Below are 113350 nucleotides of genomic sequence, written 5' to 3'. Positions count from 1 at the left end.
TGCGGCGCTAACACGTGTGGTATTTGTTTGGTTACTGCCTGAATTCAGCTTGCCATGGTATGCCATAGGTGCCGCAGCATGGATTTTAGCTTACGCCATATACGTGGTGATTTACCTACCTATCTTAACCACCCCTCGCCCAGACGGCCGCCCAGGCTAATTGGGCGAGTCGGTTGGCTCGGTTGCCGCCTCATTGGTTTGCTTAGGAGCTTGCTCGGGGCGCAACCAAAGCCAAACGGCCACGGTGGCCATAATGCCGATAACGCTGAGTTTTAGCGCCAAATGCACGGGGCTAAACGCTAACATAATTGAGCTGCCACCCATCATCACGCTGGCAATGACTTTGGGCTGACGTTTCACCACGCCGTATTTGCGCCAGGCAATAATTTGCGGGCCATATTTGGGGTGTGAGAGTAGTTTCGCTTCCAGTGCCGGCCAGCCTTTACCGCCAGCCCAAGCTGCAACCAATAAAAACGGAACCGTTGGCATAATGGGTAGCATTAGGCCAATAACACCCAACACGAGCGCCAAAATGGCAATAGTTCGCCACACCACAATGCGCAAAATCACGGTCATACGTAACTGAAAACCCTGTGCCTATTTTAAGCCAAGTCGGCTAGCTAATTTGTGTAAATTGCTTGGATCAAGGTCAAGTATACGGGCTGCTTGTGTCCATTTATAGTCTGACTGTTCAAGCGCTTTTTGAATGAGTTCGCGCTGCACGGTTTGCACCGCATGTTTTAGGTTCAATGAGCCGCTGTCGTTAAGGCTAGAATTGACCACGCTACCCGCCACTTGCTGCATGGCTTGCGCGTCGGCCGCGACACCCGGTAAATCAAGTAAGTTTGCGTCAATGCTAACAATATCATCGCGGCGCGCGCCTAAGCTTAGTGCTTTAATGGCTGCGCGACTAATGGTGTGCTCTAATTCGCGCACGTTGCCCGGCCAGTCATAACTGCGTAGTGCTTGTTCAGCCGCTGGTGAAAGCCGTAACGCCCGTACCCCAAGCCTAGCTCGGTTCAGCTCAAGAAAGTGTCCGGCTAGTACTGCAATATCGACGTCACGGTCGCGAAGAGGCGGTATCGGCAATGGGTACACCGATAATCGATGATACAAATCTGCACGAAAATCCCCGTTTTTAATTTGTTGTTTCAAGTCGCGGTTGGTGGCGGCAACTATGCGCACGTTCACTTGATGCGACTTATCGCTACCTAAGCGTTGAATTTCACCATTCTGCAGCACTCGTAGGAGTTTGGCCTGAATAGATAACGGCAATTCGCCCACTTCGTCCAAGAAAATGGTGCCGCCATCGGCGCTATCAAAGCGGCCAGCCCGTTCATGGGTCGCGCCAGAATAAGCACCGCGGGTGTGACCAAACAGCTCGCTCTCGGCCAAAGTTTCAGGCAGAGCCGCACAGTTCACATAAACCAGAGGCTGCTTATTGCGCGACGACAAGCGGTGCAAGTGGCGCGCGAACAACTCTTTACCAACGCCCGTTTCGCCGAGTAACAGCACCGGTAAGTCTGAGCCGGCAACCACCTCAAGTTCTTGCAATACCGTCATTAATGCAGCGCTATGGCCAATGATGTCTTGTGCATCGGCACCATTGCTAGTCAGTGAGTACTCACCGTCGCGGCGGTTATTGCGCAGCGCGCGAATGTTTTGTTCAATCAAGCCCATACGAATGGCCGCTTCAACCAGCAGACTTGCGCGTTGCAAGGCTTGCATGGTTTGCTCATCAAAGGTGCCTGGTGTTAGCGCGTCAAGCGTGAGTACGCCCCAAATTTTGCCTTCAATATGCAAGCTGATACCCATACAGTCGTGTACCGCCAGATGGCCGTCAGGGCTGTCTTCAATCAGCCCATCGTAGGGGTCCGCTAACGGGCTGTCAGGTTCAAAGCGCACCGTTTCACGGCTACCTAAAATGCACGCCAAGCGAGGGTGTTGTGACACCAAAAAGCGTCGGCCTAAAGCTTCACGGGCAAGACCGACACTGGCAATAGGGCGCAACATATCTTGATCATGTTTAAGAATAACCACAGCACCGCAATGAAAGTGCGTGCGCAGGGTTTTCACCACTTTTTCTAAGCGAATCACCGCTGGTAAATCGGTCACTAAATCGGCGATTAAGGTTTCTAATAACGTCACATCATGCATGGTATAAACAACCCTATTTGGGCCTCAATGACCCGAAAAATATGGGTGTAATTTACCATTACTGAGAAAAACTCGATATAAATCAAAGTGGGTATTTTTGGCATCTAACTTGCAGTAGCTAGTGGGTGTATAGCAACCAATTTCACTCTTAATGTGAGTCTATTGAAGGAGACTGCCCATGACCACGCAAACAGTTCATGCCGAAGCGTTAGCGGTATATCAAGCGATGCCGAAAAAAGCCCTAACTGATTTTATGGTTGAGCATTTTCATGAAAAGCACCGTGCTCAGTTACCTGATCTCATTAACTTAGCGCGCAAGATTGAAGACGTGCATAACGACCATAGCGACTGCCCAGCAGGCTTGTCTGATCACCTACAAGCGATGTACCAAGAGCTTGAAAGCCACATGATGAAAGAAGAGCAAATTCTGTTCCCTATGTTAGCTGGTGATATTTACCCGAAGGGCCCAATTGCGGTGATGGAAGAAGAGCATGACCAGCATGAGCAAATGATCGCCCAGCTGTTAGAGTTAACCAACCAATGCAATGCGCCACGTGGCGCCTGTGGTAGCTGGATTATGTTGTACGAGGGAATTAACGAGTTTGTGAATGACTTGCACCAACACATTGCCATTGAAAATGCCGTGTTGTTTAAGCAACCAGAACAAAAAAGCAGCGGCCATGGTAACGGCCACTGCTGTGGTGGATGCCAGTAATCTCGTTACTGAGCCAGTTCGTGTAAGCGTTCTGGCTCAAGTACGTTCACCAGCTTGTTTTGTACGTCAATAACGCCCTCGGCTTGCAGCGCTGACAAAATACGGCTGATGGTTTCTACCGACAAACCAAGATAATTACCAATATCAGCACGTGTCATGGTTAACCGAAACGAACGGTTGGACAGCCCGCGTTCTTTAAAACGATCGGCAAGGGTCGTTAAAAAGTTCGCTAAGCGTTGCTGAGCGGAACGGTTGTTTAAGGTGCCGAGCAATTGTTTGCTATTGTAAATTTCGCCACTCATTAAGCGCCACATTTGGCGGCGTAGGCCAGGCATTTGTTCAGCTAGCTCGTCAAGCGAACTCATTGGAATTTCACACAGCATGGCGGTTTCTAATGCTTGAGTGTAGCTACGGTGTTGGCTGTTGGCTAACGCATCGAAACCAATCACATCGCCAGGTAGGTGAAAATCGATAATCTGCTCAACGCCGTTGTCGTCAATGGTGTACGACTTCAACGAACCACTGCGAACCGCATACAAGCACTTTAATGACTCACCGGCGTTAACTAACACATCGCGTTTGTGAATAGGCTTGTGGCGCTGAATAATGGTGTCTAAGCGAGCCATGCCGTCTTGGTCAAGCTGATAAGGCAAACACAGTGCGGCCATGCTGCAATTTTGACAATGAATGTGTGAGGTCATATTTGCCATAACTATTTCCTGATGCAGATCAAATTTAGTAAGTGATGCATGCAGTATACGCGCTACGGCTAGAAATTAACCTTGTGCTGATGGAGTACCCCTGAGATCCCTCTCAAGGGGTAGATCGCGATTAATTGCTTATGTTTTACATCCCCGATAAAATGCGCGCCTACCATTAGGGAGCTGTATTTTGGATGCATTTTTAACTTCAACCGTCACCGTTGCAATTGCGGAAATAGGCGATAAAACACAATTGCTTAGCCTGTTTTTGGCGGCGCGCTATCGGCACAAGTGGTCCATTATTTCCGGTATATTTGTCGCGACCGTATTAAACCACTTTGTGTCCGCCTGGTTTGGTAGCTGGATAATTAGCGTGCTACCGCAAGACACAGCGACTTATGTGGTTGCTGCCAGCTTTATTGCCGTAGGCTTGTGGGTGCTTATTCCCGACAAGGCTGACGATGATGACATGGGTGTGGTGCGCAAATATGGCGCATTTGTGGCGACGACCGTGCTGTTTTTCCTAGCTGAAATAGGTGACAAAACGCAAATTGCAACCGTTGTGCTTGGCGCGCAATACAGTAACGTTTGGTTGGTCACTTTAGGCACCACTATTGGCATGATGTTAGCTAATGTACCCGTGGTTTTGTTGGGTAATAAGCTCATGCAAAAACTACCACTCGACCTAGCTCGTTACATGGCCTCTGCACTCTTCATCGTGCTTGGCGTTGTGGCGTTATTTTGGTAAATGCAGCGCAACGAAGAAAGTTATTCCAGATCACGGCATTGTTTATAAAATAACCTATAGTTAATCGCACCCCACTGGCTATTTTGGAGGTGCGAAATGAGCCGATTAGACAATAAAACAGCCATTATTACCGGCGGTGCAGCAGGTATAGGCTTAGCCACTGCGGCACTATTTTTACGTGAAGGTGCGAATGTTGTATTGGTTGACCTGCACGAAAATGACTTAGCGCAAGCGGAACAGGAGCTAGGCCACCCTGATCGCGTGTTTAGTGTTGCAGCCGATGTATCTAGCGAAACTGCGACGCAGAACTATGTGCAAGCCACACTTGCTCACTTCCATGGTCTGGATATCTTTATCAATAATGCCGGAATTGAATCGGCTACTGCACCGCTGCATCAGCAATCAACAGAGCACTTTGACCGAGTTATTGCGGTAAATTTACGTGGCGTATTTTTAGGTTTGAAGTATGTGCTACCACACATGCTGAAACAAAAATCGGGCAGCATTGTGAACATGTCATCAGTGGCAGGCCTTGATGGTTTCGCGAATTTAAGCCCTTATGTGGCATCAAAGCATGCGATAGTTGGACTCACTAAATCAGCAGCTTTAGAAGCTGGACCTTATGGTGTACGTGTTAACTCGGTACATCCGTCGCCAATTCATACTCGCATGATGCGGGCTATTGAAGAAACCTTAAACCCGGGGCGTGCAACTGAAGCACAAGCTCAATTTGAACAAATGATTCCGATGGGGCATTATGGCGAGCCATTGGATGTCGCGAACTTAATGTTGTTTTTGGCGTCTGATGAGAGTCATTTTATTACGGGTTGCCAGTATCGCGTTGACGGCGGTATGGGAGCTGGATAGAGAAAAGCAAAAGCGATATTAGATATTAGATATTAGATATTAGCGAGAGCTAGCGGGTGACGATGTTTAGAGGTCAAGCACAACAACAGTTTCGAGCTTATATTGCCCTGATGGCGATAGCTTGCGTGCTGTTTTTGTGTTGGAGCCAGCAAAGTAACTTAGGCTTAGCTGGCTGTCCATTGAAAACCCAGCAAGCTCAGCATCACCAAGCCGATGCCAGCACTGCGACACACTTGGCGGCTGACTGCGATGCGTCTGGCCACTTGTTGCAACAAGCACATGCGAATATTTTAGATGGCGGCGCTGCCTTATCTTTGTTTATTGTGCTGGTATTGTTGGTGCTCGCGCGGCAGGCTCCCGCACCAGTTGCACAATCGCCACCGCCACTTAGGCGATACCGACCCCACCTCGTATTTTGTGTGTTTAACGAGTAGACGAACTGAACCTCAGTTTTCGTCCATACGTTATGTTGTAAACACATGAGATAATTTTAATGAACATTCAAAATTTAATACGTGTACTGGCCTTCGCCGTTGCGATGATGCTTTTACCTGCTCAAGCGCAGGTGAGCACCTCGTGGGTGCAGCTAAAACAGCACGATGCTGTACAGGTTCGTTTACTGTTGCCGGGTAAAACCGATAGCACCGAAAATACAGTGCATGGCTTGCTGCAGGTCAAACTTACCGAGCCATGGAAAACTTATTGGCGCACGCCCGGAGAAGGTGGTGTTCCGCCTGACTTCTCTTGGCAAGACGCGTCGACTAACGTCAGTAATATTCGTTGGCAGTTTCCAGTGCCGCAGCGTTTTAGTGTGCAAGGCATTGAAACCGTTGGTTACCAAGGTGATGTTAGCTTTCCTTGGCTAATTGACGTGGCTGATTGGCAGCAAGAAACCACCATCAAAGGAACACTGACACTTGCCAGCTGTACCGATATTTGTGTCATTTCTGACTTTCCGTTAGAGCTGAGTTTTACGCCAAGTGAATTAACCGCCGACATGGATGCCATGTTTGTGTTTGAGCAGGCCCAGAGCCGCCTGCCGCACGTTAATCATCCACTTGTTGGTGTATCGCGCATGATCTGGTCAGCGCAACAACAGCAGCTTGAAGTCAGCGTTACACACAAAAAAGCCTGGCAGCAACCGCGGCTATTTGTTGACAGTTTGCACCCAGATCTCACTGATTTAGCCATTGAGCAACTAGAGCAACGCGTTGATGGCAACACCCTCACAGCACGTTTCGCCATTTCTCACTGGCTAGAGCTCCCCGACCTTGTTGGTGAGCAAATGCAGGTGACCGTGGCCGATCAAACGCTGCAAGCTGAACTTTCGAGTCAGGTAAGCGCAGGCTCGCTACAGGCGCACGATAATCCACAATCAACCAATACTGATCTGCCTAGTTTGGGAGTAATTCTAGGATTTGCTTTGCTGGGTGGCTTCATTCTTAACATTATGCCTTGTGTGCTGCCGGTTTTAGGGCTAAAACTGCGTTCTATTATTGTCGCTCCAGCACATCAGGGCGCTATACGTAAACACTTTATCGCCTCAGCACTGGGCATCGTGTTCTCGTTTGTGTTGCTGGCTGTCATGGTCATGGTGTTAAAAGCGAGTGGCCAGGCAATAGGCTGGGGAATTCAATTTCAAAACCCTTATTTTGTTGGTTTTATGGCGTTGGTTACCGCGATTTTTGCAATATCGGTGAGTGGCTTATGGCGTATTCAGCTACCCCATGGGCTGCAACAATGGGTAGCAAGTCGCGGTGATAACTCAACGCTTGGGCACTTTGTACAGGGCATGTTTGCCACCTTGTTAGCCACGCCTTGTACGGCACCTTTTTTGGGTACCGCAGTCGCCTTTGCGTTAGCGGCATCTAACCTCACGCTTATGTTGGTGTTTATGGTGCTTGGTGTGGGCATGGCGTTGCCGTGGCTATTGGTGGCGGCATGGCCGCAGCTTGCCACTAAGCTACCTAAGCCAGGTGCGTGGCTGCAATGGGTGAATCGTGTATTCGCAGTGTTACTTATGCTGACTTCGCTGTGGCTGGTGAGCATTTTAGTTAGCCAAATCATGCCAAATAATGCCGCAGCCACCGAGGTGAACACCGAGCAAACCCAATGGCAAACACTAAGTGGGCAAGCAATAGCACAAGCGTTAGCGGCGAACAAAGTTGTGTTTGTCGATGTAACAGCCGACTGGTGTGTGACTTGCCAAGCCAACAAATACAATGTGTTGACCCAGCAACCAGTAGCCGGTGCGCTGCAACAAGAGCATGTGGTGGCCATTCGTGGTGACTGGACGCGCCCGAATCAGCGCATTACTGACTTTTTAAAGGCCAACGGGCGCTACGGTGTGCCTTTCAACCAAGTGTATGGGCCTGGCGCGCCAGAAGGCATCATCTTGCCAGTTATTTTGACCGACCAAGCGGTGATAGAGGCGCTTAATCAAGCCGCTAGCCCGCAGCGAGGCACGCATGAAGCGAATTAAGCAAATACTGCTTTACGTGGTGTTGTTTCTGGCAATTAGCTTTGCTGTAGACGCTTGGCGTGGCCGTCACTTGCCCAGTGGCCCCATTGCTCCACTTACAGTGACGACACTGTCCGAAGGCACGGTAGATGTTCTTCAGCTTAGTCATGAGCAGCCGGTGGTGCTTTACTTTTGGGGCACTTGGTGTCCCATTTGCGAGCTGGTTTCACCATCGATTAATTGGTTAGCCGAAGACTATTCAGTATTTAGTATTGCCATTCGTTCCGGTGATGATACACAGTTAACCCAGTATCTAACCACGAATAACTACCAGTTTGAAACCGTGAATGACAGCACGGGAATGCTTGCTCAGCGTTGGCAAATTGTGGCGACCCCAACGGTCACCATCATTGCCAACGGAGAAATTGTTTCATATACCACTGGTGCATCAACGCCAGTGGGGTTATGGTTGCGCCTGCAGTGGGCGCGCCTAATGCACTAATTTTGGAGATGTTATGAAGTTTTTAGTGTCAGTATTTTTGAGTATTAGTCTAAGTTTTGCGGTAGCCACGTCGGTAAAAGCACAGCAAAAAAGCACCGAACAAGCCTCACAGCTTCAAGAAATCGAAGCTCTGTTGCAACAAAACCCTGAAATTATTCCCAGTGTGTTAGACAGCTTAAAAAGCTATATCGAAAATAAAGCAGCCGCGCAGAAGCGCAGCGCAGAACACGGGCCATGGTTGTTTGAGAATGATGAAACACACCCTTGGTTTGGGGCTAAAGAATCGGCTCTCGAAGTGGTGGTGTTTACCGATTATGACTGTCCATACTGCAAGCGCCTAGAACCACATTTACAAAAACTCGTTAGCGAATACGAACAATTAAAAGTGATCAATATTATGATTCCCTTGCGCCAAGGTGAAGTGGAAGGAGGGAAACTCAACCCCGCTGCTTATGCGCTGAATGTGTGGCAAAACCAACCTAAGCAATTTGCTGATGTGCATGAGTTGCTCTATGCCAAAAACGGCTTGCATACACAAAAGTCACTAGAGCAAATAGCACGTCGTACAGGTACTCGTTCGCAATTACAGAGCGAGAATGCAACGCCGACAATTATTTCACGTAACTACCAAGTGTTCCGCGATTTTGGTCTTAATGGAACGCCGGCCATGATCATTGGTGGTCGCATTATTCCGGGCTATGTCGAGTATGCCGACTTAGAAAAAGTGGTGATTGAGGCGCTACAACAAGCGCCGTCAAACTAAACGTGTCGATTAGTCGTCTAAGGCTTCGCGAATTTTGTTCGCGAGGTCTTGGCGGCGATAAGGCTTACTCAATAGCTTCACGCCGGGGTCTAATCGGCCATGATGAACAATGGCGTTTTCAGTATAGCCCGAGGTAAATAGTAGTTTCATGTCCGGATAGAGTTTATGCGCTTCGACTGCCAATTGTGGGCCATTCATACCGGGCATCACCACATCGGTAAACAGCAAGTCAAACCGCTGATTTTTCAGCATTTCTAATGCGTCATGCGCCGAGCTCTAGCTCTGAGTAAATTTTAATATGCCCATTGGACTGTTTGACGTAGCCATACACCATACTCAAGCCGAGGCCGCTACCTTTGCCGCGTTCTTTGGTGGTGAAAAATGGCTCGAAGGCATGGTGAATAACATCGGGCGCCATACCGGTACCCGTGTCGGACACAGAAATAACAATATATTCGCCGGGCGTGACTTCGGTATGGGCATGCGCATAGTCTTCGTCTAGCAGTGCGTTGGCGCTCTCAATGGTTAATTTCCCACCGCTCGGCATGGCGTCGCGTGGCATTGCTCTTGCGCTAAGCGGCGCATGACCTCGACACCGTCAGCGCCGGGCATGGCTAAATCGAGAATAATATGGGTTGGGTTCGAACTGCTGAACCTGTTTAAAAAATTCATCGGCCGCTGTGCATGACTGCGCAGTAAGGCCAGCTGCTTGCGCCATTTCGCGAATGGTGGAGCTAACTTGATGATCATCATCTAACACGAGCAGTCGGCCAGTGGTAAGCCTCATGAATAACACCTATATTAAGAATGTTAAGGTCACTTCAAGATATACCATAATTCATTTGTGACCTATCGAGGAAAAGTAACCAATTGTGAAAATACTGATGATAATTCTAGCTCCGCTGCTTATTTGGCAAGGAAAGCGGGTGCGCTCAAATACATTACGGTTGCCTGAGGCGGCCGGCGAGCGCGAGGGTGTTAGCGGTAACGGTGAGCCGATGCGCCTACTAATCTTGGGCGACTCGGCTGCTGCAGGTGTGGGCTGCAGCGTGCAAAGCGAGGCCTTGTGTGGCCGGCTAGTGAATCAATTGGGATTGCGCTATCGCGTGCATTGGCAGTTGTGGGCTAAATCTGGGTTAACCTGTGCCGGCATTCTTAAACTGGCCAAACAGCAGCCGGCAGGTGTACATTTTGATGTCGTTGTTATTTCTGCAGGCGTGAACGATGTCACGAAACGCACAACGGTTTCACAGTGGCGAGCTGACTTACTCAAGCTGACAAACTATTTACAAGTTGAGCGTGGCGCGCCAAGAATTATCTTCACAGCGGTACCGCCGATGCACAAATTCCCAGCGCTGCCACAACCATTGCGTTGGTTTATTGGGCAGCAAGCCAAACAATTGAATATAGCGCTGTGGCACCATTGCGTGGAAACAAACAATACGGAAGTAAAAAGTGTCGCCGCAAAGTGTGACTATCTTACGTTCGATTTTCCATTTGAACCTGAGTATATGGCCCGTGATGGGTTTCATCCGTCATCGAAAGCAGCGGCCTTGTGGGCCGATAGCGTGTTGACCAAGCTTGTTTAACCGCAGCGTATTAAACGCTCTCACCACAAACCCAGCCACTGCTCCAGGCCCATTGAAAGTTATAGCCACCTAGCCAGCCGGTTACGTCAAGTACTTCACCAATGAAATACAAGCCGGGTTGTAGGCGACTTTCCATGGTTTTCGAGCTGATTTGATTGGTGTCGACGCCGCCTAGGGTTACTTCTGCGGTACGGTAACCTTCGGTGCCATTTGGTTTTAGCGGCCACTGGTGCAGGGTGTCTGCAACGTGCTGTAATTGGGCATTACTGCAGTCTGCTAGGTTTTTGTCGGGCCAATTGTATTGCTCGCATAAGGTTAGGGCTAGCCGTTTTGGAAACCACTCTTGTACGGCGGTGCGTAGGCTCATGCGGGGGCGGCTTTGGCGCAGCGCAGTTAAGCTTTCAAAGACATTTTCTTGCGGCAATAAATTCACGGCAACGGTTTCACCAGGGTACCAATACGACGATATTTGCAGCATAGACGGCCCAGAAACACCACGGTGAGTAAACAACATCGCCTCTTTGAAGCTGGCGCGGTCGTTGCTCGCCACAACATCCACCGACAAGCCGGAAAGTTCAGCGTAACGCTGTTTGTCGGCATCGTGCAGGGTAAAAGGGACTAAGCCGGCACGCACGGGCACAATGCGGTGGCCAAACTGCTCAGCAAGCTGGTAGCCCAAAGGCGTTGCGCCGAGTTTCGGCATGGATAACCCGCCACAAGCCACCACCACTTTCTCGGCCTGCAACAACCCTTGTGACGTCTTCACCACGTAGCCATCGGCGCTATGGTCGACACCAAGCACCTCGGTGCGTAACTGCACGTGAGCACCGTATTTGCTGCACTCTTTCATCAGCATATTAACGATATCTTTGGCGCTGTTGTCGCAAAATAACTGGCCTAAAGTTTTCTCGTGGTACGCAATACCGTAGTCGTTAACTAAGCCAATAAAGTCCCATTGGGTGTAACGGCTTAAGGCTGACTTACAAAAATGTGGGTTTTCTGACAAGTAGTTTTCTGGGCTGGCGTACATGTTGGTAAAGTTACAGCGGCCACCACCCGAGATAAGAATTTTTTTACCTGCTTGTTTGGCATGATCAAGCACCACCACACGTCGGCCGCGTTTGGCTGCGGTGGCAGCGCAATGAAGGCCGGCAGCGCCGGCCCCAATCACAATCACATCATGTGCAGCGTGTTGCGACATTTACAACGCTTCAAGTACGTGCTCAGCGCTGCTGACGCCGTATGTTTTTTCGTCTTCAACAAATAAATGTTTAATCACACCATCAGTAATCACCATGGCGTAACGCTCGGCACGGGTACCGCCAAAGCTGCCTGTTTCTTTAATCAGGCCAAGCTCGCGGTGGTATGACGCATCGCCGTCAGCCAATAACATCACGGCGTCACCAACGTTTAATGCTTTGCCCCATGCTTTCATCACAAACGCATCGTTTACTGCAACGCATGCAATGGTTTGTACGCCTTTGGCGCGCAGTTTGTCAGCGTGCTCAACAAAGCCAGGTAAATGCTTCTCTGAGCAAGTAGGCGTGAAGGCGCCAGGTACGGCAAACAAAATATGCGTGCCTTTGGCAAATAGCTCGGCTGGGTCAAATTGCTGCATGCCCACTTCACCAAGTGCTGTTAACGTGCCAGCAGGAATACGATCATTCGTTTTAATCATGTTGTTGCTCCGGAAAATAAAGGTCAAAGCGGTGTTTTTTACTGATCACTTGTGCGTGAGGTTTTACACCGGCTAAAAAGTCAGCATGTTGTGGGCGTTTTACCACCACGCGCTGACGCGCAATACGTAATGCAGGTGCTAGCAGGGCGTCGGCGTCTTCGTCGCTGCCAACAAGTTGCTGAAACATTTGCATGTCTTTCTTTACGGCGGCTTTGGCTTTGCGATCACCTTTAGGGTACATCGGGTCTAAATAAACCACATCAAAACTGTCGTCGGTCAGCGCCGCTAATTCTGAAATATCAACAAAGTATAGTCGCTGCTGCCAATCTGGCATGGCGGCGTGCAAACGTTGCAATGCGTCTTGTAACAGCTGGCGCACTATGGGGTGGCGTTCGTTTAGCCCAACATGGGCACCTAATTGAGCAAGTACTAACGCATCGCGGCCAAGGCCAGCTGTAGCATCTAATAGACTAGGTGCTTTTAGTTTGTGCAGCGCACAGGCCCGCGCAATGGCTTCGTCTTTAATGCGCGCTTGCGCGGCCCGAAACGCATTTTTACCGGCTAAAAAATCAATGCGAAGCGGCAACATTTTGGGCTGTTCTAGCCAGCGCAGTTGCAAGCCATTGTCGCCTTGCTCGAGCACAAAGCCATTGTCGCTCATTAACGGCGTTCCATATCAATATGGGGAATATCGTCTTCAAGGTACTTGCCACTAATGGCGACAAACCCAAAGCTTTCATAAAAGGCTCGTAAATACACTTGCGCACCTAAACGAATGGGGAGCTGTGGGGTATAGCGTTCGCATACGTCAATGGCGCGCAGCATGAGCTCACGGCCATAACCGTGGCGACGTACTGACTCAGAAGTGAGTACCCGACCAATACGGCTATACCCGTTACTGCTTTCGCCTAAAAAGATTCGTGCATAAGCCACCACGCTTTCTTTGTCGCTATCGGCCCACAAGTGCAATGCTCTGTCATCGGCGCCATCCGCATCTAAATAAGGGCATGTTTGCTCCACTACAAACACCTCTTCGCGGCGCTGCAAAATTGCGTACAACTCGGTTGTTGTAAGTTCAGCAAAGCTTTTTAAATACCAGTTCATCGTACGTGCTTCCGTAACTGAGGATTTAAAGTAACGACGTTGCCAGTGCGTTGAGCGTATACGGCGAGTAGTTCGGCAACTTTGCCGCGGCTTTCGCCCTTAGGGCTAATAAAGCGCGACACTTGCAGGGTTTCTAACTGCGCCTTTTTATACAACAATCGCGTAAATTCAGTGTCGTGGTTACTTATCACCACCGGGATACCGCGTTTTTTGGCGGTATTTTCTGCGCGGCGTGCCAGTTCCGTTTGGTCATCCATACCAAACCCACCACAGGCGTAACTGGTGAAGTTAGCGGTTAAGCTCAGTGGTGCGTAGGGCGGGTCGCAATAAACCACGTCGCCTTGGCGGGCGCGGCGAAATACATTTTCGAAGCTCATGCAGGTAAAGGTAGCGCGTTTCGCTTTTTCGGCAAAAAACTCAATTTCCGCTTGTGGAAAATAAGGTCGTAAATACTGCCCAAAAGGCACATTAAACTGCCCTGACAAGTTGTAGCGACATAAGCCGTTGTAGCCATGACGATTCAGGTACAAAAATAACAACGAACGCTCATAAGGGTCGGTGCTTTGGTTAAACTGCTGGCGCAGCGCATAATAGGCATCGGCGCTGTTATTGGCATGCGTAAATAGTTTGCGTGCATCTTCAATAAAGCGTTTTGGACGACGTTTCACGGTTTTAAATAAGGTAATTAGATCCGGGTTCACGTCGTTCAGCAAATATTTCGGGTAGTCGGTGTTTAAAAATACCGAGCCAGCGCCAACAAATGGTTCAATAAGCTTATTGCCTGCCGGCAGCACTGCGGTTATTGGCTCAATAAGGTTGTATTTTCCGCCTGCCCATTTTAAAAAGGCGCGCTGCTTAATCATTAGTTGTGCTCATTGCTGTAATGGCTTGGCCAATAACCTGCCAGTCGGCCATGGGGCGTAAACTTGCGGCGCCAATGGCCGTTGGTAACACCAAGCGAACGGTACCGTCTTGTACTTTTTTATCACGTTGCATAAATGCTTGCCACTGCGCTAACGGCATTTTGGGTGCGCGTACCGGTAACTGAAAGGCTTGTAATAGGGCTTCAATACGAGCCATATCTGCGGCGCTTAACTCACCCAGCTGATGCATAAGCTTGGCCGCAATCACAGTGCCGGCAGCTACGGCTTCACCGTGCTTCCAAGTATCATAATGAGCGGCTTCAATGGCGTGCCCAAACGTGTGGCCTAAATTTAATAGTGCACGTACGGATTGTTCCCGCTCGTCGGCCGCCACAATGTCAGCTTTTATTTCGCAACTGCGCTGAATGGCATAGGTTAAGGCCCCGCTGTCGCGTGCGTTTAATTGGTTGACGTGGGCTTCAAGCCAAGCAAAAAATTCAGCGTCAGCAATAACGCCGTATTTTACAACCTCAGCAAGGCCGCAGGCGTAGTCGCGATCGTTCAAGCTAGCCAAGCAGTTGGTGTCAATCAGCACCCCTTGCGGTTGGTAGAATGCACCGACCATATTTTTGCCACCAGGGTGGTTGATCGCTGTTTTACCGCCGACAGACGAGTCCACTTGGGCCAATAAGGTGGTCGGAATTTGATAAAAGCGCACACCCCGCTGATAGGTAGCTGCAACAAAACCGGCCAGGTCGCCAACAACGCCACCACCCAGCGCAACCACAGCGCAGTCGCGATTAAAGTTATACTGAATGAGGGTGTCCATGATGGCGCCGTAATTGGCAAGGCTTTTAGCGCTTTCACCGTCGTCAATAGTATGCACAACCACATGGTGGCTTGCTAATTGCGCACGCACCTGATCAAGATATAGTGGGCCAACAACGGTATTGGTAATAATTAGAATTTGGTGCGGTAATACGTTGAACAGTGGGGTGCGAGAAAGTAGCCCTACACCAATATCAATTGCATAGCTGCGCTCACCCAGGCCCACGATAATCTGCTGTGTGGTTTTCTGCATGAGCGCCTCCGCGTGGCAATTAACGGGCTGTTATAAGCCAACCTTTTCAATAATCTGGTCAATGACCACTTTAGTGCTTTGCTCGTCAGTGCGCACTACAATGTCGGCAATTTCTTCGTACAAAGCATTACGCGCTTCGGCTAAGTTTTCAAGTACTTCGCGAGGGTTATCTGCTTCAGCAATTAACGGACGACGTTTGTCGCGTTGAGTGCGAGCAAGTTGCTTTTCGATGGTGGTTTGCAAATAGACCACCACGCCACGCGCAGACAGCCGATTGCGGCTTTCTTTGCTAAGAATTGAGCCACCGCCGGTTGCTAACACAATGCCGGTGTTTTCGGTGAGTTCTTCAATAACTTTTTCTTCGCGCAGACGAAAGCCTTCCTCGCCTTCTAACTCAAATACCCACGCAATATCGGCACCTGTGCGGCGTTCGATTTCGGTATCAGAGTCGTAAAATTCGAGGTGGAGTTGGCGAGCAAGTTGCCGCCCAATTGTGCTTTTACCAGCGCCCATAGGGCCAACTAAGAAAATGTTACGTTTTTCAGCCATATTGATGTGTTACTTCACTTATTTAACTAGCTGTGACTCACGGAATCCGGAGTGTCTCAAGACCTTCCTTAACCCAACCAAAAAGATGCGCGATTATCGCAAGTCACAGCTACATAAGCAAGGTTTACGGCGTATTCGTTACAATTCGTGGCGTCACGAAGATTAATAGCTCGCGTTTTTCATTCACCTGACTGTCGGTGCGGAACAACACGCCTACGTATGGAATATCGCCAAGCAACGGTACTTTCGAAATGTCATTCAAAATTTGCTGCTGATAGATACCACCTAAAACAATGGTCTCGCCGTTTTCCACCAACACTTGAGTGCTGATTTCTTGCGTGTCAATTGAAACAGCTGGGCCAGTTGGTGTACTGACAGTTTCACCACGGGTGTTTTGTGTGATCACTAAGTCCAAAATAACCCGGTTATCTGGGGTAATTTGCGGCGTAACGGTTAATCCTAAAACAGCCTTTTTAAACTGTACTGAGGTAGCGCCCGATGATGCACTTTCAACATACGGAATCTCTGTACCCTGCTCGATATAGGCTTCTTTTTGGTTCGCGGTGGTAATACGCGGGCTAGCAATAATCTCACCTTTGTTTTCTCGCTCAAGAGCCGACAGTTCAAGATCTAATAAACGACCATCGGCTAACTTAGCGACTTGGAAACCAATGGTGGCGGCCGGCGAAGCAATTGGCAAGTTCACATTAAAGTCGCCAGTGACGCTAGTGCCAGTGCCCCAAGGTAGCGGTTGTGAGGTATCTACGGAAGGCTCTGTAACGCCCCAGCGAATACCGAGTTCGTCGCTAATATTGTCACGTACAGTTACCATACGTGCTTCAATAATCACCTGTTTAACCGGCACATCAAGCACGTTAACCATGGCTTTAACGGTGGCAATTTGCTCTGAAGTATCACGCACTAACAAGGTGTTGGTACGCTCATCAACCGTTACGGCACCGCGAGTTGAAAGCAAATCAGAACTATCGGTGCGAAGTATTTGTGCAATTTCTTCTGCTTTGGCGTAGTTAATCTGAATGTAAGAACTTTCAAGTGGTGCAAGGTCTTGCATGCGTTGCTGACTCTCAAGCTGTTCTGCTTCACGTTGAGCCAACTCAGAAGCAGGCGCAACTATCAGAATATTCTGGTCATAGCGCTTATCTAGCCCTTTCACGCGCAAAATAGTTTCTAGAGCTCGCTCCCAAGGAACATTTTCTAAGCGTAAGGTAATGTTCCCAGTGACTGACTCACTGGCGACGAGGTTTAAATTGTTCTCTTCGGCCAAAATTTGCAGCAATTGGCGAACCGGGACATCTTGGAAGTTCAACGAAATTGGTTTCTGGCTCGACTTAGCTTGTGCTTCTTGTGCCGAGGCTTGAGGCGCCGGCATTAAATTCAAGCGAAGATAGCCATCAATTTGCTCAAGTTGATGTTTAAACTTGGCTTTACCGGCAATTTTAATGCGGCTATGGCGGCCATCACGGAAAGTTTCGACAAAGGCAACTGGCGTTGCAAATTGGCTAACGTCCAGCACATATAGCAAGTCTTCGGGTAAATCGGTGTCATACAGAATGACTTCAAGATCGTTGCCTTTCATGCGGGCTTCGTGCTCAACGTTGTCTTTATTTAGCGCAATACTTACCTGACCGACATCATTGGATAAACGGAAAAAATTAATGTTGGTAACCGCACTTCTGGTTGCATTTGCGATAGGCTTAGACTGCGTTTCGGTACGAACTTCAGCACGCTGCGGCTGTTGTGCTGCTGGCTTTTCTGCCGCTGCAGTTTTTGTCGCTGGCTCTGGTTTAGCCTTAGCCGGTTGCTTGGTTACCGGCCTGGTTGCCGGTTTTTCAACTGCCGGCTTAGCCGTGTTGGTAGCAGCTGTCGCTTTCGGTTGGTCGTCTTTGCTAGCCACAAACACCAACACCATCACTTCGCCAAAGCGGCTCATCAAGTGCTCTAACGGCTGTTTGGTGTGTACGCGAAGCATTAAGTCTTCGCGTTGGTGCTCAATTTCGACGTAGTCCAATAATGGGTGGTCATTTAGGTTCAACCGCCCATCAGGCATATTTGCTTTGGTACCAAGCAGCAAAAACTCATGCAAATTAGGGTTGCTGCTGCGTTGCACTACAGGTGACTCGACGCGTGTTGAAAAGTGCGCTTCTAAGTTAAAGCGATCTTTGTTCAGCGCAATCTGCTCAACCCGTAGAAGCTCATTTGCGGATACCGCCAGCGGCATCAACAACAGAAAATAAAAGGTACGGATTAAGTGCTTCATTAGTTCGAGCTCCTTTGCGAGTTCAGCAAGGTTAACGACACGTCACGTTGTTGCCAGCAACCGTCGCCAGTTGCTAACCATTCACGAATCGAAATTTGTTGGTTGGTAATCGAGATAATACGGCCGTTATCAAGGCCAATAAAGTCGCCTCGCTCTACGCGGAATAGTTTGCCATCGTTCGACACCAATAGCGCGACTAGCTGGCCGTTTGAGCGCATGGTTCCACTCAATGACAGCTGGTCAAGAGCAACCCCTTCAAGGTTGCCCTGCGGTTTGCCAAGCGTTGGTTGCGGGCAATTTTGCCCCACCCCAGGCTCTGGGCCGGCGCGCAATGGTGTTGGCTGAAATGGGTTACGAATATTCGACCCCGTATATTGAATACGCTCAAGTTCTGGCAGCTGTGGCGGTGGGCTAATACCGGGTTTAGCGCGTTGCTGAACTTGCGCGGTAAATTGCTCAAGATCTTGGTGACCGGTTGGCGCGCAGCCGGCTAACACACCTATTGCGGCAAGACTAATAACCAATCGCATCATGGTTTCGCCCTCAAGGTTTGTTGACGATAGGTTTGTGCGTTCACCGATAAGCTAAGCGTGCCGCCATCGTCTTGTAGCTGCATTTTGAAATTCTTCACACTGATGATGCGATCAAGGCTCGACATTTGGCCGACAAAATCACCAATTTGATGATACTCGCCACGTAATTCAATGCGCATGGGTAGGGCGGTATAAAACTCTCGAGGTTGCGGGTTTAGCCATTCAATGCGATCAAAACGCAGGCCACTGCGGGTACCAATCAAACTAATATCGTCCAGAAGTTTTGGCGTTTCGTCATCGTTTGGCAGCATGCTTAACAAGGTTTCTAAGTCACTGTTAAGTTGCTCTAGTTGCTCCCGATACAAAGGTAAGTTGACGGCCGTTGAGTATTTGGTTTCATAATCTTGTTTCAGCGTGGTCTCATTGGCTACTTCGCGTTTATATGCCGCCCATTCGTCGGCCAGAATGAAGTGGTAGGCCGCAGCTAACACGGCAATTCCAATAATAACCAACACCGCCATTCGAAACGGTCGTGGCCAAAACGGCAATTCGTTAATGTCTAATTCACGTAGGCTGTTCATACTCATTTTTTAGCTGCCTCCGCGCTAGCTGGCGGCACAATATTAACCACCAATGAAAAGGCATCGTAATCGCCACTACCGCGCGCATTGCGGCCACGTGATTGGGCATCGGCAGAAACAACACTACGTAAGTCCGGCTGCTCAAACACTGCGGACTCTCTTAAATTACGTAAAAATTCAGATACGCGGTTGTTGGAAATGCTGCGGCCACTGATAATCAGTTGCATGTCACGTTTTTCTAAAGCGTGCAAATACACCCCATCTGGCGTTCTTTCAGTTAACTCGTTAAAAATCGTAATGGCAGTGTTGCGGTCTTCATGCAGCGCCTGAATAAGCTTGATACGATTTAAAATCTCGCTCTTTTTCTTGTTAATTGAGCTAATTTCAGCAATTTGGCTATCTAGAATACGAATTTGCGACTGTAAATAGTTATTGCGGCGTTGCTGATAACTCTTGTAATCGCCGATGACCATATAAGCTGCACCAAAGATGACAGCTGCAATACCCACAGCAATACCTGCATGAATACCAAATCGTGTTTTGGCCCTTTGGCGCGCAGTTTCGCGCCAAGGCAGTAGGTTTACATGTGCCATGTCGCAAAACTCCGTAACGCGAGGCCAATAGCTTCAACAAAGCGCGGCCCGTGATTTTGTAAGTGGGAAAACTTACTGGGCAGAATAAAATGCTCGAACGGGTTCAGTGCATGCACTGGGTAGTCCACCTGTTCACTCAAAGCCTCAGTAATCATTGGCAACATAGCGCCAGTGTTAATTAAGAGTATTGAAGAAAAGCCTTTGTCCGCCGCGTTGCTTTGGTACATTTGTACACCGCGACTTACTTGGTTCCAAAGGTTACTCAAGAAGTCTTGAATAATTAACGATGGAAATTCATCAATATCACCCGAACGCAGTTTTGCCATGATTTCTCCATGGTCAATACTGCCGTCCTCATCAAGTGCACTGAGTAGTTGCGAAAGCCCACCCGACTGAAAGCGATGGAACGCCACTTCGCCTTGGTGAATGACAATAATTTGAATGGCGCTGGTACTAATATCTAAAATTAAATACGGCAGTTTGCTATCAAGAATTTCTGGGTGCATGTGTGGTAGCAAATGGCTGCACGCTCGCGCAATAGCTTGGTTGTCGACATCCATGATGGCAACTTTGTAACCGGCAGCTTCTAGCGCCTGCACGCGGCTATCGACACTAATTGTACGTGTTGCCGTGACCAATACACGTTGTTGCCCTGGCAAGGTTTGATGCTCACCTAAACTTTCAAAATCGTAGCGAACTTCGTTAATAGGGAACGGGATTAACGCTTCGGCTTCGCTTTCAATTTTTTCGGCGATGGCTTCATCATCAAGATCAAGACTCATGGGTACTTGCTTGGAAATGGCTTGGTTACCAGACACGGCAGCAACGGCAACCCGAGTGCTGCCCATGCGCTTACGTACCTGCGTAATCATTTTCGCAAGCTTTTCTATATCAGCAATTTCGTCGTCGGTAATTAAATTCTTCGGTAAAGCAACTTCAGCAACCTGCGTAATGTCATATGTGTCGCCGCTTGGTACAAGTTCAATTGCTTTTACGGCATCCGAAGCGATATCAATTCCTAGACCTGGCTTTTTTCCCAGACCAAATAGCCCCATAATGCTCCCCTAAAGTGGACCGGTGTTCCGGCATTATATTATTAAAATTGTTCTATGCCGAACCTCATATTAAGCAGAAAGGTAAGCATTGTGCAAAGTTCTTTGCACAATCTAAATAAACATTACGTTTCTACTGTTATCTTTCTATAATATGAACGTAATTTGCGCAACCTGTAAAACAGTATAGCTGAAAGGGAAAAAAGGGGCGGTTTCTTGAAAATTATAAAGTGGATGCTGGCAGTTTTTGCAGCGCTAACAATTCTAGGGACAATCACAGTTGTCGGCTTATATTTCTATTGGCAAGATGAGCTGCCCACCGTAGCTGAATTGAAAGATGTGCGGTTACAAACGCCGATGCAGGTGTACTCATCAGACGGTGAACTGATTGCGCAGTTTGGTGAAATTCGTCGTATTCCTCTGAAATTAGAGGATATTCCGCAGCCATTAATCAACGCTTTCTTAGCCACTGAAGATCAGCGCTTTTACGATCACTTCGGTATCGACCCTATTGGTGTGGCGCGCGCCTTTGCACTGTTATTAACCACCGGCGAAATTCAAGGGGGGGGTAGTACCATCACCCAGCAGCTGGCGCGAAATGTTTATTTGAGCTTCGAGCAAACCTGGACGCGGAAAATAAAAGAAGCGTTTATCTCGTTGCACATGGAGCGCGAGCTCAGTAAAGACGAAATACTCGAGTTATACCTCAACAAAATTACCTTTGGCCACCGCGCGCATGGTATTGGGGCGGCAGCGCAAGTTTATTACGGCAAAGATGTCAAAGACCTAACGTTAGCGCAAATGGCTATGATTGCGGGCTTGCCAAAAGCGCCTTCCACCATGAACCCAATTTCTAATCCTGAGCGCGCACGTGAACGCCGCGCTGTGGTACTTGGGCGTATGTTGGCAGAAAACGTCATTACACAAACGCAGTATCAAGCGGCCCTTAACGAACCTATTGAAACGCGGCTGCACGGCGCTGAAGTGACCATGAGTGCACCGTATTTGGCGGAAATGGTGCGCGCCGACTTGGTTTCTCGTTACGGTGAAGAAGCCGCCTATAACGCTGGCTTCAAGGTATACACCACGGTTAATGCCAAGCAGCAGCGTGCGGCGCAGCGTGCGGTGCAGTTAAATTTGCATGCTTATGATGAGCGCCACGGTTATCGTGGTGCCGAAGCGGTGTTATGGCAAGCAGATGAAGATGCTTGGCAGCATGATGACATTCGCGATTACCTAAACAAGCAGGAAGCCATTGGCTTAACGGTGCCTGCCGTGGTGTTAGGGGTAACCGAACAAGCAGCGTTAGTGCTGACAGCAAGTGGTAGCCAACGAGAAATTTCTTGGTCAGGCTTAGCTTGGGCTCGTCCGTACATGCACGCAGACCGTCAAGGGCCAGCACCGAAAACTGCTAGCGACATATTGGCTCCGGGAGAACTGATTCGCGTGCGGGCAACCGAGCAAGGGTTGCGCTTGGCACAAATACCCGAGCCAAGTGGTGCGATTATTTCGTTGCGCCCACAAGATGGCAGTATTGCCGCCGCGGTGGGTGGTTATAGTTTCGCGATGAGCCAATTTAACCGAGCTATTCAGGCCGAGCGACAAATTGGCTCTAACGTGAAGCCGTTTATTTACTCGGCGGCGTTAGAAAATGGCTTTACTTTAGCGACGTTAGTAAACGACGCGCCAATTAATCAGTGGAGCCCCGGTAGCGGCATCGCGTGGCGGCCGCGTAACTCACCCGATGTTTATGAAGGGCCGATTCGCGTGCGCCAAGCGCTGGCAAAATCTAAAAACGTGGTGTCTGTGCGCCTGATGCGTTCGCTAGGTATCGATACGACTGTTGAATATATGACGCGCTTTGGCTTTCCAATTGATGAGCTTCCACGTAATGAGTCGCTGTCGTTGGGCTCATCGTCACAAACCCCGCTTGAAGTAGCGCGCGGTTACGCGGTATTTGCTAACGGCGGTTATTTAGTGAACCCCTATTTCATTGAGCGCATTGAGAATGACAATGACGAGGTGGTTTATACAGCGCGCCCAGCCGTCGCTTGTGTTTTATGTGAAGAAGAAAACGGTCGTGAGGTTATTCAAGCGCCGCGGGTGATCACCGAACAAAACGCATATTTAATAACAGAAGCTATGCAGTCTGCAGTGTGGGGTGGGGGTAGTTGGCAGCACCGCACCGGTTGGAACGGCACGGCCTGGCGTATTCAACGCTCAGAAAAAATTGTCGACCTAGCTGGCCGCGACATTGTCGGTAAAACAGGGACGACCAACGACAGCAAAGACACTTGGTTCTCTGGTTACGTCAGTGGCTTGGTGACCACTGCTTGGGTTGGTTTTGACAACTTGGAGCGGGCGCTCGGTAGCACCACCATGAATGAAAACCTTGATCAACAAGAGCAGCCCATCAGCGGTGCTGAAGGCGGCGCAAAAACTGCGTTGCCGATGTGGATTGACTATATGGAAACCGCACTTGAAGACGCCGATATTCAGCCGTTTCAGGTGCCACCAGGACTGGTGATGGCGCGTATTGACCTAGCCACCGGGAAATTAAGCCGTAAGAATGATTATTCGACGCGGTTTGAGTATTTCTTACCGGGCACCGCGCCGACCGAATATGCCGAGCAGAAGTCGTCAAACAAAGATATCTTTGCTGACGACGACTCGATTTTCTAATAATTAGCGACTATGCCGGTTGCTTAGGCGACTAAGCAACTGGTTTAAGTCTGACTGCACACCACCGGCGGTAACTTCTTTACCCGCCCCTGGGCCGCTGATAACTAAAGGCATTTCGTGATACCAATCGGTGTAAATCACGAAAATATTCTCGCCAGGAATCAAGTTCGCTAGCATGTCGCCTTCGGGAATGTATTCAATGCCCACTCGAGCGCGCACACTGTCGTCGTCTTGTACCGCGAAACTAGCGAGCAGCCGTGGCACCTTGCCGGTTTTTTGCGCGTCTAAGTATAAATCGTGCATGCTGTCGTCTAGCTCCGGCAAGCGACGCATAAACTCATCGAGCGGAATATCTTCGAGTTGCTCTGGCAAAAGGCTTTCAACATCGATATCTTTCCAGTCTAACTTCAAGCCAATTTCACGGGCCAAAATAAGCAATTTACGAACAATATCTTGGCAGGTTAAGTCTTCGCGTGGGTCAGGCTCACTTAATCCGCGTGCTTTGGCTTCGCGTACTAAGTCGCTGAATTTTACCTCGGCATTAAAATTCTCAAACAGCCAGCTCATGGTTCCTGAGAAAATACCTGAAATGCTGCGAATGGTGTCACCAGAGTTGCGCAAGTCATTCAGTGCATAATTTAACGGCAAACCGGCGCCCACCGTGGTGTTGTAATACCACTCGCGTTCGTATTCGCGTTGGATGGTACGAATTTCGTTGTACTGCGACTCACCCGAAGCACCAGCGCGCTTATTGGCGCTAATAATATGTAGGCCGTTGGCAAAAAAGCTTGGGTACAGCTGTGCAACGGGCACTGCATCGGTTAAATCGAGCATTACCAACTCATCGTATGGCGCATTTGGCAGCTCCGGAATCAATTGGCTGAGCTCATAAGGGCGCGCGAATTTATCAAAGCTAGCTTCCCAGTGATCAAGCTCCAGGCCATTATAATCAAGCCACATGCGGGTTGAGTTCAAAATGCCGATAATACGTACATCCATTTGCTCGTTGATGCGCTCGCGCAAGCGGCGGTATAGCGATAACCACGCACTACCAATGTTACCGCGGCCGACCACCAATACGCCCAAGCTACGGCGGTAATTAAATAACTGGCTGTGCAAACGGTTTAACAAACGGTTATCCAGCTTCTGCTCTAAAATACCAATAACCGAGGTGCTGTCAGGCGAAAACGCCAAGCGGCGCAGGTTTTGCGCACTCAGTTCTGCTTTAAAGGTGCTGTATTGATCAGTTTCTTGAATGCGATGTCCCACCAAAGCAATCATCGAATAGCCTTGCATTTGCACCACATGATCCGCTTTATCAACGTCTTCTAACCAACGTTCTAAGTAGTCCAAATGGTTTTGGTGATACGCATAGTACGCATGGTGCTGGGCTACTTCGTTCCAGCTAATTAACGGTACAAGTTCGAGCTCTTCAAACTGTTGAACCAGCTTGGCATCGCTTAAATCAACCCGAAATAGCACCACGTCAGTTAGCGAGGTCAATACTTTGCCCTGTGGCGTGGCGTCTTGGTATTGGCCAATGCGGGTTTGCTGGTTTTCTACTTTTAAGCTTGAACGCACAGCAATCACCATGCGCTCACGGTTCACCGGCTGAAAGGTACGCGGGTGAAGAATCGGGCTGCCTAAACGGGCCAGTTCTTCGGCTTCTTGCCAATCAATGGTCGGTAAGCTAACCACGCGTTCAACTTTGCGGGGGTCGGCTGAATACACCCCAGCCACGTCTTTCCATATGGTGACTTGCTTGGCATCAATAAGGCTACCGACTAGGGTTGCCGAGTAGTCACTGCCGTTACGGCCTAAAATAAGCGAGTTGCCCTGTGGGTCCGCACAAATAAAGCCGGTGACAATAAAGCGGGTGCCCGGGTGCGGTGCTATGCGGTTCAGTAAACCAGCACGTGATACTTCCACCCGAATATGCGGCTCTGGTGCGTCATCGGCGACCAAGAAGGTGCGGGCATCAATATAGTCTGCGGTAACGCCTTGCTGCTCAAGCAATGCAGCTAATAGTCGTGCGCTCCATAATTCGCCGTATGATAACAGCTCAGGGCGACGGGTAATTTCTTCCTCGCCAGCTAGCCAAGCGTACCAACGTTTAAAGTCATGTTGAGACTGCGCCAGCACACGCTGCTGCACGTCGCCATTGAGTAATTCAAGAATTAAACCCTGCTGGTATTTTTCCAACTGTTTGAGCAGTACTTCAGCTACACCTAAGTCGTCGCCTTTGGCGTCAATAATGGCCAAAATACGGTTGGTGGTATCGCCAGCCGCTGATACGACAACTAAGTCGCTCGCGCCAGCATACTCGGTCACAATACGTGCTACGCGGCGGTAACAATACGCATCAGCTAAACTGCTGCCGCCAAATTTATGAACTTGTACTGTGTCGGCAACAGCCTGAATTTGCTCTGGGGTAACTTGAACCTCAACCGTCATGATGCGTGTGCTTTCTCCTGTGGGGCAAGGGTTGAATATAGATAACAATGCGAAAAATACAGTATCGATTATACGGCGCGTTTTTCCACCAATAAAGTACGATTACGCAAGGTTAGCACAAAAAGACGTATAGACAGCTATGCGTATAAAGTTGACTGCACGAATTTGCGCAGTACAATTCACCACATTGTGCATGGTTTTTGATATTGAGCAGAACAGCAAAGGGGTGCAGTATGGAATGGAACGGCGATTATATTTATCCGTATGTGGAACACGGTAAAAAAAGCGAACACGTGAAAAAAATCACGGTGTCTATTCCTACCCGCGTGCTTAAAGTGCTAACTGACGAGCGCACTCGCCGCCAAATCAAAAACTTACGCCACGCGACCAACAGCGAACTATTGTGCGAAGCGTTTTTACACGCGTTCACCGGCCAACCATTGCCAACCGACGACGATTTACGCAAAGACAACCCAAATCGTATTCCACAAGCAGTACGCGACGAGCTAACCCGCCGCGGCCTGCCTATTCCGGAAGACATTGAAGACTAGCCGAATAGTGATTCGGCTTGTACCTCATGTTGTTGCCTTTGTGCCTCATGCAAATTAAATCGAGCTTGGCGATTTAGCCAGTATTCAGCGCTCACGTTTGTGGCTACTTCAAGTTTTCTCGCAAGTGTGACCGTAACCGCATCATGTCCGTTGAGAAAACGAGATAATTGAACGCGATTTATGTGTAGTTTATTAGCAGCGTCTTGAATTTTAAGGTTGTAGCGAACAATAAACTGCTGTTTAAAAATCTCACCGGGATGGCGAATGCGTCGCTTTATCGTTGGTTTGAATTGCTTAGTCATACGCCCTCCACGAAACAGTCAACATTGAATACGTGATTCCCTTGGTATGTAAACGTGATCGCCCCACAAGGCTCAACGCCGTTTACGGTGACGACCGCTTGTTCAATACCCTCATAATGATGAACCGTCCAAACGCCGCTAAAATCACGATAAGAAAAGTACGGGTCGTTCAGGTCGTCTAAAATATCGAACACATTTTGTAATGCAGAGGGAGGAAATGGCAGATCACTATATTCACCAACCTCGTAAAATGCCTGCAATACCAATGATGTGAAAGAATCAATCAACTGAACCTCCTTGTTCATAGTTAATGATTTAATGTAACTATACTAGTTACATTTTGGTCGCGGTGACGTATTTTGTCAAACCAAAGCTGTGGTCGATTAGTGTCATTACAATAGGTATTCTAACGCGGTCTCGTCGCAATTATCTTTGCGAGGGCACAAGTCACAGTCTTTCATGACTTTTTCGGGCAGCTTTTCTTTTAAGGTAATACGGAAATTAAGCTTGCCGAAAAACTCCGGCACACGGGTTAAGACAATGGTGCGACTAATACCCAGTTCACGCGCTTTCCAAAGCAAGAATGCCACGAGTTCTGCGCCTAAACCTTTGCCTTGCGCAATTGGGAACAAGCCCAAGCTACGAATTTCGGCTAAACCGGTGCTATACACATAAAGCGCGGCACAGCCCACCACCTCATCATTGATTTCAGCGACCGCGAAGCTTTGAATCGCTTGCAGTATATCGGCTTTGTCGCGTGGCAGGTTTTCACCTTGATCAGCCCAATATGCGATTAATTCACAAATTTTATCGACATCACCTAAGCGTGCCTGGCGCACGTGCTTGCTGGCCGCCTCGGCCGCGTGCAGCCAGTCTTGAGCATGCTTAATGGCAACTTTTACTGCGCTTGGCGAGGTGCCGCCCAAAGCTGAGCGTTTTTGTAAACCGTATTGCAAATCAAGGGTGGCATACACGTCGTCCTCAACCAGCGCGCATACCTGTTGGTAGTCACTCAGGCTAAGTTGCTCAAGTGCAAGGCCTTGCTGTTGAGCCAAAACCACCAACTCACCGGTAATATGGTGGGCGTCACGAAATGGTACGCCTTTGCTGACTAAATAATCAGCCAGTTCAGTGGCATTGCTGTAGCCAAGGGCAGCTTGCTGCGCCGCATGCGCACTATTAACCCGTAGTTCAGGCACGGCAAACGCTAACATCTGTAGGCATTGCAAGTAGGTGTGTAAGGCATCAAATAAGCCTTCTTTGTCTTCTTGCATGTCTTTGTTGTAAGCCAACGGCAGCCCTTTTAGGGTGATTTGCATAGCATGCTGATGCCCAATGACGCGCCCTGTTTTGCCACGCAGTAACTCAAATAAATCTGGGTTCTTTTTTTGTGGCATAAGCGACGAGCCGCTGCTAATACGGTCACTCATGCTAAAGCAGCCAGACTCGCCCGAGCAGTAAAAAATAACGTCTTCAGCAATACGCGACAAATGAATCATGCCGTTGCTCGCAGCGTTTAATAAGTCCAACACAAAGTCGCGATCGGATACCCCATCAAGGCTATTTTCACAGGCATTGCGAAAACCCAATTCATGTGCCAAGGCTTCGCGATCAATCGGTGCAGTTGTGCCGGCCAAGGCACCGCTGCCAAGAGGGCTTACATCCATGCGGCGCACGGTTTCTCGTAGTCGGCTAACGTCACGCTGCAGCATGCTTACATAGGCCATTGCCCAGTGCCCAGCCACTATGGGTTGGGCCCGTTGCAGGTGGGTATAGCCTGGCAGCATGGCGTCACTGTATTGGCTAGCGAAGGCGAGTAAGTTCTCTATTGCAGCCAAATTGGCGGTAATCAAATGCTGTGCAAACTGCTTACAAAACAAACGTAAATCGGTGGCAACCAAGTCGTTTCGGCTACGCCCGGTGTGAAGCTTTTTCGCAGTTGCGCCGATGGCTTCAATCAGCTGGGCTTCTACCCAGCTATGAATGTCTTCGGCGTCAGTTTGAAGCGGCAGCTCAGGTTGCTGCGCCACGCGCTTCGCCAGCTCTTTTAAAGCCTGCTGCAATTGCTGGTTTTCGTCCGCATTAATTAGCCCAGCGTGCTGTAAAGAGCCCGCCCACGCTTGTGACGCCTGAATATCAAATGGCGCTAACACGTAGTCAAAGCGTAACGAGTCATTAAACTGTTTAAATTCAGCGGCGCTTGGCTCGCTGAACCGTCCACCCCATAAGCTCATGTGTTACTCCGCGTCGTCTGCTTGTTGATGTAAGGCCCGAATACGACTTGCCAAGCTATATAAACGAATAAAGCCTTCAGCATGCTGTTGATTATAGACTTCGTCTTCGTCAAAGGTCGCAAAGGCATTGGAGTACAAGCTATTCGGCGAGCGCTTCTGGGTGACGGTGGCTTGGCCTTTGTACAGTTTCACCATAATGTCGCCAGTTAACGGCTCAGCGATTTTGGTTGCCGCCGCTAACATCACGTCTTTCAAAGGCGTGAACCAACGGCCGTCATACATCAGCTGGGCAAACTCATTGCCTAAGCGAATACGGTAATCTTGCGTGGTACGGTCGAGCACCAAGCTTTCAAGCCCTTGTAGTGCGGTATACAGCACAGCGCCCGCTGGGGTTTCATAACAACCGCGCGACTTCATGCCCACCAAACGGTTCTCCACCATGTCGAGACGGCCCACTCCATGGGCACCCGCTACTTTATTGAGGTGTAAAATAGCGTCGACTGGCTGATAGTCCGTATCATTAATGTGAGTCAATTCACCGTTGGCAAAGGTTAACTTCAAATACTCTGGGGTATTTGGTGCGTGCTCTGGCGCCACGGTCCAGGTCCACACCTGCTCGGTTGGCTCGTTCCATGGGTCTTCTAACTCGCCGCCTTCGGTTGAAATGTGCCACAGGTTGGCATCGCGACTGTATATTTTGGTGGCTGACGCACTGCACGGCACATTGCGTTCAGCTAAGTAGGCTAATAATTGCGGGCGTGAGCGCATGGTCCATTCCCGCCAGGGCGCAATGACTTTTAAGTCAGGGGCTAACGCAGCAAACGCCGACTCAAAGCGCACTTGGTCGTTGCCTTTACCGGTACAGCCATGAGCAACCGCGTCAGCACCCACTTGGCGTGCAATGGCAACTTGCGCTTCGGCAATAATTGGCCGCGCGAGCGCCGTACCTAGCAAGTATTGGCCCTCATAAATGGCACCGGTTTTAAGTGTCGGATAGATCACTTCGCTGGCGAATTTATCTTTTAGGTCAACCACATAACAGCTGCTTGCGCCCGAGGCGATGGCTTTTTCCTCAACCCCAGCTAATTCGTCGTCGCCTTGGCCAACATCAGCCACAAAAGCCACCACTTCGCAGTCGTAGTTTTCTTTTAACCAGGGCACAATCGCGGAGGTATCTAAGCCACCCGAGTACGCCAATACAACTTTTTTCACAGAGGTGTTTTTAGCAGCGCTCATGCGGCAGCTCCTTCAATTAATTTCACTAAAATCGCATTTTGTGCGTGTAAACGGTTTTCGGCTTGTTGCAGCACCAAGCTGCCCGCGCCATCAATAACTTCTGCAGTCACTTCCCGCCCACGGTAGGCCGGTAAACAATGCATAAAATGCTTGGCACCAAGGCGCTTCATTAAGTCGCTGTTCACTTGAAACGGCGCAAAGTCATGCATCACGTCATTGCTATCGCGCGTTTGCCCCATGGAAAACCAAGTGTCGGTATAAATAGCATCGGTTTGTTGCAGTTCGTTTAAGTTGTGGGCAACGACAATAGCACCACCAGTTTTAGCTGCGACTTCTTGCGCCGCCGCCAACAGTTCAGCATTTGGCGCGTAGCCTTCAGGTGTCACTATTTGTAACTGCATTCCTACTTGCGCGGCGCCGGCCATTAACGCATGACACACATTGTTACCATCGCCTATGTAAGTAAGGTGTACCTGCGACAAGTCACCAAGCTGTTCTTGCAAGGTTAGTAAATCGGCTAATGCTTGGCAGGGGTGGCAAATGTCACTTAAAGCATTCACAACCGGTTTGCCCGAAGCGGCCGCCAGCTCATTTAAAGTTGCCTGTGAATAAACACGCGCCACAATTGCGTCGTGCCACAGCGCCAAGTTGGCACCGACATCGCTGGCCGGCTCGCGCTCACCCATCAGGTTTTGCGCATCTAAATAAATGCTGTGCCCACCCAAGCGATTAATGCCGGCCGCAAAGCTGGCGCGGGTACGTAGCGATGGCTTTTCAAACAACAGGGCGATGCTTTTGCCTTGCAAATAGTTCGCCCACGCGGTTGGGCGCTGTTTAATGGTGTGCGCTAACTGTAATAAGTCGTTGGTTTGCTGCGGGGACAAGTCGCCCATAGCCAATAAATCATTCATGTGTTGGTAACCTTTCATGTAAAGCTGAGGTATTAAATTGTGTTAGCTATTAAAAGCGGATGCGGGTTCCGGCTGCTTCACCCTTTGCTAGGCGAGTGAGCGCTTTGGCATCTTGCCAACCGGCCACCGCGATACTTCGTCGCGAGGCGGTTGCTGCTTGCACAGCGGCATTAAGCTTGACCAACATACCGTCACGCACGGTGCCGTCGGCAATAAGCGCGGGCGCTTGGTCAACAGAAATGGATTCGATAAGCTCACCGTCTTGGTCCAAAATGCCGGGCACATCGGTGAGTAGAATTAAATCGGCATGCAGTAGCTGAGCGACAGCAGCCGCGGCTAAGTCCGCGTTGACGTTCAGGCGATTACCGGCGGCGTCGGCACCAATCGAACTCAAAATAGGCAAGAAGTTTTTGTCCAGCAACAACTGCAGCAGTGCCGGTTGATTTGGTTGTGGAATACCCACCGCGCCACGCGAGGTGTCTACTTCGCACCGTACCGAATGGCCGGCCGCCAAGGTGAGGCCCACGGCATTAAGTTGATGCTGCTGAGCAACGGCAACCAGTTGCGAATTCACATCGCCGGCCAACACGCCCGCCACAATCGGCATCTGCACCGCAGGGGTAATGCGTAGGCCATCAACCTTCAAGCTGGTGTGGCCCAATTGCTCTAATAAGGCTTCAACTTGATCACCACCGCCATGCACCAGCACTAACGGGCGCAACTGAGCCAATTGCGCAATGATCGTGAGTAGTGCATTTAAATTACTGTGACTTTGTAGCACGCGGCCACCAAGTTTAATCACTAATGGCGTACTCATATCACACCACCACGCCCGGTTAGGCCAGTGCTGGCTGGCATATCGAAATACATATTGGCCAGTTGCACCGCTTGGGCCGCTGCGCCTTTCAGTAAATTATCGATAGCCACACATAAAATGACATGCCCGTTATGCACCACCGCGTGAATATCACAGAACGCCGTACCTACAACGTCGTTAATTGCAGGTGGCTTGTGGCACAAACGAACTAAAGGTTGCTCTCGGTAGGCGCGCTGCAACGCTAGCTCCACATCTTGCTGTGTTGTACCGGCCTCCAATGGCGCATAAATGGTTGCTAATATGCCGCGCTTAAAATTGCCTAAATGTGGCACAAAAATAACTGGGTGACCGATACTTTGGCAGATTTCTGGCTGATGGCGGTGCGTTGCAACGCCATACGCAGCCAAGCTGACCTCACAGAAACTGGTGTGGGCGGCAGCTTTACGGCCCGCACCAGAAACGCCACTTACCGCATTAATTAGAGGGGTGCCTTGCACCAAGTGCATTAACGGCTTTAAAGCCAGTGCCGCTGCCGTTGGGTAGCAGCCAGGCACTGCCACCAGCGGCTCGTGGCCCTGCAGTACTGTCCATTCGGCTAAGCCATAAGGAATAGCGTCAACCCCAATGTTGGGTTGCTCAAAAGCATAAGCTTGCAGGTGTTGCTGTGGGTCGCGAAGCCGAAATGCCCCCGAAAGATCAAATACAACCAACCCAGCTTTAATCAATATAGGGGCAAGTTCAGCACTCGCTTCATGGGGAAGCGCCAAAAAAACCACCCGAACTTCCTGCGCAAGCTGCGACAGCAAATCCGGGTGCCAAGGTTGCAGAATAATATCAAGCTGACCCGCTATTTGTGGGTACAAACCAGCAAGGGGCTCTGCTTCTTCACGTGCGCTAGAAGAATAAGCATGTTTAAGCGAAAAGAATGGGTGATTATGCAGCAGCCACGCCAATTCAACGCCGCTATAGCCGCTGGCGCCAAATACAGCGCATGGTATGCTTTTATCAAGTTCCACTGGTACGAATCACTCATTGCTTTATGGCCAAAACTTGAATGAATTATAGTGAATAAAAATGCACAAAACAAGAATAAAAAACCATAAAACCATAAAAAACCATAAAGCGTTATTCGTTATTCGTACGTTCGCTATGCTCACTGTTGGTCCGCTTCGCTATTCGTGAGATCTACGAACAGTGCGTAGCACGGACGAACAGCACAGCGCACGAATAACGATTAACGCTCTTTACTCGCGCAGCGAGTTCGCTTATAATTCGCGCCCTAATTTGACGTGTTGCTTATAAAAGCAGCACATTTTTTAACAGTAATTTGTATGGTGTCCGGCAATAGATCGGATGGCGATGCAGCCTAACGAGGTAACCCCATGAAACAAGGTATCCACCCAGAATATAAAGAGCTGAAAGTATCATGCTCTTGTGGTCACTCTTTTGTGACTAACTCTACTAAAGGCGGCGAATTGCACTTGGACGTATGTGCAGAGTGTCACCCGTTCTACACTGGTAAACAGCGTATTATGGACACTGGCGGTCGTATCGAGAAATTCAACAAGCGTTTCAGCGTGTTGGGTGGCAAGAAAGAGTCTTAATTCAGACCCTTTTAAGCAGATTAACGAGAAAGGCGCCAGAAGGCGCCTTTTTTGTGTCCACAAAACAAGGAATGCTGCGGTTTCATTGAAAATTTCGATGGTGCCAATTTAAACAATTTAAAATCTTACCTATCTATTTTGAGCTAATATGGCGTGCCTTATCAGGTAAGATGTCTTATTCGCAAGATTCAAACTACAATACTCGGAATAACTTGAAAAAATAGGTGCGCCACAATATGACCGACTTCCGCAAGCAAGCTTTGGATTACCACGCATACCCAACCCCTGGCAAAATAAGTATTGAGCTAACCAAGCCCGCAGAAACAAGTAAAGATCTCGCGTTAGCTTATAGCCCAGGTGTGGCCGAGCCGGTAAGAGCCATCGCTGAAAACCCGGAAGACGTGTACAAATATACTGCCAAGGGCAACATGGTGGCGGTTATTTCGAACGGCACGGCCATTTTGGGTTTGGGCAACCTAGGGCCCATGGCGTCAAAGCCAGTTATGGAAGGTAAGGCGTTGTTGTTTAAGCGCTTTGCCGGGCTAGATTCCATCGACATTGAAGTGACACACCGCACCACGCAAGACTTCATCAACACCGTAGCGAATATTGCCGACAGTTTCGGCGGCGTGAACCTAGAAGATATTAAAGCGCCTGAGTGCTTTGAAATTGAGCAAGCTCTGATTGAGCGCTGCGAAGTGCCTATTTTCCATGATGACCAACACGGTACCGCTATTGTGACAGCCGCTGGGCTGTTAAACGCGCTGGAAATTCAAGGCAAAGACCTACGCAAAGCACAAATTGTGTGCCTAGGTGCTGGCGCTGCAGCCATTGCCTGTATGGAGCTATTGATTAAGTGTGGCGCTCAGCGCGAGCACATTTATATGCTCGACTCAAAAGGCGTTATTCACACCCGTCGCGACGATTTAAATGAATACAAAGCGCTGTTTGCCAACAACACCGACAAGCGCACGTTAGAAGAAGTGATCACGGAAGCTGATGTATTTGTTGGCGTATCTGGGCCGAATCTATTGGCGCCAGAAGCGCTAAAACTGATGGCCGAAAAGCCAATCGTGTTCGCTTGCTCGAACCCAGATCCTGAAATTAAACCTGAACTAGCACTAGCGGTTCGTGACGATTTGATTATGGCGACCGGCCGCTCAGATTATCCTAACCAAGTGAATAACGTATTGTGCTTCCCGTTTATTTTCCGCGGCGCGCTCGACGTACGCGCCAAGGCCATTAACGACGACATGAAGCTCGCCGCCGTTGAAGCCATTCGCCAACTCGCCAAAGAACCGGTACCAGAGGCGGTATTAAAAGCATCAGGTGTCGACAAGCTGGAATTTGGCCCTGACTACATAATTCCGAAGCCTCTTGATGCGCGTTTGCGCACTCGGGTGTCGCGGGCGGTAGCGGAGGCGGCGGTTGCGTCAGGCGCTGCACGCATCGATCTCCCCAAAAACTACATGACTGAATAAAAACGTTATTCGTTATTCGTTATTCGTGCGTTCGCTACGCTCACTGTTGGCACACTATGCTATTCGTGAAGTCTCCGAACAGTGCGTAGCACGGACGAACAGCGCAGCGATCGAATAACGAATAACGATTAACGCTCTTCGCTTTTCGCGGTACACTTTCGGGTATGACGCATGTAATTCAAATTGCGCTGCCCGTTCCCCTGCCGCGCCTATTCGATTATGACAGCCCCACACTTCCAGTTGTGGGCGCGCGCGTGCGTGTGCCATTTGGGAATCGCCAACTCGTCGGTGTTTGTTTGGGTGAAAGTACACAACCCGATGACAGCTATGTGCGTAAACCGATCGTTGAAGTACTTGATCAAGAATCGTTATGGTCACCGCCGGTGTGGCGGTTATTGAATTGGGCGGCAGGGTATTATCACCATGCTTTGGGTGATGTGATTCAAAATGCGCTACCGGTGCTGCTGCGCCAAGGCGAGCGGGCGAGCTACCAAGCAACCACGCGGTATCAGGTAACGGCAGCAGGTAAGGCCGAAGCGCTCGAGCCATTAAAACGTGCACCCCAGCAACAACGTTTATTGGCGGCATTGCAAAAAGAAGCGTTGCTAAGTCGTGATATTCGTACGCAAGAGTTCTCACCATCGGCGCTCAATGCTTTGCAAGACAAAGGCTGGGTTGAAGCGGTAGAGCATATACCAGCGGCAGTGCAAAGTTGGCAATTAAAAATTGCGGCCGAGCCATTGCAACTGAACCCTGAGCAGGCACTGGCCGTGGCGGCTATTGGTGCCGCCAAAAAAGCCCAGACTTACTTGCTCGAAGGGATTACTGGCAGTGGCAAAACGGAAGTTTATTTGCAGGCCATGGCCGACGTGTTGCGGCGTGGCCAGCAGGTGCTGGTGCTGGTGCCAGAAATTGGCTTAACACCACAAACCGTACGCCGCTTTAAGCAGCGCTTTGATGTGCCTGTGGTGATGTTGCACTCAGCCTTGACTGACCGCGAGCGGCTCGATGCCTGGCTTGATGCTCGTGCCGGTAGCGCGGCAATAATTATTGGTACCCGTTCGGCTATTTTTACGCCGTGCAAAGCGCTGGGCATGATTATTGTGGACGAAGAGCATGACAGCTCACTGAAGCAACAAGAAGGCTTTCGCTACCATGCCCGTGACCTAGCGGTAATGCGTGGCCATGAAGAGAAGGTGCCGGTTATTTTGGGCTCTGCGACACCCTCGTTAGAAACACTTAATAATGCGCTGCAAAAACGCTATGCACATTTAACCTTAACCATGCGTGCAGGCGCTGCTAAACCGGCCCGCCATGTCTTGCTTGATATAAAAAATACCCAACTAAAAGCCGGCTTGTCCAAGCCCTTGCTTGACCTCATGGGCGAGCATCTAAAAGCTGGCCAACAAGTACTGTTGTTTTTGAATCGTCGTGGTTACGCGCCGGCGCTGATGTGTCATGAATGCGGTTGGCTTGCCCAGTGTCGCCGTTGTGATGCTTATTACACCGTGCACCAGGGTCAGCGACAATTGCAGTGCCATCATTGCGGTAGTCAGCAAACTTTGCCGCGCCAGTGCCACGACTGTGGCTCGACGCAGCTGATAGGCCGTGGTGTGGGCACCGAACAACTTGAGCAGGTATTACAGCAGCAATTTCCTGAGTATCCGGTGTTGCGAATTGATCGCGACAGCACGCGCCGTAAAGGGGCTTTAAGTCAGCATTTAGACGATGCCCGTGATAACAAATATCCAATTCTAGTTGGCACGCAAATGCTCGCCAAGGGCCATCATTTTCCCGAAGTAACGCTAGCTGCGTTGCTTGATGTTGATGGTGCATTGTATAGCGCAGATTTTCGTGCCGCCGAGCGCCTAGGGCAGTTGTTTACCCAAGTTGCCGGGCGCGCAGGCCGAGCCAGTAAGCCGGGTACCGTGGTGTTGCAAACTCACCACCCCGAACACGAGCTGGTGCAAGACTTAGTCAATAATGGCTACAGTCACTTTGCCAAAAGTGCGCTGCAAGAACGCCACCTGACACAATTACCACCGTTTAGTCAGCAAGCCCTATTTCGGGCCGAAGCCAATAACGCTGCGACTGTTATTGAAGCGTTGCAAGCCATTGCTAATTTATTTCCGCCGCGCGATGACGCCTTTGTGCTCGGCCCGTTGCCTGCGGTTATGGAACGCCGCGCCGGCCGCTATCGCTACCAATTATTAGTACAAACCCAGCAGCGTGGGCTGCGGGCGCAGCTGTTGCGCTATGTATTGCCGCAGCTTGAGTCGTTGCCAATTTTAAGAAAAGTGCGGTGGTCGCTAGACATTGACCCACAAGACTTCTGTTAACCCGCAAAAACATATAAAATGCTGAACAGCAAAAACGCTAGTAGCTATTAGATATTGGATATTAGATCTGATGTTTTGGGCTTTGTCTAATATCCAATATCTAATATCCAATATCTAATATCGCATTAAGGTTTAAATTAAATGAAAGAACAGTTGGAATCCCTTCTTGCCGCGGCCGTTGCTACCCTGCAACAACAAGCTACCCTCACAGCTGACGTACAACCACGCATTCAGCTTGACCGCCCGCGCGACAAAAGTCATGGGGATTTCGCCACCAACTTAGCGCTGATGTTGGCTAAACCTGCGAAAATGAACCCACGTGCGTTGGCTGAAGCAATTATTGCGGCCTTGCCAGAAAATAATTTAGTGGCGAAAACTGAAATCGCTGGGCCTGGTTTTATTAACTTCACCATTAGCCAGCAGCAGCTGATTGATCAGCTTGAGCACGCCTACCAAGACGCGCACGCAGGTATTCAGGCTGCGGCGCAGGCGAAAACTGTCGTCATTGATTATTCCTCGCCTAACTTAGCCAAAGAAATGCACGTTGGTCATTTGCGTTCGGCTATTATTGGTGATGCGGTAGCACGCGTTGAAGAGTTGCTCGGCCACAAGGTGGTGCGGCAAAACCACGTGGGTGACTGGGGTACACAATTTGGTATGTTGCTGGCGCACATGGAAGAGCTTGATAACGCCGATTTAGACATGGAGCTAAGCAACCTAGAAACCTTTTATAAGGCCGCGAAGAAACGTTTTGACGAAAGCGAAGCGTTTGCTGCGCGCGCACGCGAGTTAGTGGTCGCGCTGCAGTCTGGCGAGCCGAAATGCCGGGCGCTATGGCAACAGTTTATTGATGTGTCACTAAGCCACTGCCAAGAAGTGTATGACCGTTTAGGGGTGAAACTAACCCGCGCAGACGTGATGGCAGAGAGCGCTTATAACGATGACCTTGCGCAGGTTGTGGCCGACTTAAAAGCACAAGGCTTACTGGTGGAAGACCAAGGCGCGCAGTGCGTGTTCTTAGATGAGTTTAAGAACAAAGACGGTGAGTCATTGCCGGTTATCGTACAAAAATCAGGCGGTGGCTACTTGTATGCCACCACCGACTTGGCTGCGGTGCGTTATCGTCAGAATGTGCTCAAAGGCGACCATTTAATGTATTTTGTCGATCAGCGTCAGGGTTTGCACTTTCAGCAAATTTTCACCCTGGCACGCAAAGCGGGTTTTGCGCGTGAAGACCTACAAATGGACCATTACGGCTTTGGTACGGTCATGGGCAAAGACGGTCGTCCGTACAAGAGCCGCGACGGTGGCGTCACCAAATTGGCAGACCTGTTAGATGAAGCTGAAAAACGCGCACTTGAACTGGTACAGCAAAAGAACACCCAGTTGAGTGCCGATGAGCAAGCACATGTGGCCAAAGTAGTCGGTATTAGCTCGGTTAAATATGCTGACTTGTCGAAAAACCGCACCAGTGATTATATTTTTGACTGGGACACCATGCTCAGTTTTGAGGGTAACACCGCGCCATACTTGCTCTATGCCTACACTCGCGTAAACAGTGTATTTGGCAAAGCTGGCGTTGACCCAAGCAGTATTACCGCACCATTTATTTTGAATGACGAGCGTGAAATTGCATTAGCCAATGTTCTGGTGCGCTTCAATGAAGTAGTACATACGGTTGCCGACAAAGCCATGCCGCATTTCTTATGCGGTTACTTGTATGACGTCGCCGGTGCATTTTCCAGCTTCTACGAAGCCTGCCCAATTTTGCAGGGCGACGATCAAGACGTACGTCAAAGTCGCTTGAAACTTGCCGCTTTAACGGCAAAAACCTTACGCCAAGGCTTAGAGTTGCTTGGTATTCCAACGCTTGAGAAGATGTAAGCATGGACTACGCAAACCGTAAGCGGCCGCCAAAGCGTACGCCGCCGAAGAAGTCGACACGCGGCAAAAGCCAGCAGTCAACCAAACCGGCTGTACCTTGGTTAGTGGTGTTGTTGGCCGTTATTTTGGTGGGCGGGTTTGCGTGGTTATTAAGCGCTATTTCTGGGCGTTCGCAACAGCCTACGCCGCAGTCGGTTGATGTGCCGCCAGCGCAGCAGCAACCGACGGCGCAGCCGCAAAAAGACCCACTTCCAGAGCAACCTGAAGAACCTTGGGACTACATTGAAGTACTGGAAAACCAGGAAGTTGTGGTGGACGTACCTGAACGTGAGTTGGGGCCACCGAAGCTGATGCAATGCGGCTCGTTTCGTAACAAGAGTGACGCGGAAGAAATGCGCGCCATGATTGCCATGATGGGGCTTGAGTCACAAATTCGTACCACCGACGGTGGTAACGGCGTTTGGCACCGAGTTATTCTGGGCCCATACGAATCGAAACGTGATGCCGAGCGCGATCGCCATAAATTAGAGCGCGGAAACTTACACGGTTGCCAAATCTGGAACTGGAATTAATCACTCACCTATTGAAAATCACAAATACGACCTCATAACTGGAGCATAGCAACCAAGAGGACGTATTTGTGACTACTATCGTATCAGTCCGTCGCGGTGACAAAGTTGTCATCGGTGGCGATGGCCAGGTTTCACTTGGCAACACCGTGATGAAGGGCAACGCACGCAAAGTGCGCCGTTTATACAATAACCAAGTGCTGGCAGGTTTCGCCGGCGGTACTGCCGACGCCTTCACCCTATTCGAACGCTTTGAAAAGAAGCTAGAAGCCCATCAAGGCAACCTGATGCGTGCCGCTGTAGAGCTGGCCAAAGACTGGCGTACAGACCGTGCGCTGCGCCGCCTAGAAGCCCTGTTGGCAGTTGCCGACAAACATACCTCATTAATTATTACCGGCAACGGTGACGTGGTACAGCCTGAAAATGACCTGATTGCCATCGGCTCAGGTGGGCCGTATGCCCAAGCTGCCGCCACCGCTATGCTAGAAAATACTGAATTAAGCGCACGTGAGATTGTTGAGAAAGCCCTGACTATTGCAGGCGACATTTGTGTCTATACCAACAGTTTCCAAACCATTGAAGAACAGGAGTCGGTAAGCAATGTCTGATATGACCCCACGTGAAATTGTTGATGAATTAAACCGACACATTGTTGGTCAAGATAATGCCAAAAAGGCAGTCGCGGTGGCTTTGCGCAACCGTTGGCGCCGCATGCAGCTAAACGACGAGCTGCGTCAGGAAGTGACTCCGAAAAATATCCTCATGATAGGGCCAACGGGTGTCGGTAAAACTGAAATAGCTCGACGTTTAGCAAAGCTTGCAAACGCACCGTTTATTAAAGTAGAAGCCACGAAGTTCACCGAAGTTGGCTATGTTGGTAAGGAAATTGAGTCGATTATACGTGATCTTACTGACACGGCCGTGAAGCAAACACGTGAGCAAATGATGCAAAAAGTGCGTCACCGCGCCGAAGACGCCGCGGAAGAACGCGTGCTTGATGCCTTATTGCCGCCGGCCAAGAAAACCAGCGGCTGGGCTGACGAGCAGGAAGAGCCGCGTGAGCAATCCAACACACGCCAAGTATTCCGCAAGAAATTGCGCGAAGGGCAGTTAGATGACAAAGAAATAGAAATTGAAATTAGCGCGCCACAAATGGGCGTTGAGATTATGGCACCGCCGGGCATGGAAGAAATGACTTCGCAGTTGCAAAGTATGTTTCAGAACCTTGGCAGCGGGAAGTCAAAGCCGAAGAAAATGAAAATCAAAGATGCGTTAAAGCAATTGATTGAAGAAGAAGCGGCAAAAATGCTGAACCCGGAAGAAATTAAAGAGCAAGCGCTTACCGCGGTTGAGCAAAACGGCATTGTGTTCTTAGACGAAGTGGACAAGATTTGTAAGCGTGGTGACGTATCTGGCCCAGATGTTTCGCGCGAAGGCGTGCAGCGCGATCTGTTGCCGTTAGTTGAAGGCACCACAGTGTCGACCAAACACGGTATGGTGAAAACTGACCATATTTTGTTTATTGCTTCAGGCGCATTCCAAATGTCCAAGCCGTCTGATTTGATCCCTGAGTTGCAAGGCCGCTTGCCAATTCGCGTCGAGCTACAGGCGTTAACCAGTGCCGACTTTATTCGTATTCTAACCGAGCCTAATGCCTCGTTAACCACGCAGTACAAGGCGCTTATGGCCACCGAGGGGGTTAACGTTGAGTTCACCCAAGACGGTATTCGCCGAATTGCAGAAACCGCGTTTCAGGTGAATGAAACCACCGAAAACATTGGTGCGCGTCGTTTGCACACCGTGCTTGAGCGGCTAATGGAAGAAATCTCGTTTAAGGCAAGTGACTTACAAGGCGAAACCATCGAAATTGATGCGGCTTACGTTGATAAGTACCTAGGCGAGCTAGCCCAAGACGAAGACCTCTCTCGCTTTATTCTGTAATCAGCTATACTTTTGCTTTACACTACAGGCTAAACACGCAAGTGGCTTAACATTCAACCTGTTAAGCCACCGTTTTGTCACAGCAACTGGAGTACGGCAATGGAATACAACACGTCAGAGCTTTGCGATTTATACCCAGATATGGTCGATGTGGTTGAACCCATGTTCATTCACTATGGCGGTCGGGTTTCGTTTGGCGGCCAGTTGGTCACCGTGAAGTGCTTCGAAGACAAAGGCATTATTGAAGAAGTGGTGCAACAGCCGGGTACCGGTAAAGTGTTGCTCATTGACGGTGGTGGCTCAACCCGCCGCGCGTTGATTGATATTGCGATTGCCGACTTAGCGTTTGAAAACGACTGGGAAGGTATCGTCTGCTTCGGTGCCGTGCGTGATGTCGATGCCCTTGATGAACTTGATATGGGCATTATGGCGCTGGCCTCTATTCCTGTTGGCGCTGGCAACGAAAGCGTGGGCGAAGTGGATGCTGCGGTGAACTTTGGTGGCGTGACTTTCTTGCCGGAAGACCATTTATACGCAGACAGCACCGGTATTATCATTTCTCCAGAACCGCTAGACATTGAATAACTAATCATGTTTTTAACGGCTATTGATCCTAGTGCGTGGTTTACTCCGCGCCCTGGTGAAATTCGTCTCGGGCAAACGCTTGCTTGCTTGCCTCAGTTACACGACATTGTCGATTACCATCACGCTATTGAACAGTCTTGGCAACAAGGCCAACGCATTGCCATTGTGGGTGTGCCCGAGTCGATTGGGCCGCGCGCAAACTTAGGGCGTGGTGGCGCTGAGCACGCATTTGGTGCAGCACTCAAAGGGCTGTTGTCGTTGCAGTCAAACCCCATGATTGCCGATCACGAGCTATTACTTGTTGGCCAAGTTGACGTCACTGACTTACAGCAACAAGGCGATGCCTTACGCAATACCGATATTGGTGAGTTAGCGCATTTGCGTGAACTCGTTGAACGCCTTGATCAGCGTGTGCAGCAAGTGGTGCAGCCGCTGTTTGAGTGTGGCTTTGACGTGATTCTTATTGGCGGTGGTCACAATAATGCCTACCCGCTAATTCGTGCGCTAAAACAAGCCAGCGGTACCGCCGTGGGCGCCGTTAATTTAGACCCCCACGCCGATTTTCGGGCGCGCGAAGGCCGTCATAGCGGCAATGGTTTTAGTTACGCGTACATGGAAGACGCCTTAAAGCATTATCACGTGGTTGGCCTGCATGAAGGCAAAAACAACGCCGATAGCTTGAAGCAGTTGAGCGACGCTGAGTTTACCTATCGCAGTGTGCACGAGTTGTATGTAAGCGACTGGCGCGCCGAATTACAGGCAACAGCAGCGCAAGCTGAAGCGTGGCATGTGCCGTTGGGCATTGAGGTGGATGTGGATGCCTTACAAGGGGTGCCGGCCAGTGCGATTAACTTTAACGGCCTGTCTATCGCTCAGGGCTATAGCTTTGTCGAATGCTTAGCCAGCCTACCGCGAACGCGCTATGTGCATTTAGCGGAAGCAGCGCCAAGTTTGCACCCAGCAGGGCGCGAAGCCGGTGACATGGCCTGCGCGCAATTGCTAGGTGAGTTAGTGCTTGCTTACCTGCACGGCTTTCAACGCCGTTCACCTTGATACCAACATGCCACTAGCGGGTTGGTGCCAAATTGGTAAGTTAAGCTAGCCGGGTCGTCAATATTCCACAAGCAAATATCCGCACGTAAACCCGGTTTTAACTGGCCACGGTCGGTTAAGCCAAGCGCTTTTGCGGCGTTAACCGTAACCCCACGCAGGCATTCTTCCGGCGTTAACCGAAACATTGTCGCAGCCATTTGCAGCATTAATTGCAGGCTCAAAATGGGTGAGGTACCTGGGTTCGCATCTGTTGAAACAGCAATAGGTACGCCGTGCTCACGCAACAAATCCACCGGTGGTTGCTTGGTTTCACGCAGAAAATAAAACGCACCAGGCAACAATACGGCAACGGTGCCAGCGGCCGCCATAGCCTGTACACCGGCCTCGTCTAAGTACTCTAAATGATCACAGCTTAATGCTTGGTAGCGCGCCGCTAAGGCACTGCCATGTTGGTTACTCAGTTGTTCGGCATGCAGTTTAACCGGCAAGCCAGCCTGCTGAGCGACCTGAAATACCCGTTCGGTTTGCGCCGTGCTAAAACCGACAGACTCACAAAATGCATCGACCGCATCGGCTAAGCCTTCGTTGGCCAGTTGCGGAATAATTTGCTCAACTACGGTATCAATGTAGCCATCTGCATTGTCTTTGAACTCAGGCGGTACGGCATGGGCCGCCAACAGTGTAGTGCGCACCGAAACGGGTAATTGGGCCGCCAGAGTGCGTGCTGCACGTAGCTGTTTGCGTTCGTGTTCAAGGCTTAAGCCGTAACCTGACTTTATCTCAACCGTGGTCACCCCTTCGCGTAGCAACGCCTGCAGGCGTGGCAAGGTGGCGGCAATCAGTTGTTTTTCGCTGGCCGCACGTGTCGCGCGCACAGTTGCGGCAATACCGCCACCTTGGGCAGCAATATCGGCGTAACTCACGCCATGTAGGCGCTTGGCGAATTCATCGGCGCGCGAACCCGCCCAAACTAAATGCGTGTGGCAGTCAATCAACCCAGGGGTAACCAAGCCGCCCTTGCCATCCATACTTGCTATGGAGCGCAAATGACTTGGCTCATCAGCAGCAGCACCGGCATAAATAATCTGCTCAGCGTCAAATACCACAACGCCATCGTCAATAAGACCGTAACCCTCGCCAACCATGGTTGCTAAGCGTACTGAGTGAATGCGTTGTGGAATTAATGCCATAAAAAGCCTCTGTGATAACTTGTATATACAATTAAATCTGCCTACACTTTAGCACACTCTTTGAAGTGCTGCAGCGAGGGTATTGGTGAAATTTTCTAAAATTAAGCAACACATTTATAGCAAGATTGCCTCGGGCGAGTGGCCGGAAAACCACCCCGTGAGTTCGGAAAACGCGCTAGCTAGCCAATTTGGCGTGAGCCGCATGACCGCTCGCCGCGCTCTGCAAGAACTCGCCGATGAAGGCCTCGTGATTCGTAGCAAGGGCTCAGGCACTTATGTTGCACCGCTGAAGTCGCAAACCTCGTTCATGGCTATTCGTAATATTGCCGATGAAATTCGTGCACGCAACCATGATTATGAAGCGCATGTGCACACGCTCAAGCAAGTGCCGGCGGGTTTGCAAGTTGCCGAACAGCTTGGGCTAGAACCTGGCGCACCGGTATTTTATTCAGTGATTGCGCACAGCGAAAATGGCTTACCTGTGCAAGTTGAAGAACGTTATGTTAACCCTAAGGTTGCGGCCGACTATTTACGCCAAGACTTCACCTATATCACGCCGCACGAATACCTCAGTGCGGTAGCGCCACTCACCGAAGCGAGCCATCAAATAGAAGCGGTAACACCGTCGGCCCAAGTGTGTGAGTGGCTTGAATTAACTAAACCAGAGCCATGTTTGCGCATTATCCGCCGCACGTGGAGTGACGCCGGTGTGGTGACTTATGCGGTGTTGACGCACCCAGGTTCGCGCTTTGTATTAGGTGGTCACCTCACGTTTAAACCGTAAATTTGACCGATTGTTTGACGCATATATTTAACTAAAAAGGACGCAGTAATGTCTTTTACACGACTAGACGAAACCCGAAAAATTCGTGCCGATCATGGCACCAAGCTCACCACCGCCAACTGGCAGATTGAAGCAGCCAAACGCATGCTTATGAACAACCTTGATGACGAGGTGGCTGAGCACCCACAAGCACTAGTGGTTTATGGCGGTATTGGCCGTGCAGCCCGCAGTTGGGAAGCCTTTGATAAAATTGTTGAAGTACTTGAACGTTTAAAGCCAACGGAAACCTTGTTGGTACAGTCTGGCAAACCTGTCGGTGTATTCCCGACCCACGAAGACGCACCACGCGTGCTTATTGCCAACTCAAACTTAGTGCCGCAATGGGCAACCTGGGAACACTTCAACGAGCTCGATAAAAAGGGCCTCATGATGTACGGCCAAATGACTGCAGGTTCATGGATTTACATTGGTTCGCAAGGCATTGTGCAAGGCACCTACGAAACCTTTGTGTCAGTTGCTCGTCAGCATTTTAATGGCGACACCAAAGGCCGTTGGGTATTAACCGGTGGCTTGGGCGGTATGGGCGGCGCGCAGCCGTTAGCGGCAACCATGGCTGGCTATAGCATGTTGGCGGTGGAATGTGATGAAACCCGTATCGATTTCCGCCTACGTACACGCTACTTAGATCATAAAGCAACTTCGCTGGACGAAGCATTGGCGATTATTAACGAAGCCTGCGCACAAGGCCAAGCCGTGTCCGTTGGTTTGCTGGGTAACGCTGCGGATGTTTATGCCGAGTTAGTTGCACGCAATATCACCCCCGATGTGGTCACTGACCAAACTTCAGCGCACGACCCTTTGCACGGCTATTTGCCGCAAGGCTGGACACTGGAAGAATACAAACAGCGTCAGCAAAGCGACGCCAACGGTACGGTTGCCGCAGCCAAGCAGTCGATGGCGGTGCAAGTGCGCGCGATGCTTACGTTGCAGGAGCGTGGCGCGGCAACGCTTGATTATGGCAACAACATTCGGCAAATGGCGAAAGACGTTGGCGTAACCAACGCCTTTGATTTCCCTGGGTTTGTGCCGGCATATATTCGCCCGCTATTTTGCCAAGGTATCGGGCCATTCCGCTGGGTGGCGCTGTCAGGTGACCCAGAAGATATATATAAAACCGACGCCAAAGTGAAAGAGCTTATTCCAGATGACCCACACTTGCACAACTGGCTAGACATGGCCCGTGAGCGCATTAGCTTTCAAGGCTTACCAGCGCGCATTTGTTGGATAGGTTTGAAAGACCGTGCGCGTATTGCCCGTGCGTTTAATGATATGGTCAAAAACGGTGAACTAAAAGCGCCTATCGTCATTGGCCGTGATCATCTTGACTCGGGCTCAGTGGCAAGCCCAAACCGCGAAACCGAAAGCATGATGGACGGCTCAGACGCTGTGTCCGATTGGCCATTGCTCAACGCGTTATTGAATACCGCTGGCGGCGCCACATGGGTTAGTCTGCATCACGGTGGTGGTGTTGGCATGGGTTACTCACAGCACTCGGGTGTGGTTATTGTTGCCGACGGCACTGAAGCTGCAGACCAACGCTTAAGCCGTGTGCTTTGGAATGACCCTGGTACTGGGGTTATGCGCCACGCAGACGCTGGCTATGACATTGCGCGCGACTGCGCAAGCGAACAAGGCTTAGACTTACCGATGTTGGAGAACAACTAATGCAGACACAATTTGAACTACAACCCGGTACTTTAAGTTTGACCCAGCTGCGCCAATGGTGGGCGCAGCCACAGCAGCTTAGCCTGCATAACGACGCCGATGCACTGATTGCGGGTTCACACAAAACCGTCGCTAACGTATTAGCCGCGGGCAAAGTGGTGTACGGCATCAATACGGGATTTGGCTTGTTGGCGAACACCCGCATTCCACCTGAAAAATTAGAAGACTTGCAGCGCCGCATTGTGTTGTCACATGCTGCTGGCACACAAGACCTTATGGACGACACTGTTGTGCGCCTAATGCTACTGCTGAAAATTAATTCGCTAAGCCGTGGCTTCTCTGGGGTGCGCCGTGAGGTTATTGACGCGTTAATTGACCTACTCAACAACCAAGTGTACCCATGCGTGCCAAGCAAGGGCTCAGTGGGCGCGTCGGGCGACTTAGCACCGTTAGCTCATTTGGTGTTGCCGCTACTTGGCGAAGGCCAAGTGCGAGTAAATGGTGAAATTTATCCGGCCGTCGAAGGAATGGCCAAAGCTGGTTTAAAACCGCTTAGCAATTTAGCACCCAAAGAAGGCTTGGCGTTATTAAACGGCACCCAAGCGTCAACAGCGCTAGCCTTACATGGCTTGTTCCAAATTGAACGGGTATTTAATGCGGCGTTAGTTACTGGGGCTATGGCTGTTGAAGCAGCGATGGGTTCTCGGTCACCATTTGACGCACGTATTCATGCGGTACGCGGTCAACCTGGCCAAATTAAAGTAGCAGAAAGTTTCCGTCATTTATTAACCGACACTTCTGAAATTGCCGAAAACCACGCTGATTGCGAAAAAGTGCAAGACCCATACTCGCTGCGCTGTCAGCCGCAAGTTATGGGCGCGGTATTTGATCAAGTGCAGCACGCCAGCCAAATTTTGGTGCGTGAAGCAAACGGCGTTACCGACAATCCGCTGGTGTTTAGCGACAACGGCGACATTATTTCTGGCGGTAACTTCCACGCCGAGCCAGTGGCTATGGCGGCCGATATTCTCGCCATTGCCGCCAGTGAAATTGGCGCATTGTCAGAGCGCCGCAGTGCCTTGCTGATTGATCATCATTTAAGTAATTTACCACCGTTTTTGGTGAACGACGGCGGGGTAAATTCAGGCTTTATGCTGGCGCAAGTGACCGCTGCAGCGCTCGCTTCAGAGAATAAAACCTTGGCCCACCCAGCCTCGGTGGATAGCTTGCCAACCTCGGCCAACCAAGAAGACCATGTGTCCATGGCTACATTTGCGGCACGCCGGTTAACCGATATTGCCCGCAATGTGCGCGACATTGTCGCCATTGAGTTGCTTGAAGCCGCGCAAGGTTTAGATTTCCGTCGTCCGTTAAAAGCGTCACAAGCGGTTGAACAAGCGCATGCGATTGTTCGTGAAAAAGTTAGCTTTTATGACCAAGATCGGTATTTTTCGCCGGATATCGCCGCTGTTGCGACATTAATTGAGCAGGGGCAGTTGCACGCTTTAGTGCAAGAAGGGGCAATACTTGAGGACGCTTAAGCGTCCTCTTCTTCGTCTTTTAATGCTTGGCAGTCAACACACAGAGCCACATCTGGTTTGGCTGCTAAGCGAGCTGCGGAAATTTCTTCACCACACTCAACACAGTAGCCATATTCACCGCTGCGCATACGTTGTAAAGCCGCAGCCGCGCTGTCGGCTTGGCGCGAACCGGCTTGGTCATTAACCACGGTTTCTAATTTACTGCGAATACGTAACAACTGCTGGGCGGATAACGAATCACTCATGTTAACGTCCTTCTTATTTAGATTTTTCGTCTTTTTTATCGGCAATAACAACAAACTGGCCGGTAAATTCTGCAACCGGTTTATCACCATCAAATACTTGCGACTTTAGTGTCATGCGTGCGTTTTTGCCAACTTCTAAACTGGATAAGTCACCCGTCATAGCGGACAAACGCGCTAACGCACGCGGTTCACGGCTAATTGGTTTGTGGTAATGAATTTGACCATCAGCCAATACCACCGCACCCTGCAGCTGTCGCTCGCGCAATTGTAAATGCAACAACCCCCAACACGTCAAGGTTGCCAGTGAATAAATACTGCCGGCAAACATAGTGCCATGCACATTAATATTACGTGACAAGGTGGCCGAGGTTTCAAATTCGCGCCCAGTGTACTGGGTAATACGAATGCCCATGGTGTCAGAAATGGGTATTTCTTCGTGCCAAGTTTTTTGCAACTCGGTGCACCAATCGGGGCGATAAATAATACGGTTAAATTCGGTTAAAGTTTTCCGCAATTGATGTTCGGCTTGTGGATTTTTCACCGTGTCGGCTTCTTCCACCACGTCGTAGCCACACTTAATGTAAAAGCCAAGGGTGTTATCACGCGAATTAATCACAATATGCTTCGCACCTTCAGCACGCGCCAATTGTTCGAGTGCATAGACAATGGCCACGCCGTGGCCTTCACCGCGATGCTCTGGTGCGGAAGCCATAAACCGAATTTGCCCTTCGTCTGGGCTATTAAAATGTAAACGACCTACTGCAACAGCCTTGCCGGCGCTGTTTACCACCATACGATGATAGCCAACTTGGTCATATTCATCCTGTTCTGAGCCTCGTGGACGCTGAAACGGCTCACGTAATACACGCCAACGCAGGTCATAGTAGGTTTCAAATTGATCCGGAGTTTCCGGTGCTATCACACGGTACATGGTTATCCTTTATTGTTGGTTTGCAGCATAAAGGTCACCGGCCCGTCATTGACCAATGACACCGCCATATCTGCGCCAAACTCGCCGGTGGCGGTGGTTAACCCCAATTGCTGCAGTGCCGCAACAAAGCTGCGGTAAAGTGGTTCGGCTTGGTCGGGCATTGCCGCGCTTGAAAAGCTAGGGCGTCGGCCCGAATTGGTATCGGCCGCAAGGGTAAACTGCGACACCACCAAAACCCCACCCTGAATATCTTGCACACTTAAATTCATTTTGTCATCGCTGTCTGAAAACACGCGATAACCGGCCACTTTGTGCGCCAACTTGGTCACGTCTTGTGCGGTATCGTCACGCTCTATACCCAACAACACCAATAACCCCCGGCCAATGGCCCCAACTTGTTGGCCATCAATGGAGACCGAAGCTTGGCTAACCCGTTGAATAAGAGCTTTCATGATTGGTCATTGGCCTCCGTTGCGTCAGGACTTGCTGGCGGGTCGAAAAACTCTTCAATACTAGCGGTAAGCTCGGCACCTAGTAGCACAATGTTCCACGACACAAAAATCCACAGTAGCAAAATAGGTATCGCTGCCAAAGCGCCATAAATGGCTTGATAACTAGGGAACGCTGTTATGTAGGCGGCAAAACCACTTTTGCTAAGTTCAAATAAAACCGCAGCCAGCAACGCGCCCCATACAGCGTGTTTGGCCCGTACTATACGGTTTGGCATCATAATATACAGCAGCATAAAGGCCACTAATGAGGTCACCAACGGCACAATGCTTAATAGCGTTGTGCGTACGCCAGACACATATTCTTCGGCCGCTGCAGTTAACGAAATTAAATACGAGGTGACCGCCATACCAGAGCCCATCAAAATAGGGCCCAAGGTTAATATCATCCAGTACACGGCCAGTGCAACCACCATACGGCGGCGCTTGTGATTACGCCAAATGCGGTTCATGGTGGCGTCAATGGTGCTTATGAGGTTAACCGCCACCACAATCACAAATACCACACCAATGGTGGTCATTTTGGAAACGTTACTAACAAACTGATTCAGGTATTCGCTGATTTCTTCGCCAGAGGTCGGCAATAGATTAGCGAACAATAATTTCTCGAGCTCCTCTTTGAGCTGCTCGAACATAGGGAACGCCGAAAACACACTAAACATCACCACCAGCAATGGCACCAATGCCAGCATACTCACGAAAGTTAAATGCCCAGCCACAATTGTGACACGATCATCTAAACAGCGTTTGCCAAAGTATTTGGTGAACCGCCATGCTTTGCGCCCGCGTTCCTGCCACAAGGCTAGCGCTGTTGCTTCGCTGTTGTTATCGCTCATGTAGTTATCCCTGTTGCATGGTCTCGTTTACTGCCAAGCGTTGATTTTGTTACCACTATAATCCCAAACCCAAGCAATTGCGTAAATAACTAAATCGTTAGCAAGGCATGAAAGCGGGTTCATATGAAGGTTCTTATTATTGGTGCTGGGGGTGGTCTCGGTAAAGCGCTGGTTACACATTATCACAAAGCTGGGCACCAAGTGCAGGCGCTAAGCCGCCAGGCTAGTAGTTTGCCAGAGGTATGTTGGCTGCAAGTTGAAGACTACAGCGCGGCACAATTACAGGCAGTGTTACCACAGCTGTATCAGCCCGACGTGGTCATTAGTACGCTGGGTGTGCTTCACAATGACAGTTTTATGCCCGAAAAACGATTGGCAGACGTGAACTTAGAACAGCTACACGAGAGCTTTCGAGTGAACGCCATCACGCCTATTTTGTTGCTGCAACAGCTGTTGGGGTTGCTACCGAAAAAGTCGGCGTGCATATGGGCGCAGTTGAGTGCTAAAGTCGGCAGTATTAGTGATAACTACCTTGGCGGTTGGTACAGCTATCGAGCCAGCAAAGCGGCCTTGAATATGCTGCTAAAAACCGCGGCGGTTGAACTTAAACGTACGCATAAGCAGCTCTGTATAGCGGCTATTCATCCAGGTACCACAGACACGGCGCTGTCTGAGCCGTTTCAACAACGTTTAGCGGCAGACAAACTGTATACACCGGCGCAATCAGCGCAACGTATTGCCGCAGTGATTGAGCAGTTACATGCTGAAAATTCAGGTGGTTTTTGGCATTGGGATGGCTCGCCACTAACTTATTAAGCTATACTCGAACCATTGTTTTGCCCAAGCTTAGGGCGATGACACCAACCAGCAAGGAGCAATTATGCGTCAACTCGTTACTTTACTGTGGCTAGCAGCAGCCACGATATTGCTAGGGGGCTGCCAAAGCGCCTACTACGGTGCTATGGAAAAAGTAGGTGTGCACAAGCGTGATATTTTAGTTGATCGTGTGGATGACGCGCGCGATGCTCAAACCGACGCTCAGCAAGAATTTAAATCTGCATTGCAGCGCTTAGATGAGCTATTACAGTTTGATGGCGGTGAACTTGAAGAGCGCTACAACGCCCTCAACGATGATTATGAAAGTAGTAAAAGTGCCGCAGAACGTGTGCGTGATCGTATCGAAGCGATTGACGATGTGGCTCAAGCATTGTTTGACGAGTGGCAAGATGAACTTGAACTCTACAGCAATGACGCAATGCGCCGCGAGAGCGAACGCTCGTTACGAGACACCGAGCGACGCTACAATAGCTTGCTACGCAGCATGGAGCGTGCCGCAGCAACCATGGACCCTGTACTCGCTAAGCTGCAAGACAACGTATTGTTCTTGAAGCACAACCTCAATGCTTCGGCAGTTGACGCCATTCGTGGTGAATACAACAGCTTACAAACAGATATTCAGGCGTTAATTCGCGAAATGGAAACAGCTATAAACGAGTCCAACCAGTTTATTGCTGCAATGAAAGAGGGTTAAGCATGAGTGTATTGATTATTGCCGGTAGTAGCCGCAGTGCGTCCGTAAATCGTAAGTTACAACAGCGTATTTGTGAGGTGGCGGAAGCTGATGGCCGAGCGTGTTACGCTTACCCAGCCGCGGAACTTGATGCGCCAATTTATAATGGTGATGACGAGCAAGAGAACGGCGTACCGTCAAATATTCAAAAATTAGCCAGTGCCATTAACGACGCCACTAAAGTGGTTATTGTCACCCCTGAATACAACGGCTCAATTCCACCGTTATTAAAAAACGCCATTGACTGGACCACGCGCCTTGAGCAAAACCCGTGGGTGGGTAAAACCGTGCTGTTAGCTGGTGCCTCGCCAGGACGGCTAGGTGCTATGCGCGCCATGACACACTTAATGGTGATTATGGGGGCTGTGCAAAGTTGGGTGGCGCCGCTGTTTTTAAGCTGCCCACAAGCTAGTGACGACACTATTGCGCAGTTTGATGGTGAGCAAATTAAGAACTTCTTGAAGCAAGGCGACTAATTGTCGCCTTCGTTGTTGGCCTAGGTGTTGGCTTAGCTGTCAGCTTAAGCACCGCGCGGTTTTAAACCAGCTAAATAGGTGTCTATAGCCTGTAGGGCGGTGGTGGATAAATCAAAATAATCACGGTCTAACAGCCAGTTATACATTAAGCCATCAACCAAGCTAAATAACGCAACCACGCACGACTTTGAGTCGTATTTTTCATCAATCAAGCCCTGCTGTTTGGCCTTATCGGCAAGCGCAATGCACTCGGTAATACAGGCATTGCGGCCACTTAAATGGCGCAAATGAATCGGCAAAGCGTCGTCAACATATTCACATTTGTGCAGCAGAATATTCACCAAAGCTTGCGTGTGCGGATCATCTTGCACTTGGCCAATAATATGCAAGCAGCGGGCCCGCAACAGTGAAATGGGGTCACCGTGGTAAGTTTGCGCAAGTTCGTCACGCATGTCGTCAACCGGCAGGCGTACGCGCTCCATTAACGCATCAATAAGATCGAGCTTGTTCTCAAAGTGGTGATAAATAGCGCCACGCGTAACCCCGGCTGCTTCTGCAACCTGGTTCATAGAGGTATTGGATACCCCTTTTTCGCTAAATAAGCGCTCAGCTGCGTCAAGTAGCTCTTGGCGTGTTGTTAACGCATCTTCTTTCGTTCGACGAACCACAATTCACCTCGTACCGTATAAGTGGTGACATTATAATCGAAATTAAACAAACATGCATGTATGTATGTAAGTGAACGAAAATTTCATCATATAGTCACAGCTAAAATGCTATGCTGAATTTAACTTAACTGACAGCTCTACAATGGAGGTCGGCCATGAAAAACGATATTGACCAACGACTTGTACTTGATGCTTTTGAAACCATTCATGAATACGGCAAAGCCGACGATGAAGGTCGACGCACACTGGAAGGCATAACCGGTTACACAGACTTTGACGGGTATACGGTTTTTCTTGAAGGCCATGGTGTTAAAATGCGTCTTGAGTTTCATAACAAGTATCATCTTGATTATGACAATGAACGCCAATTCGAGAACTTTATGAAAGCACTCGAAAATATTAGCAAGGGCCATTACACGCCCGAGCGCGAAACCAAATAGAGAAGCCGTGAAGTGAGTAAAACAAAAGCTTATACCGTTGCCGAAGAAGTTGCCCACGCATTAACCCATGGGGTGGGTGCCATTGCAGCCATTGTCGGTTTAATTTTTATGTTGGTATGGGCGGTTTCATACGGCGACACCTTTCATGTGGTCAGCGCCAGCATTTATGGCGCTAGCCTTATATTGCTGTACCTAGCATCAACGCTGTATCACGCCTTTCCGTGGCCACGCATTAAGGCGTTCTTTCAGCAAATGGACCACGCCGCAATATATGTGTTGATAGCGGGTACTTACACACCTTTTGCCTTGGTGAATCTACGCGGGCCATGGGGCTGGAGTTTATTAGGCGTGGTGTGGGGCATTGCGGTGGTTGGCGTGATTATGGAAGTGGCCATGCAAGAGCGCAAAAAGTGGCTCTCGTTAAGTCTGTACCTCGGTATGGGTTGGATGGCGTTAATTATGATCAAACCCATGATAGACAGTGTTGAGCCAGGTGGCTTGTGGCTATTACTAGCCGGTGGTCTTGCGTATACCTTTGGCGTGATATTTTACGTGTGGAAATCACTGCGTTTTCACCATGCCATTTGGCACTTGTTTGTACTAGCTGGTAGCGTGCTGCACTTCTTTTCAGTGTTCTATTTCGTGCTGCCACACCCCGACATGGCTTAAGGGCTTGCCTTTTCGATGGGAAAGGGCTATGGTCTGCTCCGCATAGAGAGGAAGCCATGTTTAAAGCTGATTTTACAATTCAAAGTACTGCTCTCACCTTTCCAGTTTAAGCCGATTGCGCATCCGCAGTCGGCCTGTTCGTTAATTCCCAAATTCTAATTGTTCGTGTTTCAGTTCGGTAGGAGTAAATGCCGTGCTTGCGCGTGTATTGAGTTATTGCAACTCAGCCTCGTGTTTTAACCATCGTTTGTTTCAGTGCCAACAACACCGTGTGTTGCAGCACCCTTTGTTGCTGTCTGAACTCATGCATCGCTTTGAGCAATTACAGCGGCGTGCATCACGTATTCACCCGCTAGCCGAAGTCGGATCAGAAATTACTGTACGGCAAGTCTTATCCCATGGCCGTGCTGGTAAAGCCTTAACGTTTCAACTTGTCGAGCCAAGCCGTGCCAACCCAGATCGAGGACAGATTTCTTATCTGTCGCCGATCGGGTTGGCATCGCTTGCATTGCCGCTTGGCGCAGAGTTTTCGGTCTTTTTAGGGGCCAACGAAAGCCGTTGGCGTTTAATAGCACTCAACCGTAAAGGAGCGAGTAATGAGTAAAGAAAAAGAGAAAAAGAAACCACAGAAAACGCTAAAAGAAAAACGTCGTGAAAAGAAAAACAAAAGCCACGACTAATAAAAAAGGCGCCGGAATAGGCGCCTTTTTCTATCTGTAAACCGAAAGCTTAATCTTCTTTGCTACGGCTAGCACGTTTACGTTCGTTTTCGGTCAGCATGCGCTTACGAATACGAATTGATTTTGGCGTAATTTCTACCAGCTCGTCGTCATCGATAAACTCAAGAGCTTGCTCAAGAGACATACGAATTGGCGGGGTTAGCAACAATGCATCGTCAGTACCAGCGGCACGAATGTTGGTCAGCTGCTTACCTTTCAAACAGTTTACCGTTAAGTCGTTTGAACGGCTGTGAATACCAATAACCATACCTTCGTAAACTTCTTCGGCGTGGCCAATCATCAAGCGGCCGCGCTCTTGCAAGTTGAACAAAGCGTAGGCCAATGCTTTACCTTGCGCGTTAGAAATCAACACGCCGTTAATGCGCTGACCAATGTTACCGCCTTTGAATGGGCCGTAATGGTCAAAGCTGTGGTACATCAAACCGGTACCTGACGACAACGTCATAAACTCAGTTTGGAAGCCAATTAAGCCGCGGCTTGGTACCACGAAGTCGATACGAATACGGCCTTTACCGTCTGGCGTCATGTTGGTCATTTCAGCTTTACGTAAGCCGAGCTTTTCCATCACCGAGCCTTGGTGTTGCTCTTCAATATCAACCGTTAAGTTTTCAAACGGCTCTTCTTTCACGCCGTTTACTTCGCGCATGATCACTTCTGGGCGTGAAACCGCTAATTCGAAGCCTTCACGACGCATGTTTTCAATCAATACGCCCAAGTGTAATTCACCACGACCAGACACGCGGAAGCGATCAGGGTTGTCGGTTTCTTGCACACGCAAGGCAACGTTGTGCTTCAACTCTTGCTGCAAACGCTCAAGAATTTGACGTGAAGTAACAAACTTACCTTCTTTACCAGCAAACGGAGAGGTGTTTACCTGGAACGTCATGGTTACTGTTGGCTCGTCAACAGTTAGCGCAGGAAGGGCTTCAACGCTGCCAGCGGCACACACAGTGTCAGAAATTTTCAGTTCGCCCAAACCTGTTACCGCAACAATGTCGCCGGCGCTAGCTTGGTCAGTTTCAATACGGTCAAGGCCCAAGTAACCAAAAATTTGGCCAACTTTGCCGTTACGTTGTTTGCCGTCAGCACCAACAATGGTCACTTGCTGGTTCAGCTTCAAGGTACCGCGCTTAATACGGCCGATACCGATAATGCCCACGTAGCTTGAGTAATCAAGCTGTGAAATTTGCATTTGCAACGGGCCGTCGCGATCAGCGTCTGGTGGCGATACTTTTTCAAGAATGGTTTCAAACAACGCTTCCATGTTGTCGGTTACGTTGTTGTAGTCTAACGTTGCCCAGCCGTTCAATGCTGATGCATATACCACAGGAAAGTCTAACTGCTCGTCAGTGGCGCCTAAGTTGTCGAACAAATCGAATACTTGGTCCATAACCCAATCTGGGCGTGCGCCTGGGCGGTCAATTTTGTTAATAACCACAATTGGCTTCAAGCCGTGCGCGAACGCTTTTTGGGTTACGAAACGCGTTTGCGGCATTGGGCCGTCAACTGCGTCAACAACCAACAATACTGAGTCTGCCATTGACAGTACGCGCTCAACTTCACCACCGAAGTCGGCGTGCCCTGGCGTATCAAGAATGTTAATACGGTAGTCTTTGTAATTAACCGCCGTGTTTTTGGCCAAAATGGTAATGCCACGTTCTTTTTCAAGATCGTTGGAGTCCATGACACGTTCTTCTGCACCACCGCGGCTTTCTAAAGTGCCCGATTGTTGCAGAAGTTTATCAACCAGGGTTGTTTTGCCATGGTCAACGTGCGCGATAATTGCAATATTGCGCAGCTTGGAAAGTTCAGTCGCTTGAATAGTCATTAATAAAGCCTGTAAAAACACGAGGGGACGGGGTGAACCGCCATTGGTTAAAATAGCGGCGTATTATACGCGTCCCCCACTACACAAGCTAGTTTTTTTCGTTGGCGGGTGAATTGTCTTGCGGTTGGCTTTGTTTAAGACGCTTGTCCCAGCGTTGCTGGGCATAGCGGCGTAGGCTTGGCACCGTATCGGTTTCATCCATAATCGGCTGGCCCAAAATGGTCTCGATAATATCTTCAAGGGTAATCAAGCCCATCCAAGTGCCGTGCTCGTCAAATACCAAGGCCATGTGCTGGCGCTTGTCTAAAAACATACGCATGACTTGTTCAACGTCGACGGTTTCAGAAACCACTTCAACGTCGCGCGCGAGTTCATTCACGGTTTTGTCGGTTTCAGACTCAAGCGCTTCGCTACGCAAAATAATACCGTGTGGTACTTCGTCGGCGTCAATAATTGGAAAGCGCGAGTAGGGCATGGCTTTTACTTGGTACAAAAACTCACTAATGGTTTCATCAGGGCGCACCGACTCACAAACTGTGCGCGGTGTCATCACATCCCGTACTCGAATCGTGTGCAAGTCGAGCATATTGTTAATCACACGGCGCTCGTCGCTATCAATCAGTTTTTGTTCATGGCCAAGGGTTGAAAGTGCTTTAATTTCTGAGCGCACATCCACATGTTCTTCGCCGCCAATGCGTTTAGTAATTTGATCAGACATCCAAATAAACGGGCGCAAAATCATGATCAAGAAATTCAAAATACCTGGCAGCATGGGTGCTAACTGACGCCAAAATTTAGCCCCGATGGTTTTTGGCAAAATTTCGGAGAGCACCAAAATAAGCACCGTCATCACTGCTGAGGCCACTGCTAAGTAACCATCGCCAAATACCACCCCTACTTGAGCGCCTACACCGGCTGCACCGGCTGTGTGCGCGACGGTATTTAAGGTCAAAATAGCCGCTAACGGCTGATCAATATTGGTTTTTAACTTCTGCAATTTGGCATGTAGCTTGGGCTGTTGTTCTTTTAGTTGGGCCACGTAGCTTGGCGTAATTGAAAGTAACGCGGCCTCTAAAATAGAGCATAAAAACGAAATACCAACAGCAATAAAAGCAAAAACGATAAGTAAAAACACGGGCTATCCAACTTGTTAAAACGATGCTGAATTTTGGCAGAAGTTCTGCCTAACCACAATTAAAAAAGGGGCATGAATGCCCCTTTCCACAAAACTCATATATGGTTTAAAAGCTATAGCTTGCTGAAAGCCAGAAGCTACGAGCGCGCTCGGCGGTGTTATAGTCTGGCGAGCATAAGTATTCGCTTTCGTTGTCAGCCAATAAGCAACTACGGCTTGATAGGTCAGTGTCTAGCACGTTGTTAATGCGGGCACGAAGTGTCCAGGCGTCGGAAATATCGTAGCTTGCACCCACATGAAATAGCTCGTAAGACTTATAATATTCTTCAACGGTTTCTGGGCCTTGAGGGCCGCTTACGTTGGCCGTTCCGCGGAACCGCTCACCACGAATTTCGGCGCGTAGGTCAAGGCTCAATGCATCATTCACGGCATAGCTTAGGGTGGCGTTTGCCATGTGCTTAGGCGTATTCACCAAGGGTAGCCCTTGGTCGGCGCCACTGCGAACTTCGCTGTGCGTGTAAGTATAATTAGCACGTAAGTTTAGTGCTTGTGTAAAGTCATACTCGGCATATACTTCAGCACCTTGGGTGACAGCTTTGTCGACGTTGGCGTACTGCGTAAAGTAGTCAAAGCCTAAGTCCGCCCAACCATCACCAATGTCCACGCAGTACTGACCTGCTTGAGCGATCTCACAGTTCGGGGCACTGTCTTGACGAATAATCTTGTCGTCAAACTGGTTGTAGAACACGGTGAGGTTGGCGGTAAAGTCTTTGGCGTTGTCAAAATACACAGCCGCTTCGTAATTGACGCTAGTTTCTGGTTGCAAATTCGGGCTACCAACCAATGGAATAGTGCCTTGGCGACCAAATCCGGTAATACCTGGGAATAAATCATTGGGCTTCGGTGCTTTGTAGCCGGTGCTAATACCACCTTTAAAAGTCCAGTCTGGGTTTAAGCGATAGTTCAGATAAACACGCGGGCTCCACTGGCCACTAAATACATTATGATGGTCATAACGCGCACCAGCGGTTAGCGTTAATGCATCGGTTGCATCAAAGTTGTTTTCTGCAAACAGGGCCCACTGGCGGTGATCTTGTGTGGTACCGGCCCGGTATTCTTCGCCGTAAAAGCCGAACACACCATCTTCCATGGCGACATCAAGGTATTGCGCACCCACCACTAGTTTGTTGCGGGTAAAATTCATTTCGTAGCTTGAATCGACAATCCAATTGGTTAATTTGAGGGCGCGGTTAGGGCGCGGTAAAAAATCCGCTTCAATTTGCGCACGAATGGCGTCAGTAAGTTCTGGTCGGTTAACCCCTTGCTCAGCAACCGCTTGATCCCAAAGCGCTTGAAAATTTGCTCGCTCGGCAAGTGTAAGTGGTAATGACCGGCCAAGGTTTTCACTAATACTGTGGGTGACGCTGTTGCGCCAAACGCCGCCGTCAAATAACCCCAGATGCGACACGACAAACTGCTCTCGCTGCACGCGTTGATAGGGTGCATAGCCAACCCGCGGTTGAACTAGGCCATCGTTATCTGCACGCCACATATTTTCCGCAGAATCGAGCGTGCCGACTTGGCTTTGAGTGTTGTCATAACGTTGCTTGGCGCGATCGTAGCTAAGCGCAAAGCGTTGTTTTTTGGTCATGTTGTAATCAAGTGTTGCGCCATAGTTCCATGATTTACCGCCAACAACTTTGCGGTCGCCAAAACTACCTGAATCAGTCCAGCTGGTACCATCCGGAAGGGGTAACGTCGTTATATAACCGGGGTTGCTAGGTTCACGCCAGTAACCGCTCCCGCGTAGGGCCAACGACAACCGCTTGGCCACAGGCCCCGTCACGTAAAAGTCTAACTTTTGATCATTGCCGTACTGCTGGTCTTCTTGCACTGTTCCCGCTACTGAAATATCACCGTGCCAGCGCTTTAAGGCACGACGGGTAATAATGTTCACCACACCGCCAATGGCATCACTACCATATAGCGTCGACATGGGCCCACGCACTACCTCAATACGTTCTATGGCTGCTAGCGGTGGCATGTACATATATTGGCTGTTACCGAAGTTATTTGGGCCAATATCACCGGTGTCGTTCTGCCGTCGGCCGTCAATTAAAACCAAGGTGTATTCAGCCGGAAGCCCCCGCATGGTAATGCTTAAATTACCATTTTTGTCTTGCCCAGAGCCTACATCAATACCTTCAATATCACGCAATGCATCGGCCAATCCAGAGTAAGGCTTGGTGGCTAAATCTTCACGTGTTACCACAGTAACGCTGGCGGGTGCGTCAATGAGTTTGGTTTCGTAACCGGCCGCGGTTACCACAATTCGTTCAATACGGTCTTTGGCATCAACAACAGCTACTGGCGTGGGCTCAGCATGAGCACTAAATAACGGGCTAGCGGCAAGGGCGATGGCAATGGCAGATAAACGAGTCGTCATGAATTATCCCTAACTTGTAATGATGAGAAATGGTTCGCTGTGAAAGTTGTTGCAAATGATAATTACTATCATTTAATATGTAAACACTAAATGAGAATTATTCTTAAAAAGAAATTGGACCATTTGTTTTAGCGAGAAAAAAGACCGGTCATGAATTACATCAAGGGAAAATTAATGAAGCTGCAGCGCGCCAAGCCACGTTCAGCGCTTCGTAAAAAGAGTGCGTGGCGAGATATCAAAGCTTGGCATTGGATCAGCTCAGCTGCGTGTTTGGCCGCCACGCTGCTATTTGCGATTACCGGCATTACTTTAAATCACGCGAGTTCTGTCGAGGCATCACCGCAAAAGCAAGTATTAGAACTGCAAGTACCTGCCGAAGTTATGCAGCAATTACAGACCCGCCAGCAACAATTGCTCAATGGGCAAACTACCGGGCAAGGCCCTCTACCTAGTGCATTCACCGCTTGGTATCAACAACAGCTATCTATGCCTTTAGCGCGGGCGCAGGTAGCTCAATGGGATGAGTTTGAAGTTTATGTGGGTATGCCGCGAGCCGGTGGCGATCGCTGGTTTCGCGTTGATTTAGAAACCGCTGAGTTTTACCAAGAAGATCTCGATCGCGGTTGGGTCGCTTATTTTAATGACTTACACAAAGGCCGGAATACCGGCTTCGGATGGGTGCTCATGTTAGATTTATTAGCGGTCATTATGGGCATATTTGCCATAACGGGCCTGATTTTATTGAAGCGTTATGCCAAAGGGCGAAAAAGTACCTGGCCGTTGGTGTTAGCAGGCATTGTGGTGCCATGGCTGGTACTCCTTATACCTATGCATGTCACTGCGGCTGAAGCCAAGCAAGCCACGCTAGAGTTGACTATTCCTGAGTTACAAGTCGCTGAATACCATCGCCCATATGTGGCTATATGGCTCGCAGATGAGCGCCACCAGCGTATTGCTGATATTGCCGTTTGGTACGACTTAAAGTTAGCCAATAAAGAAGGCGAAAAATGGTTAAAAGACATGCGCCAGTGGTGGCGCCGCAGCGGCCGTATGGCCGAGCTGCCTCTTGATGGCGTTACTGGGGCTACTCGCCGCCCAGGTGCGCACCGGTTATCACTGCCTAAACTATTAAAGGTGCTGCAAGCCCAGGGCGCTGGAAACTACACCTTAAATATTGAAGCTGCCCGCGAAGTTGGTGGCCGCGAACACTTACAAATACCCATCAAGTTACCACTGACATTACCGTTTACTGCCGATGTCACAGGCCAGCATGAACTCGGTCACATCCGCCTAACTATCGACTAACGAATTTCGACTAACGAATGACGACTAACGAAACAAGGAGCAACCTATGCGCAAGCTACTAACCCTGACCACCTTAGCCACACTGTGCTTTATCAGTACCGCAGACGCCCACCGAGCCTGGATCAAGCCCGACGCAACGGTGTTATCAAAGGAAAATGTATGGGTAACCTTCGATGCTGGCATTTCTAACGAGATTTTTGCCCGTGACTATGTCGCGTTTCGGCTTGATGCGGTAAAAGCATTCGCGCCAAACGGTGAAGAAATGCCATTGTTGAATGCTTTTACTGGAAAAACTCGTTCAGTATTCGATTTGCAATTAACGCAATCTGGCACCTATAAAATTGCTCAAGCGACAACCAATTTGCAAGCACGCTGGGTGGACGAAAATGGTCAGCGACAGTTTTGGCCTGGCCGTGGGGTTGTGCCAAAAGCCGGTGACTTTGAGCGCCAAGTGCCTAAGCAAGCCAAAGACTTAGAAGTCGCCGAGTTTTCGCGTCGCGTAGAAACCTTTGTCACCAACGGAATGCCGAGCGACCAGGTTCTAAAGCCCACGAACTATGGTTTGGAGCTAGTGCCAGTGACTCACCCTAATGACTTATATGCCGGTGAACGCGCTAGCTTTAAACTGCTAATTAACGGTGAGCCAGCTAGTGGTGCTGAAATTACGGTGATACGTGAAGGTATGCGCTACCGTGCACAACAAAACGAAATAACCATAACCAGTAACAAGCAAGGCGAGTTCAGCGTTGAGTGGCCTAGCGCAGGTCAATATTTTATGGAAATTGACTATCAAGACAACCGCGGTCAAGCGCCAGCAACAGTACGTCGGGGTAGTTACTCAGCAGTTTTTGAGGTACTTTAAACGCTATTCAAAATAACAAATAGCGTATGAGATGACAAAACGTTTAAACGCTCGCCGGTGGCGCTCCTGGCACCGCTGGCTGGCCTTGTTGGTGGGCTTGCAAATGGTACTGTGGGGCGTTAGTGGCGCCTACATGGTGCTATTTGAGTTACCGTTTATTCATGGCAACCACCTTGTAAAACCTACCCATCAAAGCGTTATAGCGCCGCGAACGGCAGAGCAATTTGCCGCAGTGGCGCAACGCTTTCCACGAGCAACGCAGATTACCCTCACCAGCTTGTGGCTGAATGAGCAACCACGCCCGGTGTACCACATAACGCGGCGCGGTAAAACGCAGTTGCTTGATGCACAAACACTTCAACCTATTACGCTTAGCGCTGACGCGATAAGCGCGATTGCTAATCGCACTTATGCACTTGGCGATGCGCCATTAGCACAACTAACCTTGCTTACCGAAAATGCCCCTAATGAAATAAGCCCAAGCTTACTGCCGGTTTGGCAGGCTAATTTTGCGGACAGCGGCAGCACCAGTTTGTATTTTTCCGCCACAACTGGCGAACTCGTGAGCAAACGGCACACCTATTGGCGTGGTTTCGATATTATGTGGATGTTGCACATTATGGACTATGACACGCGCTCAGACATTCAGAACAACCTGTTGCGAGCGGTCATTATTGGCAACGCGCTGTTTATGTTTACCGGCGTACTGCTGATCATAGTCACCATTTTTCGGCGCCAAGCCGTTAGGGGGCGCTCATGATGCGCTTCTTACAATGGCTACACCGCTGGACAAGCTTGATTATTGGTATGCAGGTCATGATTTGGCTGATCACCGGCATGTATTTCTCGATTGCTGGGCATCGTACGCTTGAAGCGCACCAGTATCGTCAGCAAACTCATTTTCATGATGCCTTACAGAGTGCATCAACGGGCACTGCTATGGTGCCGCTTAAGCAACTGCCGTTAACGGCGAACACCATACAAAGTGTGTCGGTCCGCCTTGTGCATGGCGTGCCGCAATATGTCATTAGCACCGAGCGCGGCACTGAATATTTCAATGCCAGCACAGGGGCCCTCTGGCATACGTCTGCCGAACTGGCTACCCAAATCGCTCAGGCTGGCTACCGTGGTCCTGGTCGTGTTAGCCACGTTTCTGCGGTGGCAAATAGCGACGAGCTTTATGGTTGGCAAGGGCCAGGTTATCGAGTGAATTTTGCCGATGACTTGGCTACCCGTATTTATGTCGATAGGGCTTCTGGCACTATTGTTGACCATCGCAATAGGCTTTGGGTGTTTGGCGACTGGGCCTTCCGTCTGCATTTTATGGACTACAGTGGCGGCCGAAATTTTAACCATTTGCTGATGGTTAGCGCCGCGTTGTTTATGCTGTGGTTTGTTTTGTCAGGGCTGATTTTGCTGGGCCGTAACCTGGTTCGCGGCGACTTGAACCCGCGCCAGCGGCCAAGTTATTTAGCCTTCTTTCAGCAGCATGAGCAGCCCATTGCCAGCGCCTGTGGTGGCGGCGGTACTTGTGGCCTGTGCACGGTGCGCTTTAGCGCGAGCGCGCCGGCTCCGAATGCAGCAGATAAACGATTATTAAGTGACAGCGAACTAGCTCAAGGCATTCGGCTCGGCTGTCAGCATCGGTTTGATGCTAAAGCCAAGGTTAGCGTGGTGAATCAAGGTGCTCAGCAACTCAACTTGGTGCTGCAGCACAAGCGGCAGCTGTCGCCAAGTGTGAGCGAACTGACATTTACCTGCGCCGACCGTGCCGAGCCATTTGTTTACCAAGCGGGTCAGTTCTTGCAGTTTAAAATTCCAACCGCCAATGAACATGAGCCGCTACGGCGCAATTATTCGTTTGCTGCGGCGCCGAGCCGCATGCCAAATAACACCTTTATGGTGGCGGTGCGTTGCATGCCAGCGCCCAAGCCCGGGTTACAGCCGGGGGTTGGTTCAAGCTATCTGCTTGGTTTAGAGCCCGGTGATACCGTTGTAGCAGAAGGGCCCATGGGAGAGTTTTTGCTAACCGATAGCAATATCAGTCAGCGCACCCAGGTATTCATTGGCGGCGGGGTAGGTGTGGCACCATTGCGGGCACTTATTCAAAGCGAATTAAAGCACACGCCGGCACGACCAATACACTTTTTCTACGGTGCGAGAACGCCAGAAGAGCTGTGCTACGAACAGGAATTCCGTGCGCTGCACGCGCAGGGTGTCGTTCATTATCACAGTTGTGTTTCAGAAGCCTCTGCACACGCAGAGTCAACTGCAACTGAGCACTTCGAGCCCACGATGGTGCATGAACTGGCCGAACAGTGGCTGGCGCATCAACATTCGAATCATGTCGATGTTTATGTGTGTGGGCCGCCAGCGATGTTGCGTGCCACGCTCGCCATGTTAGACCAGCTGAAGGTGCCGGCAAAGCACATTAAGTTTGATGACTTTGGCATATAAAACGTGGTCTGGCGCATTAATTTAGAAAAATACGAAATAAACAATACACACTTGCCAGTTTGTGCCCTATAATTTTAGCGAATAGCCGTTTCGGCATGGGTATGAATTGGCAAGGAGTGATTATGTCCTTACGTCTTTGGTTTGCTGCACTTACTATTGCAGTTGGTGCAAACACCGTCGTTACCTCAGCGCTAGCTGCTGACTACAAAGTTAGTGAAGCCACAATCGCGGATTATATCCAGTTGCAGGGGTTGGTCGAGTCGACCAATAGTGCAACTGTATCTGCCCAAGTGTCTGGCCGTGTTGAAAAAGTACTTGTCGATGTGGGTGATGTTGTACCTGCTGGCGCGACAATTGTAACCATTACCTCGGTTGAGCAATATCAAATGCTAACTCAAGCTCAAGCCCAGTTAGCTGCAGCCAATGCCAGCTTAGTAGCCGAGCAACAAGAGTTTGACCGCATAAGCAGTTTGGTTGAACGCCAATTAGTGTCTGTGGCTGAACGCGACCGAGCTAAAGCCCGCCTTGATAACGCCAAAGCACAACTGCGCTCAGCGCAAGCCGCGGTTGAGCGCGCTGAAGAACAGTTATCGTACACCGAAGTAAAAGCACCCTATGGTGGGCTCGTTAGCGCCCGCATGGTTGAGCCCGGCGAACTAGTGCAGCCAGGCACGCCACTCATGTCCGGTTTCGACCCCAGCCAACTGCGCCTTCATGTAGACATTCCAGCTGGCTATGCCCGTGCCGTACCGCAATTCAACTGGGCCCGTGTTAATGGCGTTGAGCCCACGTCATTGCAAGTATTCCCGACCGTACATAGCCAGTCAGGTACCGTGCGCGTGCGCCTTGTGTTACCGCAAAAAGAGTTGCCGCAGCAAAGCAGTTTTATTCCAGGCCAGTGGCAACCGGTAAACATTCAAGTTGGCGAGCACCTTGGCGTGCAAATTCCCGCCAATGCAGTGCATCGCCAAGGCGAATTAACTTTAGTACGTATGCAAGACAATAGCTGGCGCGCAGTACGATTAGGCGCTAGCTCGAACGGCATGATTGAAGTGGTCAGTGGCTTACAAGCAGGTGAGGTGATCATTCATGAGTAACAAACCCTTAGGTATCGCAGGTAAGTTTGCGGCCTGGGGTGAGCGTTCGCAGTTAACCCCACTGTTGGCCGTGTTCGGGCTTATTCTTGGCATTATGGCCGCGTTAATTACGCCGCGCGAAGAAGAGCCGCAAATAGATGTCACCATGGCCGACGTGATGGTGGCCTTTCCGGGTGCTGAAGTGGCGCAAGTTGAAGCCCAATTAGCCACCCCGTTAGAGCAACACTTCGCCCGCATGAGCGGCATTGAGCACATTTACTCGGTGTCACAGCCAGGCCAAGCGTTAGTGACGGTGCAGTTTGAAGTGGGCGTGCCGCGTGAAAAAGCCTTGGTTGAGTTGTTTGACACCCTAGCTAGTTGGCAAGGCCAGCACCCAAGCTTTTCACAGCCACTCGTGAAAGCGCGCGGCATTGACGACGTGCCCATTTTGGGGCTAACCATTACTTTGGAAACGCAAGCCCAATCGCAAAACCTAAAAGCCGTCGCCGATACCTTAGTTGAGCCGCTGCAAAACGTCAGTGGCGTACGCGGTATTCAAGTGATTGGCGCCGAGCCAGAACAAATCAACGTGGCATTAGACAACACCGCACTAAGCCGTATTGGTTTAGACTTCAACGCGGTAGCGCAAGCACTTTCTGGGCAAAATCAAAGTGGCCAAGCCGGCTATCGGTTTGCCAATGGCCAACTCATTCCTGTGCAAGCAGGCAGCTTTATTGATAGCGCCGAAACCCTACGCCATCTTATTGTTGCACAGGTTGACGGTAAGCCAGTGCGCTTAGAGCAAGTGGCCACCATTCATGACAGTGCCGTAGTGCCCTCGCGTTATGTATGGTCGCGCCCTGCTGGCGGTGAAGCGCAACCAGCCATTACCATGGCCATTACCAAAAAGGCCGGCGAGAACGCCGTGGTGGTAGCCGAGCAAGTATTGCAACGCCTAGATACACTGAAGCAACAATGGCTGCCGGAAGAAATCAGCATAGAGGTCACCCGAAACTACGGTCAAACCGCAGACGACAAAGCCTCTAAGCTTATTCAAAAACTTATTTTCGCAACAATTTCTGTGGTTGCTCTCGTGCTACTCACGCTAGGCAAGCGCGAAGCCGTGGTGGTGGGTAGCGCCGTGGTGCTCACCCTAGCCATGACACTGTTTGCTTCTTGGGCGTGGGGCTTTACCCTGAACCGCGTGTCGCTGTTCGCGCTTATATTCTCAATTGGCATTTTGGTCGATGACGCCATTGTGGTGGTGGAAAACATACACCGCCATTTAGGCCTCGGTAAGTCGTTGAAAAACGGTATACCTGCCGCCGTCGACGAAGTTGGCGGGCCGACCATCTTGGCCACCTTTACCGTCATTGCCGCCTTGCTACCCATGGCCTTTGTCAGTGGCCTTATGGGACCGTACATGAGCCCTATCCCCATTAATGCCTCACTGGGTATGTTGCTGTCGCTAATTATCGCGCTAACCGTCACCCCATGGTTAGCACGGCATTTGCTGAAAGACGAGCATCAGGTTGGCAAGAGTGGTGACGAACACGGCAGCAATGCCAAAGCCAGCAAGCTGCATAACTTTTTTGAAAAGCTTATGCGGCCACTGCTAACGCACCGCAAGCGTCGCTATTTCATGGGCTTTGGCTTGATTATTCTTATTGTCGCTATGCTTGGTTTAGCCGTGGTGCAAGCGGTGGTGATGAAAATGCTGCCGTTTGACAACAAAAGCGAAATTAAGCTGGTGCTAGATATGCCCGAGGGCAGCACCCTTGAACAAACCAACGCCGTACTGATGCAGCTAGCGCAGAAACTCGATGAAGTGGATGAAGTAGAGGCCACCCAAATTTATGCCGGTACCGCCTCACCCATCGGCTTTAACGGACTTGTGCGTCAGTATTACCTGCGCGAAGGGCCTAATATGGGCGACATTCAAGTCACCCTAGCAGCACTTGGCGAACGTGATCGCGCAAGCCACGACATCGCCTTGGCCATACGCCCAATGCTGACACCAATTGCCGAAGCCGTTGGCGCCTCACTGAAAGTTGTTGAAGTGCCACCGGGCCCACCAGTACTCGCGCCCATAGTCGCTGAAATATATGGCCCGTCGGCCGAACAGCGCGAGCAGGGTGCCCGCGACGTGCTTGCTCAGCTTGCACAAACCGAAGGCGTGGTGGATATCGATAGCATCTTGGTTGCCCAAGCAAACCAAGAAACCTGGCAGGTAAATCGCGAACGAGCCGCCCAGTTAGGGGTGAGCACCCAACAGGTCGTGCAAGTGCTGCAAACAGCTCTTGGCGGAATGAATGTGACCTATTTAGCCTTACCGAACGAAGTTCAGCCAGTACCGGTGAAACTACGTCTACCAGCCAACTGGCAGGGGCAACTGGCGCAACTCGAAAGCCTCACCGTAACCAGTCAAACCAGCGGCCAAGCAATTCCAATTGCCGAATTGATAGAGCGCGAACAAGTAGCATTTGCCCAGCCCATTTATCACAAAGATTTACGCCCAGTGGTCTACGTAACCGCCGATATGGCTGGTGAACTCGACAGCCCATTGTATGGCCTGTTCGACGCTGCTGGAGATATTGAGCTAACCCAAACCTTTATCAGCCAGCCCGACATATGGAACCAAACCGCCATGAAATGGGACGGCGAATGGCAAATCACCTATGAAACCTTCCGCGACATGGGCTTAGCCTACGCAGTCGGCTTATTGCTGATTTACCTATTAGTGGTTGGCCATTTTGGCAGCTACATGACACCACTAGTGATAATGGCACCAATACCCCTGACACTTATTGGCATTATGCCAGGCCATGCGTTGTTAGATGCGCAGTTCACTGCAACCTCCATGATCGGCATGATTGCACTGGCGGGTATTATTGTGCGTAACTCAATACTGTTAGTGGACTTTATTCGCGAAGAAGTTGCCACCGGCAAAGATCTCAATAACGCCGTTATTGAAGCCGCCGCCGTGCGCGCAAAACCAATCACACTCACCGCCATCGCCGCCATGATGGGCGCGTTTTTTATCTTAGACGACCCCATCTTCAACGGTCTAGCGGTTAGCCTAATCTTCGGCATCGCCGTATCCACCGCCCTCACCCTCGTGGTCATCCCGCTGCTGTACGCGTCGCAACTGCGACGCCAGTAGCCCGGCGTTCCACGCCGGGTGGCGCGCAGCGCCGTTATTGCCCGCCGCGCACGCCGTCATTGCACCAACATGGCGCGCCGCAATGCACCATGTTGGTGCATTATCACAGGTTTTCAGCGCCGCACTACAACCCACAAACCGCCCAACAGGCTGAAATAAAAGAAAAATAATTTATTGGCATTGTTTTTGCTTTATTCTGGTGCAAAGAGCGGCAAAGAGCTGCTAATTTAGGCAAAGACACTATCAGCAACTATTTTTGCTGCTATACTAACCCAATTGTTTTTACACGCTTGCATTCAAGCACCAGTACGATCGCGGAGGATCACATGGCAACACCACAAGACGTTATGGCTTTTATCGAAGAAAACGAAGTCAAATTCGTGGACTTACGCTTTACCGACACCAAAGGTAAAGAGCAACATGTGACCATTCCGGTTTCGCAAATCAACGAAGAGTTCTTCGAAGAAGGCAAAATGTTCGACGGTTCGTCCATTGGCGGCTGGAAAGGCATTAACGAGTCAGACATGGTGCTCATGCCAGACTGTGGCTCTGTGGTGCTTGACCCATTCACTGACGAAATCACCATGAACGTGGTGTGCGACATTCTTGAGCCAGACACCATGCAAGGTTACGACCGTGACCCCCGCTCAATTGCACGTCGTGCAGAAGAGTACTTACAGAGCATGAACATTGGTGACACGGCTTTGTTTGGTCCAGAGCCAGAGTTCTTCTTGTTTAACGACGTACGTTTCCACACCGACATGAGCGGTTCGTTTTACAAAATTGAAGCCGACGAAGCGAAGTGGAATTCCGGCAAAGAATTTAAAGACGGTAACTTAGCGCACCGCCCAGGTGTGAAAGGCGGCTACTTCCCAGTGCCTCCGGTTGACTCAGCGCACGATATTCGTAGCACCATGAGCACCGTGATGGAAGACATGGGCTTAGTGGTTGAAGCGCATCACCACGAAGTAGCAACTGCGGGCCAAAACGAAGTGGCGACACGTTTCAATACGTTGGTGAAAAAAGCCGATGAAATTCAGGTATACAAATATGTTGTGCACAACGTGGCGCACTCATACGGCATGACCGCAACCTTTATGCCAAAACCAATTGTGGGTGACAACGGCTCAGGTATGCACGTGCATATGTCTATCAGCAAAGACGGTAAAAACCTGTTTGCTGGTGACCAGTACGGCGGCTTAAGCGAAATGGCGTTGTATTACATTGGCGGTATTATCAAGCACGCACGTGCACTGAATGCGTTCTGTAACCCAACCACCAACTCGTACAAGCGTTTGGTACCTGGCTACGAAGCGCCAGTTATGTTGGCCTACTCTGCGCGTAACCGCTCAGCGTCAATTCGTATTCCTGTTGTGGCTAGCGCCAAAGCACGTCGTATTGAAGTACGTTTCCCTGACCCTGCAGCCAACCCGTATTTGTGCTTTGCGGCATTGTTGATGGCTGGTCTTGACGGTATTAAAAACAAGATCCACCCAGGCGACGCTATGGACAAAGACTTATACGACTTGCCAGCAGAAGAAGCGAAAGAAATTCCAACCGTATGTCATTCACTAGAAATGGCGTTGGAAGCGTTGGATAGCGACCGCGACTTCTTAACTGCTGGTGGCGTGTTCACCAACGACATGATTGATGCGTACATTAAGCTGAAACACCAAGAAGTGATGAAGCTAAAAATGACCACGCACCCAATTGAGTTTGATTTGTACTACAGCGTTTAATCACGCGGGTGAAGTGAGAAGCGATGAAACCATTAGTTATTCTTGCTGTGCTGCTGACGTTCCTTGTGGGCGTCGGTTTGCACATTGACCCAAGCAAGGCGCAAGTTTATAAAAAGCGTAATGCAGACGGCTCGGTAACTTACTCAGATAAACCCATTCGTGGCGCTGAGCAGGTGGATGTTGAGCCGGCGCCGGTGACGGAGTTTGCCAAGCCGACAGGCCCTTTAGCTAATACACCAGCTGAGGCTGGCACTGCCCAGAACAACGCTGAGGCAAGCACAGAAGCAGTTGAGTTTGGGGTGAGTATAACAGCGCCTGATCACAACCAAGCCATTCGAGCAAACGACGGCCAGCTGCAAGTTAGCTGGCAGTCGCAGCCCTCGAAGTTGCCAGCAGGCTACAACTACGAGCTGGTAGTTGACGGTGTGACTGCATGGCGTGGTTTTAACAGCCAGCAAGTCACCTTGGCTGAAATTGAACGTGGCGAACGGCGCCTGTTTGTGCGTATTGTTGACGTCAATAATCAGCAAGTGGCGCGCTCAGATACTGTGGCGGTATTTGTGCTGCGCGCCAGCGTGGTGCAACCGAATGCAACCCAGTCTTGATCAACTATTAACAGCCGTCGTGCTGTTAGACGATCAGCTTCGCATTCGGTCTATGAACGCCGCCGCAGAAGCCATTTTAGATGGCAGTCTGCGGCGTTTTCAGTTACAGCCATTTTTCAGCTTATTTCATTTCAGCAGCCTTGACCCACTAGTTATTCAGCATGCGCTGCACGACGAACAGTCAGTGTCTGACAGCGACGTCACCTTAATTTTGCACGACGGCCAACGCATTACCATTGAGTTTATTGCGCAGCCGCTACGCCAAGCTGACGGTAGTTTGAGTATTTTGCTGGAGCTACGGCAAATAGACCAAATTCGTCGCATTAACCAAGAGAGCAACCAGCAACAGCAGCTGCATGCGGCGCAAAGCATGGTGCGTGGCTTAGCACATGAAATAAAAAACCCTTTGGGTGGTTTGCGCGGTGCAGCGCAGCTATTGGCATCTGAATTGGCAGACCCGTCCTTAAAACTGCCAGACCCGTCTTTAAAAGAATACACCGACTTAATCATTCACCAAGCGGACCGACTGAGTCTGTTAGTGGACCGCTTATTAGGCTCGCACGAACTGCCTAAGCGCCAGTTAGGCAACATACATGCGTTGCTAGAACATGTGATTGACGTAGCCCGCCTTGGCGTTGGTCCAAGCATTGACTGGGTGCGCGACTATGACCCTAGCCTGCCCGAGCTAAACATGGCCGCTGAGCAAATGGAGCAGGTTCTGCTTAATTTAGTCATGAACGCTTGCGACGCTCTGTTAGAAAGCCATACCAAGCAGCCACAGATAACGGTACGCACACGCATTGCGCTGCAGCAAACCATTCATGGCAAGCGCTATCGCCATTGCGCCATTGTCACAGTGCAAGATAACGGCCCCGGTATTCCTGACCATATACGCGATACTTTGTTTTACCCTATGGTTAGCGGCCGTGCTGGTGGTACCGGTTTAGGTCTTTCTATAGCGCAGAATTTAGTACACCAACATGGTGGCAAAATAGAGGTGCGCTCAGAGCCTGGTCATACAGAATTTAATGTTTATTTGCCGTATAGCGACACCATATGTCACACCCCAGGCCAAATTACCGAACGGAGTTTGTCATGAACGACACGGATATCAATGAGAACGGCCAGCCAGTAAGTGACATCTGGGTACTCGACGACGACAGCTCCATTCGCTGGGTGCTCGAGCGAGCACTGGCGCGGGCTAATTTGAATAGCCGTAGCTTCGCCGATGCACAAGCTATGTATGCCGAACTAAGCAAGCAGCAGCCCAAGGTACTCATGACCGACATTCGTATGCCAGGCGAAGATGGCTTGGCGGTACTGCGTAAGCTTAATCAAGAATTCCCGCACATTGCCGTTATTGTCATGACCGCGCATTCTGATCTCGACTCGGCTGTTAACGCGTTTCAAGGCGGGGCCTTTGAGTATTTAGCCAAGCCATTTGATATTGACGAAGTGGTGCACACGGCAAGCCGTGCACTGGCCCGCGAAACCCAAACAGCTAAGAGTGAAGCGACACAAACAGCAACCAATGTGCGCGAAATTATCGGCAACGCACCGGCGATGCAGGACGTGTTCCGGGCTATTGGTCGGCTATCGCATTCAAGCGTAACGGTATTGATTACCGGCGCCTCGGGTAGCGGCAAAGAACTCGTTGCGCGAGCCCTGCATCAGCATAGCCCACGTGTCAATAAACCATTTATTGCGTTGAACATGGCAGCCATTCCGGCTGACCTAGTGGAGTCTGAGCTGTTTGGCCATGAAAAAGGCGCCTTCACCGGCGCCACGCAAAAACGCCAAGGCCGTTTTGAACAAGCCCACGGTGGCACGCTATTTTTAGACGAAATTGGTGACATGCCCCTAGCGGTGCAAACGCGTTTGCTTAGAGTCTTAGCCGAAGGGCAGTTCTACCCAGTCGGGAGCTATCAACCGGTAACTGTTGATGTGCGCATTATTGCCGCCACCCACCAAAACCTTGAAAGCCGGGTGAAGCAAGGCGACTTTCGTGAAGACTTATTTCACCGCTTAAATGTTATTCGCTTGCAGCTACCAAGCCTAGCCGAGCGGCGCGAAGATATTCCGCAACTGGCACAGCATTTTTTGCAGACCGCAGCCACCGAACTTGGGGGGACACCCAAGCGGCTAACCCCTGCTGCAGAGCAGCGATTAGTGAATGCAGCGTGGCCAGGAAATGTAAGGCAACTTGAAAACACTTGCCGTTGGTTAACCGTCATGGCGCCAGGTCAAATTATCGATGTTGCTGATTTACCGAAAGATTTATCCCCAAACTATCAAAATTTAGCACAGGCAAATTCTGCCCAATGGTATACACTATTAAGCAATGAACTAAAACAACGTTGCGAAGCAGGGCATACCCACATCTTAGATGACCTATTGCCAAGCATAGAGCAACTTGCGCTTGAAACCGCATTGGCACACACCAACGGTCATAAGCAAAATGCTGCAGAGGTACTCGGTTGGGGGCGTAATACGTTAGCCCGCAAAATAACCGAGTTTGCTGGCAACCAGAGCAATAGCCAAAGCAACAACAAGAACAGCGAAGACTAGGCGCGTTGGTGCTGAGAATTTACGTGACGTATTCGGTGAAGTCGTCCACAGCTACATGCACCAGGTACATGCATCAGGTAAAAGTTCAGTAAACAGGGTTCATTGCGCGCTCAAATCTTTACATAATTAAGAACATGAATTCATCGCTGTTCCACAAAACGCAGGACAACAACATGACTAAGCTTCTACTTGTAGATGATGATGCAGAATTAAGCAGTATGTTAGAGCAAATTCTCACCAAAGAAGGCTACCAGCTAACCCTAGCCCCAGATGGTGAAACCGGCCTTCAGCGTGCGCTGAGCGGTTCTTATGATCTCATTTTGCTTGACGTTATGCTGCCAGGTATTGATGGCTTTCAGTTACTACAGCGCTTGCGCCAGCAGTTGCGTAGCACGCCAGTGCTCATGTTAACAGCGCGTGGCGATGACGATGACCGCGTACAAGGCCTAGAGCTTGGCGCAGATGACTACCTACCGAAACCGTTTAATCCGCGCGAACTTGTGGCCCGTGTGAAGGCCCTATTGCGCCGCACACCAAATACTTCAGTGCGCCCAGAGCCGTTGGAATTTGCCGGTTTTCATGTAAACCCATTGCAAAACGAAGTGCGTTGCGACGAGCAAACATTAGAACTCACCCCAACGGAATTCGACATTCTGCGTGCGTTGGTGCAAGGCAAAGGCCAAGTGGTCAGCAAAGATCAGCTATCGGTTGCCGCGCTAGGTCGCCAATTGGCGCCGTTCGATCGCAGCCTAGACGTGCACATTAGTAATATCCGTAAGAAAATTGAGCATAACCCTGAGCGTATTCAAACCGTTCGTGGTCGAGGTTATCGTTTACTTCAGCTTGCCTAAGGCGCAGAGCGTATGCGTTGGTACCATTCGCTAACCCTACGGTTATTACTGCTGTTCTGGGCACTGCTATTTGCAGTGGCCAGCAGCGGTTTCTTGTTAGCCATATGGTACTCGCAGCCAGAAACGCCAGAGCCACTATCGGCAGAAATTTCCAATAGCCTATCGCCCATACTCAGCGACCCTTCTATTTTTAGCTCGTTAACGCCTGGGCGTATTCTAGCTGGTAACTACCGGGTGGCCGCCGCGGTAACCCCCGAAGAAGGGCCCACTCGGTTACAGTTAGAGCCCAACTTAGCCAACACACATCGGCGCGAATTATTAAGCCTATTAGACACACAACAGCCTCAGCAGTTACGGCTACCGAACGGCATGCTGCTTGGGCCATTTGGCTTTGAAGCTCAGCGCATTTTACTCATTCGACCGTTAACCGAAGAAGAACGTGAGCAACAGCAAATCTCTGCCAAACAAGCTGAAGACGCCCAAACCTTGGTGCTATTGTTTGGCTCGTTACTTATTGCGGTACTGCTTGGTTTTTGGCTAGTGCGGCCATTGAAAAAGCTTATTGGCGCCACCCGTGAAATTGCTGCTGGCGCCGACAAATTACATTTAAAACGCCTGCCCAAGCGTAATGATGAACTCGGTGAATTGGCGCGGGCTCTCGAAACCGCCGCCCATGATTTAAAAGTATCGCGTGACGCCCAGCGCCGCTTATTAAGCGACGTGTCTCATGAATTGCGCTCACCGCTGGCACGCATGCAAGTGGCACTGATGCTTAGCCAAGACGACGACGCTGATGCCAACCCGCACCTAGTGCAAATGAGCCGCGATGTTGACCGTTTAGGCACTATTATTGAACGCATCTTGTCGTTGTCGCGGCTTGAAAATGGCCTAGTGAAGCTGCACCCAGAACCGGTGAATACGTACGAGTTGGCGCAAACGCTAGCGGCCGACCTAACCTACGTAGACGAGCAACAAGGCAAGCGGGTGTTGGTGTTAAAGGGCGAATGGCCGGTGACAGCAACCGACGACGAGCTGCTGCGTTTGGTTATCGAAAACTTAGTGCGCAATGCCTTGCAGTACACCGACGGCATTATTGAGCTAAGCTGCGTGCGACACGACAACGACAACTGCACCATTTTGGTGCGCGACCACGGTGACGGCGTACCCGAAGCGCAACTTGAGCAATTGTTTGAACCTTTTTATCGCGGCGACCCCTCACGCAATCATAAAGCTGGCGTTGGTTTAGGTATGGCTTTAAGCTTAAGGGCAGCGAATGTGTTAGGTGGCTCAGTAACGGCCCGCAACCACCCCGATGGTGGCCTTGAGGTGTCGATTAATTTGCCCATACAGCACCTTCAAGAAACCGAGCAGGAGCAGCAGGAGCCCGCGTAGATGTACGCCGACGATCATCCGCAATGGATTACGCTTTTTACTCGCCAAGTACAGCCGTTTTGGCAACAGCAAGTGACCATTCATCATTTACGACGTCCCGACGGCGTGCTCTTACATTGGTATTTGCACCAACCTAAGCAGCCAAAAGCCGTGGTGTTTATCTGCCCTGGGCGTATTGAAGCTGCGCTTAAGTATCAAGAGCTGGTGTGGCAACTGGCGCAAGAACAGTACGCCGTGGTGGTGGTTGATCATCGCGGCCAAGGGTTTTCAGACCGTTTGAGCAATAACCCCCATCACGGCCATATTGATCAGTTTCAAGACTTTGTCGATGACCTCGAAGCCGTGGTGCAACATGCGACACGTTTTGTCGCAGGGTTGCCCCAGTATTTGCTTGCCCACTCTATGGGGGGCGCGATAGCCGCGCTGTATTTAGCGCAACACCCTCATACTATTGAAAAAGCAGTGTTGTCATCGCCTATGCTGGGCATTCAAACCGGCAGCACGCCGCTTTGGTTGGCGAAAACCATTGCGGTAAGCGGGGCGCTGCTAAACCGGTTACTTAGCCCACGCAAGCCCTGGTATTTTATTGGCATGGAAGATTATCGTTATGTGCCATTTGACGAAAACGAGCTGACCCACAGTGAAGCGCGGTATCAGATGTTTCGTGATGCCTACGAAAGCAACCCTGACATACAGCTGGGTGGGCCCACATTCAATTGGATAGCGCAAGCTTTCGCAGCCATTCGCGCTGCGCATCAGCAGGCGGATAGAATTGCAGTGCCGGTGCTAATTTTGCAGTCAGGGGCAGACGCAGTCGTCGACAACAAAGGCCAGCTTGCGTTTTACCAAAAGCTAAGCAACGCACACAGCCACATTCAGCAAATAGACGGCGCGCGCCACGAGTTATTTATTGAGTCTGACCGCTATCGTCAGCCGGCTCTTGAGGCTCTATTAAACTGGTTTCAGCCTGAGTAACTTGTTGGTGAAGCTCAGCGGGTACCACCGAAAGCGGGTCCATATGAATAATCACTTCGGTTTGATCAAACAAGGCTTCAACCCGCTTTTCAGCTAAGTCAGCAATGTCGTGGGCTTGGCGCAAATTCAAAAAATCATCCAGCTCTATATGGCATTGCACAAAACGCGTCGGCCCTGCAGAACGAGTTTTTAAGCCATGTAGGCCGCGTACTCCAGGTACCGCCTTTATGGTGTCCACTATGTGCTGCTTTTCAGCGTCAGGTAGCTCGCGGTCCATTAACGACTGAAACGCGTTCCAACCAATGCGAATAGCGCCTTGCGCTAAAAATGCCGCAATCAAAATGGCAAATACGCTGTCCGCCCACAACCAGCCGTATGCACTTAAAATAAGAGCCGCAATAACTGCGCTGTTTAGCAGTAGGTCAGACGAGAAGTGCAACGCGTCGGCCGCAATGGCCTGCGACCCGGTTTTTTTCACGGCCACACGCTGCAGCACCACCAGCGCCAGAGTTAACGCAATTGCAAACAATGACACATACACGCCAATTTCGGCTTGCTGCACCGGTGTGCCTTGAATCCATTGTTGTACGCTATGCACAGCTAACAGCAACGCTGAGCCGGTAATTAAAGCTGACTGCACCATAGCAGCCATGGCTTCGGCCTTCCCGTGACCAAAGCGGTGCTCGTTGTCGGCCGGTTGAATAGCATAGCGTACCGCAAAGAAGGTAAATAAACTGGCTAAGCTATCGAGCATTGAGTCAGTTAATGACGCCAGCATACTAGCCGAATCAGTGACTAACCATGCGGTAACTTTTACCGCAATAAGAATAAGTGCCACCGTCACCGACGCGCGCGTTGCCAGTTTTACCCAAAAAGCATAATCACGTTGTTTTGCTTGCGTCATGGTTGGTGTTGCCCGCCTGAATAGTTGATAATAGCGCTTCACGTTCAAGCATTAGTTTATTGGTTAAGGAATTTAAAGCAATGTTTCATATTGCCTTGTTTAACCCAGTGATGGCTGCCAATACTGGCAATATTATTAGGCTGTGCGCCAACAATGGCTGCACCTTGCATTTAATTGAGCCGCTCGGTTTTGACCTAGAAGAAAAGAAACTGCGCCGTGCAGGCCTAGACTATCACGACCTTAGCCGCGTGGAGCGCTACCCCAATTTTGCTGCGTTTAAACAAGCCATGGGCCAGCGCACTGTTTATGCCATAACCACCAAAGGTACTCGCGGCTATACCGAAGCTAACTTTAAAGCTGACGACGTGTTGTTGTTTGGCTCCGAAACCAGTGGCTTAGCGCCTGACGTTATGGCGCAAATACAACCCTCTGAGCGGCTGCGTGTGCCCATGATGCCCAACAATCGATCGTTGAACTTATCGAACACGGTCGCGTTAGTTAGCTACGAAGCTTGGCGGCAGCATGGCTTTGCCGGCGGCAATTAATGCAGCGAATTAAGATTTAGGTGGCAAGTTTTTGGTGAAGTGCGAACGCTCTAACATAGCGTCACTAAAAATTTCTTTAATTTCACCACTTTTAACCAGTTGCCGCATACGGTAGTCAAACCAATCTCGCAGTTCACGCCCGCGTGGCGTATCGTGAAAAATAAGATGCACCGGTACCGCTTCGCGCAACTTGTATTGCACATATGGGGTGGTTATCCAGTCGGGCATGTTCTCCCGATAGTTTACCACCGCGCCCATACGGCCCATGTCGAGCATAGCAAAGCAGTCTAAGCTACTGTCGGCTTGGTAAAATATCATTTCACCTTTAAATAACGCGTGGTAGCCATAGCCTGCTACGTAGCAAACCGGCAGCTTTAGCTCGCCCTCTAGAAGCGCATCCATAGCGGCTTGGTCCATGGTGAAGGCGTACAGATCACGGTCATAGTCTAAGTGGGTAAGTGACTCAATGCCGTGAATAGAGGCTTGGTTTTTTACCCCCCCAACTAAGAAGTCAAAGCGCTGTTCGTTTAAACCCAGTACGGCACGTTGGTAACTATTCGTATTGAGCGTCAGGCTATCGGTTACCGGCTCAAAAATACGCTTCACCAACTGCCAGTAGCGGCCACTCCCGTCAACATGAGTTAGCGTACGCCAAAGCCCAGCCGTTGCTGAAATTTGGCTAAAATAAGGCGACACTTCGAAGGTCTTCGTGCGCTGAAAGTGAACCCCGTGACTGCGGTAAATTTCAGTAACGCGCCCACTATCATGCATGGCTTCTAATGTTTCAGTTAGCGGTTCAATTAAATGTGCGTGCTGCTGGTGTAAATAGTGGTAGCCAAACTGTTGGCGAATAGGCGTAATAATAAGGTGCGGTTCACTATAGTAGCCCAACTGACGCGCTTCAAAATCGTTCAGTAGCACCGCTTGCACCCGCTGATTACTGAACATCAAGTGCAGTTGACTAATATCTAAGGCTTGTACTGTTGGCTTACTAAAAGCGGCTTCTTCTAGCGCGTGCAAAACGGTTTGCATGCCGCTAATAAAGGCAGCGTTATCAATATCATCAAGCGTGCACAGGCCGCAGTTGCGCCTATCGGCCACCAACACGGTTTCAAAAGCAAACAACTCAAAAGGCACGCGCTGTAAATTGTTGTAGTGCGCTTCAAGGTCGGGTAGGCGGCCAAGCTCACCAGAAATACGGCCGTTATTGGCTTCAACCAAGCTGCGATTGCGTGGCATATCTACATATTGCAGCGAAATACCGAGTTCTTGATAAGCTTCTTCAAGAATTTCTATCACCGCATCGCCCACGGGGCCGGGGTCTGGCGCACGGAAAGTAAGGGTGCTTTGTTTCGCGAACACCGTGGGTTGCACTGCGATAAACAGCAGCCCAATCAACACCCAGCGATAGTCGCTAACACGAAGTCTATGACGCAACATTGCAACCTCAGTCCATAAAACCTTTTGCAGTATATCAGGTCAAATCGCTAATTGAAGTGAAACTTAAATTGACTCAAACCCCTATTGCCGTTAGGTTGAGCGCTTAAGTTGTAGGAGTAAATCATGAACAAATCGTTGTCTTTCATCTTAGCCTGTGTTGCTGTGTGGGCGGTTGCGAACACGACAACTGCACAAACTGCCGAACCGACAAGTAAACCAAACTATCAGTTGTTTCTAATGGGCGACGAAATGGCGCTGTGTTCAAGTATGGCATGGACGCACTGTAGCGATACTGACTGGTTAGACGGTACTCAAATGCGCACCGACCGCTATATCAATTTAACCGACAACTACGTCACGCCATTACTCGACGACGATTTGTGGCCGGTTCACCGTCGCAAAGCACGTGACGATGTAAAAATGGCGATTGAAATTTTGTATGAACGCATGCGCTCAGACGTGGTGCCAGAGCGTAGTTTTCAAGAAGAATTTACCCGTCGTGCCACGCGGCACTTATATGACAGCTTGTCTGAGCGCGAGTGGAATTTAATTGTTGACCACTTAGAAATGCCAGCGCCGCAGGGCAAAACCGATCAAGCCCGTATTAAGTTGACCAAAGTAGCCGCCAAACGCGATATTGTGCAGGCATTTTTGCAGCAAGCCGACTTGGTGCGTGGCGGCGATGATATGCCTCGTATTGCCATTGCTGCGGTGGGTGCTCGTGACCCATTAACCGCCGCGCAACCCTTCATGAGTGCTTTTGAAAGCCTTGGTGCACAGGTGCGCTGGTTACCTATTGATGCGGCAGTGAACGCTGCGCAACGTACCGGCAAATGTGCCGACTTAGACACCTTACGAGAACAAGAACTGGGTACTTGGAAGCGGGCGCGGGTATTTCCTGAATTACATAAACAGCAATTGGCATTTTGCCAAGACAAACTAGAAGGCCCGCGCATTGTCGACTGGGCTGACGCGGTATTTATGGTGGGCAATGACGCCAACCTAGTGCGCAAGGCCATGCTAGACCCAATGAGCCAGCCCACCGACTTAATGACCAGTATTTACTTAAAAATGCGCGCTAATAAGTTAGTGGTTGGCGCCACCAGTGACGCCATGAACGCCATGACTGCACGCTCTATGGTGGCCAGTGGCAGCAGTGCTGAAGCACTGCGTGCCGGGGTTATTGCCGGTGAAGCACCACCGTTTGGCTGCGAGAAAGACAACACCTGCCCGCGCAACATGAATTCAGAAAGTGCCACTTATCACCCGCTTGGCGGGGTTGGATTGTTTGCTTCAGCTAGCCTCGATGGCCAGTTTTCTGAGCTAGGGCGCCATGGCCGCTTGTTGCGTGTTGCCGCAACCACCAATACACCATTAGCGGTTGGCGTTGATACCCGCACTGCTTTAGCGATAAATGTACTAACGGGTGCATTTGAAGTGCTGGGCGAGCGAGGCGTGTTCTTTGGGCTTGGGGCGCAACAAACCGACAACGCCGTGGCTGCAACCTTCCATTATTTAGTGGCTGGCGCCAGTGGGCGTTTTAGTGACAACAACGTGGTCGACATGAAGTTAGCTAGCGGCGACGACGTCGTTCTTGAAGAGCCCACCACGCAGTTCTTGAATAACCGCGGCATGGTTGACTCACTGCGTTTGCTTTGCCAACAGCGCAACAGTTTTAACCTGCTGCAAAAAGACTTCCGTTTAATGGTGGTGGGTGACGAAGCCACCAAGCGCGTAAAAGCCGGCGGCGAATGTCAGGTCACCGATGCCCGCATTGGCATCACCTGGCAACCCGACACCTGGTAGCCCGGCGTTCTACGCCGGGTGGCGCAACGCGCCGTAAATCTCCGATACCATCAGCAATAACCATGACTTCGTCATGTCCCGGCGTAAAACGCCGGGCTACACCCCATACTGCGCCCGATACGCAGTCACTTTATCTAAGTACTGCGCAAAATCGGGCGAGTTCTGCAAATACTCAATCACGTCATTCAGCTTCACAATGCTAATCACGGTAGCGCCGTAGTCGCGCTCAACCTCTTGAATAGCACTTAACTCGCCCTTGCCTTTCTCTTGGCGATCTAACGCAATCAGCACACCAGCAAGCTCAGCACCGTTGGCCTGCACAATCTCCATCGACTCGCGAATTGCCGTGCCCGCCGTAATCACGTCGTCTACCAACATGACGCGGCCCTTCAGTGGCGAACCCACCAAGTTACCGCCTTCACCGTGGTCTTTCTTCTCTTTGCGGTTGAAACAATACGGCACGTCTTTTTGGTAAGTGTCATACAACGCAATGGCGGCTGCCGTAGCAATAGGAATCCCCTTATAGGCCGGGCCAAACAGCAGATCATAATTCACACCGCTGTCTTGCAACGCCGCCGCATAAAAACGACCAAGGCGCGCCAAGTCAGAGCCCTGATTAAACAAACCCGCGTTAAAAAAGTACGGGCTTGTGCGGCCCGATTTCAAGGTAAATTCACCAAATTTCAACACGCCACGTTCAATGGCAAATTCAATAAATTCTTTTTGATACTGTTTCATTTCCAGTCACCCGTAGCCCGGCGTTCTACGCCGAGTTCACCCGTAGCCCGGCGTTCCACGCCGGGTGGCGCAAAGCGCCGTTAATCTCAAACCATGCCCCAACACTCACCGGCTGCGCCGTCCCGGCGTAAAACGCCGGGTTACGCCAGAGCTTGCTTTTGCAAGTCCATCAGCTCGCGAATAGCATGCTTAGCCAAGTCCAACATGGCATTCATGTCTTCGCTAGAAAACGGTTCGCCCTCAGCAGTGCCTTGAACCTCAATAAATTTGCCCGCTTCGGTCATCACCACATTCATGTCGGTTTCGGCTTTTGAGTCTTCCGGGTAGTCTAAGTCAGCGACCGGGTTACCCTTGTACATGCCTACAGAAACCGCAGCCACCAAGCCCTTCAACGGGTTGGTTTTGACAATGCCTTCTTTACGCATCCAGTTCAGTGCATCCACCAACGCCACACAAGCGCCAGTTATAGAAGCCGTACGCGTGCCACCGTCAGCCTGCAACACGTCACAGTCAATAGTAATGGTGTTCTCGCCAAGCGCCGCCATGTCGACGCAAGCGCGCAACGAACGACCAATTAAACGCTGAATTTCTACCGTGCGGCCACCTTGCTTACCACGTGCCGCTTCACGGTCCATGCGCGAATGGGTTGAACGCGGCAACATACCGTATTCCGCCGTCACCCAGCCTTGGCCCTTGCCTTTCAAAAAGCGCGGCACGCTGCGATCAACACTCGCAGTACACAATACTTTAGTGTCGCCAAATTCAATCAGCACCGAACCTTCGGCATGGCGAGTAAAATTCCGGGTAATAGTTACCGGGCGAATTTGTTGGGCTGTACGACCACTTGGACGCATATTGAATTCCTCTGCTGCGCAAAATAATGGCGGCGATTATATCAGATATGGATGTGAAATTCCGTTGCGACCGCAATTGGCCGAACTGATTTCTGGTATTTCTCCATTTTCACTAAACCAAAGTTGGACATAGTCTTTAGTGAGCGAGAAAGATTACTCGGTGCCCGACCTGAAAGTTCAGCTAATTCTTTAAGCGATTGAGGGTTATTTTCAGCAATCATTTTCAGCAGCTCACGATTGTGATCTGATAGAACTTCCGCTAGCGACCGAATAGAAGGAAACCAAACTTTTGGTTCGTTTTCAGCTGGCTTCACCTCGCCTTTCGCAATAGCAATTAGTCGTGCACGAATTTCTTCTTGCGGTTTTACCCCAATGTGCAAAATAGCCATTAGTGAATCTCCTTCATGTATGCAACGGCTAGGGTAGTGGATAAATAACGGCACCATCCAAGTCCAACAGCGCTGCGATAGTATAATCTATATCCATTTAAATATCACCTGATGATAAGTGTTTTTGGCGAAGATTATTTGAGCACTTATGTGGCCGCTATGCGAACGTAATTAAACGTGCGAAATAGTCGTGCTGTACGAGATTGAGATCGGTGATAAACTAACGGCAGATAAAGCTTACAAGGAATACCAATGATTCAGTCAATGACCGGCTATGCACGCCACGAACTCAAAGCCGAATGGGGTACCGCCACGTGGGAAATGCGCTCGGTAAACCAACGTTTTCTAGAAACCTATTTTCGGTTGCCAGAGCAAATTCGCTCGTTAGAAAACAGCCTGCGTGATCGCTTACGCAAGCAGCTGCAGCGCGGCAAAGTAGAGTGCAATTTGCGCCTGCATATTGAGCAAAAAGCTGAAGGCGGTTTGAGTTTGAATGAAGAGCTAGCGCGCAGCGTTATTTCTTCGGCCAATTGGGTCGCCAACCAAAGCTCAAGCGCCCAGCTAAACCCATTAGACGTGCTACGTTGGCCAGGTGTGGTTGCCCAGCAAGAAGAAGACATGGACACCATTCAAGCCGACGTGTTAAGCGCTTTTGAAGCCTGTTTGAACGAGTTCATTGAAAACCGCGGCAGCGAAGGCAAAGCCCTCGAGCGCATGATTGAAGAACGCCTTGAAGGCATTTCGACCCAAGTTACTTTTGTTCGCGGCCGCATGCCAGAAGTACTGCAGTGGCAACGCGACAAGCTGCTAGGGCGCTTTGAAGAAGCCAAGGTTGAACTAGACCCAACTCGCCTTGAAGCCGAAATGGTGATGCTGGCGCAAAAAGTGGACGTTGCCGAAGAGCTTGACCGCCTGAACGCTCACGTTGTTGAAACCCGCAAAATTCTGCGCAAAGGTGGCGCTTGCGGCCGCCGTTTAGACTTTATGATGCAAGAATTTAACCGCGAAGCGAATACTCTGGGCTCGAAGTCTATTAACGCTGACATCACCGCCGCCGCAGTAGAGCTGAAAGTGTTGATTGAGCAGATGCGGGAGCAGATCCAGAACATCGAATAACCCGTGAACGTAGCCCGTCGTTCCACGACGGGTGGCGCTCCGCGCCGTTAATCCAGCCACACCCTCAATACTTACCGTTGAGGGTATACCCCATACCCTTCCAAAATTTTTGTGTTCAGTTGCAGCAAAAAAGTTACATCAATACGAGCTGCGTAAATGTTTTAGTAGTGAGCTTGTTTGTCAGCCTTGGTGCTGTTAGTCGGAACCATTACCTCGTGAGTAACGATGACTGCTCCAATAGTTCTAGCTGCAGCAATAAGCCAAGGATCAGCACCAGTGAGAAAGCGAGCTATCTCTCCTTGTGAATAAGCAGAATGCTGAGCAACTTGGTTTGCAATTTCAGTATAGGCTTGCTGAGTTTGAGTATTTTTAGAGTCGTGAAAGAAATGCTTATTAGTTATCGACCAGTTATGTAAGTCATCTGGGGTTGGTGTTTCTTTAGTTAATTCCGAATATACGTGGTCGATGCTGCGAATATCTGCCTTTTCATGCTTCTGAACAAGCCAGGTCCAGAATCCAGGGACTACGTTCATCCTGTAGTGGAAATTCTTTGCCTGTATAAATGAGTTAGCATCCAGCAAATAAATCAAAAACTAAGTTCCTTCTTTGCAAAATCCTTTAGCTTGCTTGGATGAACACCAATAAGGTGATGTGCATCTCTTAAAAGCATACGACCGCTCAAGGCCTCGCTTGCAACTGCGGTAGCAAGCTTCTTACTACAGCGCATATTGATTAACCGGTTGAAAGGCGGTCCACCTTCTTTATCTTTTAGCTTTTCTTTTTCGTTTTTAAATGCATCAAGAATTTTACCGTAGTGACCCCAGTACTGTTGTTCGCTGATGAACCTGTTCTCTAGAGCTCGGCGGGCAATAACCCACTGGCTGACGTGAAAATGGGACTCTAGCTGTGGAAGATTTACGCGCCAATCTTCATGTTGAACATCCCATAAACTTACGAATTCGTCGGTTGGTACGAGGAATTCAGCCGCCACGCGATTACAAAACTTCTCAATTCTATTTTCGTTTCGATGACTTAGGTCGGATACACCAGACTCATTAATAAGAAGGTGCACGAATTCATGCAGTAATGTAAAAATTTGTGCCTGAGGCGTATCCGTTGCATTTATGAAAATAACCGGAGCGTGATCATCAGCTATGGCAAAACCTCTAAATTCATCACGATCTAAACTTCGGTGGGTATTGTTTCCTACAACACTGTTGCGCATAACTAAGGCGCCAAGCACCTCGATGTTACTTATTAACTCGTTGAAGTAATCGTGAAACTGTCTGGGGCGTTGTGCAATAGAACCACCAAGCAAGTTTTTAATTGTAGCGGTGGCTAACTTAAAGTTGTCGACGGATACACATCCTATTCAGTTTAGTCTGGGTAGGTCTTGCTCACGACAGAAATCCTTATACCAAGCAAGGCGCTCAAAGGTACTTCGTATTGTATCTTTCAAATCCAAACTAAATTTACCAATCGGGTGATCACCGATCGTCCGAAGATCTGGAATGGGTAATTCCTCCTGCGGAGGCTCATGTAAAAACAAATACCCAAACGGAACGTAGGTTTTGTCGGCAAACTTTTGAGCTTGGCGGAAAGTCGGCTTGGAGTCGCCAGTCTCCCAAGCTTCGACTTGTTCTTGTTTTATTCTTAATTTTTCTGCCATTTTAGACACAGTAAACCCTGCCCGTTCGCGAGCCCATGCTAGGATGCTTGGATTTACTAGTGCTTCAACCATTTTTATACCTTGGATACTTTATTTTTTGAGCCGTTACGCAAATTGCATTAATCGCATTGTGGCGATATTATCACAGTGCTTCGTCTGTAGAGTCGAAGGTGTATCACAAGCTGTCAAGTAGCAATTGGAACCAGCAACAATAACTGGTGACCACATGCCTTGAGCAGCCGCACACAACGATTAGCTGAAACATGCCGATAGTTCCCTGTGACGCAATGATATTATACATCATATGTGACATATGAGTGGCCCGGCGCATAAGCGCTATGTATACGTAACAACTACGTTTGTTAAGCCCAAGACGGTACCAGATGGCCACAGTCTAAGCCGTCTTGGGTTTTGCAAAAGGACTTTTGCATGGCAACGGATGATTCTACCTGGTTTAAAAGACGAGGTTACCTCCACTTTGATGCGCCGATCGGTGCCGCTAAAGCAACTAAGCTAGTTAGAAATGCTAAGGCAGTCTCAAAACACGCTTTTTACCCGCTGCTTCGTTACGACGTCATCGCCAAAAAGCTGAAACGCAATTCAAATGGTAATTTAAAGTTAGAATCGAAAGTTCGTCATATTTCCTACGCTGCGCATGCAGACTCTCACATATATTCATATTACGCCTCGCTTTTAGCTGAAGCTTATGAGAGGAAGTTAGCAAGCTTGGGGCTATCAGAATGCGTTCTAGCATTCAGAAAGCTCGGTAAATCCAATATCGAATTTGCACGTGATGCCTTCACAGAGATCAGTAATATGGGCCGCTGCTCGGCGGTAGCAATCGATATTTCCAAATTCTTTGACACCTTAAACCATCAACACCTGAAAAGATCGTGGTGCGATGTAATTGGTACACGTAAGCTTCCCAACGACCATTACGCAGTGTTTAAATCGCTCACGAAATTTTCATTTTGTAACCGCGAAGCGATTTATAAAGCCTTTCAGATATCACCAAATAATCCGTGGAATGGGCGACAAAGGATCTGTAAACCCGCTGAATTTAGAAAGCAAGTTCGTGATTCTGGTTTAATTACGACTAACAAAGTTATTTTTGGAATACCTCAAGGTACGCCAATAAGTGCATTATTGTCGAATATCTACATGATCGACTTTGACCAGAAAATGCGCTCTTTAGCGAAAGAGTGCGGCGGCAGCTATCGTAGGTATTGTGACGATATGCTTTTTATCATTAAGCGTGGATGCGAAGCGCGTGTGGAGTTGCAAGCTGACTGTGAGCTTAAAAAGTTAGGCGTCGCAATAAATCCCAAGAAGACTGAAGTAAGACAGTTTTGGCGATATGGCGGGGTTCAAAAGGCCAACGCACCTCTTCAATATTTAGGGTTTACATTTGATGGGCAGAGAGTTTTGCTGCGCTCAGCAGCATTGGCAAAATTCTCGGGGCGAATGAATAAAGCGATTCGACTAGTATCAAGAACACTCGAAAGCCAATTAGACGAAGGTGAGGACGTTCGTCTCCGGAAAAAGAAGCTTTACGAGCGATACAGTCATCTCGGTAATCGTAACTTCGTTCGCTATGGGCTACGAGCTGCTAATAAAATGCAGTCAAAAGCCATAAGACGTCAGCTTAAGCCACTTTGGGGGAAGCTTAATAAGAAGATAGATGAATTCAACTGATTTCTGGACTTGGCTTCGTTCTAACGGTTTGAGGAGTTTTTGCTAGACATTGCGATTAATTAAACCCGAGTAACTTATGACACTTGGTCGCGGGTAGTGTATTTTACATCAAAGTTTGGTTTAACATGTTCAGTAGATGGCTGAGCTCTATATTCCTCGAAGGGGAAATGCCAGATATTGAAGTCGGCATTTGGATAAGTATCGTGATGTAACTGCTCCCAACCTAAGGATTGGGCAATTTTTCTTATAGCAACTAATTTGCCCGCATGAATTTCAGCTTTGCCTTGGGTCAGCCACAGGTTATGGGACGCATTAACTGCACCGGTGAGTAAGTCGGCCACTTGAATCAGTAATTCGGCCTTAGAATCGCATTTGGTAACGGAATTGATCCGTCCCAACCCTTTCAACTGATGGTTGGCTATTATCTCAACAACCTCATGTCTTTTGTTGTATGCATCCGATTTATCATCAATTTTTGCTTTGATTTCTGAATTCAAGCGGCGAGCACAAAAATCCATTAACATGGTATAGGACTTATAAAAGGCTTCTTCTTCATTTCGTTGCCAATTTCTGTAGTGTTCTTTCCACGTAACTTTGCAGATGAATGATGCAGGGGACGACATTATTAAGCGAACTACGTCTATCATAAAGTTAATTACTGCGTAGCTTCTTTTAACGCGTGACCATTTGAGCTCTCGATCTGTTGGTAAATTATGCCTTTCTATTAGCGTGATAATCTCGACTTCGAACTCCTTAAGGTACTGACATGGAACAAGCAGACAGCCAATTGTGTAACATTTATCTGCGCTTGAAATTCCGCTTTCGTCGGCAAAGAGAGAGTATTCCATACGGTTTTATCACCTTAATACCGTTGTAGCAAAATGGGAGCTTTAGCTCCCATTGATTACACTTTTAGATCCGTTGTCTAAGGTGTGTATTCAGTTTCGTGGCAGCGCGGACATGGCGGCAATGTATCGTCGTGATCATCAAGCGTTACGCTTTCGCCGCAGTTGTCGCAAGTGTAAGTGCCTTTACCAGGTTGTTCGCCAGTAGTAGACATGGTTGCTATCCTTATTAGACAAGCCCTAACAAAGCTACATCTGTCACTGACTAGGGAAGTCAGTAAAAAGCTAGATGACTTAGAAATTATCGAAAAGATAAGGCCTGGTCAAATTTTGAACGCTTTAATGTGCGTGCATTTAGGTTCGGCGGTTGGTGAGTAACGCGGTGAGCTTTATTCAATAAGCATGACAAATGGCCGGCAACTTATTAATTTTCAATAAAATTAAATATCGCTCAACAAGCAGATCTAGAACATCGAATAACCTGTCACCCCCAGCGGCGGGTTGCCCAAACAATGCCTGCGGTGCCGACAACGCTGGGAAGTATCCAGGCGGCTAACTGCCAGTCGCCTAAAACGCTAAGCCAATGGCGGGCGCCGAAGGCTAAAAATGCGGTGTAGGCGGCTATGCCAGAGCCGATAATGGCGCCAATATGCTCGGTTAACCAAACCTTGCGGGGTGGATTCTTCCTGAATGCAAAATGGCCCATGCTAGCGCCAATAAACACTCCTAGTCCGCCGAATACACAGTGCAGAATAAGCGTTGAGCTAGAGCTCGCTGCAACAATAAGCAGGGCAATGCCGCCGCCTACTAGTGTCGCCGGCATCCATAAAAAATCAAAGCGCCGAAACACCGAGGTGTCGGTTTTATGCTTAAGCACCAGCATGGCATGGCGTACGCTTACAAAAGTTAGAGCCGACAAAAATAGCAGCAAGCTATAAAACTGATAAACCGCAGTAAGCGAAGCGTTTGGCTTCAAGTAGCCCGGGTTCACTAACACCATAACCGACATAGCAATGCCAGAAACGGCCACAATGTACATAAGCCACACGTAAATTTTGCCGTAGCGAAGGTGGGTAGGGCCGCCTTTGCGCGCTAGAATGGGTATCCAAAATAGTATCAACGCCAATGCACCTAGTACCACGTGCAGGTCTAACAAGGTTTCGTGAATAAGTAGCATAGCCGCCTCCAGCAAACATAAATCCATTCTAGTTAATTTTTAGCCGTCAGCAATGCTAATCCACCGACACAAATGTGCGCACCCACATATCGGCAGTCACGGTTATGTGCTCCAGTGCAGCAGCCCGCGCGCGGCCTTCGCTGCTAGCGCGGTACAGGTGCGGCGTCATGGTGAGCAAGTGCTGAATATGCTCGCGTTCGGTAATTTCTAAAGCAAAGGTTAAACGCTGCTCGTCGGCCAGTTGCCAAGTGTCGGCCGGCACCGGCAGTTGTTCGGGCTTACTGTTCACTTGCGGATAAATAATTTGCTTGAGTTCGAGCAGGTGCTCACTGGCCGGGTCGACCATAATTAAACGGCCACCGGGTTTCAGCACGCGCTTAAATTCAGCCGAAACCGGAAATCCGAATAAACACAGCAGCGTGTCCACACTGTCTGTTGGTAGTGGAATTTGGCTGTTTGAGGCCACCAACCAAGTCACTCGCGGCTCTTGTGTGGAAGCCGACAGTGTGGCAGCAGCTTGTTTTGCAGCAGACAGCACCGCCCATTTAGAAATATCTAAGCCAACGCAGTTCAACGACTGCTGGCGCAAATCGGCCTGGGCCAAGAGTTCGCGCAGGTAATAGCCCTCACCACACCCCGCATCAAGCAGCGTTTGCGGCTTACCGTTTAGCACTACCTGAGCGATTTTGTCGGCCAATGGCTGATAATACTTGGCACGCAAAAACTCAGCGCGAGCTTGCACCATGGCTTTGCTGTCGCCGGGGTCTTTTGAACGTTTGTTCTGTACCGGCAACAAATTAACGTAGCCTTGCTTCGCCACATCAAAGCTGTGGCCGTTGTCGCAGCGCCATGACCGATGAGAATTATCACAAAGTAGTGGTTGCGCGCAGATAGGGCAGTTAAGAGTAAACATTTCGATAGCTCAAGTTGCTTGGCTAGCCATAAGATAATTGCATCATGGCTCGTTAATGTAATGGTTTGCAGTATTGCACACATCTTGCAGTAGCTGGTAGTAACCGGCTTTATGTTACCCATTAAGTTTATAAAAATAGAGGGTGAGTTTATTACCAATATTCGCAGCCGGCCTATTGGCGAAACCATTGTGAAGTCTATTCATTATGGCCAGGGCTACGGCATACATCGGCCCGCGCCGCTATAGGGGGCCTCCAAAAGGCATACGCGTCCACATTGCGACGGCTGATTGTGAACCCTCATGTAAGTATTATGAGAAATGTCGTAATTGAAATTGCGTCTATGACTTTCGCGATGCAGCGAACCCAGTGCTAAACTGTTAGCTAAAGAATTTTGCAAAAAGTTATAAGGAATCAAGATAATGAAAATACAAGATCTCACGGTTTCTGAGCGAATCAACCTTGCTGAAGCGCTTTGGGACAGTGTGGTTGCGGAGAATGTCGATCTCGCTATCACACCAAACCAAATTACGGAGCTAACCCAACGTCGCGAGGCATATAAACTTGATAAAAATGCTGGTTCTGCTTGGGAGGACGTAAAAAGTCGAATTTTAACTCAAGCTGAATAGCCTTGTTCACGCTTATAATTCAGCCTGAGGCTGAGTACGATATTCAACAGCATTTTATGTTGTATGAGCGATTGGTTCCGGGGCTGGGGCGTGACTTTCTGTCATGTGTTGAGGAGGCTCTTGAGCGAATTCGTTGCTTTCCACTTATATATAAATTAGCCCACGATGATTTTCGTCTAGCCTCTATACGTCGGTTTCCTTACAGAATTCTTTATTTTATTGATGGTGACCGCACAATCGTCACAGCTGTGTTTCATGTCCGTAACGATCCTGATGCTTGGGTTTCGCATTCGAACAACCAAGTAAACAGTAAAGAGCCTGCCATATATGCTTTTAAATAGATTCTTCGAACACAACAAGTTTCAACATAAGGGGAAACCATGTGCGGAAGACTTAACGTAGTTAGTGACCCGTTATGCCAGTTGGTAACCGAGCAGCTGGGCTTTAAGTTTGCCACGCCAACCAATCACGATCTGCGGCCAACGCAAATGGTGGCTACAATTACCACGCCGATAAACCACAATGGCTTGCACCAGCTAAACACGCTATGGGGTATTCAGCCGGAATGGTCTAAGCGCATCATCATCAATGCCCAAGCCGAAGGCGTGGTAACCAAGCCGACGTTTAAGCGCGCATTCAAAGAGTTTCGGTGTGTGGTGCCGTGCAGCGGTTGGTATGAATGGCAGCAAGAAGAGGGGCAACCCCGAAAAACTAAATACCTATTTGCTGAAGCGCATAATCAGCCACTTTACATGGCCGGCATTTACTTTCCGCACCGAGTGCATCAAGCACAGCTAGTTACCCTAACCACCGCCCCCACCGCGCAGTGCGTTCAATACCATCACCGCATGCCGCTGCTTATTCGCCCCAGCGAAGTAGAGTTTTGGCTAAATAGCGAAGCCGACGCGCTGGCGCCGCTACTGCAGGCCCCGCAAGATATTGATTTAGTTATTTCTGCTTAGCCCGCGATCCACTTGTTACTCAGTCGCAACAACCAGGCTGGCGTTAGCTTGCTAGCAAACACCATGAGTTTGGTTTGCAGGCCCACCGCCCAATGCACGCGGTTGCCGCGATAGTGCGCCATGCGCCACACGGTCAGCGCAATATCGGCCGGTGTTAGGCGTACGCCTAAGCGGCGAATGCTACTGGCGTTCATGTTAGTAACCAGGTTGGTTTGCACAAACAGGGGCATCACATCCATCACTTGAATACCGGCATTTTCCCACTCTAGGCTTAAAGCTTCAGTCAGCCCGCGTACGGCAAACTTGCTGGTTGAATAGGCCGCCAACGAAGGCTGGCCATAAATGGCGCTGGCCGAACTCATGTTGATTACCCGCGAGCCTTTAGCCAAATACGGCCGCGCCAAATAGCAGCCGGCTAACACGCCCTGCACATTTATCTGAATGAGCCGTTGCTGGGCCTCCAAGCTTTGTTCGGCCAAGGGCCCGGAAACCAGAATGCCAGCATTGTTAAACAGCACCGTCAGGCTGCCGCCCGTGTGCTCGGTAAATTCAGCCATAGTCGCTTGCCAGCTATCGTTATTCGTCACATCTAGCTGGCCAGTTATCAATAACTCGCCACAACCCATAGCCGCGGCTGCGTTAGCCAAGCTCTCTAAACCTTGGGCATCTATATCAAAAGCACCAACCCGCCAGCCGCCAGCTAAAAACCGTAGCGCGGTGGCTTTGCCAATACCGGCGGCCGCGCCGGTGATGAAAATAGAGGGTTGGTGCATCAAGGTAGTTCCAGTTGGTTAGGTCAGCTTTAATGTACCACCATTAAATTCACCAACGTAAGTCATGATGCAGTTCAATCGTAATACATACAGTTAATTGCGCACTCGAGCATAAAAAGTAGGCTATTCTCATTTATTGATTAGAAAATACAAAGTGTAGTAATGTGTACCATAGTTTTTGGTCGATGGCCTGTTACGCGAGGTGATGTATGACTGACAATAGATTAACGAGCTTGGCTGAAATGGCCCAGCGATTTCATAACAATGGAATACTAGACAAGATAACGATGCGCAAAATAGATGCGCTGGCAATGAGCGCTAAACAAGACGAAATGACGCCAGAGAAAATAAAGCACATCCGGGAAAAAGAGCGGATCAGCCAAGCTGTTCTGGCAACAGTGCTTAATATGAGCAGTGAGAGTGTCCAAAAGTGGGAACAAGGTAAATCCAAACCGCAGGGGGCGGCACTTCGTTTATTACACGTGATTGATAAAAAGGGCATTGAAGTGCTTATATAGCCACCAAAGTGCATAAAAGTTGCACAATGAGCCGATTACTTCTATTATTTGGCTCATGTGATGAGCCGAATAAGTTGAGTATTCGGCGCATTGGCTTTAACACGAGAAATCGACCGAGATGCACGTACAACAATGGCTATGGCAACACCCAGAATGGACCAACTTTAAGTGGCAAAACACGGCGCTGCAGCCGCTGCTGCGCCGCGCGTATGACTGTCTTGGCCAGCTTAAAGGGCGCATGGCTGCGGTTGAAGGCTATGAAGAGTTTACGCTTGACGCCTTGCTAACCAATATTGTTGCGTCTTCGGCAATAGAAAGCGAAAAGGTTGATGTCTATAGTGTGCGTTCATCACTTGCACGACAACTTGGTATAGATGATCAAAACCCAGTGCGGGTATCTGAGCAAAGCGAAGGTTTGGCAAGTTTAATGCGCGATGCGGTAACCGAGTGGCAGCGGCCTTTGTCCATGCAAACCTTGTTGCAATGGCATCAGTGGTTGTTTCAAGGGCAAGACTCGCTACTGCAAAAAGTAAAGCCGGGTATGCTGCGCGGCAATGCCCCCATGCAAATTATTTCAGGGCCCATACACAAGCCCAAAATACACTTTGAAGCCCCACCACGCGCAGCACTAAACAGCGAGTTAGAGCACTTTATTAATTGGTTTAATAATACCGCCACCAGCACAAATGACCCTTTGCTTCGCGCCGGCATAGCGCATCTTTGGTTTGTGACCATTCACCCGTTTGAAGACGGCAACGGCCGTATTGTTCGAGCCTTAACCGACCGCGCTCTAGCCCAGGCCGACCAAAATAGTGTTCGCTTATTTGCTATGTCTGAGGCCATTCTTGCGCACCGAAATGCTTACTACGAGGTGCTTGAGCGCACGCAAAAGGGCGGCGTTGACATTACCGACTGGCTCGTCTGGTTCGTACAAACACTAATTCTTGCAGTGCAAGGGGCAATGACGAAAATTGATAAAACTCTATTTAAAACCCAATTTTGGGGCAAGCATGCCGACAAAGCATTATTAGAGCCCCAGCGCAAAGTGCTGAACCGTATGCTAGACGGAGACTTTGAACAAGGCATTAACGCCACGCAGTACTTGCGCGTTGCCAAAGTGAGTAAAGCAACGGCAACACGGCACTTAAGTGAATTAGTTAACCAAGGTCTGCTCGAAAAGCTTCCTGGTGGTGGGCGTAGCACTCGGTATGCACTGGTACCGAGCTGATCAGTAGCGCAACTGGTACTTGGAACAAATCAAAAAGAGGGAACCCATGAAACGAGCACTGTTTGTCATTCTTTTAGGCCTAGCCACGCCAATATCGCACGCGCTTGACCAAGTTAGCCCATGCGCCACCGCTGACGCCTGCATTGCGCTGATACCTGAAAAAGACGTGCCCAGTTATAGCAACGGCGAAGCCGATGAAGCCGTTAAAGCCCAACTGCGTGCCTTTGGCCGCGACGCCCTAGAGCCATTAGCCAAGCTTTCTGCGCACCCCAACAGTAACAAACGCCAACTGGCTGACACCCTTATTGCCGACATAAAAGACATACGCCAAAGCGACTTTGAGCTAGTGCGCCAGGTTATTCAAAACAACGTAAAATTAGATGGCAGTGGCGGCTGGGCATACCGGTTGCTAGGCCGTATGGGCGGCGACCAAGCCGCTGCATTTCTAGTCAGCGAGCTGTTACGCGAAGGAAAAGGCGGCAACCAAATTGTGTTTGCGCTGGTAACCATTGGCCAACCCGCCATACCGCACCTGCTTAACGCCATAGCCTGTAAGAAAAACTGCAATCCAGAAAGTTACGCGGGCTTTCAAGAAGTGTTTGATGACCTTCATCAGCTTGAAATTTCGGATCAACCAAGCGCGCTTGCGCTTCTTGCATTGGCAAAAAACAACGCCATTCACCCCGACATGCGCAAGCTAGCATTGGGGTGGGTAGGCTACATAACCGCCGAAAGCGCACCCGTTGAAGCCGAACTTATTCGTATGGTTAAAGCGAACCCAGAGTTAAGTGAGCACGTACTAACCTCGTTGAAAGTACTGAAAAGCGCGTACGCCGCTGACTTGTTAGTGGCCAAACTAGCCCAAGGCGAGGGCTTATACCGCGAGTGGATACTGCGTGACATTGGCCACCTTGGCCATACAGCGAAGCACGTGGGCGCTGACGTTGAATATTACTTAAATGCAGAAGACTGGGACACCCGTGCGAGTGCAGCGCGCACGCTCGGCTTTATTGGCTACCAAAAGGCCGCGCCACGGCTGCAAACCATGCTGCGCAACGACCAAGACTGGCTGCAAGTACATGCCGCCATACAAGCCCTGCATTGGTTGCAGCACAAACCTGCACTTGATGACCTAAACCACGTCGCGACAAGTCATTGGTACCCCATAGTGCGCAAATTTGCAGCCACCACAGCCAAGCGCCTAGCCGCCGACAAACCGCCTTTGCAGAAAGACGCCGAGCCGTATTACACCCATCGCGCAAAAAATTGCAGCGCTGAGCAATTTGCCATAGTGGCAGAGCCTGAACAGGTAAAAATTTACGACCGCGAGTTTAAAGGCCTAAGCCAATTTACCTACAAGCACCCTTGGTGCGCTGACAACGAGGCCGGCAAAGCCGATGAATACTTGGCAGAGTTTTGCGCCACGCCCAAGAGCACGGTGCAGCCAAATGTAGCAGCCAAAGTAGGCGACAGCTGGTTAACCGGCACCAACAACGGCGAGTGGGGCGGCGAAATGATGGCGTTTTACAAAGACGGCGCGCACGAACTAATTCTTAACGAAAACATTGAAGACATATACAGCTACGGCTCTACCGCCTATGCCACCACGGGGCTGGCGCATTTAAGCATGAACAACGGCATGCTGTACCGCGCCACCGAAATCGCCAAAGGCTTCGCCGTAGAGCCCATTTACCGCCTGCCCGGCGCGCCCATGACCTCATGGAAGATAACCCCCCAGGAAATTTTGATTAACACGTATTCCGGGCCGGTGATTTTTAATCCGGCCACTGGGTTGCGCACGCCGGATGGGTGTGAAAGCGGCTACAGATAACAACAAATTACATATTGGCTGATGAGACTTGACTCCGAGTATAAGTAAACCCTCTCGTTATAAATAGCCATCCTACGACCACGTCCATTTTTTCGTCAGCTAGATGCTAAAGTCAGTAGAGATCAATAATAAGCTCTTATCGAAGTGTTCAAAAAATGATCGATAGACAATGATCTGAGGATTTTATTGAATTCTTTTTAGACGCATAGCCCCAGAAGGGTGTTGACCTAGTGGCAAAATAGCCGTTTAATAACCATGACCAATGTTTGACAATTGATCTGTATGCATATACAGTACTTTAAGTGTTTATACAGTATTTTCAAGTTGTAAATTTGTTGCGGCATGTTTGATGTAATGTGTCTTGTAGCCAAGCATTTAAAGGGAACAACAATGAAAAATAATGAACTTTTCAGTATTGCCCAGGTTGCTGATATTTTAGGAGTTTCTAAAGAAACGCTAAGGAGATGGGATAAAAATGGCACATTAAAACCCACTCGAAATGATGGTAATAATTATCGTATGTATCATCGAGGGCAGCTTGAAGAGTTTGAACAAGCAAAGTTGCTATTTAGCAGCACATGGGATCAAGAACATGCAGTTCAACCGAGAAGAAAGTATACATTAGTAGAACTATTCGCTGGTGCGGGAGGACTTGCACTAGGGATGGAAAGAGCTGGGTTCAAATCATTGTTGTTAAATGAAATTGATAAACACGCGTGCGATACCTTACGTTTTAATCGTCCGAAGTGGAACGTTTGCCAATCTGATATTAGTGAGGTGGATTTTACTAAATATCATGGAGCCGATGTTGTATCTGGTGGTTTTCCTTGCCAAGCATTTTCTTACGCTGGAAAGAAAATGGGATTTGAAGATACTCGAGGGACGCTGTTTTTCGAATTCGCGCGTTCGATTAAGGAAATTAGACCAAAAATTTTTATCGCGGAAAATGTGCGTGGTCTTTTAAATCATGAAGGCGGGAAAACGCTTGAAGCAATTAAAAATGTAATTGATGAGTTGGGTTATACATTAGTTGAACCTCGAGTATTAAAAGCTATATTTTTCCGTGTGCCACAGAAGCGGGAGCGCTTGTTTTTGATTGGTGTTCGAAATGATTTGGCGAAACATTTTGAGTTTAAGTGGCCGTCGCCCTATAAACGTATTTTGACTTTGAAAGATGCCTTGAAAGCTGGAGACCTTTATGAATCAGATGTACCTGATTCAGCTGGGCAGAAGTATCCAGACAAAAAGAAAAGGGTACTTGATCTAATCCCCCCAGGAGGCTATTGGCGTGATTTACCAGATACATTGCAGCGGGAGTATATGCAAAAAAGCTATTTTCTTGGCGGCGGCAAGACAGGAATGGCTCGTCGTCTGGCATGGGACGAGCCAAGTTTGACATTGACATGTGCTCCCGCTCAAAAGCAAACAGAACGTTGTCACCCCGATGAAACTCGGCCACTGACTGTTCGCGAATATGCACGAATTCAAACTTTTCCGGACGACTGGAAGTTTTCTGGTCCCTTATCAGCTCAATATAAACAAATCGGGAACGCAGTTCCTGTTAATTTAGCAACAGCTGTAGCAAAATCTGTTGTTACTGCCTTAAATTTATTAGAGACTTGTGAACAACATCATAACCAGAATGAAATTGTAGCAGCCTGATTAGTATTGATTAAGTCGTTATATAAAGCACTTTCAGGTATTAGTGTCGGAGAGTGCTTTAATGACTTCAGATTGAGCCAGTTGATTCACAACGTCTTCAAACTCTTGTTTAAAGTCAGATTCTACAGCTACTGATGCTATAGCTTCTATTAAATCATCATAGAAACCCGGGTCACCAGTGATACGGTGCCATAATTCTTGTCCTATTATTACTGGGTGATGATATTGGCTTGTGATTCTTTTATAGTGACTACTCAGGTCCGAAGGTACACCGTAGACAACACCAACAATCATATCATCGTGAGGGATTCTCAGGTTATTAGTTCGGCCTAAATTGATCACACCGCGAAAGTGGCCGGCTATTGTTTCTACGTCATCTTTATTTATAGTATTCGGTCCCGATTTTAGCTGACAATATTTTCGTTGATGGTCAATTTGATCTTCAAATTCAATATCAATACCGGCGGTAGTACTACCAAAGGCATCCAATAAAATATTCGTGAAGTCTTGTATATGGTTTCCAAATGATGTCGTAATAGATGTACCTAGTACGCGAGGTAATAATAGAGCTCTGGCTATACTGGTGGGGTGTGAATTACCCTCAATAAAGTTAGCTAAATAAGCAGCCAAAAATGGATTTATATTAAAGTGCTTTGGATCCGTTAGCTTCAATGTATTTCGTATATGTCCTTTTGCGATTTTTTCACGGAACCACTCTTTGGAAGCTTCAAGAATTTCTTGTTTTTTTTCATGACTTATCACTATGGTCATCCCTAGGTTAAATTTTCATAATCACTTTCAATTAAATGCCGCAACACATACGTTTAGCTATTAAAACCAAGCACTATTAAACACACAGAGTTGTTATGATCGCAACTACTACCCCAACTTCTCAAAATAAACATCTCGATGCTGCTCAATAAATGGCAAGTGCTGCTCTTTTAGCGGCACCTGCATGTCTTTGTTAATGCCAAGGGCGTAATAGTCGCCAAGTGCTTCAGAAATCAAAATACGGCCTTTGGCGTTAAACGAAATAAAGTGCAAATCGAAGGCTTTATCTAGGTTGGGCGTTAATAATAGGCCGTTATATGGGTCTAGTCGTTCGGCGTTGTCGCTAGTTGACCAGGGTTTAATGTGCGAAGCCATTAGCAGTGAAATGTTTTTGTAGCCGGTTATCGCACAGCCGCCCCATTGTTTAATTAAACGCTCGCGGAACTTGCCTTGACCTCGGCGCGCTTGCACCAGCACTGCTTTGGTCGTTTCGGCGATGCTGTCATCATGCTGAATATGGTCAATGTCTAGTTGCGCTTCAATGTCGCTAAGTTGGTCCAAATATGCGCGGTATAACTCTAAAGCTTTGATGCAGGTTGCGACATGACCTGTCGCAGGGTCACCATAAGTAGCGTTGCTTGCGTCGCTAAGGCCGCGTAATTTATTAATCATTCGCGCCACATCGAAATAGTCATTTACAGCGAAAATGTTTGGCTGTTCAAGGCCATCAAATATCATTAAATCAGCGACTTTCTCTTTTAAAGCGAGCACGTACTCGTCAACTTTCGCTTCTGAGTGGCCAATAGCTTTAGTCCAGATCTTAAATCCGGCCTCATGTGTATCGAGGTTCACGGCGGCGGCAGCTTTAAGTTTGTTGGCTGTTGTTGGGTTTTGTAGAAGTTCAAACAGCTCAACATCAATAAATGCGTATTCAACGGTATTGGCTAGCGATGTCTCAGAAGGTGTTTTTATGGCGTCGTACTGAGTCTGCGCGTCAGGTTTAATGTAGTGGTGCCAAAAAGCTGATGAACGCAAATAATAAAACGGAAATGCAGCGTTAAGTTTGTCGCGTGGGGTTTTTAGTTGCTCAAAATAAAGCGCGAAGCGGTTTTTCAGTGTGTCATTAAAGTAAATGCGTGAATCGGTAATTAGTCCGTCTTGAATGAGATCAATTACCGCAAATAGCATGCAGATTTTGTGGGGGCTAGTGTTGCCACGTGCACGGTTCGGCCGAACATCCTTAAATTGCTGACAGTATTGTTCTAATGTTGCCATGTTGCGTTATTGTCCCATCCGTTGGTAAGAATGCTCGTACAAATTAGCTAATCCCACAATAATCCTGTTCCGCTAAAAACTCAAACTAACCACCAACCGCCGCGCCCCACCATGGTCGCGGTGTTCGCAAAGGTATACCCCTTGCCAAACGCCCATGTTCAGGCGGCCGTTAGTTACGGGAATGGTCACCGAGCTACCTAGCAAACTGGCCTTCAAATGAGCAGGCATGTCGTCAGGGCCCTCGAAGGTATGCCGATAGTAGGGCGCGTTTTCGGGCACCATGTGGTTGAAGTGGCTTTCAAAGTCTTGGCGCACCGTGGGGTCGGCGTTTTCGTTAATGGTTAGCGAGGCCGAGGTGTGCTGAATAAATACGTGCAAAATGCCGGCATCCACCGTGCCTAGCTCAAATAACGCGCGCTCTATGTCGTCGGTTATTAAATGAAACCCGCGTGGCTTCGGCGCAATGGTTATGGTGGTTTGTTTTACCGGCATAGCTCGTCCTAATGTTACATGTTGCCTTTAGCTTAAAGAGTTTGTCGTTCATTTGTAACTTTTCTGCTGCAACTGAACACAAAAATTTTTCACACCCCCCACGCACATACATCCCTAGAAATGCGCCATTCACCCCAACCGCGCAGCAGCAAATAGACCACCACGCGCAGACAGTGCTAATCTATCGCCATACAACAATAAGGAGAATACCCATGGCGAACATCACCAAAACCCATTTAGCCCTAGCCGTTGCGCTGGCGCTTGGCACCGCAGCGTGCTCAGAAGCCCCAGCCCCAAGCGAACAACCGCAGCAGCAAGCCGCTACCCAACAAGTAACCGCTGAAGAGCGCCAAGCCGAGTCTGAAAAAGCCAACAAGCTATTTGAAGACATGTTCATGGAAGCGGTTATGCGCAGCCCTATGTACCAGTCGTACTTAGGCATTAAGCAAGACCAAGACAAGTGGGACGACATTTCAGACGCAAAAGCCGAAGAAGAGCTGGCCATTGCCAAAGCCAATCTAGAAAAAGTTGAAGCCATTGATGAAAACAAACTCAATGAGCAAACCTACCTAAGCTGGCAGCTTATGAAGCAAGAGCTTGAGCAGCAAATTGCTGACCATAAATGGCGCCATTACAACTACCCGGTTAACCAAATGTTTGGTTTGCACTCTAGCGTGGTTTCGCTGCTGATTAACCAGCACCGTATTAGCGACACCACCGACGCTGAAGCCTATATTTCGCGCTTAAACGGTCTGCCAGAGCTATTCGCGCAGCTTGAAGAAAACCTCAAAATTCGTGCTGAAAAAGGCATTATTGCGCCGAAATTTGTGTACCCGTACGTTATTAGCGATAGCCAAAACATTATCAAAGGCGCGCCATTTGATGACGGCGAGCCAAGCGTATTGCTAGAAGACTTCACCAAGAAAATTGGCAACCTAGACATTGAGCAAGCGCAGTATGACCAGCTAGTTAGCGCCGCTGAGCAAGCGCTAACACAGTCGGTTAAGCCAGCTTATGAAGGTTTGATTAGCGCGGTAGAAGACCTTGAGCAGCAGGCCGACACCAAAGACGGCGCGTGGAAGTTCCCAGAAGGCGAGGCGTTTTACAACAACGCGCTACAACGCACCACCACCACTGACTTAACCGCCGATGAAATTCATGAAATTGGCTTAAGCGAAGTGGCACGTATTCACGACGAAATGCGCGTGATTATGGAAAAAGTCGGGTTTGAAGGCACGCTGCAAGAGTTCTTTGTGCACATGCGCAACAACCAAGACTTTATTTACCCAGACACTGCCGAAGGTCGTCAGCGTTATTTAGACGAGGCCACCGCGCTGATTGACACCATGCGCGAGTTTTTAGACGAGCTGTTTATTACCAAACCAAAAGCCGACATGATTGTGAAAGCGGTTGAACCCTTCCGTGAAAAGTCAGCCGGTAAAGCGTTTTATCAGCAGCCTTCTATGGACGGCACCCGCCCGGGCGTTTACTACGCTAACTTGTACGACATGGCCTCTATGCCAACTTACCAAATGGAAGCGCTGGCCTACCACGAGGGTATTCCTGGCCACCACATGCAAATTGCGATTCAGCAAGAGCTTGAGGGTATTCCGTCGTTCCGTAAATTTGGCCGCTACACGGCTTACAGCGAAGGTTGGGGCTTGTACACCGAAATGCTGCCCAAAGAATACGGTTTTTATAAAGACCCGTACTCAGACTTTGGCCGGTTAGCTATGGAGCTATGGCGCGCGGTACGTTTGGTGGTGGATACCGGTATTCACGCGAAACAATGGACCCGCGAAGAGGGTATCGATTTTTACGTGAGCAACACGCCAAACGCCGAAGCCGATGCACGCAAAATGGTTGAGCGCCACATTGTCATGCCTGGCCAAGCCACGGCGTACAAAATTGGTATGCTGAAAATTCTTGAGCTACGCGAAAAAGCGCAAACCGCACTTGGCGACAAGTTTGATATTCGTGAATTCCACGACGTGATTCTTGCCAACGGGCCGGTGCCTTTGAACGTGCTTGAGCAGTTTGTTGATGACTATATTGCTAGCAAACAGGGCTAGTAAAAAGAGCTAACAAACAGTCTTAAAAAGCACTACGCTGCACTTCCGCGAACAAGTTAGCTTGTTCGCGGAAGTAGCGGCAACGCTGCTGAACAAGCTGGGCTAAGGCGCGTAGCTGCTCGTATTGCACCACGGTGATCTTGGTGTCGTTTAGGTTGAGTTGCATGGCTTGGCGTTCAACGTCATCGACTAATTGTTCAAGTCGACGCTGTAGCAAATCAAATTTAATGCCTGCTTCATCAGCAAAACTCAGCAAGTCAAACGCGGTAACCTGGTCAATATCGAAATTATCTCCAATGGCCATGGCTAGTTGCGTATCAAGTTGTTGCTGCTGCTTACTTTGCGACATAGCTTCATAAACCACAGAAACCAGATCATAAAACGGGCTAAGTGTAAGTGCACCACTGCGGCCAACATAGAAACTAACGTTTTTGCCGTGCGCATCGCTGTTACCAATAACTAAGTTAAACAGTACCCAGTCAAGCAATTGCTCTGCCGTATGCGCGGGTACACTGGTTTGCTTAGCAAGCTGAAATAATTTGGTTAGGCTAACGCCGTCACGAATGTGCTTAACATCACGTCCGCTACCAAAGTTTTGTTCATACTTGAACTCTGGCGGTAGGTTCAACGCTTGGCAGGCATCAATAATATGGCGTTTGTCTACTTGCCCCTCTACTTGTTGCTCCAGAACGTGACGGCGGTCAAAACGTTGCACCTCAAGCGCATGATAAGAACCCAGTTTAAGTAGCTTTACTGACGCAACCGTTAGGCCAACTTGGTGCGCTAAACGCATGCAGAAAAACTCATTGAGCACCAAGGTTGGGTGCTTGGCCGACGCAAACTTCAGAATATGTGTGCTGGCATAGTGGCCACTTGCCAGAAATAGCTCTTGAGTGTCATTCACGTACACGTTGAGTTTACTCTGTACGCCCGCAACCGATAGTCGGTATTTTCCGTCCCATAACGTCATGTCAGCGTTATGGGCTAGTCGCTCAGTGAGTTCGTTTTCTGTGACAATTCGTAGCGGGTTCGTGTCGGTCTCAGGTGGATGCTCACCAAATGTTAAAACACCCACGGTATCGTGGCCAATGGCGGATAATATGCCGTAAATATTGCGCCGAGATAAATGTTGAGAGGCTATCAGGCTTTCAAAGGCCGGGCCTTCAGGGAATAAGTTTCGCAAAAAGTTAATGACGTTGGCAGTAGCAATTTGCTCGCCGTTTAAGGGTAGGTGCGGCGATACTGCAAAGCCTTGTTGTTGCCACGTTGGGGTGTATACCCAACTGCATTGTTGGGGGCCATGAAATTTCAGTTCGGCCACGTGATGGGTTTTGGCGTACACGTTTATGGTTGGCACATTAGAACCAGTCATTATTTACCTCGCCAACCTCGGACGTGTCGCTGACGGTGAGTTGAATACCAAGTGCATCAAGCACCTTGAATAAGGTTTCAACGCGCACGCTTTCTAAGCCTTTTTCAACATTGTTATACGCTTGTTTTGACAGCTGACATAAGCTGGCCGCGTCTTCTAAGGTAATGCCGAGCATGGTGCGTTTATGGCGCACCAATGCTCCAATTGTGGCCATGTTGTTAGCCCGAGATAGGTCAGGTTTTGGTGTGATGGTAATATTGCGCGCCATATAATCCTTCCATGCTAGGATAATAATCTGTTTGAGCTTAGGTAATTTATAAATCCTATACAAATAGGAATATAGTATGAATTATCGATAAATCAAGTTTATTCCTATTAACTTAGGATATTGTTGGGGTATGGTATTTTAATGTGTAAAATATGGCGAGTTAATTGCTAATTCGCCATATTTTGCTATTCTTGATGCATGTTTCTTACATAGGGGTTGCCTGCTAAGGCTAAATACATGCAAACAGTTGACGATTTTCACGCTACACTTGGCGAATTAATTAAACGCCAGCGGGCACTCACCATGCCGCAGCGCGACTTCGCCCTGCGTGTTGGTTGCAGCCAGCGCACGCTTACCCGCCTTGAGCAAGGCCAGCCGGTTAACTCCGAAACTTTGTTTAACGCGCTAGCGGTGTTAGGGCTATTGGATGACTTTATTGCGCTAGCAGACAACAAGCTTCGTGCTGCCAAGCATTTACCCGAGCGTAAACGCCAGCCTGACAGCGAGACATTCGATAATGACTTCTAGCGCTTATGTGTTTATTGAAGGCTTGGCCGAGCAGCCGGTCATTTGTGGGCGTTTTGAGCTCAACAGCCACGCTAAACAGGGTCGTTTTGTTTATGGTCGCTCTTACTTGGAGCGTGTAGACGCTTTCGCACTTGACCCTGTGCACCTGCCGCTTACCGACACGCTTCAGCATTGCCACGTGAATAATGGCCTGTTTGGTGTGCTTGCTGATGCTGGCGCTGATGCCTGGGGCCGCAAGCTCATTCTGCAGCTACACCAAACCAAGCCGCAAAACGAACTTGAGTATCTTATTGCTGGCTCTGCTATGGGTGTTGGCGCGTTAACTTTTAGCTTGTCGTCCGAGAAAACGAAAACGAAGCACTCGCGTAATGCCATCAATGATCTCGAGCTATTACTACAAGGCAAAAATGCGATATTAGCCGCCGAAACTGTTTCTGACGAAGTAAAACAAGCTTTTGTTTACGGCTCGTCAATGGGCGGCGCGCGACCAAAAACACTGCTAACCCACAATGGCCACGAGTACTTGGTTAAATTCAACAAGCCCGACGACTTATATAATGTGGCCCGCGTTGAACATGCAACCATGCGCATGCTGGCCGAGCTAGACGGGGTTTGCGTGGCGGAAACCGAAGTGTTGCAAGGCATTGGCGGTAGCGAAGACGTATTGCTAGTTAAGCGTTTTGACCGTGCCGATCAGCGCGTTAGCCACCACTTTATAAGCGCAAATAGCTTGCTGCTGGAAGGCGCGGTGAGTGAGCGTAGCTTAGCCGCAGGGTATAGTTATGGGCGGCTGGCTGAATTGCTTCGTTTGCATAGTACGGTGGCCACCGATGCCCACGAGTTATTTATGCGCATGGCCTTTAATGTGTTCATTGGTAATACCGACGATCATGCGCGCAATCACGCGTGGCTGCGGCCTATTGCCGCTGGGCGGCACGAGCCGGCATGGCAATTAGCGCCGGCTTATGACGTACTGCCTATTAGTGCTTCTAAGCTGCATGGGCTTGGTATGGGTGACTTGGGGCGGCATGGCTCGATAGAGAATTTGCTTTCGCAAGCTAGTCGGTTTGGTTTGCAAGAGTTCAAGGCCAAAGCTATTGTCAACCAAGTGCGTGAGCTGGTCGCGCAGTGGCCGCAGTATATGGCGCGCTTTGGTGTGGGAGATGGCGACATAGAGCGCTTGCGTAAAATTATTCCGGCTGTGGCTTAGTGGCTCAGACTTAAGAGGTTGTACATGAAAATATGGGTGGACGCCGATGCGTGTCCGACAGTTATTAAAGACATTTTGTATCGGGCGGCCGAGCGCAAGCAGCTTGAGCTTATACTCGTGGCGAACCAAATGCTGCGGGTGCCACCGTCGAAATGGATAAAAACCAAGCAAGTTGCGTCAGGATTTGACGTAGCCGATGACTTTATTGCGCAAAGCTGCGAGGCCGGCGACATTGTTATTACCGCCGATATTCCGCTTGCGGCCGACGTGATTAAAAAAGGCGGGCAGGCGCTTAGCCCGCGAGGTGAGCTGTATACCACCGCCAACATTGGCAGCCGCCTGAACATGCGTGACTTTATGGACACCATGCGCAGCAGCGGCGAACATACCGGCGGCCCTCCACCGCTGCATCAGCGCGATCGCATGGCCTTTGCCAACGAACTGGACAAGTTGCTAGCGCGCGTTCGTTAGCACTTTTACGCGCAGAAAAGTGTAGGAAAAGTAGCTTTTATGAAAATGAAACCCGGTAAATATCAGCACTACAAAGGCCCAATGTACGAGGTGATCGACACCGTGCGCCATTCGGAAACCGAAGAATGGATGGTGTTATATCGCCCGCTATATGGCGACGAGCAGGGGCTGTGGGTGCGCCCCTACGATATGTTTTTGCAGTCGGTTAGCGTGGACGGTGTGCAAGTACCACGCTTCCGTTTTCTTGGTGAAGAATGGGGCGACGAATAGCCTATTGGTTTGTGGCCTGCTCAGGAGTCATTTCTTGCCACAACTGAATGGGATTGCCTTCAGGGTCTGCTAAGCGAGCAAACCTGCCGTTTGGATGTGTTTCTGGGTCAACTTTCACTTCAATCCCGGCTTCGCGCAATTGCGCCACCATGGCGTCTAAGTCGCGCACCCGAAAGTTAAACATAAACTGCTGATCGTCAGTGCCAAAATATTTGGTTTTACTATTAAACACACCAAATACTGTGCTGCCGCCCGCTTGCACCCATGGCTGTTCTTCGTAGGTTTTTGGTGTTTGTTTAACGCCTAAATGTTCTTCATACCATTTGGCTAACGCTGCAGGGTTTTCCGCTTTAAAAAATACTCCACCAAAACCTAACACGGCTTCGCGTTCGGCTGCAGCTGCAGTGGTTAATATGCCCACAGCTACCGCAGCAATGATGGTTTTAATGAGTTTGCTCATGGTTCGTCCTTTTATTGGTCAAGATACGCCAAAATATCACCAGGCTGGCAGTTAAGCTCACGACAAATTGCTTCTAATGTGCTGAATCGAATAGCTTTTACCTTGCCTGTTTTCAGCAGCGACAAATTAGTCATGGACACACCAACGCGCTCAGATAGTTCGGTAAGCGACATTTTGTTTTTGGCTAATTCAACATCTAAGTTAATTTGAATGGCCATATTAAACCACTTCGACAGCGTGTTCGTCGGTTAAAAAGTGATAAGCCAATAGTAACATCAGCGCCGGAAACAAAACGATGTTAACCACGGCAAGTACAAGTGTTAATTGCAATACGGCGGCAATAAGCATGCCGACTGCAAATAGTTTGAGCGTGGTTGGTAGCGCAATAAAACGCGCAAGCATAGCTGAGCACATGCCAATAAGTGCAAAACAATAGAGTAATAAGAACACGATGCCGGCAACTAAGGTTACGTCAATGATGGTTTCCGCTATGCTGGGAAATAGGCTCAAGCCAAGCAAAATATCAACGGCAACCGTGCTATGAAATAGTGCAACAAAAAACGCCATGGCCAACAGCATAGTGGCAATCAACCCGCCGCCAATTTGATCGCGAAAGTACTTACTAAGGCTGAAATACACGTAAATCTCAAGTGCGCCGATGGCCACAAACAAAATATCCCAACCACTCAATTCAAGAAAATCAGCGCGAAAGGCTATTTCAGCGTTATCGATAATAAATCCGAAAGTGGCTATCCAATAAATGGGAAACAATACCGCGAGGGCTATAGCTGCAATGCCGGCGAGTTTGTATTTGGTGTTATCCATGATTTTTCTCCAAATTGATGTGTCTATAAAATAGCCGCTGAATAAATGTTTTGCAATAAATAATTTATGATAAACATAAAATAATTACTTTTGGTTTATACAAATCCAGCCGGCATCTAGTGTGCCGTAAAGTTGCCGTAGTGAATTTCATTGAATGTGGTAACTTGTGGCTAACCATTTCGTGGAATTAGCATCATGAACATTAATTCAAACCGATTAAAGCAATTACGTGCCGAGCGTAACTGGTCACAGGAACAGCTCAGTGAACTGTGCGGTGTTAATCTGCGCACTATTCAGCGCATAGAAACACGTGGTACTGCTTCGTTAGAAACCGCTAAAGCCTTGGCCGCTGTGTTTGACGTGTCGGTTGATGCGTTGGCCGGTAGCAATAGTGCCCCTGCAAAAAATGCTGTGCTACAAAGCGTTTGGGGAAGTTTGCAGAACTTTGATGATTTCAGTGGTCGCGCTACGCGTTATGAATTTTGGTGGTTCTTTGTGCTTTTTGTGCTGGTGCTGGGTTTAGTGGAGTTCATTCACCCGGTTTTAATGAGCATGGTGGCTATTGTTCTGTTGTTGCCATTTTTAGCAGTTTCTACGCGCCGACTTCGTGATGCTGGACAGAGTCCATGGTGGCAACTGATGATGCTTGTGCCCTTTGGCATATTATTAGTCATGTATTACTGGGCCATGCCGCGACCAGAAGAGCCGCCAACTACTGAGCAGCCCTCTAATCAGTAATTCTTTAGCTACGCGAAAGCGTTTTAATTAAGTGCCACCCAAACTTGGTCTTAATGGGCCCATGCACTTCTAGCGTGGGCTTGCCAAACACTACCTTGTCAAATTCTGACACCATTTGGCCACGGCCAAACTCACCTAAATCACCGCCTTTCTTGCCTGAGGGGCAAAGTGAGTGCTTACGTGCAAGCTCGCCAAACTTTTTGCCGTTGGCCAGTTGCTGCTTCAATTTTTCTGCTTCTTCGCGGGTATTCACCAAAATATGTAAGGCATGTGCGCGTGCCATGTTGCTGTTCCTGTTTGCTAAAGTTGCCAATAAAACATGCGCGATTCTTTGTTCAGCGCATACACGGTGGTGGCTCTGTCGCAGGCGCGGCCGGCGGCACCGTAACACACGTGCAATGGTAGCAAATGTTCTTCGCGCGGGTGACAAAAACGTGCATGTGGGGCTTCGGCCCAGTTGCTGAGCATGTGCTGGCGCTCGGTTTCGGTCAGCTCTTGGTCGCTGCAAATTAGTTCAAGCCAAGTTTGAAATGCCGTGTTTTTGCTGTCGGCTTGATTGTCGCCAGGCGCAAAAAAAGCTTTCATGTTATGAAACGAAAAACCCGAGCCAATAATCAGTAGGTTATCGTAATCAAGTGCCTGTAAGGCCTGGCCTAGTTTAATGTGCGCTTCCGCGTCAAGGTTGTTCATTAATGATAGTTGCACACACGGAATGTCAGCGTCTGGGTACATGAGTTTTAGTGGCACGAATAAGCCGTGATCAAACCCGCGTTTGGGGTCGCCCACGGCTTCAATACCAGTGGCGGTAATGGCGCCCAATACTTGTGCGGCCAGCTCGGGTTCACCCGCGGCTGGGTACTGAATGTTGTACGACTCTGGCGGAAAGCCGTAGTAGTCATAAATTAACTCCGGCTGGGCCGCGGTGGTAACGTGCGGCACGTCGGTTTCCCAGTGTGCGCTAATGACCAATATGGCTTTTGGCTTGGGCATGGTTTGTGCCGCTTCACGCAGTGCTTGGTTCATGCTCTCGTGGCTTTTATCCCCAAGCAGCGGCATTGGCCCGCCACCGTGCGCAATATATAGAATTTGTTTCATAGTCGTCTCCTTGCTCTAAGCTTACAGTCGCTGAGAGAGAAATTCGAGTGTAGCGCGCATTGCGCCGCTTAAGTAAAGTTTTTGTTGAGTTGTTGGGCTACCACCGCTACCGTATGTAAATCATGAAGGGGGCAGCTATGGCGATGACGGTAGACGAATTAATACAGGCTTTGGATGAAAATGGAATTTCCCACCAAGTTCCCGACGAGTTTGATGACCGCGTTGTTATTGGTGTAGCGACAGAAGGTTACATTGATCAAGACGGTAACCAAGGCATTCCTATTCAGTTATGCTTGGCAGAAGCTGGGTCTGTTGCCTATTTTTTCGTTGCCCTACCTTTATTCGAGCACGTGCTTTCTCCGGTAAGCCCACTTATGAGCTTGCCTAACCGCGAAAGGCTATTGGAGTTCACCAACCATGTGAATAACCAAGTGAAATTCAGCGGCTTTTCGGTTGACGACAGTGACGACGTGGTGTTTTTGTACGCGTTGCCGATTGAAGAAGAAGGGCAAAAGCTTGGGGTAGCAACCATTGCAAGAATTTGTGAAGCAACAGCCGACGCAGTGGATATGTTGTACCGATTATTAGCTGAAGCGGACAGCAACGAATGAAAAATATCGCGTTTTATCACACCAATGCCGACAAACTTGCGTCGCAATATGACAGTTTAACCTTTGAGCAAGTGCACGCCGACTGGCTGCCGGTGCTGCAATTGCTGCCGCGCGGCGCGAGTATCGTCGATATTGGTGCGGGTTCGGGGCGCGATGCATTGGCTCTGCACCATCAGGGCTTTCATGTGACCGGGGTTGAGCCGGCCGATAAGCTGCGCAAACTAGGCCAACAAAAGTCATCGGAAATTATTTGGCTTGATGACAAGCTGCCGGAGCTGCGCCGTTTAAAGCTGAATCAACGCTACGATTTGGTGCTTATCAGCGCGGTGTGGATGCATCTTGGCCGAAATGAACAGAAAAAAGCGCTAAAAAGCCTTAAACAGCTGTTAAAACCTAATGGTTTTGCCGTGATTACTCTGCGTTTTGGTCATTTTGACGATGGCCGAACGGCCTATGAATTAGATGCCGATTGGCTGATTCACGAAGCGGCAACCAACAGCTTGCAGTTGCACTTAAATAGCGCCGCCAACGATAAGCTAGCCCGTCATGATGTCAGCTGGCAAACATTAGTATTCCGCCGGCTGCCCGAGTAATTATTTAAAGTTGAATTTCATAGTGGCTCCCATCGGGCAACTCAACTTCAAGCTTCAATTTTGAGCCAGTCGCTTCTACATAGCGCTTCAGTGAAGATATTTTCATGTCGCGTCCTGGCTTTTCAAGATCAGAAACCGTAGGTTGTTTTACACCTAAAGTTTTGGCCATTTGTAATTGAGTTATCTGTAATTTTTCGCGTAGCTTTGCCAAGTGAATATCTAATAAAATATCAGCAGCTTTTTTCTCAGCATTTGCAACAACACTTGGCTTTTCGTTTGCCAAAATATCTTCGAGTGTTCTACCCATTGGAGTCGTCCTCTTTAAAAAGGGTAAGCGGATTAAATGGTTGATCTTACCTTTGCATGAGAGTGAGACAGACCGGCATCTCATCGGATTATCTGGTTGATGCTTCACCTACTGCT

Annotated in this window: 121 protein-coding genes (1 of these 121 cut by a window edge); 62 read left to right on the top strand and 59 right to left on the bottom strand. The window is 49.4% G+C overall.

Features of this window, described 5'->3' with window-relative positions; all coding sequences use genetic code 11:
- A protein-coding gene (locus BM334_RS10415; protein ID WP_092841479.1) for an NnrS family protein crosses the window boundary here: on the top strand, positions 1 to 160 show its 3' portion. It extends 1046 nt beyond the left edge of the window; the window shows 160 of its 1206 coding nt (coding positions 1047–1206); its start codon lies beyond the left edge, outside the window; the stop codon is at positions 158 to 160.
- Here the strand turns inward: BM334_RS10415 and BM334_RS10410 are convergent.
- Together BM334_RS10410 and norR are read right to left on the bottom strand one after the other, a co-directional pair.
- Entirely contained in the window at positions 157 to 576 is a 420-nt protein-coding gene (locus tag BM334_RS10410; RefSeq protein ID WP_198677345.1) for a YbaN family protein, read from the bottom strand. The genes BM334_RS10415 and BM334_RS10410 overlap by 4 nt on opposite strands.
- Positions 577 to 597: 21 nt before the next feature.
- The gene (gene norR / locus BM334_RS10405) at positions 598 to 2157 is read right to left on the bottom strand and encodes a nitric oxide reductase transcriptional regulator NorR (protein ID WP_092841477.1); all 1560 of its coding nucleotides are present in this window, start codon (positions 2155 to 2157) and stop codon (positions 598 to 600) included.
- Between the two features lie 178 nt (positions 2158 to 2335).
- Here norR and BM334_RS10400 point away from each other — a divergent pair, with 178 nt between their 5' ends.
- On the top strand, positions 2336 to 2872 hold the full coding sequence (locus BM334_RS10400; RefSeq protein WP_092841475.1) for a hemerythrin domain-containing protein: 537 nt from the start codon (positions 2336 to 2338) through the stop codon (positions 2870 to 2872).
- Between the two features lie 5 nt (positions 2873 to 2877).
- On the opposite strand, the gene fnr is transcribed toward BM334_RS10400, so the two are convergent.
- The gene (gene fnr / locus BM334_RS10395; RefSeq protein WP_241970922.1) at positions 2878 to 3582 is read right to left on the bottom strand and encodes a fumarate/nitrate reduction transcriptional regulator Fnr; all 705 of its coding nucleotides are present in this window, start codon (positions 3580 to 3582) and stop codon (positions 2878 to 2880) included.
- Positions 3583 to 3763: 181 nt separating this feature from the next.
- On the opposite strand from fnr, the gene BM334_RS10390 reads away from it, so the two are divergent.
- The 6 genes from BM334_RS10390 (at position 3764) to BM334_RS10365 (ending at position 8914) form a co-directional block, all read left to right on the top strand.
- Positions 3764 to 4321, top strand: a complete 558-nt coding sequence (locus BM334_RS10390; RefSeq protein ID WP_092841473.1) for a TMEM165/GDT1 family protein — start codon at positions 3764 to 3766, stop codon at positions 4319 to 4321.
- Positions 4322 to 4417: 96 nt separating this feature from the next.
- Positions 4418 to 5188, top strand: a complete 771-nt coding sequence (locus BM334_RS10385; RefSeq protein WP_092841471.1) for an SDR family NAD(P)-dependent oxidoreductase — start codon at positions 4418 to 4420, stop codon at positions 5186 to 5188.
- A 62-nt stretch (positions 5189 to 5250) separates the two neighbouring features.
- Positions 5251 to 5622: a hypothetical protein gene (locus tag BM334_RS10380; protein WP_092841469.1), complete on the top strand. Its 372-nt coding sequence runs from the start codon at positions 5251 to 5253 to the stop codon at positions 5620 to 5622.
- Between the two features lie 59 nt (positions 5623 to 5681).
- Complete coding sequence (locus BM334_RS10375) at positions 5682 to 7670, top strand: protein-disulfide reductase DsbD family protein (RefSeq protein ID WP_092841467.1); 1989 nt, start codon at positions 5682 to 5684, stop codon at positions 7668 to 7670.
- Positions 7657 to 8151, top strand: coding sequence for a protein disulfide oxidoreductase (locus BM334_RS10370; protein WP_092841465.1), 495 nt, complete (start codon positions 7657 to 7659; stop codon positions 8149 to 8151). The genes BM334_RS10375 and BM334_RS10370 overlap by 14 nt, the downstream gene beginning before the upstream one ends.
- Positions 8152 to 8164: 13 nt before the next feature.
- Complete coding sequence (locus BM334_RS10365) at positions 8165 to 8914, top strand: DsbA family protein (RefSeq protein ID WP_092841463.1); 750 nt, start codon at positions 8165 to 8167, stop codon at positions 8912 to 8914.
- 9 nt (positions 8915 to 8923) lie between these two features.
- On the opposite strand, the gene BM334_RS12750 is transcribed toward BM334_RS10365, so the two are convergent.
- Genes BM334_RS12750 through BM334_RS10355 form a run of 3 tightly spaced genes read right to left on the bottom strand, consistent with a single transcriptional unit; the run spans position 8924 to position 9701 of the window.
- Entirely contained in the window at positions 8924 to 9166 is a 243-nt protein-coding gene (locus BM334_RS12750) for a response regulator (RefSeq protein WP_198677346.1), read from the bottom strand.
- 10 nt (positions 9167 to 9176) lie between these two features.
- Positions 9177 to 9476, bottom strand: a complete 300-nt coding sequence (locus tag BM334_RS12745) for an ATP-binding protein (protein ID WP_198677347.1) — start codon at positions 9474 to 9476, stop codon at positions 9177 to 9179.
- 36 nt (positions 9477 to 9512) lie between these two features.
- Positions 9513 to 9701 carry a hypothetical protein gene (locus BM334_RS10355; RefSeq protein ID WP_157981866.1) on the bottom strand — a complete coding sequence of 63 codons (189 nt, stop codon included), beginning with the start codon at positions 9699 to 9701 and terminating at the stop codon, positions 9513 to 9515.
- Positions 9702 to 9840: 139 nt separating this feature from the next.
- Between BM334_RS10355 and BM334_RS10350 the strand changes: the two genes are divergently transcribed.
- Complete coding sequence (locus tag BM334_RS10350) at positions 9841 to 10503, top strand: SGNH/GDSL hydrolase family protein (protein WP_157981867.1); 663 nt, start codon at positions 9841 to 9843, stop codon at positions 10501 to 10503.
- 10 nt (positions 10504 to 10513) lie between these two features.
- On the opposite strand, the gene BM334_RS10345 is transcribed toward BM334_RS10350, so the two are convergent.
- From BM334_RS10345 to pilM, 12 genes are all read right to left on the bottom strand, one after another.
- Positions 10514 to 11704, bottom strand: a complete 1191-nt coding sequence (locus BM334_RS10345; protein ID WP_092841457.1) for a BaiN/RdsA family NAD(P)/FAD-dependent oxidoreductase — start codon at positions 11702 to 11704, stop codon at positions 10514 to 10516.
- Positions 11705 to 12181 carry a peroxiredoxin gene (locus BM334_RS10340; RefSeq protein ID WP_092841454.1) on the bottom strand — a complete coding sequence of 159 codons (477 nt, stop codon included), beginning with the start codon at positions 12179 to 12181 and terminating at the stop codon, positions 11705 to 11707. It abuts the gene before it with no gap.
- A complete protein-coding gene (locus BM334_RS10335; RefSeq protein ID WP_092841452.1) occupies positions 12174 to 12842 on the bottom strand; it encodes a class I SAM-dependent methyltransferase in 669 nt (222 codons plus the stop codon). Before BM334_RS10335 ends, BM334_RS10340 begins: the two co-directional genes overlap by 8 nt.
- Positions 12842 to 13285 carry a GNAT family N-acetyltransferase gene (locus BM334_RS10330; protein ID WP_092841450.1) on the bottom strand — a complete coding sequence of 148 codons (444 nt, stop codon included), beginning with the start codon at positions 13283 to 13285 and terminating at the stop codon, positions 12842 to 12844. Before BM334_RS10330 ends, BM334_RS10335 begins: the two co-directional genes overlap by 1 nt.
- Positions 13282 to 14148, bottom strand: coding sequence for a Dam family site-specific DNA-(adenine-N6)-methyltransferase (locus BM334_RS10325; protein WP_092841448.1), 867 nt, complete (start codon positions 14146 to 14148; stop codon positions 13282 to 13284). The genes BM334_RS10330 and BM334_RS10325 overlap by 4 nt, the downstream gene beginning before the upstream one ends.
- A complete protein-coding gene (gene aroB, locus BM334_RS10320; RefSeq protein WP_092841446.1) occupies positions 14141 to 15229 on the bottom strand; it encodes a 3-dehydroquinate synthase in 1089 nt (362 codons plus the stop codon). The genes BM334_RS10325 and aroB overlap by 8 nt, the downstream gene beginning before the upstream one ends.
- 30 nt (positions 15230 to 15259) lie before the next feature.
- The gene (gene aroK, locus BM334_RS10315) at positions 15260 to 15778 is read right to left on the bottom strand and encodes a shikimate kinase AroK (RefSeq protein ID WP_092841444.1); all 519 of its coding nucleotides are present in this window, start codon (positions 15776 to 15778) and stop codon (positions 15260 to 15262) included.
- Between the two features lie 124 nt (positions 15779 to 15902).
- On the bottom strand, positions 15903 to 18056 hold the full coding sequence (gene pilQ, locus BM334_RS10310) for a type IV pilus secretin PilQ (protein WP_241970923.1): 2154 nt from the start codon (positions 18054 to 18056) through the stop codon (positions 15903 to 15905).
- On the bottom strand, positions 18056 to 18589 hold the full coding sequence (locus tag BM334_RS10305; RefSeq protein WP_092841442.1) for a pilus assembly protein PilP: 534 nt from the start codon (positions 18587 to 18589) through the stop codon (positions 18056 to 18058). Before BM334_RS10305 ends, pilQ begins: the two co-directional genes overlap by 1 nt.
- Positions 18586 to 19176 carry a type IV pilus inner membrane component PilO gene (locus tag BM334_RS10300; protein WP_092841440.1) on the bottom strand — a complete coding sequence of 197 codons (591 nt, stop codon included), beginning with the start codon at positions 19174 to 19176 and terminating at the stop codon, positions 18586 to 18588. Before BM334_RS10300 ends, BM334_RS10305 begins: the two co-directional genes overlap by 4 nt.
- The gene (locus tag BM334_RS10295) at positions 19173 to 19763 is read right to left on the bottom strand and encodes a PilN domain-containing protein (RefSeq protein WP_092841438.1); all 591 of its coding nucleotides are present in this window, start codon (positions 19761 to 19763) and stop codon (positions 19173 to 19175) included. The genes BM334_RS10300 and BM334_RS10295 overlap by 4 nt, the downstream gene beginning before the upstream one ends.
- Positions 19751 to 20818: a type IV pilus assembly protein PilM gene (gene pilM / locus BM334_RS10290; protein WP_092841436.1), complete on the bottom strand. Its 1068-nt coding sequence runs from the start codon at positions 20816 to 20818 to the stop codon at positions 19751 to 19753. Before pilM ends, BM334_RS10295 begins: the two co-directional genes overlap by 13 nt.
- Positions 20819 to 21031: 213 nt before the next feature.
- Here pilM and BM334_RS10285 point away from each other — a divergent pair, with 213 nt between their 5' ends.
- Entirely contained in the window at positions 21032 to 23497 is a 2466-nt protein-coding gene (locus tag BM334_RS10285) for a penicillin-binding protein 1A (protein WP_241970924.1), read from the top strand.
- A 3-nt stretch (positions 23498 to 23500) separates the two neighbouring features.
- On the opposite strand, the gene metL is transcribed toward BM334_RS10285, so the two are convergent.
- Positions 23501 to 25951: a bifunctional aspartate kinase/homoserine dehydrogenase II gene (metL, locus tag BM334_RS10280; RefSeq protein ID WP_092841432.1), complete on the bottom strand. Its 2451-nt coding sequence runs from the start codon at positions 25949 to 25951 to the stop codon at positions 23501 to 23503.
- 233 nt (positions 25952 to 26184) lie between these two features.
- Here metL and metJ point away from each other — a divergent pair, with 233 nt between their 5' ends.
- Positions 26185 to 26502 carry a met regulon transcriptional regulator MetJ gene (gene metJ / locus BM334_RS10275; protein WP_092841430.1) on the top strand — a complete coding sequence of 106 codons (318 nt, stop codon included), beginning with the start codon at positions 26185 to 26187 and terminating at the stop codon, positions 26500 to 26502.
- Here the strand turns inward: metJ and BM334_RS10270 are convergent.
- The 7 genes from BM334_RS10270 to argC all read right to left on the bottom strand — a co-directional run bounded on the left by BM334_RS10270 (position 26499) and on the right by argC (position 33018).
- Positions 26499 to 26804 carry a HigA family addiction module antitoxin gene (locus BM334_RS10270; RefSeq protein ID WP_092841428.1) on the bottom strand — a complete coding sequence of 102 codons (306 nt, stop codon included), beginning with the start codon at positions 26802 to 26804 and terminating at the stop codon, positions 26499 to 26501. The genes metJ and BM334_RS10270 overlap by 4 nt on opposite strands.
- A complete protein-coding gene (locus tag BM334_RS10265) occupies positions 26801 to 27091 on the bottom strand; it encodes a hypothetical protein (RefSeq protein WP_092841426.1) in 291 nt (96 codons plus the stop codon). The genes BM334_RS10270 and BM334_RS10265 overlap by 4 nt, the downstream gene beginning before the upstream one ends.
- 105 nt (positions 27092 to 27196) lie before the next feature.
- A complete protein-coding gene (argH, locus tag BM334_RS10260) occupies positions 27197 to 29038 on the bottom strand; it encodes an argininosuccinate lyase (protein WP_092841425.1) in 1842 nt (613 codons plus the stop codon).
- A gap of 3 nt (positions 29039 to 29041) precedes the next feature.
- Positions 29042 to 30274 carry an argininosuccinate synthase gene (locus tag BM334_RS10255; RefSeq protein ID WP_092841423.1) on the bottom strand — a complete coding sequence of 411 codons (1233 nt, stop codon included), beginning with the start codon at positions 30272 to 30274 and terminating at the stop codon, positions 29042 to 29044.
- Positions 30271 to 31185 (bottom strand): ornithine carbamoyltransferase, encoded by a 915-nt coding sequence (locus BM334_RS10250; protein WP_092841421.1) that lies wholly within the window; start codon positions 31183 to 31185, stop codon positions 30271 to 30273. The genes BM334_RS10255 and BM334_RS10250 overlap by 4 nt, the downstream gene beginning before the upstream one ends.
- Before the next feature lie 49 nt (positions 31186 to 31234).
- Positions 31235 to 32002 (bottom strand): acetylglutamate kinase, encoded by a 768-nt coding sequence (gene argB, locus BM334_RS10245; protein WP_092841419.1) that lies wholly within the window; start codon positions 32000 to 32002, stop codon positions 31235 to 31237.
- Positions 31999 to 33018, bottom strand: coding sequence for an N-acetyl-gamma-glutamyl-phosphate reductase (argC, locus tag BM334_RS10240; RefSeq protein WP_177215083.1), 1020 nt, complete (start codon positions 33016 to 33018; stop codon positions 31999 to 32001). The genes argB and argC overlap by 4 nt, the downstream gene beginning before the upstream one ends.
- 366 nt (positions 33019 to 33384) lie before the next feature.
- Here argC and rpmE point away from each other — a divergent pair, with 366 nt between their 5' ends.
- From rpmE to BM334_RS10195, 9 genes are all read left to right on the top strand, one after another.
- Positions 33385 to 33606, top strand: a complete 222-nt coding sequence (rpmE, locus tag BM334_RS10235; protein WP_055439055.1) for a 50S ribosomal protein L31 — start codon at positions 33385 to 33387, stop codon at positions 33604 to 33606.
- A 236-nt stretch (positions 33607 to 33842) separates the two neighbouring features.
- Positions 33843 to 35087 (top strand): malic enzyme-like NAD(P)-binding protein, encoded by a 1245-nt coding sequence (locus BM334_RS10230; protein WP_092841417.1) that lies wholly within the window; start codon positions 33843 to 33845, stop codon positions 35085 to 35087.
- A gap of 164 nt (positions 35088 to 35251) precedes the next feature.
- Positions 35252 to 37426 (top strand): primosomal protein N', encoded by a 2175-nt coding sequence (gene priA, locus BM334_RS10225; protein ID WP_092841415.1) that lies wholly within the window; start codon positions 35252 to 35254, stop codon positions 37424 to 37426.
- Between the two features lie 141 nt (positions 37427 to 37567).
- Entirely contained in the window at positions 37568 to 39310 is a 1743-nt protein-coding gene (gene argS, locus BM334_RS10220; protein ID WP_092841413.1) for an arginine--tRNA ligase, read from the top strand.
- 2 nt (positions 39311 to 39312) lie between these two features.
- A complete protein-coding gene (locus BM334_RS10215) occupies positions 39313 to 39882 on the top strand; it encodes an SPOR domain-containing protein (RefSeq protein WP_092841411.1) in 570 nt (189 codons plus the stop codon).
- Between the two features lie 68 nt (positions 39883 to 39950).
- Positions 39951 to 40487, top strand: coding sequence for an ATP-dependent protease subunit HslV (gene hslV, locus BM334_RS10210; protein ID WP_092841409.1), 537 nt, complete (start codon positions 39951 to 39953; stop codon positions 40485 to 40487).
- Positions 40480 to 41820, top strand: a complete 1341-nt coding sequence (gene hslU / locus BM334_RS10205) for an ATP-dependent protease ATPase subunit HslU (RefSeq protein ID WP_092841407.1) — start codon at positions 40480 to 40482, stop codon at positions 41818 to 41820. Before hslV ends, hslU begins: the two co-directional genes overlap by 8 nt.
- 99 nt (positions 41821 to 41919) lie before the next feature.
- Positions 41920 to 42405 carry a ribonuclease E activity regulator RraA gene (gene rraA, locus BM334_RS10200; RefSeq protein ID WP_092841405.1) on the top strand — a complete coding sequence of 162 codons (486 nt, stop codon included), beginning with the start codon at positions 41920 to 41922 and terminating at the stop codon, positions 42403 to 42405.
- A gap of 6 nt (positions 42406 to 42411) precedes the next feature.
- Positions 42412 to 43458 (top strand): formimidoylglutamase, encoded by a 1047-nt coding sequence (locus BM334_RS10195; RefSeq protein ID WP_092841403.1) that lies wholly within the window; start codon positions 42412 to 42414, stop codon positions 43456 to 43458.
- On the opposite strand, the gene hutI is transcribed toward BM334_RS10195, so the two are convergent.
- Positions 43440 to 44648 (bottom strand): imidazolonepropionase, encoded by a 1209-nt coding sequence (hutI, locus tag BM334_RS10190; RefSeq protein WP_092841401.1) that lies wholly within the window; start codon positions 44646 to 44648, stop codon positions 43440 to 43442. The two genes, BM334_RS10195 and hutI, sit on opposite strands and share 19 nt — an antisense overlap.
- Before the next feature lie 82 nt (positions 44649 to 44730).
- Between hutI and hutC the strand changes: the two genes are divergently transcribed.
- Genes hutC through hutH form a run of 3 tightly spaced genes read left to right on the top strand, consistent with a single transcriptional unit; the run spans position 44731 to position 48698 of the window.
- Positions 44731 to 45432, top strand: coding sequence for a histidine utilization transcriptional repressor HutC (hutC, locus tag BM334_RS10185; RefSeq protein ID WP_092841399.1), 702 nt, complete (start codon positions 44731 to 44733; stop codon positions 45430 to 45432).
- Between the two features lie 48 nt (positions 45433 to 45480).
- Positions 45481 to 47157, top strand: coding sequence for a urocanate hydratase (gene hutU, locus BM334_RS10180; protein ID WP_092841397.1), 1677 nt, complete (start codon positions 45481 to 45483; stop codon positions 47155 to 47157).
- On the top strand, positions 47157 to 48698 hold the full coding sequence (gene hutH / locus BM334_RS10175; RefSeq protein ID WP_092841395.1) for a histidine ammonia-lyase: 1542 nt from the start codon (positions 47157 to 47159) through the stop codon (positions 48696 to 48698). The genes hutU and hutH overlap by 1 nt, the downstream gene beginning before the upstream one ends.
- On the opposite strand, the gene BM334_RS10170 is transcribed toward hutH, so the two are convergent.
- The 4 genes from BM334_RS10170 to BM334_RS10155 are packed head-to-tail and all read right to left on the bottom strand — an operon-like array spanning position 48695 to position 51219.
- Complete coding sequence (locus tag BM334_RS10170; protein WP_198677348.1) at positions 48695 to 48943, bottom strand: TraR/DksA family transcriptional regulator; 249 nt, start codon at positions 48941 to 48943, stop codon at positions 48695 to 48697. The two genes, hutH and BM334_RS10170, sit on opposite strands and share 4 nt — an antisense overlap.
- A 13-nt stretch (positions 48944 to 48956) precedes the next feature.
- On the bottom strand, positions 48957 to 49874 hold the full coding sequence (locus BM334_RS10165; protein ID WP_092841391.1) for a bifunctional GNAT family N-acetyltransferase/hotdog fold thioesterase: 918 nt from the start codon (positions 49872 to 49874) through the stop codon (positions 48957 to 48959).
- Between the two features lie 2 nt (positions 49875 to 49876).
- Entirely contained in the window at positions 49877 to 50326 is a 450-nt protein-coding gene (gene dtd, locus BM334_RS10160; protein WP_092841389.1) for a D-aminoacyl-tRNA deacylase, read from the bottom strand.
- Positions 50323 to 51219 carry a virulence factor BrkB family protein gene (locus tag BM334_RS10155; protein WP_092841387.1) on the bottom strand — a complete coding sequence of 299 codons (897 nt, stop codon included), beginning with the start codon at positions 51217 to 51219 and terminating at the stop codon, positions 50323 to 50325. The genes dtd and BM334_RS10155 overlap by 4 nt, the downstream gene beginning before the upstream one ends.
- 123 nt (positions 51220 to 51342) lie before the next feature.
- On the opposite strand from BM334_RS10155, the gene BM334_RS10150 reads away from it, so the two are divergent.
- From BM334_RS10150 to BM334_RS10140, 3 genes are all read left to right on the top strand, one after another.
- Entirely contained in the window at positions 51343 to 52035 is a 693-nt protein-coding gene (locus BM334_RS10150; protein WP_092841385.1) for an SDR family NAD(P)-dependent oxidoreductase, read from the top strand.
- Between the two features lie 64 nt (positions 52036 to 52099).
- Positions 52100 to 52750, top strand: coding sequence for a DUF2959 domain-containing protein (locus tag BM334_RS10145; RefSeq protein WP_092841383.1), 651 nt, complete (start codon positions 52100 to 52102; stop codon positions 52748 to 52750).
- A gap of 2 nt (positions 52751 to 52752) precedes the next feature.
- The gene (locus BM334_RS10140) at positions 52753 to 53265 is read left to right on the top strand and encodes an NADPH-dependent FMN reductase (protein ID WP_092841381.1); all 513 of its coding nucleotides are present in this window, start codon (positions 52753 to 52755) and stop codon (positions 53263 to 53265) included.
- 44 nt (positions 53266 to 53309) lie between these two features.
- Here the strand turns inward: BM334_RS10140 and BM334_RS10135 are convergent, their stop codons facing one another.
- A complete protein-coding gene (locus tag BM334_RS10135; RefSeq protein ID WP_092841379.1) occupies positions 53310 to 53933 on the bottom strand; it encodes a TetR family transcriptional regulator in 624 nt (207 codons plus the stop codon).
- Positions 53934 to 54088: 155 nt separating this feature from the next.
- Between BM334_RS10135 and BM334_RS10130 the strand changes: the two genes are divergently transcribed.
- The 3 genes from BM334_RS10130 to BM334_RS10120 all read left to right on the top strand — a co-directional run bounded on the left by BM334_RS10130 (position 54089) and on the right by BM334_RS10120 (position 55646).
- On the top strand, positions 54089 to 54373 hold the full coding sequence (locus BM334_RS10130; RefSeq protein WP_092841377.1) for a DUF3081 family protein: 285 nt from the start codon (positions 54089 to 54091) through the stop codon (positions 54371 to 54373).
- A gap of 12 nt (positions 54374 to 54385) precedes the next feature.
- Positions 54386 to 55042, top strand: a complete 657-nt coding sequence (trhA, locus tag BM334_RS10125; protein ID WP_092841375.1) for a PAQR family membrane homeostasis protein TrhA — start codon at positions 54386 to 54388, stop codon at positions 55040 to 55042.
- Between the two features lie 193 nt (positions 55043 to 55235).
- Positions 55236 to 55646 (top strand): GreA/GreB family elongation factor, encoded by a 411-nt coding sequence (locus BM334_RS10120; protein WP_092841374.1) that lies wholly within the window; start codon positions 55236 to 55238, stop codon positions 55644 to 55646.
- A gap of 125 nt (positions 55647 to 55771) precedes the next feature.
- Here the strand turns inward: BM334_RS10120 and typA are convergent, their stop codons facing one another.
- From typA to BM334_RS10105, 3 genes are all read right to left on the bottom strand, one after another.
- Positions 55772 to 57610, bottom strand: a complete 1839-nt coding sequence (gene typA, locus BM334_RS10115) for a translational GTPase TypA (protein ID WP_092841372.1) — start codon at positions 57608 to 57610, stop codon at positions 55772 to 55774.
- Positions 57611 to 57698: 88 nt separating this feature from the next.
- Entirely contained in the window at positions 57699 to 58745 is a 1047-nt protein-coding gene (locus BM334_RS10110) for a CNNM domain-containing protein (protein ID WP_092841370.1), read from the bottom strand.
- Positions 58746 to 58851: 106 nt separating this feature from the next.
- Entirely contained in the window at positions 58852 to 61191 is a 2340-nt protein-coding gene (locus BM334_RS10105; RefSeq protein ID WP_092841368.1) for a TonB-dependent receptor domain-containing protein, read from the bottom strand.
- Between the two features lie 174 nt (positions 61192 to 61365).
- Between BM334_RS10105 and BM334_RS10100 the strand changes: the two genes are divergently transcribed.
- From BM334_RS10100 to BM334_RS10040, 13 genes are all read left to right on the top strand, one after another.
- On the top strand, positions 61366 to 62496 hold the full coding sequence (locus BM334_RS10100; RefSeq protein ID WP_092841366.1) for a PepSY-associated TM helix domain-containing protein: 1131 nt from the start codon (positions 61366 to 61368) through the stop codon (positions 62494 to 62496).
- A 46-nt stretch (positions 62497 to 62542) separates the two neighbouring features.
- Complete coding sequence (locus BM334_RS10095; RefSeq protein WP_092841364.1) at positions 62543 to 63358, top strand: DUF4198 domain-containing protein; 816 nt, start codon at positions 62543 to 62545, stop codon at positions 63356 to 63358.
- 31 nt (positions 63359 to 63389) lie between these two features.
- The gene (locus BM334_RS10090) at positions 63390 to 64118 is read left to right on the top strand and encodes a hypothetical protein (RefSeq protein WP_092841362.1); all 729 of its coding nucleotides are present in this window, start codon (positions 63390 to 63392) and stop codon (positions 64116 to 64118) included.
- Entirely contained in the window at positions 64115 to 65815 is a 1701-nt protein-coding gene (locus BM334_RS10085) for a PepSY domain-containing protein (RefSeq protein ID WP_092841360.1), read from the top strand. The genes BM334_RS10090 and BM334_RS10085 overlap by 4 nt, the downstream gene beginning before the upstream one ends.
- 122 nt (positions 65816 to 65937) lie before the next feature.
- Positions 65938 to 66912 (top strand): efflux RND transporter periplasmic adaptor subunit, encoded by a 975-nt coding sequence (locus tag BM334_RS10080; RefSeq protein WP_157981868.1) that lies wholly within the window; start codon positions 65938 to 65940, stop codon positions 66910 to 66912.
- Entirely contained in the window at positions 66905 to 70054 is a 3150-nt protein-coding gene (locus tag BM334_RS10075) for an efflux RND transporter permease subunit (RefSeq protein WP_092841355.1), read from the top strand. Before BM334_RS10080 ends, BM334_RS10075 begins: the two co-directional genes overlap by 8 nt.
- Before the next feature lie 326 nt (positions 70055 to 70380).
- Positions 70381 to 71793, top strand: coding sequence for a glutamate--ammonia ligase (gene glnA, locus BM334_RS10070; protein ID WP_092841353.1), 1413 nt, complete (start codon positions 70381 to 70383; stop codon positions 71791 to 71793).
- Positions 71794 to 71816: 23 nt separating this feature from the next.
- Positions 71817 to 72398 carry a DUF4124 domain-containing protein gene (locus BM334_RS10065; RefSeq protein ID WP_092841351.1) on the top strand — a complete coding sequence of 194 codons (582 nt, stop codon included), beginning with the start codon at positions 71817 to 71819 and terminating at the stop codon, positions 72396 to 72398.
- Positions 72382 to 73497 (top strand): nitrogen regulation protein NR(II), encoded by a 1116-nt coding sequence (gene glnL / locus BM334_RS10060; RefSeq protein WP_092841349.1) that lies wholly within the window; start codon positions 72382 to 72384, stop codon positions 73495 to 73497. The genes BM334_RS10065 and glnL overlap by 17 nt, the downstream gene beginning before the upstream one ends.
- Positions 73494 to 74966 carry a nitrogen regulation protein NR(I) gene (gene ntrC, locus BM334_RS10055; protein ID WP_092841346.1) on the top strand — a complete coding sequence of 491 codons (1473 nt, stop codon included), beginning with the start codon at positions 73494 to 73496 and terminating at the stop codon, positions 74964 to 74966. The genes glnL and ntrC overlap by 4 nt, the downstream gene beginning before the upstream one ends.
- Before the next feature lie 173 nt (positions 74967 to 75139).
- On the top strand, positions 75140 to 75817 hold the full coding sequence (locus BM334_RS10050; RefSeq protein ID WP_055439023.1) for a response regulator transcription factor: 678 nt from the start codon (positions 75140 to 75142) through the stop codon (positions 75815 to 75817).
- Positions 75818 to 75829: 12 nt separating this feature from the next.
- Positions 75830 to 77209 carry a sensor histidine kinase gene (locus tag BM334_RS10045; RefSeq protein WP_092841344.1) on the top strand — a complete coding sequence of 460 codons (1380 nt, stop codon included), beginning with the start codon at positions 75830 to 75832 and terminating at the stop codon, positions 77207 to 77209.
- Complete coding sequence (locus BM334_RS10040; RefSeq protein ID WP_092841343.1) at positions 77210 to 78184, top strand: alpha/beta fold hydrolase; 975 nt, start codon at positions 77210 to 77212, stop codon at positions 78182 to 78184.
- Here the strand turns inward: BM334_RS10040 and fieF are convergent.
- The gene (gene fieF / locus BM334_RS10035; protein WP_092841342.1) at positions 78117 to 79088 is read right to left on the bottom strand and encodes a cation efflux pump FieF; all 972 of its coding nucleotides are present in this window, start codon (positions 79086 to 79088) and stop codon (positions 78117 to 78119) included. The genes BM334_RS10040 and fieF overlap by 68 nt on opposite strands.
- Positions 79089 to 79168: 80 nt before the next feature.
- Here fieF and BM334_RS10030 point away from each other — a divergent pair, with 80 nt between their 5' ends.
- Complete coding sequence (locus tag BM334_RS10030) at positions 79169 to 79633, top strand: tRNA (cytidine(34)-2'-O)-methyltransferase (protein ID WP_092841341.1); 465 nt, start codon at positions 79169 to 79171, stop codon at positions 79631 to 79633.
- 9 nt (positions 79634 to 79642) lie between these two features.
- On the opposite strand, the gene BM334_RS10025 is transcribed toward BM334_RS10030, so the two are convergent.
- Positions 79643 to 81073 carry a transporter substrate-binding domain-containing protein gene (locus BM334_RS10025; protein WP_092841340.1) on the bottom strand — a complete coding sequence of 477 codons (1431 nt, stop codon included), beginning with the start codon at positions 81071 to 81073 and terminating at the stop codon, positions 79643 to 79645.
- Between the two features lie 123 nt (positions 81074 to 81196).
- On the opposite strand from BM334_RS10025, the gene BM334_RS10020 reads away from it, so the two are divergent.
- Positions 81197 to 82879: a type 1 glutamine amidotransferase family protein gene (locus BM334_RS10020; RefSeq protein ID WP_092841338.1), complete on the top strand. Its 1683-nt coding sequence runs from the start codon at positions 81197 to 81199 to the stop codon at positions 82877 to 82879.
- A 96-nt stretch (positions 82880 to 82975) separates the two neighbouring features.
- Here BM334_RS10020 and pyrE read toward each other — a convergent pair whose 3' ends face one another.
- From pyrE to BM334_RS10005, 3 genes are all read right to left on the bottom strand, one after another.
- Positions 82976 to 83617: an orotate phosphoribosyltransferase gene (pyrE, locus tag BM334_RS10015; RefSeq protein ID WP_092841336.1), complete on the bottom strand. Its 642-nt coding sequence runs from the start codon at positions 83615 to 83617 to the stop codon at positions 82976 to 82978.
- Positions 83618 to 83757: 140 nt separating this feature from the next.
- Positions 83758 to 84471 carry a ribonuclease PH gene (rph, locus tag BM334_RS10010; protein ID WP_055439016.1) on the bottom strand — a complete coding sequence of 238 codons (714 nt, stop codon included), beginning with the start codon at positions 84469 to 84471 and terminating at the stop codon, positions 83758 to 83760.
- Positions 84472 to 84512: 41 nt separating this feature from the next.
- Complete coding sequence (locus BM334_RS10005; protein WP_092841334.1) at positions 84513 to 84860, bottom strand: HVO_A0114 family putative DNA-binding protein; 348 nt, start codon at positions 84858 to 84860, stop codon at positions 84513 to 84515.
- 252 nt (positions 84861 to 85112) lie between these two features.
- Between BM334_RS10005 and BM334_RS10000 the strand changes: the two genes are divergently transcribed.
- Entirely contained in the window at positions 85113 to 85976 is an 864-nt protein-coding gene (locus BM334_RS10000) for a YicC/YloC family endoribonuclease (protein WP_092841332.1), read from the top strand.
- A gap of 161 nt (positions 85977 to 86137) precedes the next feature.
- Here the strand turns inward: BM334_RS10000 and BM334_RS09995 are convergent, their stop codons facing one another.
- The 3 genes from BM334_RS09995 to BM334_RS12735 all read right to left on the bottom strand — a co-directional run bounded on the left by BM334_RS09995 (position 86138) and on the right by BM334_RS12735 (position 87717).
- Positions 86138 to 86566 carry a DUF4411 family protein gene (locus BM334_RS09995; protein WP_092841330.1) on the bottom strand — a complete coding sequence of 143 codons (429 nt, stop codon included), beginning with the start codon at positions 86564 to 86566 and terminating at the stop codon, positions 86138 to 86140.
- A complete protein-coding gene (locus BM334_RS12740; RefSeq protein ID WP_256209437.1) occupies positions 86563 to 87219 on the bottom strand; it encodes an ImmA/IrrE family metallo-endopeptidase in 657 nt (218 codons plus the stop codon). The genes BM334_RS09995 and BM334_RS12740 overlap by 4 nt, the downstream gene beginning before the upstream one ends.
- A gap of 129 nt (positions 87220 to 87348) precedes the next feature.
- On the bottom strand, positions 87349 to 87717 hold the full coding sequence (locus tag BM334_RS12735; protein ID WP_198677350.1) for a helix-turn-helix domain-containing protein: 369 nt from the start codon (positions 87715 to 87717) through the stop codon (positions 87349 to 87351).
- A gap of 357 nt (positions 87718 to 88074) precedes the next feature.
- On the opposite strand from BM334_RS12735, the gene drt2 reads away from it, so the two are divergent.
- On the top strand, positions 88075 to 89340 hold the full coding sequence (gene drt2 / locus BM334_RS09985; RefSeq protein WP_092841328.1) for an antiviral reverse transcriptase Drt2: 1266 nt from the start codon (positions 88075 to 88077) through the stop codon (positions 89338 to 89340).
- A 74-nt stretch (positions 89341 to 89414) separates the two neighbouring features.
- Here drt2 and BM334_RS09980 read toward each other — a convergent pair whose 3' ends face one another.
- The 4 genes from BM334_RS09980 to BM334_RS09965 form a co-directional block, all read right to left on the bottom strand.
- On the bottom strand, positions 89415 to 90188 hold the full coding sequence (locus BM334_RS09980; RefSeq protein ID WP_092841326.1) for a DUF3800 domain-containing protein: 774 nt from the start codon (positions 90186 to 90188) through the stop codon (positions 89415 to 89417).
- Between the two features lie 77 nt (positions 90189 to 90265).
- Positions 90266 to 90400 (bottom strand): zinc ribbon-containing protein, encoded by a 135-nt coding sequence (locus BM334_RS09975; RefSeq protein ID WP_008488091.1) that lies wholly within the window; start codon positions 90398 to 90400, stop codon positions 90266 to 90268.
- Between the two features lie 269 nt (positions 90401 to 90669).
- Complete coding sequence (locus tag BM334_RS09970) at positions 90670 to 91362, bottom strand: DUF2306 domain-containing protein (protein WP_092841324.1); 693 nt, start codon at positions 91360 to 91362, stop codon at positions 90670 to 90672.
- Between the two features lie 55 nt (positions 91363 to 91417).
- Complete coding sequence (locus BM334_RS09965) at positions 91418 to 92275, bottom strand: putative RNA methyltransferase (RefSeq protein WP_092841322.1); 858 nt, start codon at positions 92273 to 92275, stop codon at positions 91418 to 91420.
- Positions 92276 to 92386: 111 nt separating this feature from the next.
- Between BM334_RS09965 and BM334_RS12855 the strand changes: the two genes are divergently transcribed.
- The 4 genes from BM334_RS12855 to BM334_RS09950 all read left to right on the top strand — a co-directional run bounded on the left by BM334_RS12855 (position 92387) and on the right by BM334_RS09950 (position 93864).
- Complete coding sequence (locus BM334_RS12855; RefSeq protein WP_256209436.1) at positions 92387 to 92521, top strand: hypothetical protein; 135 nt, start codon at positions 92387 to 92389, stop codon at positions 92519 to 92521.
- 174 nt (positions 92522 to 92695) lie between these two features.
- A complete protein-coding gene (locus BM334_RS09960; RefSeq protein WP_092841320.1) occupies positions 92696 to 92902 on the top strand; it encodes an addiction module protein in 207 nt (68 codons plus the stop codon).
- A 2-nt stretch (positions 92903 to 92904) separates the two neighbouring features.
- Positions 92905 to 93243 carry a type II toxin-antitoxin system RelE/ParE family toxin gene (locus BM334_RS12970; protein ID WP_092841318.1) on the top strand — a complete coding sequence of 113 codons (339 nt, stop codon included), beginning with the start codon at positions 92905 to 92907 and terminating at the stop codon, positions 93241 to 93243.
- 39 nt (positions 93244 to 93282) lie between these two features.
- On the top strand, positions 93283 to 93864 hold the full coding sequence (locus BM334_RS09950; RefSeq protein ID WP_092841316.1) for an SOS response-associated peptidase: 582 nt from the start codon (positions 93283 to 93285) through the stop codon (positions 93862 to 93864).
- Here BM334_RS09950 and BM334_RS09945 read toward each other — a convergent pair.
- Complete coding sequence (locus BM334_RS09945; RefSeq protein ID WP_092841313.1) at positions 93861 to 94637, bottom strand: SDR family oxidoreductase; 777 nt, start codon at positions 94635 to 94637, stop codon at positions 93861 to 93863. The two genes, BM334_RS09950 and BM334_RS09945, sit on opposite strands and share 4 nt — an antisense overlap.
- A 209-nt stretch (positions 94638 to 94846) precedes the next feature.
- Between BM334_RS09945 and BM334_RS09940 the strand changes: the two genes are divergently transcribed.
- The 4 genes from BM334_RS09940 to dcm all read left to right on the top strand — a co-directional run bounded on the left by BM334_RS09940 (position 94847) and on the right by dcm (position 99876).
- The gene (locus BM334_RS09940) at positions 94847 to 95155 is read left to right on the top strand and encodes a helix-turn-helix domain-containing protein (RefSeq protein WP_092841311.1); all 309 of its coding nucleotides are present in this window, start codon (positions 94847 to 94849) and stop codon (positions 95153 to 95155) included.
- A gap of 118 nt (positions 95156 to 95273) precedes the next feature.
- Positions 95274 to 96383, top strand: a complete 1110-nt coding sequence (locus BM334_RS09935; protein ID WP_092841309.1) for a Fic family protein — start codon at positions 95274 to 95276, stop codon at positions 96381 to 96383.
- A 46-nt stretch (positions 96384 to 96429) separates the two neighbouring features.
- A complete protein-coding gene (locus tag BM334_RS09930) occupies positions 96430 to 98214 on the top strand; it encodes a HEAT repeat domain-containing protein (protein WP_092841307.1) in 1785 nt (594 codons plus the stop codon).
- Between the two features lie 390 nt (positions 98215 to 98604).
- Positions 98605 to 99876 (top strand): DNA (cytosine-5-)-methyltransferase, encoded by a 1272-nt coding sequence (dcm, locus tag BM334_RS09925; RefSeq protein ID WP_092841305.1) that lies wholly within the window; start codon positions 98605 to 98607, stop codon positions 99874 to 99876.
- A gap of 33 nt (positions 99877 to 99909) precedes the next feature.
- On the opposite strand, the gene BM334_RS09920 is transcribed toward dcm, so the two are convergent.
- From BM334_RS09920 to BM334_RS09910, 3 genes are all read right to left on the bottom strand, one after another.
- Positions 99910 to 100638 carry a PmeII family type II restriction endonuclease gene (locus BM334_RS09920; RefSeq protein WP_198677352.1) on the bottom strand — a complete coding sequence of 243 codons (729 nt, stop codon included), beginning with the start codon at positions 100636 to 100638 and terminating at the stop codon, positions 99910 to 99912.
- A gap of 117 nt (positions 100639 to 100755) precedes the next feature.
- Positions 100756 to 101922: an HNH endonuclease gene (locus tag BM334_RS09915; protein ID WP_092841301.1), complete on the bottom strand. Its 1167-nt coding sequence runs from the start codon at positions 101920 to 101922 to the stop codon at positions 100756 to 100758.
- 72 nt (positions 101923 to 101994) lie between these two features.
- A complete protein-coding gene (locus BM334_RS09910; RefSeq protein ID WP_092841299.1) occupies positions 101995 to 102414 on the bottom strand; it encodes a secondary thiamine-phosphate synthase enzyme YjbQ in 420 nt (139 codons plus the stop codon).
- Between the two features lie 212 nt (positions 102415 to 102626).
- On the opposite strand from BM334_RS09910, the gene BM334_RS09905 reads away from it, so the two are divergent.
- Positions 102627 to 104486: a DUF885 domain-containing protein gene (locus tag BM334_RS09905; RefSeq protein ID WP_092841297.1), complete on the top strand. Its 1860-nt coding sequence runs from the start codon at positions 102627 to 102629 to the stop codon at positions 104484 to 104486.
- Between the two features lie 22 nt (positions 104487 to 104508).
- Here BM334_RS09905 and BM334_RS09900 read toward each other — a convergent pair whose 3' ends face one another.
- Complete coding sequence (locus tag BM334_RS09900; protein WP_092841295.1) at positions 104509 to 105858, bottom strand: HipA domain-containing protein; 1350 nt, start codon at positions 105856 to 105858, stop codon at positions 104509 to 104511.
- On the bottom strand, positions 105845 to 106126 hold the full coding sequence (locus BM334_RS09895) for a helix-turn-helix domain-containing protein (RefSeq protein ID WP_092841294.1): 282 nt from the start codon (positions 106124 to 106126) through the stop codon (positions 105845 to 105847). The genes BM334_RS09900 and BM334_RS09895 overlap by 14 nt, the downstream gene beginning before the upstream one ends.
- Positions 106127 to 106363: 237 nt before the next feature.
- Between BM334_RS09895 and BM334_RS09890 the strand changes: the two genes are divergently transcribed.
- From BM334_RS09890 to BM334_RS09875, 4 genes are read left to right on the top strand one after another with little or no spacing between them, the layout of a single operon-like run.
- Positions 106364 to 106654: a helix-turn-helix domain-containing protein gene (locus BM334_RS09890; protein WP_092841292.1), complete on the top strand. Its 291-nt coding sequence runs from the start codon at positions 106364 to 106366 to the stop codon at positions 106652 to 106654.
- Positions 106644 to 107864 carry a type II toxin-antitoxin system HipA family toxin gene (locus BM334_RS09885; protein WP_092841290.1) on the top strand — a complete coding sequence of 407 codons (1221 nt, stop codon included), beginning with the start codon at positions 106644 to 106646 and terminating at the stop codon, positions 107862 to 107864. Before BM334_RS09890 ends, BM334_RS09885 begins: the two co-directional genes overlap by 11 nt.
- Positions 107865 to 107888: 24 nt before the next feature.
- A complete protein-coding gene (locus tag BM334_RS09880; protein ID WP_092841288.1) occupies positions 107889 to 108335 on the top strand; it encodes a YaiI/YqxD family protein in 447 nt (148 codons plus the stop codon).
- Positions 108336 to 108374: 39 nt separating this feature from the next.
- Positions 108375 to 108605: a DUF1653 domain-containing protein gene (locus BM334_RS09875; RefSeq protein WP_092841286.1), complete on the top strand. Its 231-nt coding sequence runs from the start codon at positions 108375 to 108377 to the stop codon at positions 108603 to 108605.
- 1 nt (position 108606) lies between these two features.
- Here BM334_RS09875 and BM334_RS09870 read toward each other — a convergent pair whose 3' ends face one another.
- The 3 genes from BM334_RS09870 to BM334_RS09860 are packed head-to-tail and all read right to left on the bottom strand — an operon-like array spanning position 108607 to position 109890.
- Positions 108607 to 109065, bottom strand: coding sequence for a VOC family protein (locus tag BM334_RS09870; RefSeq protein WP_092841284.1), 459 nt, complete (start codon positions 109063 to 109065; stop codon positions 108607 to 108609).
- An 11-nt stretch (positions 109066 to 109076) separates the two neighbouring features.
- On the bottom strand, positions 109077 to 109283 hold the full coding sequence (locus tag BM334_RS09865; protein WP_092841282.1) for a helix-turn-helix domain-containing protein: 207 nt from the start codon (positions 109281 to 109283) through the stop codon (positions 109077 to 109079).
- Between the two features lies 1 nt (position 109284).
- On the bottom strand, positions 109285 to 109890 hold the full coding sequence (locus BM334_RS09860) for a hypothetical protein (RefSeq protein ID WP_092841280.1): 606 nt from the start codon (positions 109888 to 109890) through the stop codon (positions 109285 to 109287).
- 195 nt (positions 109891 to 110085) lie between these two features.
- On the opposite strand from BM334_RS09860, the gene BM334_RS12730 reads away from it, so the two are divergent.
- On the top strand, positions 110086 to 110628 hold the full coding sequence (locus BM334_RS12730) for a DUF805 domain-containing protein (protein ID WP_198677353.1): 543 nt from the start codon (positions 110086 to 110088) through the stop codon (positions 110626 to 110628).
- A gap of 4 nt (positions 110629 to 110632) precedes the next feature.
- Here the strand turns inward: BM334_RS12730 and BM334_RS09845 are convergent, their stop codons facing one another.
- A complete protein-coding gene (locus BM334_RS09845; RefSeq protein ID WP_256209434.1) occupies positions 110633 to 110941 on the bottom strand; it encodes a peptidylprolyl isomerase in 309 nt (102 codons plus the stop codon).
- Complete coding sequence (locus tag BM334_RS09840; protein WP_092841276.1) at positions 110929 to 111723, bottom strand: DODA-type extradiol aromatic ring-opening family dioxygenase; 795 nt, start codon at positions 111721 to 111723, stop codon at positions 110929 to 110931. Before BM334_RS09840 ends, BM334_RS09845 begins: the two co-directional genes overlap by 13 nt.
- Positions 111724 to 111860: 137 nt before the next feature.
- Between BM334_RS09840 and BM334_RS09835 the strand changes: the two genes are divergently transcribed.
- Both BM334_RS09835 and BM334_RS09830 read left to right on the top strand, forming a co-directional pair.
- On the top strand, positions 111861 to 112334 hold the full coding sequence (locus BM334_RS09835) for a YbjN domain-containing protein (protein ID WP_055438995.1): 474 nt from the start codon (positions 111861 to 111863) through the stop codon (positions 112332 to 112334).
- On the top strand, positions 112331 to 112927 hold the full coding sequence (locus BM334_RS09830) for a class I SAM-dependent methyltransferase (protein ID WP_092841274.1): 597 nt from the start codon (positions 112331 to 112333) through the stop codon (positions 112925 to 112927). Before BM334_RS09835 ends, BM334_RS09830 begins: the two co-directional genes overlap by 4 nt.
- 4 nt (positions 112928 to 112931) lie before the next feature.
- Here BM334_RS09830 and BM334_RS09825 read toward each other — a convergent pair whose 3' ends face one another.
- Positions 112932 to 113234, bottom strand: coding sequence for a helix-turn-helix domain-containing protein (locus BM334_RS09825; RefSeq protein WP_092841272.1), 303 nt, complete (start codon positions 113232 to 113234; stop codon positions 112932 to 112934).
- Positions 113235 to 113350: the final 116 nt, after the last annotated feature.

The sequence above is a fragment of the Pseudidiomarina donghaiensis genome, assembly GCF_900116895.1.
GTDB classification, from domain to species: domain Bacteria; phylum Pseudomonadota; class Gammaproteobacteria; order Enterobacterales; family Alteromonadaceae; genus Pseudidiomarina; species Pseudidiomarina donghaiensis.
Note: the sequence above shows the minus strand (reverse complement) of the source record. Positions and strands in the feature narration are given on the sequence as shown.

Coding starts and splice junctions, on each gene's coding strand:
- BM334_RS09885 (WP_092841290.1), top strand. CDS start 106,644: ATGACTTCTAGCGCTTATGTGTTTATTGAAGGCTTGGCCGAGCAGCCG.
- BM334_RS10195 (WP_092841403.1), top strand. CDS start 42,412: ATGTTTTTAACGGCTATTGATCCTAGTGCGTGGTTTACTCCGCGCCCT.
- rraA (WP_092841405.1), top strand. CDS start 41,920: ATGGAATACAACACGTCAGAGCTTTGCGATTTATACCCAGATATGGTC.
- BM334_RS10005 (WP_092841334.1), bottom strand. CDS start 84,860: ATGGCTATTTTGCACATTGGGGTAAAACCGCAAGAAGAAATTCGTGCA.
- BM334_RS10020 (WP_092841338.1), top strand. CDS start 81,197: ATGAACAAATCGTTGTCTTTCATCTTAGCCTGTGTTGCTGTGTGGGCG.
- drt2 (WP_092841328.1), top strand. CDS start 88,075: ATGGCAACGGATGATTCTACCTGGTTTAAAAGACGAGGTTACCTCCAC.
- BM334_RS10340 (WP_092841454.1), bottom strand. CDS start 12,181: ATGATTAAAACGAATGATCGTATTCCTGCTGGCACGTTAACAGCACTT.
- BM334_RS09840 (WP_092841276.1), bottom strand. CDS start 111,723: ATGAAACAAATTCTATATATTGCGCACGGTGGCGGGCCAATGCCGCTG.
- BM334_RS10355 (WP_157981866.1), bottom strand. CDS start 9,701: ATGAGGCTTACCACTGGCCGACTGCTCGTGTTAGATGATGATCATCAA.
- aroK (WP_092841444.1), bottom strand. CDS start 15,778: ATGGCTGAAAAACGTAACATTTTCTTAGTTGGCCCTATGGGCGCTGGT.
- BM334_RS09915 (WP_092841301.1), bottom strand. CDS start 101,922: ATGGCAACATTAGAACAATACTGTCAGCAATTTAAGGATGTTCGGCCG.
- BM334_RS10295 (WP_092841438.1), bottom strand. CDS start 19,763: ATGGCACATGTAAACCTACTGCCTTGGCGCGAAACTGCGCGCCAAAGG.
- BM334_RS09930 (WP_092841307.1), top strand. CDS start 96,430: ATGAAACGAGCACTGTTTGTCATTCTTTTAGGCCTAGCCACGCCAATA.
- BM334_RS12735 (WP_198677350.1), bottom strand. CDS start 87,717: ATGGTTGAAGCACTAGTAAATCCAAGCATCCTAGCATGGGCTCGCGAA.
- pyrE (WP_092841336.1), bottom strand. CDS start 83,617: ATGAAACAGTATCAAAAAGAATTTATTGAATTTGCCATTGAACGTGGC.
- BM334_RS09950 (WP_092841316.1), top strand. CDS start 93,283: ATGTGCGGAAGACTTAACGTAGTTAGTGACCCGTTATGCCAGTTGGTA.
- BM334_RS09825 (WP_092841272.1), bottom strand. CDS start 113,234: ATGGGTAGAACACTCGAAGATATTTTGGCAAACGAAAAGCCAAGTGTT.
- BM334_RS09875 (WP_092841286.1), top strand. CDS start 108,375: ATGAAAATGAAACCCGGTAAATATCAGCACTACAAAGGCCCAATGTAC.
- BM334_RS10305 (WP_092841442.1), bottom strand. CDS start 18,589: ATGATGCGATTGGTTATTAGTCTTGCCGCAATAGGTGTGTTAGCCGGC.
- BM334_RS09865 (WP_092841282.1), bottom strand. CDS start 109,283: ATGGCCATTCAAATTAACTTAGATGTTGAATTAGCCAAAAACAAAATG.
- BM334_RS09960 (WP_092841320.1), top strand. CDS start 92,696: ATGAAAATACAAGATCTCACGGTTTCTGAGCGAATCAACCTTGCTGAA.
- BM334_RS10365 (WP_092841463.1), top strand. CDS start 8,165: ATGAAGTTTTTAGTGTCAGTATTTTTGAGTATTAGTCTAAGTTTTGCG.
- BM334_RS10105 (WP_092841368.1), bottom strand. CDS start 61,191: ATGACGACTCGTTTATCTGCCATTGCCATCGCCCTTGCCGCTAGCCCG.
- metJ (WP_092841430.1), top strand. CDS start 26,185: ATGGAATGGAACGGCGATTATATTTATCCGTATGTGGAACACGGTAAA.
- BM334_RS10330 (WP_092841450.1), bottom strand. CDS start 13,285: ATGAACTGGTATTTAAAAAGCTTTGCTGAACTTACAACAACCGAGTTG.
- BM334_RS10345 (WP_092841457.1), bottom strand. CDS start 11,704: ATGTCGCAACACGCTGCACATGATGTGATTGTGATTGGGGCCGGCGCT.
- metL (WP_092841432.1), bottom strand. CDS start 25,951: ATGACGGTTGAGGTTCAAGTTACCCCAGAGCAAATTCAGGCTGTTGCC.
- BM334_RS09940 (WP_092841311.1), top strand. CDS start 94,847: ATGACTGACAATAGATTAACGAGCTTGGCTGAAATGGCCCAGCGATTT.
- BM334_RS09910 (WP_092841299.1), bottom strand. CDS start 102,414: ATGCCGGTAAAACAAACCACCATAACCATTGCGCCGAAGCCACGCGGG.
- BM334_RS09975 (WP_008488091.1), bottom strand. CDS start 90,400: ATGTCTACTACTGGCGAACAACCTGGTAAAGGCACTTACACTTGCGAC.
- BM334_RS09965 (WP_092841322.1), bottom strand. CDS start 92,275: ATGTTTACTCTTAACTGCCCTATCTGCGCGCAACCACTACTTTGTGAT.
- BM334_RS09890 (WP_092841292.1), top strand. CDS start 106,364: ATGCAAACAGTTGACGATTTTCACGCTACACTTGGCGAATTAATTAAA.
- BM334_RS10250 (WP_092841421.1), bottom strand. CDS start 31,185: ATGAATGATTTATTGGCTATGGGCGACTTGTCCCCGCAGCAAACCAAC.
- BM334_RS10025 (WP_092841340.1), bottom strand. CDS start 81,073: ATGTTGCGTCATAGACTTCGTGTTAGCGACTATCGCTGGGTGTTGATT.
- BM334_RS10325 (WP_092841448.1), bottom strand. CDS start 14,148: ATGATTAAGCAGCGCGCCTTTTTAAAATGGGCAGGCGGAAAATACAAC.
- fnr (WP_241970922.1), bottom strand. CDS start 3,582: ATGGCAAATATGACCTCACACATTCATTGTCAAAATTGCAGCATGGCC.
- dcm (WP_092841305.1), top strand. CDS start 98,605: ATGAAAAATAATGAACTTTTCAGTATTGCCCAGGTTGCTGATATTTTA.
- BM334_RS10375 (WP_092841467.1), top strand. CDS start 5,682: ATGAACATTCAAAATTTAATACGTGTACTGGCCTTCGCCGTTGCGATG.
- BM334_RS09970 (WP_092841324.1), bottom strand. CDS start 91,362: ATGCTACTTATTCACGAAACCTTGTTAGACCTGCACGTGGTACTAGGT.
- BM334_RS09830 (WP_092841274.1), top strand. CDS start 112,331: ATGAAAAATATCGCGTTTTATCACACCAATGCCGACAAACTTGCGTCG.
- BM334_RS10410 (WP_198677345.1), bottom strand. CDS start 576: ATGACCGTGATTTTGCGCATTGTGGTGTGGCGAACTATTGCCATTTTG.
- BM334_RS10000 (WP_092841332.1), top strand. CDS start 85,113: ATGATTCAGTCAATGACCGGCTATGCACGCCACGAACTCAAAGCCGAA.
- glnA (WP_092841353.1), top strand. CDS start 70,381: ATGGCAACACCACAAGACGTTATGGCTTTTATCGAAGAAAACGAAGTC.
- argS (WP_092841413.1), top strand. CDS start 37,568: ATGAAAGAACAGTTGGAATCCCTTCTTGCCGCGGCCGTTGCTACCCTG.
- BM334_RS09835 (WP_055438995.1), top strand. CDS start 111,861: ATGGCGATGACGGTAGACGAATTAATACAGGCTTTGGATGAAAATGGA.
- BM334_RS09980 (WP_092841326.1), bottom strand. CDS start 90,188: ATGGAATACTCTCTCTTTGCCGACGAAAGCGGAATTTCAAGCGCAGAT.
- BM334_RS12855 (WP_256209436.1), top strand. CDS start 92,387: ATGTTACCCATTAAGTTTATAAAAATAGAGGGTGAGTTTATTACCAAT.
- BM334_RS10270 (WP_092841428.1), bottom strand. CDS start 26,804: ATGACTAAGCAATTCAAACCAACGATAAAGCGACGCATTCGCCATCCC.
- hutU (WP_092841397.1), top strand. CDS start 45,481: ATGTCTTTTACACGACTAGACGAAACCCGAAAAATTCGTGCCGATCAT.
- BM334_RS10095 (WP_092841364.1), top strand. CDS start 62,543: ATGCGCAAGCTACTAACCCTGACCACCTTAGCCACACTGTGCTTTATC.
- BM334_RS10370 (WP_092841465.1), top strand. CDS start 7,657: ATGAAGCGAATTAAGCAAATACTGCTTTACGTGGTGTTGTTTCTGGCA.
- BM334_RS10150 (WP_092841385.1), top strand. CDS start 51,343: ATGAAGGTTCTTATTATTGGTGCTGGGGGTGGTCTCGGTAAAGCGCTG.
- BM334_RS10100 (WP_092841366.1), top strand. CDS start 61,366: ATGAAGCTGCAGCGCGCCAAGCCACGTTCAGCGCTTCGTAAAAAGAGT.
- dtd (WP_092841389.1), bottom strand. CDS start 50,326: ATGAAAGCTCTTATTCAACGGGTTAGCCAAGCTTCGGTCTCCATTGAT.
- BM334_RS10335 (WP_092841452.1), bottom strand. CDS start 12,842: ATGAGCGACAATGGCTTTGTGCTCGAGCAAGGCGACAATGGCTTGCAA.
- aroB (WP_092841446.1), bottom strand. CDS start 15,229: ATGCAGAAAACCACACAGCAGATTATCGTGGGCCTGGGTGAGCGCAGC.
- BM334_RS10030 (WP_092841341.1), top strand. CDS start 79,169: ATGTTTCATATTGCCTTGTTTAACCCAGTGATGGCTGCCAATACTGGC.
- BM334_RS10140 (WP_092841381.1), top strand. CDS start 52,753: ATGAGTGTATTGATTATTGCCGGTAGTAGCCGCAGTGCGTCCGTAAAT.
- BM334_RS10400 (WP_092841475.1), top strand. CDS start 2,336: ATGACCACGCAAACAGTTCATGCCGAAGCGTTAGCGGTATATCAAGCG.
- ntrC (WP_092841346.1), top strand. CDS start 73,494: ATGAACGACACGGATATCAATGAGAACGGCCAGCCAGTAAGTGACATC.
- BM334_RS10085 (WP_092841360.1), top strand. CDS start 64,115: ATGATGCGCTTCTTACAATGGCTACACCGCTGGACAAGCTTGATTATT.
- pilQ (WP_241970923.1), bottom strand. CDS start 18,056: ATGAAGCACTTAATCCGTACCTTTTATTTTCTGTTGTTGATGCCGCTG.
- argH (WP_092841425.1), bottom strand. CDS start 29,038: ATGAGCTTATGGGGTGGACGGTTCAGCGAGCCAAGCGCCGCTGAATTT.
- BM334_RS10075 (WP_092841355.1), top strand. CDS start 66,905: ATGAGTAACAAACCCTTAGGTATCGCAGGTAAGTTTGCGGCCTGGGGT.
- fieF (WP_092841342.1), bottom strand. CDS start 79,088: ATGACGCAAGCAAAACAACGTGATTATGCTTTTTGGGTAAAACTGGCA.
- BM334_RS09935 (WP_092841309.1), top strand. CDS start 95,274: ATGCACGTACAACAATGGCTATGGCAACACCCAGAATGGACCAACTTT.
- BM334_RS10130 (WP_092841377.1), top strand. CDS start 54,089: ATGAAAAACGATATTGACCAACGACTTGTACTTGATGCTTTTGAAACC.
- BM334_RS10080 (WP_157981868.1), top strand. CDS start 65,938: ATGTCCTTACGTCTTTGGTTTGCTGCACTTACTATTGCAGTTGGTGCA.
- norR (WP_092841477.1), bottom strand. CDS start 2,157: ATGCATGATGTGACGTTATTAGAAACCTTAATCGCCGATTTAGTGACC.
- BM334_RS12730 (WP_198677353.1), top strand. CDS start 110,086: ATGAACATTAATTCAAACCGATTAAAGCAATTACGTGCCGAGCGTAAC.
- BM334_RS12745 (WP_198677347.1), bottom strand. CDS start 9,476: ATGCCACGCGACGCCATGCCGAGCGGTGGGAAATTAACCATTGAGAGC.
- BM334_RS10380 (WP_092841469.1), top strand. CDS start 5,251: ATGTTTAGAGGTCAAGCACAACAACAGTTTCGAGCTTATATTGCCCTG.
- rpmE (WP_055439055.1), top strand. CDS start 33,385: ATGAAACAAGGTATCCACCCAGAATATAAAGAGCTGAAAGTATCATGC.
- BM334_RS10065 (WP_092841351.1), top strand. CDS start 71,817: ATGAAACCATTAGTTATTCTTGCTGTGCTGCTGACGTTCCTTGTGGGC.
- BM334_RS10165 (WP_092841391.1), bottom strand. CDS start 49,874: ATGTACCGTGTGATAGCACCGGAAACTCCGGATCAATTTGAAACCTAC.
- BM334_RS10230 (WP_092841417.1), top strand. CDS start 33,843: ATGACCGACTTCCGCAAGCAAGCTTTGGATTACCACGCATACCCAACC.
- typA (WP_092841372.1), bottom strand. CDS start 57,610: ATGACTATTCAAGCGACTGAACTTTCCAAGCTGCGCAATATTGCAATT.
- BM334_RS09870 (WP_092841284.1), bottom strand. CDS start 109,065: ATGAGCAAACTCATTAAAACCATCATTGCTGCGGTAGCTGTGGGCATA.
- hutH (WP_092841395.1), top strand. CDS start 47,157: ATGCAGACACAATTTGAACTACAACCCGGTACTTTAAGTTTGACCCAG.
- BM334_RS10215 (WP_092841411.1), top strand. CDS start 39,313: ATGGACTACGCAAACCGTAAGCGGCCGCCAAAGCGTACGCCGCCGAAG.
- BM334_RS12750 (WP_198677346.1), bottom strand. CDS start 9,166: ATGCTGAAAAATCAGCGGTTTGACTTGCTGTTTACCGATGTGGTGATG.
- BM334_RS10300 (WP_092841440.1), bottom strand. CDS start 19,176: ATGAGTATGAACAGCCTACGTGAATTAGACATTAACGAATTGCCGTTT.
- BM334_RS10155 (WP_092841387.1), bottom strand. CDS start 51,219: ATGAGCGATAACAACAGCGAAGCAACAGCGCTAGCCTTGTGGCAGGAA.
- BM334_RS10045 (WP_092841344.1), top strand. CDS start 75,830: ATGCGTTGGTACCATTCGCTAACCCTACGGTTATTACTGCTGTTCTGG.
- BM334_RS10090 (WP_092841362.1), top strand. CDS start 63,390: ATGACAAAACGTTTAAACGCTCGCCGGTGGCGCTCCTGGCACCGCTGG.
- BM334_RS10050 (WP_055439023.1), top strand. CDS start 75,140: ATGACTAAGCTTCTACTTGTAGATGATGATGCAGAATTAAGCAGTATG.
- BM334_RS09900 (WP_092841295.1), bottom strand. CDS start 105,858: ATGACTGGTTCTAATGTGCCAACCATAAACGTGTACGCCAAAACCCAT.
- BM334_RS09895 (WP_092841294.1), bottom strand. CDS start 106,126: ATGGCGCGCAATATTACCATCACACCAAAACCTGACCTATCTCGGGCT.
- priA (WP_092841415.1), top strand. CDS start 35,252: ATGACGCATGTAATTCAAATTGCGCTGCCCGTTCCCCTGCCGCGCCTA.
- pilM (WP_092841436.1), bottom strand. CDS start 20,818: ATGGGGCTATTTGGTCTGGGAAAAAAGCCAGGTCTAGGAATTGATATC.
- BM334_RS10040 (WP_092841343.1), top strand. CDS start 77,210: ATGTACGCCGACGATCATCCGCAATGGATTACGCTTTTTACTCGCCAA.
- BM334_RS09880 (WP_092841288.1), top strand. CDS start 107,889: ATGAAAATATGGGTGGACGCCGATGCGTGTCCGACAGTTATTAAAGAC.
- BM334_RS09905 (WP_092841297.1), top strand. CDS start 102,627: ATGGCGAACATCACCAAAACCCATTTAGCCCTAGCCGTTGCGCTGGCG.
- argB (WP_092841419.1), bottom strand. CDS start 32,002: ATGAGTACGCCATTAGTGATTAAACTTGGTGGCCGCGTGCTACAAAGT.
- BM334_RS09945 (WP_092841313.1), bottom strand. CDS start 94,637: ATGCACCAACCCTCTATTTTCATCACCGGCGCGGCCGCCGGTATTGGC.
- glnL (WP_092841349.1), top strand. CDS start 72,382: ATGCAACCCAGTCTTGATCAACTATTAACAGCCGTCGTGCTGTTAGAC.
- BM334_RS10385 (WP_092841471.1), top strand. CDS start 4,418: ATGAGCCGATTAGACAATAAAACAGCCATTATTACCGGCGGTGCAGCA.
- BM334_RS10255 (WP_092841423.1), bottom strand. CDS start 30,274: ATGAGCGCTGCTAAAAACACCTCTGTGAAAAAAGTTGTATTGGCGTAC.
- rph (WP_055439016.1), bottom strand. CDS start 84,471: ATGCGTCCAAGTGGTCGTACAGCCCAACAAATTCGCCCGGTAACTATT.
- hslU (WP_092841407.1), top strand. CDS start 40,480: ATGTCTGATATGACCCCACGTGAAATTGTTGATGAATTAAACCGACAC.
- BM334_RS10145 (WP_092841383.1), top strand. CDS start 52,100: ATGCGTCAACTCGTTACTTTACTGTGGCTAGCAGCAGCCACGATATTG.
- BM334_RS10170 (WP_198677348.1), bottom strand. CDS start 48,943: ATGAGTGATTCGTTATCCGCCCAGCAGTTGTTACGTATTCGCAGTAAA.
- hutI (WP_092841401.1), bottom strand. CDS start 44,648: ATGGCATTAATTCCACAACGCATTCACTCAGTACGCTTAGCAACCATG.
- BM334_RS09860 (WP_092841280.1), bottom strand. CDS start 109,890: ATGGATAACACCAAATACAAACTCGCCGGCATTGCAGCTATAGCCCTC.